The 115,343-nt window shown below is 65.0% G+C and carries 98 protein-coding genes and 6 pseudogenes (2 of these 104 only partly in view); 51 read left to right on the top strand and 53 right to left on the bottom strand.

What is annotated here, in order from left to right; translation table 11 throughout:
- The 4 genes from ACNUDN_RS28000 to ACNUDN_RS27985 all read right to left on the bottom strand — a co-directional run.
- Window positions 1-15, bottom strand: the start of a protein-coding gene (locus ACNUDN_RS28000; RefSeq protein ID WP_419124920.1) for a GntR family transcriptional regulator. 648 nt of this gene lie to the left of the window's left edge; the window shows 15 of its 663 coding nt (coding positions 1-15); the start codon lies at window positions 13-15; its stop codon lies beyond the left edge, outside the window.
- Between the two features lie 52 nt (window positions 16-67).
- The gene (locus ACNUDN_RS27995; RefSeq protein WP_419124919.1) at window positions 68-874 is read right to left on the bottom strand and encodes an LLM class F420-dependent oxidoreductase; all 807 of its coding nucleotides are present in this window, start codon (window positions 872-874) and stop codon (window positions 68-70) included.
- 29 nt (window positions 875-903) lie between these two features.
- Window positions 904-2,991, bottom strand: a complete 2,088-nt coding sequence (locus ACNUDN_RS27990; protein WP_419124918.1) for a PhoX family protein — start codon at window positions 2,989-2,991, stop codon at window positions 904-906.
- Window positions 2,992-3,130: 139 nt separating this feature from the next.
- On the bottom strand, window positions 3,131-4,027 hold the full coding sequence (locus ACNUDN_RS27985) for an Rv0045c family esterase (protein ID WP_419124917.1): 897 nt from the start codon (window positions 4,025-4,027) through the stop codon (window positions 3,131-3,133).
- A gap of 31 nt (window positions 4,028-4,058) precedes the next feature.
- Here ACNUDN_RS27985 and ACNUDN_RS27980 point away from each other — a divergent pair, with 31 nt between their 5' ends.
- Complete coding sequence (locus tag ACNUDN_RS27980) at window positions 4,059-5,312, top strand: enhanced intracellular survival protein Eis (RefSeq protein WP_431961206.1); 1,254 nt, start codon at window positions 4,059-4,061, stop codon at window positions 5,310-5,312.
- 134 nt (window positions 5,313-5,446) lie between these two features.
- Here the strand turns inward: ACNUDN_RS27980 and ACNUDN_RS27975 are convergent, their stop codons facing one another.
- The 3 genes from ACNUDN_RS27975 to ACNUDN_RS27965 form a co-directional block, all read right to left on the bottom strand.
- Window positions 5,447-6,535 (bottom strand): inositol-3-phosphate synthase, encoded by a 1,089-nt coding sequence (locus ACNUDN_RS27975; protein WP_419124916.1) that lies wholly within the window; start codon window positions 6,533-6,535, stop codon window positions 5,447-5,449.
- A gap of 61 nt (window positions 6,536-6,596) precedes the next feature.
- Window positions 6,597-7,142, bottom strand: a complete 546-nt coding sequence (locus ACNUDN_RS27970) for a PadR family transcriptional regulator (protein WP_419124915.1) — start codon at window positions 7,140-7,142, stop codon at window positions 6,597-6,599.
- 119 nt (window positions 7,143-7,261) lie between these two features.
- Complete coding sequence (locus ACNUDN_RS27965; RefSeq protein WP_419124914.1) at window positions 7,262-8,152, bottom strand: DUF1707 SHOCT-like domain-containing protein; 891 nt, start codon at window positions 8,150-8,152, stop codon at window positions 7,262-7,264.
- A gap of 134 nt (window positions 8,153-8,286) precedes the next feature.
- Here ACNUDN_RS27965 and ACNUDN_RS27960 point away from each other — a divergent pair, with 134 nt between their 5' ends.
- The 9 genes and pseudogenes from ACNUDN_RS27960 to ACNUDN_RS27920 form a co-directional block, all read left to right on the top strand.
- Entirely contained in the window at window positions 8,287-8,721 is a 435-nt protein-coding gene (locus tag ACNUDN_RS27960; RefSeq protein WP_419124913.1) for a DUF5318 domain-containing protein, read from the top strand.
- A gap of 61 nt (window positions 8,722-8,782) precedes the next feature.
- Entirely contained in the window at window positions 8,783-11,407 is a 2,625-nt protein-coding gene (locus tag ACNUDN_RS27955) for a transglycosylase domain-containing protein (RefSeq protein WP_419124912.1), read from the top strand.
- A 53-nt stretch (window positions 11,408-11,460) separates the two neighbouring features.
- Window positions 11,461-13,098 carry a glycosyltransferase family 87 protein gene (locus tag ACNUDN_RS27950; RefSeq protein ID WP_419125346.1) on the top strand — a complete coding sequence of 546 codons (1,638 nt, stop codon included), beginning with the start codon at window positions 11,461-11,463 and terminating at the stop codon, window positions 13,096-13,098.
- A gap of 117 nt (window positions 13,099-13,215) precedes the next feature.
- Window positions 13,216-13,506: a 30S ribosomal protein S6 gene (gene rpsF / locus ACNUDN_RS27945; protein WP_018603055.1), complete on the top strand. Its 291-nt coding sequence runs from the start codon at window positions 13,216-13,218 to the stop codon at window positions 13,504-13,506.
- A gap of 97 nt (window positions 13,507-13,603) precedes the next feature.
- On the top strand, window positions 13,604-14,110 hold the full coding sequence (locus ACNUDN_RS27940) for a single-stranded DNA-binding protein (protein WP_419124911.1): 507 nt from the start codon (window positions 13,604-13,606) through the stop codon (window positions 14,108-14,110).
- 42 nt (window positions 14,111-14,152) lie between these two features.
- Window positions 14,153-14,416 (top strand): 30S ribosomal protein S18, encoded by a 264-nt coding sequence (rpsR, locus tag ACNUDN_RS27935; RefSeq protein WP_011783129.1) that lies wholly within the window; start codon window positions 14,153-14,155, stop codon window positions 14,414-14,416.
- Window positions 14,417-14,427: 11 nt separating this feature from the next.
- Window positions 14,428-14,883 (top strand): 50S ribosomal protein L9, encoded by a 456-nt coding sequence (gene rplI / locus ACNUDN_RS27930; protein ID WP_419124910.1) that lies wholly within the window; start codon window positions 14,428-14,430, stop codon window positions 14,881-14,883.
- A 497-nt stretch (window positions 14,884-15,380) separates the two neighbouring features.
- Entirely contained in the window at window positions 15,381-16,769 is a 1,389-nt protein-coding gene (gene dnaB / locus ACNUDN_RS27925; protein WP_419124909.1) for a replicative DNA helicase, read from the top strand.
- Window positions 16,770-16,840: 71 nt separating this feature from the next.
- A pseudogene (locus ACNUDN_RS27920) lies at window positions 16,841-16,997 on the top strand (translation initiation factor IF-2 N-terminal domain-containing protein); the annotation flags it as partial.
- A gap of 1,056 nt (window positions 16,998-18,053) precedes the next feature.
- Here ACNUDN_RS27920 and ACNUDN_RS27915 read toward each other — a convergent pair.
- Window positions 18,054-18,494: a hypothetical protein gene (locus ACNUDN_RS27915; protein WP_419124908.1), complete on the bottom strand. Its 441-nt coding sequence runs from the start codon at window positions 18,492-18,494 to the stop codon at window positions 18,054-18,056.
- 134 nt (window positions 18,495-18,628) lie between these two features.
- Between ACNUDN_RS27915 and ACNUDN_RS27910 the strand changes: the two genes are divergently transcribed.
- From ACNUDN_RS27910 to ACNUDN_RS27895, 4 genes are all read left to right on the top strand, one after another.
- Window positions 18,629-20,293 (top strand): TniQ family protein, encoded by a 1,665-nt coding sequence (locus tag ACNUDN_RS27910; RefSeq protein ID WP_419124907.1) that lies wholly within the window; start codon window positions 18,629-18,631, stop codon window positions 20,291-20,293.
- Window positions 20,294-20,435: 142 nt separating this feature from the next.
- Complete coding sequence (locus tag ACNUDN_RS27905; protein WP_419124906.1) at window positions 20,436-21,206, top strand: TnsA-like heteromeric transposase endonuclease subunit; 771 nt, start codon at window positions 20,436-20,438, stop codon at window positions 21,204-21,206.
- A gap of 68 nt (window positions 21,207-21,274) precedes the next feature.
- On the top strand, window positions 21,275-23,353 hold the full coding sequence (locus ACNUDN_RS27900; protein ID WP_419124905.1) for an integrase: 2,079 nt from the start codon (window positions 21,275-21,277) through the stop codon (window positions 23,351-23,353).
- A 3-nt stretch (window positions 23,354-23,356) separates the two neighbouring features.
- Complete coding sequence (locus ACNUDN_RS27895; RefSeq protein ID WP_419124904.1) at window positions 23,357-24,478, top strand: TniB family NTP-binding protein; 1,122 nt, start codon at window positions 23,357-23,359, stop codon at window positions 24,476-24,478.
- On the opposite strand, the gene ACNUDN_RS31935 is transcribed toward ACNUDN_RS27895, so the two are convergent.
- Window positions 24,459-26,129, bottom strand: coding sequence for a TniQ family protein (locus ACNUDN_RS31935; RefSeq protein WP_505336167.1), 1,671 nt, complete (start codon window positions 26,127-26,129; stop codon window positions 24,459-24,461). The two genes, ACNUDN_RS27895 and ACNUDN_RS31935, sit on opposite strands and share 20 nt — an antisense overlap.
- A gap of 169 nt (window positions 26,130-26,298) precedes the next feature.
- Here ACNUDN_RS31935 and ACNUDN_RS27880 point away from each other — a divergent pair, with 169 nt between their 5' ends.
- Together ACNUDN_RS27880 and ACNUDN_RS27875 are read left to right on the top strand one after the other, a co-directional pair.
- Window positions 26,299-26,550: a helix-turn-helix domain-containing protein gene (locus tag ACNUDN_RS27880; protein WP_419124903.1), complete on the top strand. Its 252-nt coding sequence runs from the start codon at window positions 26,299-26,301 to the stop codon at window positions 26,548-26,550.
- A 263-nt stretch (window positions 26,551-26,813) separates the two neighbouring features.
- The gene (locus ACNUDN_RS27875; protein WP_419124902.1) at window positions 26,814-27,383 is read left to right on the top strand and encodes a hypothetical protein; all 570 of its coding nucleotides are present in this window, start codon (window positions 26,814-26,816) and stop codon (window positions 27,381-27,383) included.
- 440 nt (window positions 27,384-27,823) lie between these two features.
- On the opposite strand, the gene ACNUDN_RS27870 is transcribed toward ACNUDN_RS27875, so the two are convergent.
- On the bottom strand, window positions 27,824-29,035 hold the full coding sequence (locus ACNUDN_RS27870) for a Fic family protein (protein WP_419125345.1): 1,212 nt from the start codon (window positions 29,033-29,035) through the stop codon (window positions 27,824-27,826).
- 652 nt (window positions 29,036-29,687) lie between these two features.
- The gene (locus ACNUDN_RS27865; RefSeq protein WP_419124901.1) at window positions 29,688-29,972 is read right to left on the bottom strand and encodes a hypothetical protein; all 285 of its coding nucleotides are present in this window, start codon (window positions 29,970-29,972) and stop codon (window positions 29,688-29,690) included.
- A 203-nt stretch (window positions 29,973-30,175) separates the two neighbouring features.
- On the opposite strand from ACNUDN_RS27865, the gene ACNUDN_RS27860 reads away from it, so the two are divergent.
- Window positions 30,176-30,385: a hypothetical protein gene (locus tag ACNUDN_RS27860; RefSeq protein WP_419124900.1), complete on the top strand. Its 210-nt coding sequence runs from the start codon at window positions 30,176-30,178 to the stop codon at window positions 30,383-30,385.
- 76 nt (window positions 30,386-30,461) lie between these two features.
- Here ACNUDN_RS27860 and ACNUDN_RS27855 read toward each other — a convergent pair whose 3' ends face one another.
- Entirely contained in the window at window positions 30,462-31,367 is a 906-nt protein-coding gene (locus tag ACNUDN_RS27855) for an AcrVA2 family anti-CRISPR protein (RefSeq protein WP_419124899.1), read from the bottom strand.
- Between the two features lie 301 nt (window positions 31,368-31,668).
- Between ACNUDN_RS27855 and ACNUDN_RS27850 the strand changes: the two genes are divergently transcribed.
- The 3 genes from ACNUDN_RS27850 to ACNUDN_RS27840 are packed head-to-tail and all read left to right on the top strand — an operon-like array spanning window position 31,669 to window position 38,239.
- A complete protein-coding gene (locus ACNUDN_RS27850; RefSeq protein WP_419124898.1) occupies window positions 31,669-33,153 on the top strand; it encodes a tetratricopeptide repeat protein in 1,485 nt (494 codons plus the stop codon).
- Window positions 33,150-33,887, top strand: coding sequence for a hypothetical protein (locus tag ACNUDN_RS27845; RefSeq protein WP_419124897.1), 738 nt, complete (start codon window positions 33,150-33,152; stop codon window positions 33,885-33,887). The genes ACNUDN_RS27850 and ACNUDN_RS27845 overlap by 4 nt, the downstream gene beginning before the upstream one ends.
- Window positions 33,888-33,925: 38 nt before the next feature.
- Complete coding sequence (locus ACNUDN_RS27840) at window positions 33,926-38,239, top strand: coiled-coil domain-containing protein (RefSeq protein WP_419124896.1); 4,314 nt, start codon at window positions 33,926-33,928, stop codon at window positions 38,237-38,239.
- Window positions 38,240-38,342: 103 nt separating this feature from the next.
- Here the strand turns inward: ACNUDN_RS27840 and ACNUDN_RS27835 are convergent, their stop codons facing one another.
- The 3 genes from ACNUDN_RS27835 to ACNUDN_RS27825 all read right to left on the bottom strand — a co-directional run bounded on the left by ACNUDN_RS27835 (window position 38,343) and on the right by ACNUDN_RS27825 (window position 41,355).
- Window positions 38,343-39,158: an ExeA family protein gene (locus tag ACNUDN_RS27835; RefSeq protein WP_011896180.1), complete on the bottom strand. Its 816-nt coding sequence runs from the start codon at window positions 39,156-39,158 to the stop codon at window positions 38,343-38,345.
- Window positions 39,155-40,642, bottom strand: a complete 1,488-nt coding sequence (locus tag ACNUDN_RS27830) for a DDE-type integrase/transposase/recombinase (RefSeq protein WP_041801157.1) — start codon at window positions 40,640-40,642, stop codon at window positions 39,155-39,157. The genes ACNUDN_RS27835 and ACNUDN_RS27830 overlap by 4 nt, the downstream gene beginning before the upstream one ends.
- A gap of 113 nt (window positions 40,643-40,755) precedes the next feature.
- Complete coding sequence (locus tag ACNUDN_RS27825; RefSeq protein WP_099248877.1) at window positions 40,756-41,355, bottom strand: helix-turn-helix domain-containing protein; 600 nt, start codon at window positions 41,353-41,355, stop codon at window positions 40,756-40,758.
- Window positions 41,356-41,608: 253 nt separating this feature from the next.
- On the opposite strand from ACNUDN_RS27825, the gene ACNUDN_RS27820 reads away from it, so the two are divergent.
- Window positions 41,609-42,646 carry a Wadjet anti-phage system protein JetD domain-containing protein gene (locus ACNUDN_RS27820; RefSeq protein ID WP_419124895.1) on the top strand — a complete coding sequence of 346 codons (1,038 nt, stop codon included), beginning with the start codon at window positions 41,609-41,611 and terminating at the stop codon, window positions 42,644-42,646.
- 110 nt (window positions 42,647-42,756) lie between these two features.
- Here the strand turns inward: ACNUDN_RS27820 and ACNUDN_RS27815 are convergent, their stop codons facing one another.
- Window positions 42,757-43,698 carry a hypothetical protein gene (locus ACNUDN_RS27815; RefSeq protein ID WP_419124894.1) on the bottom strand — a complete coding sequence of 314 codons (942 nt, stop codon included), beginning with the start codon at window positions 43,696-43,698 and terminating at the stop codon, window positions 42,757-42,759.
- A gap of 527 nt (window positions 43,699-44,225) precedes the next feature.
- Here ACNUDN_RS27815 and ACNUDN_RS27810 point away from each other — a divergent pair.
- The 5 genes from ACNUDN_RS27810 (at window position 44,226) to ACNUDN_RS27790 (ending at window position 49,942) form a co-directional block, all read left to right on the top strand.
- Entirely contained in the window at window positions 44,226-45,002 is a 777-nt protein-coding gene (locus tag ACNUDN_RS27810) for a hypothetical protein (RefSeq protein WP_419124893.1), read from the top strand.
- Between the two features lie 232 nt (window positions 45,003-45,234).
- Window positions 45,235-45,840 carry a hypothetical protein gene (locus tag ACNUDN_RS27805; protein ID WP_498450172.1) on the top strand — a complete coding sequence of 202 codons (606 nt, stop codon included), beginning with the start codon at window positions 45,235-45,237 and terminating at the stop codon, window positions 45,838-45,840.
- Between the two features lie 54 nt (window positions 45,841-45,894).
- Window positions 45,895-47,103, top strand: a complete 1,209-nt coding sequence (locus ACNUDN_RS27800; RefSeq protein WP_419124891.1) for a helix-turn-helix domain-containing protein — start codon at window positions 45,895-45,897, stop codon at window positions 47,101-47,103.
- A 114-nt stretch (window positions 47,104-47,217) separates the two neighbouring features.
- Window positions 47,218-48,849 carry an ATP-dependent nuclease gene (locus ACNUDN_RS27795; RefSeq protein ID WP_419124890.1) on the top strand — a complete coding sequence of 544 codons (1,632 nt, stop codon included), beginning with the start codon at window positions 47,218-47,220 and terminating at the stop codon, window positions 48,847-48,849.
- Window positions 48,833-49,942 carry a UvrD-helicase domain-containing protein gene (locus ACNUDN_RS27790; protein ID WP_419124889.1) on the top strand — a complete coding sequence of 370 codons (1,110 nt, stop codon included), beginning with the start codon at window positions 48,833-48,835 and terminating at the stop codon, window positions 49,940-49,942. Before ACNUDN_RS27795 ends, ACNUDN_RS27790 begins: the two co-directional genes overlap by 17 nt.
- A gap of 476 nt (window positions 49,943-50,418) precedes the next feature.
- Here the strand turns inward: ACNUDN_RS27790 and ACNUDN_RS27785 are convergent, their stop codons facing one another.
- Window positions 50,419-51,291: an SDR family NAD(P)-dependent oxidoreductase gene (locus ACNUDN_RS27785; RefSeq protein ID WP_419124888.1), complete on the bottom strand. Its 873-nt coding sequence runs from the start codon at window positions 51,289-51,291 to the stop codon at window positions 50,419-50,421.
- Window positions 51,292-51,413: 122 nt separating this feature from the next.
- A complete protein-coding gene (locus ACNUDN_RS27780; RefSeq protein ID WP_419124887.1) occupies window positions 51,414-52,571 on the bottom strand; it encodes a zinc-binding dehydrogenase in 1,158 nt (385 codons plus the stop codon).
- A gap of 216 nt (window positions 52,572-52,787) precedes the next feature.
- On the opposite strand from ACNUDN_RS27780, the gene ACNUDN_RS27775 reads away from it, so the two are divergent.
- The 3 genes from ACNUDN_RS27775 (at window position 52,788) to ACNUDN_RS27765 (ending at window position 57,390) form a co-directional block, all read left to right on the top strand.
- Complete coding sequence (locus tag ACNUDN_RS27775) at window positions 52,788-55,541, top strand: ATP-binding protein (protein ID WP_419124886.1); 2,754 nt, start codon at window positions 52,788-52,790, stop codon at window positions 55,539-55,541.
- Between the two features lie 205 nt (window positions 55,542-55,746).
- A complete protein-coding gene (locus ACNUDN_RS27770) occupies window positions 55,747-56,871 on the top strand; it encodes an alkene reductase (protein ID WP_419124885.1) in 1,125 nt (374 codons plus the stop codon).
- Window positions 56,872-57,111: 240 nt separating this feature from the next.
- Window positions 57,112-57,390 (top strand): hypothetical protein, encoded by a 279-nt coding sequence (locus tag ACNUDN_RS27765; protein WP_419124884.1) that lies wholly within the window; start codon window positions 57,112-57,114, stop codon window positions 57,388-57,390.
- Between the two features lie 368 nt (window positions 57,391-57,758).
- Here the strand turns inward: ACNUDN_RS27765 and ACNUDN_RS27760 are convergent.
- Window positions 57,759-58,130, bottom strand: a pseudogene (locus ACNUDN_RS27760) (transposase); the annotation flags it as partial.
- A gap of 373 nt (window positions 58,131-58,503) precedes the next feature.
- Between ACNUDN_RS27760 and ACNUDN_RS27755 the strand changes: the two are divergent.
- The gene (locus tag ACNUDN_RS27755) at window positions 58,504-59,250 is read left to right on the top strand and encodes an IclR family transcriptional regulator (RefSeq protein WP_419124883.1); all 747 of its coding nucleotides are present in this window, start codon (window positions 58,504-58,506) and stop codon (window positions 59,248-59,250) included.
- A 243-nt stretch (window positions 59,251-59,493) separates the two neighbouring features.
- Here the strand turns inward: ACNUDN_RS27755 and ACNUDN_RS27750 are convergent, their stop codons facing one another.
- Window positions 59,494-59,913: a DUF2267 domain-containing protein gene (locus tag ACNUDN_RS27750; protein ID WP_419124882.1), complete on the bottom strand. Its 420-nt coding sequence runs from the start codon at window positions 59,911-59,913 to the stop codon at window positions 59,494-59,496.
- Between the two features lie 684 nt (window positions 59,914-60,597).
- Here ACNUDN_RS27750 and ACNUDN_RS27745 point away from each other — a divergent pair.
- Together ACNUDN_RS27745 and ACNUDN_RS27740 are read left to right on the top strand one after the other, a co-directional pair.
- Window positions 60,598-60,840: a hypothetical protein gene (locus ACNUDN_RS27745; protein ID WP_419124881.1), complete on the top strand. Its 243-nt coding sequence runs from the start codon at window positions 60,598-60,600 to the stop codon at window positions 60,838-60,840.
- Window positions 60,841-60,863: 23 nt separating this feature from the next.
- Window positions 60,864-61,421 carry a type 1 glutamine amidotransferase domain-containing protein gene (locus tag ACNUDN_RS27740; RefSeq protein WP_419124880.1) on the top strand — a complete coding sequence of 186 codons (558 nt, stop codon included), beginning with the start codon at window positions 60,864-60,866 and terminating at the stop codon, window positions 61,419-61,421.
- A gap of 131 nt (window positions 61,422-61,552) precedes the next feature.
- Here the strand turns inward: ACNUDN_RS27740 and ACNUDN_RS27735 are convergent, their stop codons facing one another.
- From ACNUDN_RS27735 to ACNUDN_RS27725, 3 genes are all read right to left on the bottom strand, one after another.
- Window positions 61,553-62,752, bottom strand: coding sequence for a low temperature requirement protein A (locus ACNUDN_RS27735; protein WP_419124879.1), 1,200 nt, complete (start codon window positions 62,750-62,752; stop codon window positions 61,553-61,555).
- A gap of 638 nt (window positions 62,753-63,390) precedes the next feature.
- Window positions 63,391-64,230, bottom strand: coding sequence for an SDR family NAD(P)-dependent oxidoreductase (locus ACNUDN_RS27730; RefSeq protein WP_419124878.1), 840 nt, complete (start codon window positions 64,228-64,230; stop codon window positions 63,391-63,393).
- Window positions 64,227-64,574, bottom strand: a complete 348-nt coding sequence (locus ACNUDN_RS27725; RefSeq protein ID WP_419124877.1) for a nuclear transport factor 2 family protein — start codon at window positions 64,572-64,574, stop codon at window positions 64,227-64,229. Before ACNUDN_RS27725 ends, ACNUDN_RS27730 begins: the two co-directional genes overlap by 4 nt.
- Window positions 64,575-64,702: 128 nt before the next feature.
- On the opposite strand from ACNUDN_RS27725, the gene ACNUDN_RS27720 reads away from it, so the two are divergent.
- Together ACNUDN_RS27720 and ACNUDN_RS27715 are read left to right on the top strand one after the other, a co-directional pair.
- Window positions 64,703-65,530: a MerR family transcriptional regulator gene (locus tag ACNUDN_RS27720; protein WP_419124876.1), complete on the top strand. Its 828-nt coding sequence runs from the start codon at window positions 64,703-64,705 to the stop codon at window positions 65,528-65,530.
- Window positions 65,531-65,673: 143 nt separating this feature from the next.
- On the top strand, window positions 65,674-66,531 hold the full coding sequence (locus ACNUDN_RS27715; protein WP_419124875.1) for a TIGR03620 family F420-dependent LLM class oxidoreductase: 858 nt from the start codon (window positions 65,674-65,676) through the stop codon (window positions 66,529-66,531).
- Window positions 66,532-66,698: 167 nt separating this feature from the next.
- On the opposite strand, the gene ACNUDN_RS27710 is transcribed toward ACNUDN_RS27715, so the two are convergent.
- A complete protein-coding gene (locus ACNUDN_RS27710; RefSeq protein ID WP_419124874.1) occupies window positions 66,699-67,022 on the bottom strand; it encodes a hypothetical protein in 324 nt (107 codons plus the stop codon).
- A 141-nt stretch (window positions 67,023-67,163) separates the two neighbouring features.
- Window positions 67,164-68,723, bottom strand: a complete 1,560-nt coding sequence (locus ACNUDN_RS27705; protein ID WP_419124873.1) for an AMP-binding protein — start codon at window positions 68,721-68,723, stop codon at window positions 67,164-67,166.
- A 428-nt stretch (window positions 68,724-69,151) separates the two neighbouring features.
- Here ACNUDN_RS27705 and ACNUDN_RS27700 point away from each other — a divergent pair, with 428 nt between their 5' ends.
- Window positions 69,152-70,306, top strand: a complete 1,155-nt coding sequence (locus tag ACNUDN_RS27700) for an acyl-CoA dehydrogenase (protein ID WP_419124872.1) — start codon at window positions 69,152-69,154, stop codon at window positions 70,304-70,306.
- 6 nt (window positions 70,307-70,312) lie between these two features.
- Here the strand turns inward: ACNUDN_RS27700 and ACNUDN_RS27695 are convergent, their stop codons facing one another.
- On the bottom strand, window positions 70,313-70,975 hold the full coding sequence (locus tag ACNUDN_RS27695; protein ID WP_419124871.1) for a TetR/AcrR family transcriptional regulator: 663 nt from the start codon (window positions 70,973-70,975) through the stop codon (window positions 70,313-70,315).
- Window positions 70,976-71,227: 252 nt separating this feature from the next.
- Between ACNUDN_RS27695 and ACNUDN_RS27690 the strand changes: the two genes are divergently transcribed.
- On the top strand, window positions 71,228-73,147 hold the full coding sequence (locus tag ACNUDN_RS27690; RefSeq protein WP_419124870.1) for an AMP-dependent synthetase/ligase: 1,920 nt from the start codon (window positions 71,228-71,230) through the stop codon (window positions 73,145-73,147).
- Window positions 73,148-73,210: 63 nt separating this feature from the next.
- On the opposite strand, the gene ACNUDN_RS27685 is transcribed toward ACNUDN_RS27690, so the two are convergent.
- The 7 genes from ACNUDN_RS27685 to ACNUDN_RS27655 all read right to left on the bottom strand — a co-directional run bounded on the left by ACNUDN_RS27685 (window position 73,211) and on the right by ACNUDN_RS27655 (window position 80,834).
- Window positions 73,211-74,716: an MmgE/PrpD family protein gene (locus ACNUDN_RS27685; protein WP_419124869.1), complete on the bottom strand. Its 1,506-nt coding sequence runs from the start codon at window positions 74,714-74,716 to the stop codon at window positions 73,211-73,213.
- The gene (locus ACNUDN_RS27680) at window positions 74,700-75,224 is read right to left on the bottom strand and encodes a flavin reductase family protein (protein WP_419124868.1); all 525 of its coding nucleotides are present in this window, start codon (window positions 75,222-75,224) and stop codon (window positions 74,700-74,702) included. The genes ACNUDN_RS27685 and ACNUDN_RS27680 overlap by 17 nt, the downstream gene beginning before the upstream one ends.
- 65 nt (window positions 75,225-75,289) lie before the next feature.
- Window positions 75,290-76,069, bottom strand: a complete 780-nt coding sequence (locus ACNUDN_RS27675; protein WP_419124867.1) for a creatininase family protein — start codon at window positions 76,067-76,069, stop codon at window positions 75,290-75,292.
- Complete coding sequence (locus ACNUDN_RS27670) at window positions 76,062-77,858, bottom strand: AMP-dependent synthetase/ligase (protein ID WP_419124866.1); 1,797 nt, start codon at window positions 77,856-77,858, stop codon at window positions 76,062-76,064. The genes ACNUDN_RS27675 and ACNUDN_RS27670 overlap by 8 nt, the downstream gene beginning before the upstream one ends.
- 104 nt (window positions 77,859-77,962) lie before the next feature.
- Complete coding sequence (locus ACNUDN_RS27665) at window positions 77,963-78,784, bottom strand: enoyl-CoA hydratase/isomerase family protein (RefSeq protein ID WP_419124865.1); 822 nt, start codon at window positions 78,782-78,784, stop codon at window positions 77,963-77,965.
- Window positions 78,781-79,638 carry an enoyl-CoA hydratase-related protein gene (locus ACNUDN_RS27660; RefSeq protein ID WP_419124864.1) on the bottom strand — a complete coding sequence of 286 codons (858 nt, stop codon included), beginning with the start codon at window positions 79,636-79,638 and terminating at the stop codon, window positions 78,781-78,783. The genes ACNUDN_RS27665 and ACNUDN_RS27660 overlap by 4 nt, the downstream gene beginning before the upstream one ends.
- The gene (locus tag ACNUDN_RS27655) at window positions 79,638-80,834 is read right to left on the bottom strand and encodes an LLM class flavin-dependent oxidoreductase (RefSeq protein ID WP_419124863.1); all 1,197 of its coding nucleotides are present in this window, start codon (window positions 80,832-80,834) and stop codon (window positions 79,638-79,640) included. Before ACNUDN_RS27655 ends, ACNUDN_RS27660 begins: the two co-directional genes overlap by 1 nt.
- 277 nt (window positions 80,835-81,111) lie before the next feature.
- On the opposite strand from ACNUDN_RS27655, the gene ACNUDN_RS27650 reads away from it, so the two are divergent.
- A complete protein-coding gene (locus ACNUDN_RS27650; protein WP_419124862.1) occupies window positions 81,112-81,771 on the top strand; it encodes a TetR/AcrR family transcriptional regulator in 660 nt (219 codons plus the stop codon).
- Window positions 81,772-81,912: 141 nt separating this feature from the next.
- Window positions 81,913-82,674 (top strand): SDR family NAD(P)-dependent oxidoreductase, encoded by a 762-nt coding sequence (locus ACNUDN_RS27645; protein ID WP_419124861.1) that lies wholly within the window; start codon window positions 81,913-81,915, stop codon window positions 82,672-82,674.
- Window positions 82,675-82,720: 46 nt separating this feature from the next.
- Here ACNUDN_RS27645 and ACNUDN_RS27640 read toward each other — a convergent pair whose 3' ends face one another.
- Window positions 82,721-84,157 (bottom strand): MFS transporter, encoded by a 1,437-nt coding sequence (locus tag ACNUDN_RS27640; RefSeq protein WP_419124860.1) that lies wholly within the window; start codon window positions 84,155-84,157, stop codon window positions 82,721-82,723.
- Window positions 84,158-84,700: 543 nt separating this feature from the next.
- Complete coding sequence (locus ACNUDN_RS27635) at window positions 84,701-85,285, bottom strand: SDR family NAD(P)-dependent oxidoreductase (protein WP_419124859.1); 585 nt, start codon at window positions 85,283-85,285, stop codon at window positions 84,701-84,703.
- A gap of 253 nt (window positions 85,286-85,538) precedes the next feature.
- Between ACNUDN_RS27635 and ACNUDN_RS27630 the strand changes: the two genes are divergently transcribed.
- Complete coding sequence (locus ACNUDN_RS27630; RefSeq protein ID WP_419125344.1) at window positions 85,539-88,211, top strand: helix-turn-helix transcriptional regulator; 2,673 nt, start codon at window positions 85,539-85,541, stop codon at window positions 88,209-88,211.
- On the opposite strand, the gene ACNUDN_RS27625 is transcribed toward ACNUDN_RS27630, so the two are convergent.
- The 7 genes from ACNUDN_RS27625 to ACNUDN_RS27595 are packed head-to-tail and all read right to left on the bottom strand — an operon-like array spanning window position 88,208 to window position 93,586.
- Entirely contained in the window at window positions 88,208-89,662 is a 1,455-nt protein-coding gene (locus tag ACNUDN_RS27625) for an ATP-binding protein (protein WP_419125343.1), read from the bottom strand. The genes ACNUDN_RS27630 and ACNUDN_RS27625 overlap by 4 nt on opposite strands.
- A gap of 37 nt (window positions 89,663-89,699) precedes the next feature.
- Window positions 89,700-90,350: a nitroreductase gene (locus ACNUDN_RS27620; protein WP_419124858.1), complete on the bottom strand. Its 651-nt coding sequence runs from the start codon at window positions 90,348-90,350 to the stop codon at window positions 89,700-89,702.
- A gap of 10 nt (window positions 90,351-90,360) precedes the next feature.
- Window positions 90,361-91,083: an SDR family NAD(P)-dependent oxidoreductase gene (locus ACNUDN_RS27615; protein WP_419124857.1), complete on the bottom strand. Its 723-nt coding sequence runs from the start codon at window positions 91,081-91,083 to the stop codon at window positions 90,361-90,363.
- The gene (locus ACNUDN_RS27610; RefSeq protein WP_419124856.1) at window positions 91,080-91,820 is read right to left on the bottom strand and encodes an SDR family oxidoreductase; all 741 of its coding nucleotides are present in this window, start codon (window positions 91,818-91,820) and stop codon (window positions 91,080-91,082) included. Before ACNUDN_RS27610 ends, ACNUDN_RS27615 begins: the two co-directional genes overlap by 4 nt.
- Window positions 91,817-92,218 (bottom strand): cupin domain-containing protein, encoded by a 402-nt coding sequence (locus ACNUDN_RS27605; protein WP_419125342.1) that lies wholly within the window; start codon window positions 92,216-92,218, stop codon window positions 91,817-91,819. The genes ACNUDN_RS27610 and ACNUDN_RS27605 overlap by 4 nt, the downstream gene beginning before the upstream one ends.
- A gap of 4 nt (window positions 92,219-92,222) precedes the next feature.
- Window positions 92,223-93,389, bottom strand: coding sequence for an NAD(P)/FAD-dependent oxidoreductase (locus ACNUDN_RS27600; RefSeq protein WP_419124855.1), 1,167 nt, complete (start codon window positions 93,387-93,389; stop codon window positions 92,223-92,225).
- Window positions 93,386-93,586 carry a hypothetical protein gene (locus tag ACNUDN_RS27595; RefSeq protein WP_419124854.1) on the bottom strand — a complete coding sequence of 67 codons (201 nt, stop codon included), beginning with the start codon at window positions 93,584-93,586 and terminating at the stop codon, window positions 93,386-93,388. Before ACNUDN_RS27595 ends, ACNUDN_RS27600 begins: the two co-directional genes overlap by 4 nt.
- Before the next feature lie 201 nt (window positions 93,587-93,787).
- Between ACNUDN_RS27595 and ACNUDN_RS27590 the strand changes: the two genes are divergently transcribed.
- From ACNUDN_RS27590 to ACNUDN_RS27575, 4 genes and pseudogenes are all read left to right on the top strand, one after another.
- Window positions 93,788-94,687, top strand: a complete 900-nt coding sequence (locus ACNUDN_RS27590) for a DUF1028 domain-containing protein (RefSeq protein ID WP_419124853.1) — start codon at window positions 93,788-93,790, stop codon at window positions 94,685-94,687.
- 238 nt (window positions 94,688-94,925) lie between these two features.
- Window positions 94,926-95,324, top strand: a complete 399-nt coding sequence (locus tag ACNUDN_RS27585; protein ID WP_419124852.1) for a DoxX family protein — start codon at window positions 94,926-94,928, stop codon at window positions 95,322-95,324.
- An 85-nt stretch (window positions 95,325-95,409) separates the two neighbouring features.
- Window positions 95,410-95,532 carry a hypothetical protein gene (locus tag ACNUDN_RS27580; protein WP_419124851.1) on the top strand — a complete coding sequence of 41 codons (123 nt, stop codon included), beginning with the start codon at window positions 95,410-95,412 and terminating at the stop codon, window positions 95,530-95,532.
- 1,078 nt (window positions 95,533-96,610) lie between these two features.
- Window positions 96,611-96,817: pseudogene (locus ACNUDN_RS27575) on the top strand (acyl-CoA dehydrogenase family protein); the annotation flags it as partial.
- Between the two features lie 56 nt (window positions 96,818-96,873).
- Here the strand turns inward: ACNUDN_RS27575 and ACNUDN_RS27570 are convergent.
- On the bottom strand, window positions 96,874-98,109 hold the full coding sequence (locus ACNUDN_RS27570; RefSeq protein ID WP_419120839.1) for an IS256 family transposase: 1,236 nt from the start codon (window positions 98,107-98,109) through the stop codon (window positions 96,874-96,876).
- 134 nt (window positions 98,110-98,243) lie between these two features.
- Here ACNUDN_RS27570 and ACNUDN_RS27565 point away from each other — a divergent pair.
- Window positions 98,244-99,211 (top strand): annotated as a pseudogene (locus ACNUDN_RS27565) (acyl-CoA dehydrogenase family protein); the annotation flags it as partial.
- 70 nt (window positions 99,212-99,281) lie between these two features.
- On the opposite strand, the gene ACNUDN_RS27560 reads toward ACNUDN_RS27565, so the two are convergent.
- The gene (locus tag ACNUDN_RS27560; protein ID WP_419124850.1) at window positions 99,282-99,869 is read right to left on the bottom strand and encodes a TetR/AcrR family transcriptional regulator; all 588 of its coding nucleotides are present in this window, start codon (window positions 99,867-99,869) and stop codon (window positions 99,282-99,284) included.
- Window positions 99,870-100,187: 318 nt separating this feature from the next.
- On the opposite strand from ACNUDN_RS27560, the gene ACNUDN_RS27555 reads away from it, so the two are divergent.
- Window positions 100,188-100,880 (top strand): DUF305 domain-containing protein, encoded by a 693-nt coding sequence (locus tag ACNUDN_RS27555; protein ID WP_419125341.1) that lies wholly within the window; start codon window positions 100,188-100,190, stop codon window positions 100,878-100,880.
- A gap of 20 nt (window positions 100,881-100,900) precedes the next feature.
- On the opposite strand, the gene ACNUDN_RS27550 is transcribed toward ACNUDN_RS27555, so the two are convergent.
- Window positions 100,901-102,088, bottom strand: a complete 1,188-nt coding sequence (locus tag ACNUDN_RS27550) for a sensor histidine kinase (RefSeq protein ID WP_419125340.1) — start codon at window positions 102,086-102,088, stop codon at window positions 100,901-100,903.
- A gap of 11 nt (window positions 102,089-102,099) precedes the next feature.
- Window positions 102,100-102,843 carry a response regulator gene (locus ACNUDN_RS27545; protein ID WP_419124849.1) on the bottom strand — a complete coding sequence of 248 codons (744 nt, stop codon included), beginning with the start codon at window positions 102,841-102,843 and terminating at the stop codon, window positions 102,100-102,102.
- A 462-nt stretch (window positions 102,844-103,305) separates the two neighbouring features.
- Between ACNUDN_RS27545 and ACNUDN_RS27540 the strand changes: the two genes are divergently transcribed.
- Window positions 103,306-103,668 carry a BlaI/MecI/CopY family transcriptional regulator gene (locus ACNUDN_RS27540; protein ID WP_419124848.1) on the top strand — a complete coding sequence of 121 codons (363 nt, stop codon included), beginning with the start codon at window positions 103,306-103,308 and terminating at the stop codon, window positions 103,666-103,668.
- Window positions 103,668-104,588 (top strand): M56 family metallopeptidase, encoded by a 921-nt coding sequence (locus ACNUDN_RS27535; RefSeq protein ID WP_419124847.1) that lies wholly within the window; start codon window positions 103,668-103,670, stop codon window positions 104,586-104,588. Before ACNUDN_RS27540 ends, ACNUDN_RS27535 begins: the two co-directional genes overlap by 1 nt.
- Before the next feature lie 393 nt (window positions 104,589-104,981).
- On the opposite strand, the gene ripB is transcribed toward ACNUDN_RS27535, so the two are convergent.
- Window positions 104,982-105,731, bottom strand: coding sequence for an NlpC/P60 family peptidoglycan endopeptidase RipB (gene ripB, locus ACNUDN_RS27530; RefSeq protein WP_419124846.1), 750 nt, complete (start codon window positions 105,729-105,731; stop codon window positions 104,982-104,984).
- 446 nt (window positions 105,732-106,177) lie between these two features.
- On the opposite strand from ripB, the pseudogene ACNUDN_RS27525 reads away from it, so the two are divergent.
- Together ACNUDN_RS27525 and ACNUDN_RS27520 are read left to right on the top strand one after the other, a co-directional pair.
- Window positions 106,178-106,359 (top strand): annotated as a pseudogene (locus tag ACNUDN_RS27525) (heavy-metal-associated domain-containing protein).
- Window positions 106,360-106,405: 46 nt separating this feature from the next.
- Window positions 106,406-108,547 (top strand): heavy metal translocating P-type ATPase, encoded by a 2,142-nt coding sequence (locus ACNUDN_RS27520; protein ID WP_419124845.1) that lies wholly within the window; start codon window positions 106,406-106,408, stop codon window positions 108,545-108,547.
- A 24-nt stretch (window positions 108,548-108,571) separates the two neighbouring features.
- Here ACNUDN_RS27520 and ACNUDN_RS27515 read toward each other — a convergent pair whose 3' ends face one another.
- Entirely contained in the window at window positions 108,572-109,486 is a 915-nt protein-coding gene (locus ACNUDN_RS27515; RefSeq protein WP_419124844.1) for a TIGR03564 family F420-dependent LLM class oxidoreductase, read from the bottom strand.
- Between the two features lie 83 nt (window positions 109,487-109,569).
- On the opposite strand from ACNUDN_RS27515, the gene ACNUDN_RS27510 reads away from it, so the two are divergent.
- Window positions 109,570-110,169 carry a TetR/AcrR family transcriptional regulator gene (locus tag ACNUDN_RS27510; protein ID WP_419124843.1) on the top strand — a complete coding sequence of 200 codons (600 nt, stop codon included), beginning with the start codon at window positions 109,570-109,572 and terminating at the stop codon, window positions 110,167-110,169.
- Between the two features lie 62 nt (window positions 110,170-110,231).
- On the opposite strand, the gene ACNUDN_RS27505 is transcribed toward ACNUDN_RS27510, so the two are convergent.
- From ACNUDN_RS27505 to ACNUDN_RS27490, 4 genes and pseudogenes are all read right to left on the bottom strand, one after another.
- Window positions 110,232-111,194: a sensor domain-containing diguanylate cyclase gene (locus ACNUDN_RS27505; protein ID WP_419124842.1), complete on the bottom strand. Its 963-nt coding sequence runs from the start codon at window positions 111,192-111,194 to the stop codon at window positions 110,232-110,234.
- A gap of 165 nt (window positions 111,195-111,359) precedes the next feature.
- Entirely contained in the window at window positions 111,360-112,055 is a 696-nt protein-coding gene (locus ACNUDN_RS27500) for an anti-sigma factor (RefSeq protein WP_419124841.1), read from the bottom strand.
- Window positions 112,052-112,594: a sigma-70 family RNA polymerase sigma factor gene (locus ACNUDN_RS27495; protein ID WP_419124840.1), complete on the bottom strand. Its 543-nt coding sequence runs from the start codon at window positions 112,592-112,594 to the stop codon at window positions 112,052-112,054. The genes ACNUDN_RS27500 and ACNUDN_RS27495 overlap by 4 nt, the downstream gene beginning before the upstream one ends.
- A 320-nt stretch (window positions 112,595-112,914) precedes the next feature.
- Window positions 112,915-113,280 (bottom strand): annotated as a pseudogene (locus tag ACNUDN_RS27490) (winged helix-turn-helix domain-containing protein); the annotation flags it as partial.
- A gap of 471 nt (window positions 113,281-113,751) precedes the next feature.
- On the opposite strand from ACNUDN_RS27490, the gene ACNUDN_RS27485 reads away from it, so the two are divergent.
- A complete protein-coding gene (locus tag ACNUDN_RS27485) occupies window positions 113,752-114,699 on the top strand; it encodes a GlxA family transcriptional regulator (protein WP_419124839.1) in 948 nt (315 codons plus the stop codon).
- A gap of 7 nt (window positions 114,700-114,706) precedes the next feature.
- Here the strand turns inward: ACNUDN_RS27485 and ACNUDN_RS27480 are convergent, their stop codons facing one another.
- A protein-coding gene (locus ACNUDN_RS27480; protein ID WP_419124838.1) for a zinc-dependent alcohol dehydrogenase family protein crosses the window boundary here: on the bottom strand, window positions 114,707-115,343 show its 3' portion. Its footprint extends 371 nt past the window's final position; 637 of the gene's 1,008 nt are visible here — the last part of the coding sequence; its start codon lies off the right edge, out of view; the stop codon is at window positions 114,707-114,709.

The following is a 115,343-nucleotide window of genomic DNA, read 5'->3' as shown; positions in this document are numbered from 1 at the left end:
GTACTTCTTGGGCATGGCGGCGCCAGTGTCTCATGGCGCCCGCACCTTCAGGAGTTGATCGGCAGCTTCAGTCACCATTGCGGTGTTGGTCCCGCCACCGGCACAGCGCCTCGGCGTGGCTGAGGTCGTAGTCGGGACCGTTGACTCCCACGGTGAACGTGGTGATGCCCAGCCGACGCAGCGCCTCGGCGTTGTCGATCAGCGCGTCGTGGTCACGGCCCTTGGCTTCCGCCGACCGCTCGATCGTGGCCGGGTCGCGACCCACGTCCGCGCAATGCTGCGCCAGGATGTCGGATTTGCGGGGGTAGCTGTCGGTATCGGAGAACGAGTGCCAGATGTGTGCATGTTGGGCGACCAGCCGCAGGGTCTTCTTCTCGCCACCACCGCCGATGAGCACCGGGATGTCGCGCACCGATCGCGGATTGAGTTTGGCCAGCCTTGCCTCCATCCGGGGGAGCGCGGTGGCGAGGTCGTCGAGCCTGCTTCCCGCGGTGCCGAACTCGTAGCCGTACTCGTCGTAGTCCTTCTGCTTCCAGCCGGACCCGACACCGAGGATCAACCGCCCGTCGGAGATGTGGTCCACGGTTCGCGCCATGTCGGCCAGCAACTCCGGATTGCGGTAGGAGTTGCAGCTGACCAGCGCGCCGATCTCGATGCGCGACGTCTGCTCGGCCCAGGCGGCCAGCATGGTCCAGCACTCGAAGTGCGCACCGTCGGGGTCACCGTAGAGCGGAAAGAAGTGATCCCAGTTGAACGCGATGTCGACGCCGATGTCCTCACATCGACGCACCGCGTCACGGATCTGGCCATAGCGCGGAGCGTGTTGTGGCTGCAGTTGCACACCGATGCGAACCGAAGGGGCGGAGGAGGTCATGTAGTCCAGTTTCCCGCTCGGCGAGGCGGCTACACGCCGATCTGACCGCCGTTGCGCCACGCGACCACGACCGAGGGCCGCGCGGTACCGTTGCCGCCCTCGGGCCACCGGGACTGGGGGCTGTCGATGCTGTTCTCGTCGTTCTCACCCGGGTGCTGGACGCAGACCGTGACCAGATCGTCGGTGACGACCGGGCCGCAGGTCTCGGCTCCCAGCGGAACCGTCAGGAACTGTCTCGTCTCACCTCGGTTGGGACCCTCCAACGCCACCGCGAACAGACCGTCGTTGGAGTCCAACGCGTTACCGTCGGTCGAGATCCACAGGTTGCCGTGACTGTCGAACGCGAGGTTGTCGGGACAGGAGATCGGGCTGACCTTGCTCTTGTCGAAGCCTCCGTAGTAGGTGTCGGCGGCGGCGGGGTCGCCGCACACCAACAGCAGCTCCCAGGTGAAGTCGGTGCCGGTGTGGTCGTCGGTGATCTCCAGAATCTGCCCGCTCTTGTTGTCGTTGCGGGGATTCGACGCGTCAGCGGCGGCCTTGCCGTCGGCGCCGCGTTCGGAGTTGTTGGTCAGAGCCACATAGACCTTTCCGGTCTTGGGGTTGGCCTCGAAGTCTTCCGGGCGGTCCATCTTGGTGGCGCCGGCCTTGTCGGCTGCCATCCGGGTGAACACCGCGGCCTCCTCGGCGGTGATGCCGTCGACCAGCGATTCGGCCTGCCCGTTCGGGCCGGAGCGCAACAGCGGAATCCACGTCCCGGTCCCGCTGAAAGAGCCTGCGGCGGGCAGCTTTCCGGAACCGTCGAGCTCGGCCGCGGGGATGTCGCCGGACAGCTTGGCGACGTAGAGGGTGCCCTCATCGAGGATGGCCATATTGTTCGCCATCGCGGCGGGATCGGATCCGTTCGGGCCGACCGGGGCCATCTTGCGGCTGGAGACGAACTTGTACATGTAGTCGAAGCGCTCGTCGTCGCCGGTGTAGGCGACCACGGTACCGTCGTCGGCGACGTGGATGTTGGCGCCCTCGTGTTTGAACCGGCCCATTGCCGAGTGCTTGACCGGTGTCGACTCCGGGTCCCACGGGTTGAGCTCGACGATGTAGCCGAACCGGTTCACCTCATTCGGGGTCTTCGCCAGATCGAATCGGGGATCGAATGTCTCCCAGAGCAATTCGGACGGCTCCAGCGATACACCATAGCGGTCGTGCCGGTCGGCCTCGACCGGGTTGACCGCGGGCGATCCTTCCGGTGCGCCGAAGTAGCCGTGGAAGTTCTCTTCCCCGGAGAGCACGGTGCCCCAGGGGGTCACGCCGCCGGCGCAGTTGGCGATGGTGCCCAGCACGGTGCGACCGTCGGGGTCGGCCTGGGTTTTGACGAAGTCGGTGCCCGCGGCCGGACCGGTCAGGGTGAAGGGGCTGTCGCCGGTGATACGACGGTTGTAGCGACCCATGACGGGACGCAGCGCACCGTCGGGAGTGCGCTCGACCTCCACCACGCCCATGCCCATCGAGGCGACCTCGACCTCGAACTGGTCGCGGGTCGGGGCCGCGGCGTCGTAGCCGGGGAACATGAATTGCGGTGTGGCGTACTCGAAATTGGTGACGAGCAGGTAGTGGCCCGGCTGACCGTCGATCGGGAGCAGTCCGGCGAAGTCGTTGTTGAACCCGAACTGGCCCCGCTGGGAGGCGCCGGTCTGATTGTTCACGTCGAATGCCGGCGCGCCGGGAAGGATGGGATCACCCCAGCTGATGACGACAGCTTGTTCGTAGCCGTCGGCGACAACCACCGCGTCCTCGCTGTTGGGCGCGACCGAGGAGAAGTTCATGCCGGCCGGCGGGTCGGCCGGTGCGGCCGCCTCCGACGAGGAGGTGGGGGCCGGTTCGGAGGTGTTCGAGCAGGCGGCCAGCGCGGAACCGGCGCCGACGGCGAGCACGGCGACGCCGCCGGCCTGCAGCATCGAGCGCCGGGAGACGGCCTTGACGACGTCACCGAAGTACTCGTTGTCGCTCTTGTTGGGCACCGGCTTCGAGCATGCGTCACCGCATTTGTGCACACAGGTCACATGCTGGCGCTTCGACTTTCCGTTGTGAGACACGAGCAGGTTCAGCGGCACGAGGGCCATCGCGGAGTCCTTCCCAGACGAAACTCCGGCCGCGGGCTGGGCGACCGGACTCGCGGAAACCTACGGGAGCCGGGCTAGCACGAGGCAAGCACCAGGTGAACAACAGTCGACGCGCCTGCAGTTGCCCACCCGGCCGCGGCTACGCGTCGAGGACGCCCCGCAGCAGATCGGTCAGCGCCCGCGGCTGGTCGCTTTGCACCGAGTGTCCGGAGTTCTCGACGATGTGCACACGCTGGAATCCAGGTGCGGTGCGGGCGAACGCCGCGGCGTCCTCGTCGTTGACGAAGAACGAATCGGCGCCGCGGATCAGCGTGGTCGGGGTGGTCAACCGCGGCACGTCGTCCCATAGGTTCTGGAAGCCTTCGCCGGTGCGGATGCTGTCGTACCGCCAGGTCCAGGTGCCATCGTCGAGTCGGCGGGCGTTGTGGAAAACCCCACGCCGCAACGATTTCCGGTCGCGGTGCGGCGCGGCGGCAACCGTGACCTCGAGCATCGCCTCGAACGACGGGAAGATGCGCTCGCCCTGGGTCAGCGCGACGGTGCCCTTCTGCGCGTCGGTCATCTCGGTGTGCCGTTCCGGCGCCGAGGGCGTCACGTCGACGAGCACCAGGCGGCGCACCAGCTCCGGCGCGGCCACCGCCAGGCGCAGTGCGGTCAGCCCGCCCAACGACATTCCGACCACCAGGTCCGCCTCAGGGGCGAAATCTCGGATGACGGGTTCGACTGCGACCGCGTTGAGCTTGGGTCCGTAGTCGCCGTCCTCGCGCCATGCCGATCGACCGTGCCCGGGAAGATCGACGGCCAGGGCCGGGAGCCCCAGCCCGACGATCACGGTGTCCCAGGTGTGCGCGTTCTGGCCGCCGCCGTGCAGGAACACCACCTCGGGAGCGCGGTCACCGAACCTCACCGCGCTGACCGGCCCGGCGTCGACGCGTTCGGCCCGTGGCACCACGGTGACACCGGCCTGCTCGGCGTTCTCGGGAAGCAGTGCGAACTCGTCGAGGTGGGGCAGTTCGTCGTCGGCGATCTCCGTCATGGGCCGACCCTACGCAGCCGCCGATATTCGGATGCGACAGGAGTGGCGATATGCCACGGTCGGGTATGTGGCGAATTCATCTCATCAACTGACCTTCCGTTCCGCCGAGGAGTCTGACTGGCCGGCGATGGGCCTGATCGCGGCGACCAGCTTCGGCGTGTGGCGACCACAGGAGACCGTCGACGCGTGGCGGGCACTGATGCCCACCGACAGCGCCGTCGTCGCCTGCGACGGTTCGGATGTGGTCGGACTGGCGGTGTTCCTGGATCTCGAGTTGACGGTTCCCGGTGGTGCGGTGCTACCGATGGCCGGAGTGTCGTTCGTGGCGGTGGCGCCCACCCACCGCAGGCGCGGCGCGCTGCGCGGGATGTTCGCCGAGTTGCACCGCCGCATGGGCGCCTATCCGATCGCCGGTCTGGAGGCCAGCGAGGCCGAGATCTACGGCCGGTTCGGGTACGGTCCGGCGACCATCTGGCAGAGCCTGTCCGTCGACCGCACGCGGGCCCGGTTCCACGCCGACGTCCCGGATCCCGGTGGGGTTCGGGTGGTTGCGCCCGCCGCTCATCGCGCCCGACTCGAAGACATCGAACAGCGGTGGCGATTGCAGACGCCGGGCGGGCTGCACACGCCGGCTGCGCTGTGGGACGAGGTGCTCGCCGACAGGGAGGCGCTGCGCGACGGCGGCAGCGCGCTGTACTGCTTGCTGCATACCGACGGCTATGCGATGTACCGCGTGCACGGAGGCGACGAGACGGACGACGGCAAGGGGCGCGCCGAGGTCACCCACCTGGCGGCGGTCACCCCGGAGGCATTCATCGCGCTGTGGCGGGCCCTGCTCGGACTCGACCTGATGGGCTCGGTGAACGTCGTGACCCACCCGGACCATCTGTTGCCGTACCTGCTGACCGATCCGCGGCTGGTGCGTCACCGTGGCAGCCATGACGGTCTGTGGCTGCGCCTGCTCGACATCCCCAGGGCGCTGCAGGCCCGCAGCTACGGCGCGGACCTGTCGCTGGTGCTCGATGTCACCGACGGTGCACTCGGCGGCGGCGGCGGTCGATTCGCACTCGACGTTCGTGACGGCAGAGCCCACTGTGCGGCCACCGATGCCGATGCCGATGTGGAATTGGACCTCTCGGTGCTCGGCAGCCTGTACCTGGGTGCCCATCGGGCCTCGGCGTTCGCGACTGCCGGTCGGCTGCGATATGCCAAGCCGGATCACCTCGTGACTCTGGACTCGGCGTTCGCGTCGGACGTGCCCGCCGAGCTCAGCTTCGGTTTCTAGCAGGCCCAACGCGAGAGTGCGGGCAGATCGCGATTCCGGAAAGAAACACGATCTGCCCGCACTCTCGGCGGAAAAAGGACGCTCAGCCCTCGGAATTGGATTGAGGGCTCAGCCCTCGGAATTGGATTGAGGGCTCAGCCCTCGATGAACTTCTCCAACTGGACGCGGGCGAGGTCGTCGGCGAGCTGCTTGGGCGGGCTCTTCATCAGGTACGCGGAGGCGGCTTCGATCGGGCCACCGATGCCGCGGTCCTTGGCGATCTTGGCGGCACGCACCGCGTCGATGATCACGCCGGCCGAGTTGGGGGAGTCCCACACCTCGAGCTTGTACTCCAGGTTCAGCGGCACGTCGCCGAAGGCGCGGCCTTCCAGGCGGACGTAGGCCCACTTGCGATCGTCGAGCCAGGCGACGTGATCCGACGGACCGATGTGGACGTTCTTGTCCTCGATCTTGCCGGCCAGCGAACCGGACAGGTTGGACGTGACGGCCTGGGTCTTGGAGACCTTCTTGGACTCCAGCCGAGTGCGCTCGAGCATGTTCAGGAAGTCCATGTTGCCGCCGACGTTGAGCTGATAGGTGCGGTCCAGGGTGACGCCGCGATCCTCGAACAGCTTGGCCATCACGCGGTGGGTGATGGTGGCACCGATCTGGCTCTTGATGTCGTCGCCGACGATCGGCACCCCGGCATCTTCGAACTTCTTGGCCCACACCGGGTCTGATGCGATGAACACCGGCAGTGCGTTGACGAAAGCCACTCCGGCGTCGATGGCGCACTGCGCGTAGAACTTGTCGGCCTCTTCGGAACCGACCGGCAGGTAGGACACCAGGACGTCGACTTCGGCGTCCTTGAGCACCTTGACCACGTCGACGGCCTCGGTGTCGGAGATCTCGATGGTGTCGGCGTAGTACTTGCCGATGCCGTCCAGGGTCGGACCGCGCTGCACGACCACGTCGGTGGGCGGCACATCGGCGATCTTGATGGTGTTGTTCTCGGAGGCGAAGATCGCCTCGGAGAGGTCGAAGCCGACCTTCTTGGCGTCCACGTCGAATGCGGCGACGAACTTCACGTCGCGCACGTGGTAAGCGCCGAGCTTGACGTGCATCAGGCCGGGAACCGTGGCGTTCTCGTCGGCGTCCTTGTAGTACTGAACGCCCTGGACGAGCGAGGACGCGCAGTTACCTACGCCGACGATCGCGACCCGGACGTCATTGCTTGCGGTCATGACGACTTCTCCTCTGTCCTACTAACTGTGGTAATTCTTGCGGCTACAACCGGTGCTGAGCTCAGGTTTGTTCGGCGCGCCCCTGCGCCGATCTCTCTGCCGCGATCAACTCGTTGAGCCACTTGACTTCGCGCTCGCTGGACTCGAGCCCCAGTTGGTGGAGCTGACGGGTATAGCGATCGAATGAGCTGCTCGCCCGCGCCACTGCTTCGCGCAGGCCTTCGCGACGTTCCTCCACCTGGCGGCGACGGCCCTCCAGGATGCGCATCCGGGCCTCGGCCGGGGTGCGATTGAAGAAGGCAAGGTGCACTCCGAAGCCGTCGTCGGAGTAGTTCTGCGGACCGGTGTCGGCCACCAGCTCGGTGAAGCGCTGTTTGCCGGCCTCGGTCAGCTGGTACACCCGGCGCGCCCTGCGGACCTTCAGCGTTCCTTCGGGTGCGGCGTCCTCGACGATCAGTCCGTCCGCCTGCATCCGGCGCAGCGCGGGGTAGAGCGAGCCGTACGAGAAGGCACGGAATGCGCCGAGCAGACCGGTCAGTCGCTTGCGCAGCTCGTAGCCGTGCATCGGCGACTCCTGAAGCAGCCCCAGGATGGCGAGCTCGAGCATCCGGGCACCTCCTTCAGTAATACCGATGCGTCGCTACGACGGTTCAACACCTCGGCCAAGTGTATCGCGCCGATATATTGAGCGCTATAGCGAGCCGACCATTAGGCGGTTTTCGCAGGTCAGCGGTTGGCGGGCCAGATGGCCAGGGTGCTCGCGTCGGGGTACAGCTCGATGCGGCCGGTGCCGAAATCGCTGTTGACGATGATCTCGACGATGACCGCGTCCGGTGTCGCCGGGTCCTCCGAAGGGCTGACCCGCAGCCAGGTGTCCTTGACGTCAGCGCGGGCGACGCCGACGGTTTCCGGGGCCCCGCGCAGGATGCCGAGCGTCTTCTCGTAGTCGAACTTGGAAAGATCCACCAGCCGATCGTCGACGCCGACGGTCGACGACGACCCGATCGGCTCGCCCCAGCCGCCGCGGTAGTGATAGGAGATGCTGCGCCGGTTGTCCTGTGGGTCCGGCCGGTCGAGGTAGGCCATGTCGGAGTGGATGTCGAGTTCGTAGCCCATGGTGCTGCCGAATTTCTGCCGCATCTGTTCGAACAGCCCGTTGAACCCGCCCAGCGATTGCAATTGGCGCGGCGGGGTCAGAACGACGGCCGGGATGCCGTCGTCCTTGGCGCCGGGGTCGGAGGTGAAGTTCAGCGGTGACGGGGTGTTGCCGTAGAGACCCCACCCGATGGCCATCCCGAGGACGATCAGGACCCCGGCGATGGCGGCCTTGATCCCCCAGCCGACCCCCCAGCCGCCCCGCACCCCCGGTCCTTGTCGGTTGACGATCTTGGTGATCACCGGGACGTCCAGCGTCTTGTCGGTCTGCAGATCCGACACCAGATCCTGCAACTGGCCCAGGGTGGCGGCGGTAGTGGCCGATTTCACCCGTTCGCCGTGCTCGGTCATCGACAGCTGGCCCTCGGCCAGCGCCGCGTCGAGGATCTGGCAGGTCTCGTTGCGATCGCTGTCCTTTGCGCGTGTCGACGACGTGCGTCGTCCCGAGCTGCCCGAAGCCACGGTCAAGATCGTAAGAGTTCAGCCGGTGACGGCGCAGGCCAGACCCGGTCGAGATGGTTTGCCGGTCGGTCCGACGCCATCTCGGGCCGCACGTCGAGCCTCGGTGCCCGAAGCGCCGACGTACTCTGGTCTGCGTGCGACTGCAGCGACAGGTGGTGGACTACGCCCTTCGGCGGCGGTCCCTGCTGGCCGAGGTGTACTCGGGACGCACCGGCGTCTCGGAGGTCTGCGACGCCAACCCGTACCTGCTGCGCGCCGCGAAGTTCCACGGCAAGCCCAGTTCGGTGATGTGCCCGATCTGCCGTAAGGAGCAGCTCACGCTGGTGTCCTGGGTGTTCGGCGATCACCTCGGTGCGGTGTCGGGATCGGCACGCACCGCCGAGGAGCTGGTCCTGCTGGCAACCCGATACGACGAGTTCTCCGTTCACGTGGTGGAGGTATGCCGCACGTGCAGCTGGAATCACCTGGTCAAGTCCTATGTGCTCGGCGCGGTACCACCCCCCAAGGGGTCACGCAGACCGCGCGGCACCCAGACGGCGCGCGGCGCGGCGCGCACGGCCAGTGAATAGCGACGGGCGCCACGACCGGTCGACCGACAACGCCCGCGATGGGCAGAGGGCGGCTGAGGCCATGGGCGCGAAAGACATGGGCGCGAAAGACAGTGGTTCAAGGAACAGTGGCGCAGGAAACACTGGCGCGAGGAACCCGAAACATCGCAATGACACCCCTCCGGGGCGCCGGCCGGCCGATCCGCCCGGACGTTCGCCGTCCGAGGGCGGGCAGGGACGGCGACAGGCTGACCCCCCCGGACGTCGACCGCCGGTACCCGACGATCGCCACACCGCGGTGCTGCCTCCGGTCAGGGACAGCACCCCGGCACATCTGCGGGATCCGATCGACGATGTGAAGCGCGCCCTGGACGCGGGCGGGCGCAGGCGCCGCGACAGATCCGGCCCACCCCAGCCACCACCACCCGGTCGTCCCCCCGCAGGTGGTCCCCCGGGTAGCGGTCCGTCCGGCGGCGGCCCCTACGGAGGCGGCCCGACCGGTCCGCGCCGAACCCTGCGCGAACAGATCAACTGGAAGTGGGTGCGCCGCGGGTCCTTGGTGGCGGCGGCGGTGTTGATCTTGTTGCCGCTGTTGACCTTCGGGATGGCGTACATGATCGTCGACGTGCCCAAACCGGGCGATATCCGGACGGCGCAGGTCTCGACCATCCTGGCCAGCGACGGCAGCGAGATCGCCAAGGTGGTCCCGCCCGAGGGCAACCGGGTCGACGTCAACATCGACCAGATCCCGGTGCACGTGCGCGACGCGGTGATGGCCGCCGAGGACCGCGACTTCTACTCCAACCCCGGGTTCTCGTTCACCGGCTTCCTGCGGGCGGCCAAGAACAACATCTTCGGCGGTGACCTGCAGGGCGGTTCGACGATCACCCAGCAGTACGTGAAGAACGCGCTCGTCGGCGACGCCAGATCCGGTGTCGGCGGCGTCATCCGCAAGGCCAAGGAACTGGTCATCTCGACGAAGATGTCCGGCGAGTGGTCCAAGGACCAGGTGCTGCAGTCGTATCTGAACATCATCTATTTCGGTCGCGGCGCCTACGGTGTGGCCGCTGCTGCCCAGGCCTACTTCGGTAAACCCGTCGAGGAGCTCAACGTCTCCGAGGGCGCGCTGTTGGCCGCGCTGATCCAGCGGCCGTCGGTGCTCGACCCGGCGGTGGACCCGGACGCGTCGGCGGCGCGGTGGAACTGGGTGCTCGACGGCATGGTCGAGATCGGCGCGTTGTCGCCGCAGGACCGCGCCGCGCAGGTGTACCCGCCGACCATCCCGCCAGATCAGGCCAGTATGCAGAACCAGACCGTGGGCCCCAATGGGCTGATCGAGCGGCAGGTCATGGACGAGTTGATGGAGATCTTCGACATCAACGAGCAGACGCTGAACACCGAGGGTCTGCAGATCACCACCACGATCGATCCGAAGATGCAGGCCGCCGCGGTGGATGCGGTCGAGCAGTACATGGACGGCCAAGACCCCGACATGCGCACTGCGGTGGTGTCGATCGACCCGAAGACCGGGGGCGTGAAGGCCTACTACGGTGGATCGGACGCCAACGGTTTCGACTTCGCGCAGGCGGGGCTGCCGACCGGATCATCGTTCAAGGTTTTCGCGCTGGTCGCGGCGCTGCAGCAGGGGATGGGCCTGGGCTACCAGGTCGACAGCTCACCGGTCGAGGTCAACGGTATTCAGATCTCCAACGTCGAGGGCAACAGCTGCGGTACCTGCAACATCGCCGAGGCGCTCAAGAGGTCGCTGAACACCAGCTACTACCGGTTGATGCTGCAGCTCAACAACGGCCCGCAGGACGTGGCCGACGCGGCGCACGCCGCCGGCATCGCCGAGAGCTTCCCCGGTGTCGAGCACACCCTGTCCGAGGACGGACAGGGTGGGCCCCCGAACAACGGAGTCGTGCTTGGGCAGTACCAATCCCGGGTCATCGACATGGCGTCGGCCTACGCCACGCTCGCGGCCTCGGGCGTCTACCACAAGCCGCACTTCGTGCAGAAGGTCGTCAACGCCGAGGGCACCGTGCTGTTCGACGCAACCCAGGAGGACAACACCGGCGAGCAACGCATCGACAAGGCCGTCGCCGACAACGTCACCGCTGCGATGCAGCCGATCGCGGCATACTCCAACGGACATGCGCTGGCCGGCGGACGACCGTCGGCGGCCAAGACCGGAACCAACCAGCTCGGTGACACCGGCGCCAACCGCGACGCCTGGATGGTCGGGTTCACCCCGTCGCTGTCCACCGCGGTCTGGGTGGGCACCACCGAGGGGACCAAGCCGCTGCAGAACCAGTGGGGCTCACCGGTGTACGGCTCGGGTCTGCCATCGGACATCTGGAAGGCGACGATGGACGGTGCGTTGCAGGGCACCGACACCGAGTCATTCCCCAAGCCCGAGGAGATCGGTGGATACGCCGGTGTGCCGGCGCCACCACCGCCGCCGCGCACGACCGAGGCACCGGTCCCGTCAGAAACCGTGATCCAGCCGACGTTGGAGATCGCCCCGGGTATCACGATCCCGTGGGGACCGCCGACCACGGTCCCGGTCGGTCCGCCGGGCGCTCCGGTCCCCGATCCGGCCGTGCCGGCCGACGGTGTTCCACCGGGTGGTCCGGGTGCACCCCCGCCGCCGGGTGTTCCGCCGCCGCCGGGTGCGCCCCCGCCGGGCCCGCTACCGCCCCCGTGACGGCGGACCCCGGACCGCCGGACGAGCCCGAAACGCCGGCTCCGCCGGCAGCAGTGGTTTCGCCGGCTCCGCCGGCAGGTTTGGTTTCGCCGGCTCCGCCGGCAGGGTTGGTCTCGCTCGACTCCCGCGACTTCCCCAGCCGCACCGACACCATCGGGGCGGCGCTGTCGGGAACGATCGGTGGACCGGTCGGCCGACACGCCCTGATCGGTCGCACCCGTTTCATGACCCCCCTGCGGGTGATGATGATCATCGCGCTGGTGTTCCTGGCGCTCGGCTACTCGACCAAGGCCGCCTGCCTGCAGACCACCGGCACCGGCACCGCCGACCAACGAGTGGCCAACTGGGACAACCAGCGTGCCTACTACCAGCTGTGCTATTCCGACACGGTCCCGCTGTATACCGCGGAGCTGCTGAGCCTGGGCAAGTTTCCCTACAAGTCCAGCTGGGTCGAGACCGACGCCGAGGGTCGGCCCCAGATCCAGTACGACGGTGAGCCCGCGATCCGCTACATGGAGTATCCGGTCCTCACCGGCCTCTACCAGTATCTGTCGATGACGGTGGCCAAGACGTACACGGCTCTGACGAAGCTGGTGTCGGTGCCGGTCATCGCGGAAGTGGTGATGTTTTTCAACATCGCCGCGCTGGGTCTGGCGCTGGCATGGCTCACCACGTTGTGGGCCACGGCGATGTTGGCCGGCCCGCGGCGGATCTGGGACGCCGCGCTGCTGGCCGCCTCACCGATCGTGATCTTCCAGATCTTCACCAATTTCGACGCGCTGGCAACGGCTTTCGCAGCGTGCGGGATGCTGGCGTGGGCGAGGCGAAGACCGGTGCTCGCCGGTGTGCTGCTCGGCCTGGGGGTGGCGGCCAAACTCTATCCGCTGCTGCTGCTCGTCCCGTTGGTCCTGCTGGCGGTCCGGACCGGGCGGCTGCGGGAGGCGGGTAAGACCGCGGTGGCCGCGGTGCTGGCCTGGTTGGTGGTCAACCTGCCGATCATGATGCTGTTCCCGCGGGGATGGTCAGAGTTCTTCCGGCTTAACGCCCGCCGCGGTGACGACATGGATTCGCTCTACAACGTCGTGAAGTCGTTCACCGGCTGGCGCGGCTTCGATCAGGACCTCGGCTTCTGGGAGCCGCCGACGGTGCTCAACACAGTCAGCGCGGCGCTGTTCGTCGCGTGTTGCATCGTCATCGGCTACATCGTTCTCACCGCCCCCCGGAGACCGCGGGTCGCACAGATCGCCTTCCTGGTGGTGGCGGCGTTCCTGTTGACCAACAAGGTGTGGAGCCCGCAGTTCTCGCTGTGGCTGGTGCCGCTGGCGGTGCTGGCCCTGCCGCATCGGCGAATCCTGCTGGCGTGGATGACCGTCGACATGCTCGTCTGGGTGCCGCGGATGCTCTACCTGTTCGGTGAGCAGAACATGGGTGTGCCCGAACAGGCATTCACCGCGACGGTGCTGCTCCGCGACATCGCAGTGATCACGCTGTGCACGTTGGTGATTCGCCAGATCTATCGGCCGCGGCTGGATCTGGTCCGCCAGGGCGGGGTCGACGACCCGGCCGGCGGGGTGTTCGACGGTGCGCCGGACGCGCCCCCACGTTGGCTCCCGGACTGGTTGCAGCCCCGCGGTCCGATGATCGCCACGCGACGCGAAGCCCTCGCCGTCCCGTCGCCCTCCCGGTGGTAGGCCAATTTCGCAGATCAGCACCGGTTCCTGTAGCCTGGGCCGGTTGCCGACGCAGGCGACCCTCCTGCCACGGACACGCCGTGGCCGCACCAGACCAGAGGAGGTGATGGGTTTCTCATGCGTCCATACGAAATCATGGTCATTCTCGACCCCACACTTGACGAGCGCACCGTAGCTCCGTCGCTGGAGACGTTCCTGAACGTCATCCGCAAGGACGGCGGCAGTGTCGACAAGGTCGACATCTGGGGACGGCGCCGCCTGGCCTACGAGATCGCCAAGCATGCCGAGGGCATCTACGCGGTGGTCGACGTCAAGGCCGAGCCGGCCACGGTGTCCGAGCTGGACCGCCAGCTCAACCTGAACGAGTCCGTGCTGCGGACCAAGGTGATGCGGACCGACAAGCACTAAAGGGTGCCGCTCGTCGGAACCGCTGCGTAGGCTCGCGCCCAACGCCTGGCGATGAGCGCTTGCGCGAAGAGCAGACAGCACTGCACAGGAGGAACTCGTGGCTGGTGACACCACCATTACCGTCGTCGGAAACCTGACGGCAGACCCCGAACTGCGGTTCACCCCGTCCGGTGCCGCGGTGGCCAACTTCACGGTCGCCTCGACGCCGCGCATGTACGACCGCCAGAGCGGTGAGTGGAAGGACGGCGAAGCGCTGTTCCTGCGCTGCAACATCTGGCGGGAGGCGGCCGAGAACGTCGCCGAGAGCCTGACCCGCGGTTCACGCGTCATCGTGACCGGACGGCTCAAGCAGCGTTCCTTCGAGACCCGCGAGGGCGAGAAGCGCACCGTGGTCGAGGTCGAGGTCGACGAGATCGGGCCTTCGCTGCGCTACGCGACCGCCAAGGTGAACAAAGCCAGCCGCAGTGGCGGCGGGGGCGGCGGATTCGGGGGCGGCGGCGGGAACTCGCGCCCGGCAGCCAGCAGCGCACCGGCCGAGGACCCGTGGGGCAGTGCGCCCGCATCGGGCTCCTTCGGTGGCGCCGACGACGAACCGCCCTTCTGATCAACCAATACTCATCAGTGAATTTGAGAAAGAGATAGACACATGGCCAAGTCCTCCACCAAGAGGCGTCCGGCACCGGAGAAGCCGGTAAAGACCCGCAAGTGCGTGTTCTGCTCGAAGAAGGGCAAGAACCAGGACATCGACTACAAGGACACGCAGCTGCTGCGCACCTACATCAGCGAGCGCGGCAAGATCCGCGCCCGCCGGGTGACGGGTAATTGCGTTCAGCACCAGCGCGATATCGCGATCGCGGTGAAGAACGCCCGTGAGGTCGCCCTGCTGCCGTTCAGCTCGTCGACGCGATAAGGACCACGACAATGAAACTGATTCTGACCGCCGAGGTGGACCATCTCGGCTCTCCCGGTGACGCCGTCGAGGTCAAGGACGGCTACGGCCGTAATTACCTGCTGCCCCGCGGATTGGCGATCGTGGCCACCCGCGGCGCCCAGCGCCAGGCCGACGACATCCGTCGTGCCCAGGAGCTCAAGAGCGTCAAGAGCCTGGAGCACGCCAACGAGCTCAAGCAGGCCGTCGAGGCCTTGGAGGGCGTGGAGCTGGCGGCGAAGACCGCCGGGGACTCGGGCAAGCTGTTCGGCTCGGTGACCGCGGCCGACGTCGTCGCGGCGATCAAGAAGTCCGGCGGACCCAACCTGGACAAGCGGACCATCAGCCTGCCCAAGGCACACATCAAGACCACCGGCACCCACACCGTCGGGGTGCGGCTGCACCCCGAGGTGAACGCGTCGGTCACGCTGACGGTGGTGGCGCGCTAGTAGCCACCACATCGGTTCCGGCTTGATACGGCCGGGTGGGGACCCCCTCGGGGTCCTTGCCCGGCCGTTGCCGTCTCGGTGGCGAACATTTCGCGGCAAACCGATCCCAGCGAACCTAACCGGCTGTTAACCTGCACGGCCCCGCGGCGAAACACAACACGCCCGAGACGGCAACCGGCGACGACACGCCGGGCGATTTCCCATCCACAGCCGATGCACCGGCCTACCGTGCGTTTATCTGCATAAACAGGGTCAGCGTCGACCTCTATCAACAGGTTCTCCCCAACGGTTCAACATGGTCCACCTGAGCTATCCACACTCGATCCACAGGGTCATCAACAGGGGCGACTTGCTTCCCGCCCAGCAACGTCTAGCGTTGTGCGTCGCGGGTTCGGATCAGCTGTCGGAACGCCACGTGTCGGCGGCCGGTCCTACAGTCGCGACATGCCATTGTCGAATGTGCGTTCGATCGCGATGAAGAGGGGGTGGGTCTCGGCGTGGCAGTCGTAGATGACCTGGGTCGGCCGGGAGATCGTGGCGCCACCGAACCGCCTCCCGGCGAGGATTTCGGGCGGCAGCCCCCGCAGGATCCGGCGGCCGAACAGGCCGTGCTGGGCGGCATGCTGCTAAGCAAGGACGCCGTCGCCGACGTGCTGGAGAAGCTCCGTCCGGGAGACTTCTACAAGCCGGCCAACCAACTCGTCTACGACGCGATCCTGGACCTGTACGGGCGCGGTGAACCTGCCGACGCGGTCACCGTCGCCGCCGAGCTCGACCGGCGCGGTCTGCTGCGCCGGGTCGGGGGAGCGCCGTATCTGCACACGTTGATCTCGACGGTGCCGACGGCGGCCAACGCCGGGTACTACGCGGAGATCGTCGCCGAGAAGTCCTTGTTGCGCCGCCTCGTCGAGGCTGGCACCCGCGTCGTGCAGTACGGATACGCGGGCGCCGACGGGGCTGACGTCAATGAGATCGTCGACCGTGCGCAGGCCGAGATCTACGACGTCACCGAACGCAAGTCCTCGGAGGATTTCGTGATCCTGGAGGAGATCCTCCAGCCGGCGATGGACGAGATCGATGCGATCGCCTCCGAGGGCGGGGTATCCAAAGGCGTCCCGACGGGGTTCACCGATCTCGACGATCTGACCAACGGACTGCATCCGGGTCAGATGATCGTCGTCGCGGCCAGGCCCGGCATGGGCAAATCGACCCTTGGATTGGATTTCATGCGGTCGTGCTCGATCAAGAACCACCTGCCGAGCATTGTGTTCTCGCTGGAGATGAGTAAGACCGAGATCGTCATGCGACTGTTGTCGGCGGAGGCAAAGATCAAACTCGCCGATATGCGGTCGGGTCGCATGAACGACGACGACTGGACGCGTCTGGCCCGTCGGATGAGTGAGATCAGCGAGGCCCCTTTGTACATCGACGATTCGCCGAACCTCACGATGATGGAGATCCGGGCCAAGGCGCGCCGGTTGAAGCAGAAGGCGGATCTGCGGCTCATCGTCATCGATTACCTACAGCTGATGACCTCGGGCAAGAAGGTCGAATCACGCCAGCAAGAAGTCTCCGAATTCTCAAGGCAGATCAAGCTTTTGGCCAAGGAGCTGGAAGTCCCGGTGGTCGCGATGAGCCAGCTCAACCGTGGTCCGGAGCAGCGCACCGACAAGAAGCCGATGCTGTCGGACCTTCGCGAGTCGGGGTCGATCGAGCAGGACGCGGACATGGTCATCCTGCTGCACCGGCCCGATGCATTCGAATCGGATGACCCCCGCGGCGGCGAGGCGGATCTGATTGTCGCGAAGCACCGCGCCGGTCCGACGAGGACGATCACCGTGGCGCATCAACTACATCTGTCACGGTTCTCGAACATGGCGCGGTAGGGGTGCTCTTTTGTCGAGATCCAGTGAAGATTAGCAAGCGGCCCATGATTGTTTAACAAGGTGATTAGCCTATGAAGCTAAATCCTCCGCCCAGGCATAAGCTGCGAGTTCACGAGCTCGCGGCAGAGTTAGGTTGGACATCGCGTCAGCTACTTGCTGAACTCGCCAGGAGAGGCGAGTTTGTGAAGTCTGCAGCCAGCACTGTAGAGGCGCCGGTTGTTCGAGAAATCCGTCGCGATTTCGCCCCAGCGCCCGCTCCGCCCCACGAAGAAGATGTGTATCCGCCCGAGTCGTTTGGCCGTTCGTCGGGTGCTACCGCTGTCGACGAACCCGACGAATCCTTCGAAGAGGCCCTCCGACGCGTGAAGTCGCGCAGCCAGCGGTCGTCATCTGGACCGCACCAATCAAAGTGGATGCCACCGGTTTTGGCCGCTCTTCTTGAAGAAGTCGTAGACCGGCACGGTTCGTCTCCGACATCAAGGGACCGCAAGGAGGCGCAACGTCTTCATCGAGACTGGGCCGCAGCATGTCTGCACGGGCTCGATGACGACGAAGCCACCATGATTGGTTGGATTCGGGTGAGCTGCGGGCGCCGACCGATGCTGGCAGCGGAGCTTTCCCGAGCGGGAATAGCACCGGCCGAAGCTGCCCTCCGACTTGGCTATGGCGGTCGAGAAGATGTGCGATGGCCGAGCGTGTACGACCGCTTTCGAGACCGGAAGATCAACCGCTCGGAGGCGATCGCTGCTATCAGGCAGTGGCGCGAACGGCATAAGGCCGGCTGACCGAGTGATCAAGCAGCGGCATAGTTTTGGCCAGTCGATACCGCTTAAGAGGCGACAGGCGAGACGGTGATTGCCGCGTCGGAAAAGCCGATGGGATGTAGGATCGTAGTACTACTAGTAGGGCACTAGTTTTCCATCGCTTGGGGCCAAGATGATTGAAGCGCAGGTCGATTCGGTCCGTCGAATGGCGGTCGAACAGATCGATAGGTTCGGTTACCTAGTGGCCGACGTCGCATACGAGCGTTGGTGTGCCGGACTCAATGCGCCGATATGGCGAGAAGCGTTCGAAAACCCAAAAGTGCTGGCCTTCCTAGATGCCGAAGGCTACTCGGCCTGGCTTCCGGTGAAAGAAATACTGATGCGCCGGGCGGCTCTGCGTGGGTGGTTGGTTTACACCCAGGAACCACGGTCCCTCCGGTTCGGTCCCACGTACTTGGCCTCTACCCCGAAGAAGACCGCGGTCCGTCAACCACATGAATTGGGCCGGCGGGTCGCGTGCTCAATAGGCGGGTTCGTGAGTCGTCGGCATCGTTATCCGACGGCAGATGACTTGGTGATGTTCATCCGTAATCCCGATGGCACGCACCTCTTTCGAAGTGGAGCCGAGTTGACGAGGAATCTCCCCTGGCTGAGTGTGGCTGGCTGGGTTCGATACGAAGGCGGGGAAATACGGTGCGGTGCAGGTGCAGTCGCTTACGATCAGGAACGTGCCACTCGCCATCACATAAAGCGAGAATTGCGGTTGGAAGCGCGCGATCACACGGAAGCAGGCGAGGGCGGGGAATCGAGCAGCATTCGCAGCCTCAAATTGAGTCGCGACGAAGGCGCTTCGCACGCGAATCGAGAGCTGGGCCGCCAACTGAGTTCGTGATATTTGTTCGTCGACATCCCCGATAAAATCGGTCGATCTGGCTGCCGCACTGATGAATTCCCGCCCCACTAGTGGGGCGGACCTGCGTGCAGGGTATGTGGCTTCCTAAAAGGTGTGCACTTTCTTGGGTACTGCGGTCATGTGAGGCAAGGACTCGCATCGACTAGGCACACTCGGGCTGCCGGGTGCTGACACGACTCCCAGTGCGGGTCAAACCCGTCGAGGGCGAAGCGATCGACTCCTGGCTTGAGCACACGGCCCGCCGAATGGACCTGCCGCTCGCCTCACTTGCCAGAATGTTGCAACTGGCCGACGGCAAACGATCCAGTTGGCACATTTGGCTATCGCCATCTCAGCTGCGTGCCATGGGGACCGCTACGGGCACAAGTGCAGAAACCATTGCATCCATGACGCTCAGCGACTACGACGGACGAGCGCTGCGACTCGACCCCGTAACACGTGAGCTTGATCCGAGGTTCCCGTACGGTGCCTTGCGTTGGTCGAGGTACTGCCCACATTGTTTGAGCGATTCGCAAGATCGTTGGCAGATTCGTTGGCGACTCGGTTTGTCCTTTGCCTGCCTGAAGCACAACGTGCTTCTCCTCGACGCTTGTCCGACTTGCCATGCGCGCCCGCGCCGTCGTCAAACCTTCCGCGGGCTGCCGGAACCAGGACTGTGCAACTGTGGGTACCGCCTGAGAGATGCATCGACAGCGCTGATGGAATCCCATGATCCGATCCTCGAAGCTCAACGGATGGTCGCTGATGTCATCGCCCACAACGAGGCTCGGCCGGCTCTGCTGCAGGGTGCGTCGACCCGGGACACGCTGGAGGCAATTCGGAGCATCTCGAATCGCGTTCTGAATTACGCATCTACCCATGGGATGGCCGCTGTAGCGGGCGTCGAGCTGCCGGTACCCCTGTCGACAGGCGGCGGCGTGCAGGAGCCGTCGAGGGCCAGGGGCGCGCTGAACGCCGACCCACCTGTGCGCGCCATCGAAGCGGCAGTCGGAATAACCGCCGCATTGTCCATTCTCGGCGCCCCCACAGTCGCTGAAGCGGGTGTGCGAGCGAGTTGGCTGATCCGTGGTCAGAATGCGGACACCGGGCCGGCGGAATTGCGATCCTGCTTGCAGGACGACTTGGTTGCGACCGCGATCGTCATAAAGGCGAGTACCGAGCGACTCGGCCCGGAACTTCAGCTCCGATATCGCTCGGGTGCCGCCATGCCCTGTGGTCCGGATCTCCAGCTCAACGACGTCACACGCATCGCGCGAGCGCTGCCGAGAATGATGTGGACGACATGGTCCAATCAATTGCTGTTTGAATTGCCAAGGACGGCCGAAATGAGATCTGTGCTTTCGATAGCCACACTGTTGGTCGGCAGCAGCGTGAGAGCGGTTGAAGCCGGCGACATATTGGGAGAAGCGGCGAGTGCGAACGCACTTAACCAACGCCTGTGGTTGTTGTGCGGCTCACGACAATGGCCGTCGATCTGTGAGCGGTTGATACGCCTGAGCGATTACCTGATCAGGTACGGCGCGCCCATCGACTACGGGGGGCGGCGCGCTTTGAACTATTCGTCATTGCTGGGAGGAGTCGGCGACTGGGAAACGGTGTGCCGTGAGGCCGGCCTGAACCTCGGCCACAGTGCAGTTGCAACCTGGGCACGGAAGTCTCTAGTCGAGAAGATCAGCGGAGGTCCGGCCACGCTCGCCCGCTTGGGCGGATCGACATCAAGCGTGCATCTCAGCGCCGTGGATCCGGCCGTCCTGTCCGCGCTCGACGGATCGCTAGAGGATTACGCGAAGCGTTTTCTCCTCCGACTAGGTATTGATGAGCCGGTCGAATGGAGCCCGCCGCCCTAAAAATTACTGTCGGTGCGGCACCTGAACAGCCAGTAAAATGGAATAAGTCTGCCACACAGCAAAACTCGTGCTTTCGCTACGCCGAGAAGGGACCTAGACTGCCAACACGGCGACCTGTCGTACTGGTCTAGGGGTGTGCAGAATGCCGCCAAAAGGTGCTGATGATGTCGACCGCCGGGAGTCGGCGGCCGCAAGACACCGCCACAAGTTGTCGTGGACATTCGCGCTGAAAGGCAGCGAGGTCGGATGGCTGTGGCAGCGAAATGGCGACCCGCCTCTGGATCTACTCGACGCCCTGCGCACACCGACCGCCTCCGCACTGAACCGCCACATCGCGGTGACTGCGTACTCCGTCACGAACGACGGCACCCTTGGGCTTGAGTCCGGACTTGAGCACGACTTGCTGCGCCGGCTTGATCGCGACGCATCGGTGACCCGTATCGTGGCGCAGCCTTTCCGGCTCTCCTGGAGGGAAGGCCCGCCGAACAAGCACATACCAGACTTGCTCACGGTGGCGAATGACGGGTCGGTCACCGTATGGGACGTGCGTGCACCTGACCAACAGGACGCCGACTTCGGTTTGAAGGCCAAGATCACGTCCGTTGCTTGCGCTGCAGTGGGATGGACCTACGAGATATTCGGAGGATTGGAGCCCGTGGAGCGCCTCAATCTTCTTTGGCTGCATGGCTTCCGTCGTCGGCCATCATGGGCTGCGCGATGCGAGCGCCAAGTCCTCGACATCGTGCGCGCCCCTCGCGCGGCGGTGCGCGACGTCTTCGCAGCGGACAGCGGCAGTGGCGAGCTGAAGTCGACGATGTGGCACATGGTTTGGAGCGGCGCCTTAGATATCGACCTGTGTCGTCGATGGACACTCGATACTGCCATCGGTCCACACTCAATGGGAGCTGACTAGTGCCAGGCGGGCGTACCGCCCTGCATGAAGGTGACCTGCTGCTCACCGATACGGGGACTGCCCGCGTGATGGCTGTCAACAAGACCGGTGTCGATATCCGCGATTGCGTCAATGTGACTACACATTTCCGCTGGGACGCGTTACCGGTTGTTCGCGAGGTAAGGGATGGCGTGCCCAGCATCCTCGCCCCAGCGCTCCGTCCGCTGTGGGACAGCCTCGACGACGATGCCCGATCAGTTGCGCTCAATCGGTTGGAAGTCGTTCAGGAGTTGGTGACTGGCTATCGCGACGGCCACCCCGAATTCAGGCGACCCAGTGAGCCCCAGGCACCCTTCGGGGACGGCTTCGGGGTATCGATAGCGAAGCGAGCCACAGCGATGGCGGCTCTGCTGGCACAAGAAGCGCAGGCTGACCGCAACCTGCAGAGGCGAATACGCGACGGCGAAATCGAACCACGGGGAGTGAACTCGAGCACGATCCGAAACTGGGAGCGACTGTGGCGAGAGCAGGGGCTGTACGGGCTGATAGACAAACGAAGCCTTCGAGGCAGTGACGTCAGAGAGAGGGTCGACGAACGGTTCCGACAAGTCGCCGAACAGGTCGTCGCCACTCTCGATGGGACACGATCCTCAGTCGCGATCCAGGAACTCGAACGACAGGTACGCGCACAGTTGCGCAAGAACGGCATCACGGATCTACGTACTCCGCGCCAGGCGACTCAAACGTATCTCTCGAATCTGCTGCAGGAGACGGGAACCACGCCCAGAGCGCAGCGCAACAAGGTCCTGCAGACCGTCTCGGGGTCGAGGCAGTATCCCGCCATACGACCGGGGCAGGTCGTCGCCATCGACGCCACACGAGCCGACAACTTGGTGTTCGATCCGTTAAGTGGATTGCCTTGCAGCGTAGAGATACTCACTGCCATCTGCGTGGCGACCCGCGTCATCCTTGCCCTGCGTGTTGTTCCTCGTAGTGCCAACGGGCTCGAAGCCGGACTCCTTGCGTATGACGTCTGCCGGCCGTTCTCGCTGGCGGTCAACGGATCATCTATTGGCGAATGGAGATGGGTCGGGATTCCCGAGCAACTGGACCTCTCGAACGTCGTGGTTCACCCGATGCGGCGCGTCGTTTCCCCTGACTTCTCGACACTGCAGGGAGAACACGCGATCCCTTCGGTGATGCCTGATGCGATCCGCAGTGACCATGGGTCGATCTTTGTCTCCCAGCATTTTCGGGCACTACTGCATGACCTGAAGATCGACCTGCTACTGAGCCGCGGCGGGAAGCCGACCGACAACCCACACGTCGAGCGCTGGCACGAGACGCTGCAGCGCGCGGTACAGCAGATACCGGGCTATAAGGGACGCAACGTGTCCGAACGCGGCGGACTGGTCGCCGAGGAGCCACTTCTCACGGCGCGCGAGCTTCAAGAACATCTGCGGCGCTTCGTGGCGTTGGACTACCACCGAAGCTGGCACACCGGGCTGGTCTTAAACGGGCAAGCGGACGCTCGACTATGTCCTCTGGAAATGTGGGACGCGCTCGTCGAAGTAACAGGGCGCATCGATGTTCCGCAGCAGCCAGACATGATCTACCAGTTCCTGCCGATCCGCTGGGGGACGATCGGCATGGCTGGCGTCGAGTTCTCTGAAATGACCTACGACTCCCCAATTCTGGACCGCTTTCGGCGTGTATCGATCGGCCGCTTTCGGGAGGGTGATCGTGCGGCGCCTTTCTTCGTCGACCCACACGATTTGAGTCGCATATGGTTTCGCGACCCTTTCTCGAACCGCGTGGAGCCAGTCGAGTGGCGCGGTGCCAATCGCATTGACGCACCCATGACCGAAACGATCGTCAATGCCGCCCTGAAAAGGGTCCGCGACCGCGGTGGCAACAGCGTCTTAAACCGTGGTTCGGCGACGCGGCAGGTCTTGGACGAATTGATCGAATTGACAAGTTCGCCTGGCAAGGCTGAGTGGAAAAGGAAGATGGCAGCCGCCGCACTTCGTGTCGAGCACTCACGCAAAGATCACGCCGAAGCGCAACGAGCACAGAATCTACACAACCCTGTGAGGCTGATCGCAAAGCACAGACCACAACCGGCTTCATTCGCTGAGTCGTGGCCCAATCTGCTCGACGACGGCTGAGACGTGGATCCGCAACTTTGGCACGACTACTGCACGTCGGTTGACGCGGCCGATCCGGTGCCACTTTCGTTGCGGCAGTGGAAAAGGCTTGCTCAAGACGAACGCCGAATACACATCGATGGCCTTCAAAGGTGGATTTCCCAACTGTTCATCGAGACCGAGGAAATGAAAGGTGTCACCGACGCGATAGCGAACACGCTGCGCCGCAACAAGGATTCACCGCCAGGCGCGAAGGAGATCTTCGCGTTGTCCGGTCCGAACGCGGTTGGCAAGAGCACTTTGATGATGCGGTGGGGCCGCGAACGCTACTTACAGATGATCACGGGCGCCGCCACGGATGAACGTGGCCGGCCGGTGATGAAACTAGACGACGACTGCGAAGCTGATCTATGTCCAGTTACTTGGACGCATATCCCCGCAAAGGCGGCGGTAAAGGTCGTGAACCAACTGATCTTGGGCTGCTACGGGCTACCCGGTGATGGTGACGTAGGTCAACTGACCACCAACGCAGTCAGGGCTGCCAGAAGACACGGCACGCAAGTTCTCGTCTTCGATGACGTTCACCTCCTCTACACCGACTGGAAGGGCGGGCGCTTTGTCCTGGACCACATCAAGCACATCAACACTGAACTGGGTTACACAGGAACTACATTGGTGCTTGTAGGTGCCAATATTGAAGACAGCGTGTTGGTGCGCGATCCCCAGATCGCTGGGCGCCTCACGATGAAACCACTTGCTCCGTACCAGGTCCACACCATCGACGAGCGGCGCGCGTGGCAGGGCGTTGTGCGGCAGCTAGAGGAGCGCGTCTTACCGTATCTCCCGGCAGGAGAGCCGGGCATGCTCTTCCTGGAACTTGCTGGTGAATTGTGGCTTCGAACTCAAGGCTTCCTAGGGGACCTCAAGACGCTGGTCGGCGAAGCAGTCGTCGCGGCGAGCAAAGACGGAACTCACCGAATCCTGCGGGAGCACTTGAACCGCATCGAGCTGTGCGCGCGCGCCGAAGGCACCCGTCGAGAGCTGGCGCAGCCTCGACGAAGAAGCGAACGCGCGACGCGCACCGCGCCAGACGACTGGGATTCGGCGCCTGATTGGCAATCTGCAGTCAGTCAGACTCCACAGTAAGAACGAGGGACTGTAAAGACTGCTGCTGCGGTCGCGCAAGTCGGTCCCGGAACGCCACGTAGGCAGCCCTCAAGTGCCGCGATGGCGGTGCGCTCCACGCAGGGCTCGTATCGAAGCACCCCTGGGACACCTGACACCACATCCAAGTCACCGCATAGGGGAAAGAACTGGTCCGCCGCGCGGGACTCGACGAGATGCACCATTGCGGAAACCAGCCATCGCTCTGTCGGGCAAGGGTCTGCACTCTCACTTCACGGTCGCGGAAGTCGCGGTCGCGCGGCAGCAATTGAATGGCGCGGTGCACAGCGCGGGCGAACTGCTCTGGCGGGACCTGCATCAGCTTGCTGGCTGCGCGCGCAGTGGCAGGGCCTATCCGCGGCGCCAAGCCCAGTTCCCGCGCGGCTTCCGACCAAGTTGTCGCCTCGGTGGCCGCTCTCACCACACAAAGTGACACGTACAAACGCCTCGTGCGGTCGTAACCACCCAACATTCCCTCAAACAACTCGTGGAACAGATCCTCGTCGAAAAGTTGCGGAATTGATGAGCGCGCCAACGGTACGTCGCTGGGGTTCATCTTGGTGAGCCGCCGGCCGACGTGATGCCGGCCCTCAGTCGCGGCGTGGATCAACTGCTCCATGATCGGGCTCCGTGTGGTGCGGTTGAGCATCCAGACGCTAGGGCCGTTCCTCTCGGCAGCGATCAGATCGATCCAGGGCGCCAGTCGCGCCCCCGCAGATTGAAGATTCGCCTCCGCCAGGATTCGAGCGGAAGTGTCGAGGACGTGACCACGAACACGGGAGTCCTGCGGGGGGCTGTAACCCCAGCGTGGCCCCCGAAGAGTCGTCGAGCGCGTGATGGCTTCTGCGTGTACCTCGTCAGCCCAGGCAACGACACTCGGAGCGCCGGCACGTGACGCGAGGTGTAGGAGAAGGGTCGCGAGATGGCGTAGTTCGGCGAGGTAGGTCTGTGCATCGGCTTCGACGCCCAGCATGGGGATCGGCTCAGCGGCCAGTGCACGCGCAACGACGGTCGCAGAGTCCACTAGAGCTGTGGGAGCCGCCTGAGGATGATGATCAATTACGGAATGACGACAAGGATTTCGTAGGCCGAGGGGATTACCGCAGGGATGGTCTGGCCCGATGATCGCTCGAAGCGGTGAGTGATGGTGACTTCGGAACCGCCTGCCGCAGCCTTGGCACGCAAACGTCAGAAACGTCCCGTGATGAGTGCACACAGCCGCGAGGGGTAGACGCCACTCGATCCGCCACGATCCACGCTCGGATAGGCACGGTGAGCAGACCTGCGAACCCGTCGTAGGGAACCATCCCTGTGCTATTACGTTGCGATAGCTGTGGTGATCTCGCGGGTCGAACCCATCGAAATGCAAAGGGAGCCCGTCGCCGAAGCGAGTGAGTGTCGCCTCGCCTAGCCGTTCGTTGACGACACCACTAATCGACGCGATTGCCGTCAGAAGCGTCGGGTCGGGTTTGACCATGAAGAAGGCCAACCGAGACCGTTCGGCGCCCGGTGTTCTGAGAAGGCGCAGAAGCTGGGCGGGTTGGAGATCATTCGCAGCGGCAAGCCGCTCTAGGAAACTATCCAGAGCCTCGTCGGGCGCGATGGCGGTCCGTGTCGGTAGCAGCCGTGGCACGCCAACCACCACCGCTTCAGGCGCCGGTCGCCGGCTGCACAAGTCCGATCGCTACCTCCACCGAGCCGGTGTTCTCGAAACACGCTCGGTAAAAAAGGTGCGCGACCACAGAACCCAATGTATTACTAGTAGGGCAGACATCGCGGTGGATTCACCCGCAACTTGAGGGGTGCCGACCCGCCCCAGCCAGAACAACCCTGAAAGGGTTGCCCAGTGGGAGCATTGGCGACGCCTCGTCGGAGCGAAGATCCGAGAGCTCCGCATCGCGCGGAACATGACTCAAGAGGCACTTGCGCTCCGCTCTGGCGTCACGCGGAACGTCCTCATAGACGTGGAGCATGGCCGGCGCGGACTCCTCTACGAGCGTCTGTTCGACATCGCCGATGCCCTAGATGTGAACGTGGCAGAGCTTCTTCCGTAGCCCGGTCGACTTCTGTGTTACCGCTGGCTCTGTCCTTGTCTGCTCGATAGCGTCGCGGTCAGGGGTCGTCATGAAGAAGCGAGTAGTTGTGAGCGCCGAAAGCGTGAAGGCGGCGGGACGTCGATCGACGAAGGCCTCCGCGAAGCTTGCGGGTCACGAGGTCCCAGAGGGCCACATCCGCTCGCCGGCGGTGGATGCGTACCTCGCTGAAGTGTCGCGGTCTGCCGACGCCGCGAAAGGAAGCGGAGGAGAAAAAGACACCCGTGCCTGACTGGTGGCGGTCAGGAGCGACGTTTCGGGGATTTCTTGACGACACGGACGAGTTCTGGCGCTCGCCTGAAGGTCAGCGGCTCCAGGCTGTCCATGAAGCGGCCGAGGCGGACCTGCAAGCGTGGCTCGCCGAGCAGCCGGGTGTCGTGGTGCACAGCCACGGCGGTTACGCGCCTGAGCAGTGGGAGGGCGAGGTCGACGGTCACAGCTTCTACTTCCGCGAGCGCGACACCGAGTGGGACATCGAGATCGACCTACGCCCGAGTGGACGGGCTAGGTGTGTGGGCGATCGTGGCAACGATGACGGCACCATTGCCGACCAGGGGGACGAATTCGTCGAGGGCGACGTCATCGCGACTGGCAGGACCAATGCGCAGGGTTACGGTGACAGCCCACGGGAGCGGGCAGCGTTCATCGTCGTCACCATCCGGGAGCACCTGTCCCGGCAGGCATGCACGCACCCGCGGCTGGAAGCGATTGCCGCCTTGCTCGGTGTCCCGGCCCGCTGGTGTCCCACGTGTGGAATCCGAGTGCGTGGTCATGGCGACACACGCGAGCCATGAACCCCAGTGATGATTGTCGACCAGGCCGCGGGAGATGTCGCCGCAGCCGAGTCTCGCGATGACGGTAAAGCCCACAGGCCGGAAGAGTTCTTCGGCTCGCTCGATCGCATTGAAGCCGAGGCAAGAGGGGTCAGCAGAGAGTGAGGATAGTGGCGAGTGGCGAGGATGGGCCCTATGCGTTTCCGTAGCGCTAACGACCGAATTGCGCAGCTTGTCGACGGTCCGCTGATTGTCGACGATGTGCGCCGGTTTGCCTCCGAGCGCGAACGAGTCAACGAGATCCATGCCCGTCGCCTAGCGGACATGCGGAAGGCCTCGGACTGACCCAGCAGCAGATGGCTCAGCTGCTGAGCATCTATTGAGGCACGGTCTCAAAGATTGAGCGGCGGGGCGACCTGCTGCTCTCGACCCTTCGGCAGTACCTCGCGGCAGCCGGCGCCCTAGTTCTGTTCACCCCGGTTAATAATCCGCGATGCCCGGGTGCGTCGCCCGATCGTCGCACTGAGGACGTCCAGTTCGACGAGGATGTCGCTGGCGGCCCAGATCCGGTTGCGCATCCCGGTCGACAGCACCTCCAGAATGCCGGCCTCAGTGAGCCGGTTGAGGGCCTTGTAGGTACTCGCGTCGGTGGTTCCGGTGAGCTGTTGTGCGGTGTCGGCGTTGAAGATGGGAACGTCGAGTAGGTTGTCGAGCAACGTCTCATCAGCGGAATTAGCACGTGGGCGGGCGGTATCGCGCCACCGCGCAGGCAGGCCGGCCAGGCGGGCGGCCGTTTCCTCGGCTGCCTGGCTAGCGTGCAGCGCGGCCCCGGCGACGTAGCCAATGAACTGATCGGCCGCGCCCTTGCGATAGTCGGTCAGCTGAGCGAAGTAGTGGTCGGTGTCGGCCAACATCGCCGATGCCAGAGGCACGGTGACCCGCCGGGTCAGCCCGCGCCGACGCAGAATTGCGCTGATCAACGCTCGTCCGATACGACCATTGCCATCGGTGAACGGGTGAATGGACTCGAACTGCGCATGAGCGATCGCTGCTTGGGCCAGAATGGGCAAGTCTGAGCGGGCGGCGAACGCCATCAGGTCATCCATCAGTTCAGGGACGAGTTCGGGCGGCGGCGGCACGTACACCGCTCCCACCGGTGAAAAGTCACTGCCGCCAATCCAGTTCTGCACTGTGCGCAGAGCGCCCGGGCTGTCGGCATAGGGATCAGACGCCATCAATAGGCGGTGTGCCTGCAGGATTGCCGGCAGCGTGATCGGACCGGTACTCGAGATCTCCACGAGCGCGAGAAGTGCATGAACTGCCGCGAGCTGGGACCGGGCCTCATCGCTGGCCTTGCCACCCGCGACGGCTTTGCCGAAAGCGCGCCATCCGGCGTCGATCTGTTCAATCTTCGATGAGGCCACCGACTCGCTGCGTAGCAGGAAGTCGGCCAGCGGCGCCAGGTGCTGACCGAACCCGGCTTCGAGATGGGCCACCGCGATCACCGCATCTTCGAGAACCCGGGCTGTGTTGCCAACGGGATCGCAGGGCAGTGACGCGATGAGCGGCGGCACGGATACCTCGATGACATTCAGGGTGCGGTCGTCACGATTACCTTGACGGTTGCGTGTTGACCACGGCCGACTTTGCGTCCCATGCCCCGGCCACTCCATGTCATGCCTTTCCACGAAGAACACCACAACGAAATAGTTATTCTACTTTGGGTGCATCAAATTAAAATATAGACGAGCGTCCTGGCGCCTGCGTCCAAGCGGGCGCTGTGCCGATGCACGGCTTCTAGGCAGCCCGGAGGGCACCTACGGGCTAACCACCGCCGTCGGACGACTCCGAGGAAAGGCCATTGATGGACCGCCGCTACACCTGCCGAGTGAGTGGTCATCCGATGACCAAGCTGCTCGACCCGCAGCGGTGATCGCCGATGCCCGACGGAGAGGAAGAGCGGGGGAACAGGAGCGCCATGCCCGGCCGGTGGCGAACTGGAGCGACGTTTCAAGAGCTTCTTGACCACATGGACGAGTTCTGGCGGTCACCGAGAGGCCAGAGGCTCAAGTTGCCCAACAGGCTGCTGAGGCAGAACTGCAGGCGTGGCTGGCCGATCAGCCTGGCGGTGTCGAGATCTGGCCGCTCCTTGACGACCGCGAACCGATCTCAAGAGACGAGCGCGAGAACATTCTTGGCCTCAACCCGTCGACGGGTGCATGACCCTTTGAAGTCCGCTGCTCGGACCGCCGTGTGTACCGGCCGTCAAGTCGCGCAGAGTGGCCGTGGGGACGAGCTGCCTCGCAGACAGAGCCGGCGGGGAGGCTACATCCGCCGCGGACGGCGTCGCCGAATCGTAGGTGCCGCAGAAGCCTGTGCAAGCAGGCTCTGCAACTCAGGCGTCGCGTTGTATTCGTTCTGCGCGTCGGCCGCGCCCGATTCCAGATTGTCCCGGTAGGCCATCGTTGCGTAGCTGTCGGCGTCGAAATGGTCGGACAGGTTCATGTCGGTGTGTGACCGCGCCTCCTCCCCGTTGTTCGAACTCGCGGAATCAGGGTGCCCGGAATTCTGGTCAGCAGCGAGATCCCCGCCATCGGCATCGACAACCACAGTTCAACCATATCGCCGCAACTGACGTGGCCGCCGCTCGCCGCGGGCGCACCCGAGTTACGGCAGAGGCGGTTCAAGCCCCTCGGCCCGGGAAGGCCGCTAGCCGCCGCACCACGGAGGTATAGACAACCGATGAAAACGAAACCTATCAGGGGGTGACGACGCGACAGAATGACCCGATGAGCACCTGAAACTACCGAGTGGTGCAATCAGCCGATGGCGCCGAGTACTTCATCGCCGAGGTGTACCACGACGGCGACAGGCTGAGTTGGGTCGACGACTCTCGCGACTGCCTGCGTTGGGCCGATTACGAACGCCTGAAGAGCACCGTCGAGCTAATTCGGCAGGCGTTCGACAAGCCCGTTCTAAGAGTGACCGACGACGACCGTCTCGTCGAAGTCACGCCGACCTGACTCTGCCGGATGTTATCGGTGGGCGGCCGCGCCGACGCTGCGACACCGGACTACACCCGAACGCGCGTGATTCAATCTAGTTTAAGTCGCGGACGGCCGGGGCGACGCCACCATCGGCATTCACGGGTGTCGGCGGGTACCAGCGCAATTCGTAGTGCCAGTCGACGCCTTCGACGCCCAGTCGGTTCCCAAGGACGCTGCCGTTCTCGTCTCGCTCGGCGACGCGGACCCGATGCCAATGCGCGATCCGGATGTGAGGCGGGAGCCTCCACCCGGCGATGCCAACGTCGCCTGTGCGTTCGCCTGCTTGCCGCCGGTACTGCCGCAGCGATGCACCGGTCCGCCAGCCCAGGTTACCGATCTGCGCCCGGCTGATCTGCTGCGGTCGAGAGATCTGTTCCGGGGGCGGCCAGTCGATTTCGGGATCTCCCGCCGCAGAGTACAAAAGCAGCGACAACGACAGCGGGATGAGTACCGGCAACTCTTTGCCGTCGGAGTTCCCCGCGTCGTGCGCGCCTTCGATCTGTGTCTCGATCAAATCGGCCAGCGTCGTCACGGCAAGATCACCACGGAGTGGGAAGGTCACGCTCTGCAATTGCGGGTTGGGATCGCCCTCCTCCTGATACACCCACATGCACCGCACACCTTGCGCCGCAGGGATCCTTGTGTAGGCGGTGAACACACCGCGACCATCGGCCCCTTGAAGCTTCAAATTACCTAGCACCGGCGCTGGCCCTGAACCTCCTACATGCCGATACTCACTAACCGTGCCGGCCACCACCATTCCGAGGTAGCGACACAAGCGCTGCCCGTCGTGCAGCGACAACGGGGTGGCGAGACTGTAGGCGACGGCGTTAAACGGGAACCGCGTCAACCAATCGGGCACCAGCTCCACGTCGGTGTTGGCGCTCACTAGCGCGCCGGCGAACTCGTCGTCGACCCGTAGAACAACGGGGCTGTCCGACCACTTCTCGAACATCATCTCGGCTACGTCTTGAGCCCACTGCCTGCCGGGGTTGCGTGATGGCGGCAGGTTCGCCCACCACCGGAACGCCGCGATTACTGCAGCCGCGTCGTCGACCTTGATGCGCCGTTTGGCGTCCAGATCCCGTGCCTTCCTCGTCACGGACACCATCCTCTCGCACCGGACGACTTCAGGAGACTAGACGTGGACGGTCCCTGCTTAGCTAGCTAACCGATCAACGACTTCGGCGCCACCTCGGTGGTGTCGGACATATGCTCTACGGTCATCAGCCGGGGATACACGGTGGTGGGGGATACCGATGGCGAACAGCACTGATCTGAAGGATCGGTGGAAGACGCTGCAGTTGCTGGGTCCGGTGTTCGAATTGCTGAACCGGGCTGCGCCGCGCGCTGACATCGACCATCGTAGCTACGACCTCGCGCAGCTCGCGCTGCGGCTCATCGACTACATCGTCCACAACCAGGCCAGCCTGGAGGGGTCCGTCAGCCTGGATTCGGTTACCGATCATATGACGCAGGTGGCGCGGCGGATGAACCCGGGTGATCCGAGTCGCCCGTTCGTGAAGGTCGCGCGTTTGGTGTTCAACGCAGTGTTCAATGACGGGCGTCCTCATGAGGCGACTTGGCTGGAGGTCGACGGACCGGGCGACGGTGCGGATTCGGACGTCTTCCGGTTCCGCTTGCTGCGGATGGTGGACAGCGAGTCCGGTGCCGCGGTCACCGCGACCGATGAGGCGATCTTGCTGTACCTGCAGGCCCTGAACACCGATCTCGCCGACCGAGCGCTGGCGTTGAAGCTTTTGGTCGAAATACAGATGCAGGCAGGCGAATTTGATAAAGCGCTGGACTCGGCGCGCCAAGCCACTCGGACCGCGCGCGGGCTCTCAGCAAGTCTGCGAGAGCGGTTGGCCGACACCCAGCGCGATGTCGGCACAGTCGATTGGCACGGGGAGATGCCGCTATGGCTCAGTGACGTGCGCAGCCAGATCCGACTGCAGATCGACCGAGACCGGCAACTCACCGTGCTGGCCAACCAAGCAGGCGATGATCCGGATGCGGCCGATGCATGTCGCAAAATTGCGGACGAGGTTCGCGTCGGAGGAGATGTGTGGACCCGGCTGGAACGGTTCGTTTTGTCGGCCATCCCGGTGTTCCTCGACGCGCAGAACACTCAACGGTTCCGCCCGCGCGGTCTTGCCACCACGATCGACATGGCTCGCGATGTCTTCGAACCAGGCATAGCCGCCCTCGACGACCGCTTCGCCGCGGCGGTCGGCGTGTTGGTTACGGGTGTGGTGGCTCCGCCGACGCCAGTGTGTTGGGCATTGGGCGATCTCACCGACCTGCTGTTTCGGGCGCCGACGAGTTATGACCGCCGTCCCCCCGAGGTCGACGACCCCGGCGAACTCGGAGAGCCGCCGGGAGACTCGATCCCCCAGGATATTGCCCGCTGCGCTGCAGATGTCCTTTCGGTGGCTGCCGAGCGGCCGACTCGCGTCTCGGAGCTGCTCGGTGTAGCCCGATCACGGTCGGGGGAGGTAGCAGATCCGCACCGTTTGTTGGATGTGCTGTGGGGCGCCGCGTTATGGGTGTTCGTCGCCGGTGAGGATCGCGCCCACGATGATGAGCCGGGCAGCGCGGACCTGGCGGCCGCAGTCGCCACGCTCGTTGCGGTCGCTGATGAGCACGTTCTCACCGACGACCGGTACCGCGGTCCGGATCTGACGTTGGCGCGATCCGCCGCCCTAGATGCCGTCGATCTCGAGACGGTGAGGACGTCGTGAACCATGCCGACGTTTCGGCGGCCGCCCGGCTGATACGGCATGCGCTGGCGCCCAGGGATCGTCCGACGCCGGGAAGTCTGTACCGCGATCTGCTCGACAGGTTCCAGGTCGATCTTCCCTTCGCCGAATTGGTCGACCGGGTGGCCGAGGGCCTCGGGTTGGAGGTCCACCAGGTCAGCCCACAGTTGGGGCTGCTGGTGTCGGGCCAGGTCGATTCACCGTTCGCGGTAACGCTGGACAATTCCGGGCTTCCGGTGCGCAAGAGTGGGGAACAGCGTCTGCGGGATCGGCGGTGCTTCGGGCTGGTCCTGCTCGGTTTGATTACCTACGCCTACCCCAACGGGGAGACGTTGATCGACTCGGCGAACCGGCCGGTGCGGGCGTTGGACATTGAGCGGTTCCTCGAACAACGCGTCAAGGGACTGATCGGTCTTGATGCCGACTCCGGCGAGGCCGAGGGCCAGCTCGGTGAGGCAGCCCGCACCTGGCATGACCTGCCGCAGGTGCTGCTCACCGACCACGGGCGGGTCGGCCGGGAATGCCACCGCTGGTATGTCGATGCAACCCTGACCTTCTTGACAGCACAAGGCCGCGCGAGGCGCGAACCCGCGCTCGACGATGCCACCGGTGAAGCATTCGTGCTCAACGACCGCTTCCGGATCGGTTTGGCGGAGGTCGCGGAGTCGTTGATCGCCGAGATGAGCAATGCCGCCGACGAGTCGGTGGGCAGCTAATGTTTCGTTTGCGGCGGATGTATCTCGACTCGGTTGGTGTGAGCGACAACCGGTTTGCCGATCTGATGGTGGAGTTGACCGACGTCGCCGGCGATCCGACCGATTCCATCGTGTGGCTACGCAACGGGGCGGGAAAGACCACGATGCTGTCGTTGTTGCTGGCCTTGATTCGCCCCGGGCGCCGCGACTTCCTGGCGCACAAGACCAAGAACCGATCGTTGGAGGACCTGATCCTCAGCGGCGACACCGCTCACGTGGTTGCTGAATGGGTCGGTCCGGACGGGCAGCTACTGCTTACCGGCGCGGTGTACGAATGGGACGGCCGCACAAGGCCGGTCGACTACAACAGCCGCGGTGGCAAGGACCGCCTGCGCAGAAGTTGGTGGTGCATCAGCCCCGACCCCGACATCGACGGCGCCACCCTGGACACGCTGCCCTTCACCTTCCGCACCGGCGGCGGCTTCGATCGCGAACGCTTCTGCAGTCACATCAGTGGGCTGGCCGTTCAGGGCGTCAATGCGGTGGTGGTCAACCAGACCATCGGTGAATGGCACGCTGCGCTGCGGGAACGCCGCTTCGACCCGGGACTGTTCGAGTACTTCCTTCTTGTTAACGCCGCCGAAGGCGGGATCGACGGACTGTTCGCCGAGATCGATTCACCGGGCAAGTTCGTCCGGTATCTCCTCCGGTTCGTCGGTAACCACGAACAGATCGAACCCGTAAGGGACTTGCTCAAGGACACTGCCGCCGAGATCGCCAAGCGTCCAATGTATTTGGCGGAGAAGGAGTTCTGCGACGATGCGCAGGACCGCGTGTTGACCCTGGGGATCGCGCGAAGCAATCGTGACGACGCGGCGCGCACCCTCGATGACGAACGCACTCGCGCCAGCCGGCACAAGCGGGCACTGCTCGATGCCAGCGCGGTGGCTGCAGACCTCGCCGATCAGGCGGCATTCCGCAAGGGGGTCATCGAGGATGCGTTGCGCATCATTCGCAGCGAGTTGGACCTGAACCGAACCCGAGCCCTGCACTACCTGATGAAGGCGGCCGAGTTCGGCGTCAGCGCCGCGCAACTGGCCGCCGAACAGGCACAGACAGTGGCTGAAGCCGCATCGATCACTGAGACTGCGTGGCAGGCCGTAGAGCAGCACATCGAGTTGATCACTCGCCGTGCCGATCTCGCGGAGAAGCAGGCCGCGCTGGAGGAGAAGACCCAAGCAGCCAAGCCCCTGCAAGATCGTGTCGACACCGCCCGCGCGCATCTCGCTGCAGCGATCAATGCTGACGTCGCTCTGGCCGGCGAGGAGATCGCCGTCCTCGACGAATACGTCGCCGCACACGACGACACACTCCTCGATGCCGAGAATGCCATCGAGTCCGCGCAACAACGCCGCGCGCAGCTCGACACCGAGCAGCAGAGCATCCACTCCGAGATCGCGAAGTTCGACAAGAGTCGGCAGCGCCTGATCGAGCGTGGCGTTCTGGCCGCCGAGGAGACGTTGGCCGCCGCCGAACTCCGACTGGGGGTGACTGTCAGGGAGGCACACGCCGCTGCGGAGCGCCTGCAGCAGGCTCACGACGAGAGGGATGCCGCCGCCGAGACCGCGGCGGCGCGATACGAAGACGACCAGCAGGCGGTGACCGCCGCCGATCTGGAGCATCGGCAACTCGACGGTCAATTGCAGGGCCTGGTAGGTCGAGCATCGGCGCTAGCCGACAATCCCCGGGTGCGGGCGCTGATGCAAACCGGAGAGGTCGATCTGGGCCGCGAATCAGACGACGTCATCGCGGCGTTGGAGCACGCCAGGGCCAGCGGCGAGCGGGAGACGTTCGAACTCAACCAATGGATTGCCGCCAGTGAGCGAGCGCTGCACTCGCTGAAGACCGACGGCCTGTTGCCGCCGCGCCTGCAGGTGCAGCAGATCGTCGACGAACTGTCCGCGGCGAGCGTCACCGCTGTGCCGGGATGGCGCTACCTTGCCCAACACATACACCCCGAAGATCACCCGACGGTGATCGCCGAACTGCCGGCCGTCGTGGACGGCGTGATCGTCTACACCGACGACCTCGCCGCGGTGGCCGCTCAGATCCGCACGCCCGTCGACGACGTGGTGGTGTTGTCCGCGGCCAGTGTGTTCGAGGGCCACCCCGCTCCGCAGTTCACTCTCGGTCCGGCAGCGGCGATGTACGACACGGCGGCGGCCGCGGTGGAACTGACCACCCGCACCGAGACTTACGGCCAGATGGCCGAGCGCCGCGATGCAGTGGACGCACAGCGGCGTGCCGATGGCGCCCTGCTGTCGAAGATCACGGCATTCGCGCAGGAGGTACCGGCCGACGGCATCGATGGCCTCCGCGCCCGCACGCAGTCCAGCACCGTGGCGTTGCAGGAGGCTCGCGACCGCGCCGCCGCCACCAAACAGCTACGGCACAACCTCGGCGAGGAACTCAAGGCGATCGCAGCCGAGCTTCACCTGGAGCGAATGCGTGCGGTGCGAGCAGAAGAGGCGCTGCCGACCGTCGCCGATCTCGCGGTGACCGAGCTTGATGTCGTCGTCCCCTCCCAGCAGCGACTCGAACAGATCCCGATTGACTTCGCAGCCGCAGACGAACAACTCGCCCGCGCTCGGGAACAACGCAGAACTGCTGAAGCCGCCAAGGCGGACATGATGGTCCATCGCGGGCAGGTGGATCAGCGACGAGTCGACTGGCGGGCGGAACTGGAAACTCTTCCGCCACCCCTACCCACCGATCTGTCACAGCCCGAGGCGCGGGCCGCACGCGAGGCGGCCGAACAGCAGTTACAACAACAGTTCCCCGAGGATGTGCTGCGCTACGCCGTCATGGCGGCAGAACGCGAAGTTCAGACTGCGGCGCGTCAGTGGGAAGGCCAGCCCGAGCCGGTTCGGAAACGGGCATTGGAACTTTCCGCATCTACTGACGCTGCCGATCCAGGCTCCCGAGTGGTCGCCCGGCAACGCGCCGCAGCGGTAGCCACGCAGGCCAAAATGGCGCACGGCGCGGCCAAGGGCGACCTCAACGCCGCCGAGTTGGTCTTGCAGGACGCCGTGCGCAACCTCGGGAGCCGGCACAGCCGCAAGGACTTCGAGGCCGTGGAACCGACCGACCAGCCTCACGCCGAGAGCCTCGCCACCGACGCCACCGACGCCGCGGTGGAGCTCGAGGAGCAGCGATGGCGGCGCGAACAGGAACTCAAGGCCGACGAAGCCACCATGGGCGCGCAGACGGCGCGATCGAAAACCCTCGCTGATCAGGCCTCCCGGCTGGACAAGGTGGTGGCCGCCACCGAATCGGTCGAGCTCGCGTTGCCGGCCGACGACGACGCCGTGCGGGTGATCGTGACCGCCGTTCACGGGGACTTCGAGTACGCCGGCATGCTGCATGCCCAAGCCGTCGATGACTTCGAAGCCTCCGCCGACGAGCTTGGCCGGTGGGCCAGCGACGACAGGTTCGTCCACCTTGCCGAGGACGAACACGGCCATGCGGTGCGTCGGCTAAGGGAGATGCTGCGAGACAAGGCCCGCATCAAACGGGTCGCCGAGAACGCCGAAGGCCTGGTCGATGACCTCCGGCTACGGGCCACGCAGATCGGCGAGCAGCTCAAACAGGTCGAAGAGACCAAAGCCAACATCGGGAACAAGATGACCGACCTGGTAGTGGACGCTCTGACAGTGCTGCGGCGGGCATCGTCGCTTTCGGAGATGCCCGAGGGTATCGGGGCGTGGGACCACCAACGGTTCCTCGACGTCTCACCCCGCAGCAATCCCACCCGAGAGCAGATCGCGCTGCGCGTAGGCGACCTCATCGACACAATGGTCACCGGTCGCGCCGTCGAGCAAGACCCCGCCGAACTGCTATGGCGCGCCACGGATTCCGCAGTGCCGGAGGGCTTCAAGGCCACCGTCCTCAAACCATCACCCGAGCAGTCCAGGACGCGCACACCCGTGGCCGACATGCGTAAGTGGTCCGGGGGTGAGAACCTCACGGCGTCACTGGTGCTGTTCTGCGTGATGGCGCGGCTGCGGGCGGAGAAGCGCACCGAGGACCGAATCACCTCCTCCGGCGGGGTCCTGCCGTTGGACAATCCGGTCGGCAAGGCCAACTATCTACCGTTCCTGGAGCTGCAGCGCAAAGTCGCGAAAGCCAATGGTGTGCAACTCGTTTACTGGACGGGCATCGGCGACCTCGGGGCCGTCACGACCTTCCCGAGGATTGCGGCGATGCACAAGCGCCCCTCGACCACTCGTGCCGGTCGCGCCTACGTGACCGTGTGTTGTGCGTCGTCGACGGTGACCATGTCGGCGTCACCGATGGTGGTGATGATGCTGTGATGAGAACGGCCCCGCTCGGTGTGGTGAGCGGGGCCGTGGTGGTCTCGGTGACGGAATCGTCGCCGCGGTGATGCAGTTGTGGTCGTGGTGGTGGGAGTTTCGTTCAGTCTGAAGCTGTTTCGCTGATCGCGATGCGGGCAGCTTTCTCCCCGACGATGGAATGACCGGCAGCGAACGCGGCCGTCAACGCGTGCAAGGCGAGGTTGTTGACCGCGCGGGGGTGCCCGCGCGAGGCGTTGTGAATCAGTGTGACGGCGTCGTCGGCGAACAGGGTGTCGGAGCGGCCGGCGATCTTGGTGTGGTGGCTGATGTAGTCAGCGGTGTCGGCCGGGCTCATCCCAGGCAGGGCGTAGCGCACCGCGATGCGCTGATCCAGGGCGGCCAAGACACCCAGGCGCAGCCGATGCCGCAGGGTCGGTTGGCCGACCAGCACGACCGCGAACGGGGATCCGGAGTCCATGTCGTGGTTAGTGAGAAGTCGGATCGCTTCGAGTTGATGGTTGTCGAGCAGGTGTGCTTCATCGACCACCAGCACTGGGTTGCGGCCCCGTTCGGCGTGTTCAGCGGCCAGGGCCTCGGCGGCCTGAGGAGCGAGGCGGGCGGTGTGAAAGACCGGGGTGTGCCCAAGGGCGGCCACGATGTGGGTGAGCATGCCGCGAACGCCGATGGTGGGGTTGGCCAGGTAGATGATGACGTGGCGAGCCGGGTCCAGGGCGGTGGCGGCGGCGCGGATGGCCACCGTCTTGCCGGCGCCGACTTCGCCGGTGATGACCCCGATGGCGCACTGATTGACACACCAGCTGATCCGGGCGATGGCTTCACTGTGGCCGGGGTGGCGGTGCAGCATCGACGGAGCCAGGTTGCGCCCGAACGGCATCCGACTGAACCCCCAATGTGACTGCAGCCGTTCAATACTCATGCCGACATCCCATCTTCATGGGCAGCGCTGTCGGAGCCGAGGTCGGTGATGGAGAGCTGGCCGGGAATCTGACCGTCTTGTTCAGCTGTGCCGATCGTGGTCTGACCGTCCGCTCCGTAGAGGGCGTGGTAGCCGATACGTTCGTCATGGCGCAGCTGCTCATGATGGGCCGCGGCGGTCAGCGCAAGGTAGTCAATCCCCGTCGCCGGTGTCGGATCGTCACGGGTTTCAGGTCGGGCTTTCGGGTGGGCGTGGCGGGTGATGGTGTGAGCGACCGCGGCACCGAAACTCTGGTCGCGGTAGCGGACCTCGATGGACTCCAGATCGAAGGGACTGAACACCAGCTCCACCCTGCGCCCGGCCAAGGCGGGATCAACTCGGTAGGTGTTGGAATGCAGCGAGACCGTGGCGGTCTTGGTGACCACCCGAAACTCCGACCACAAGAACGCCTCGGTCAGATCCGCCGCGGTCGGCAATGCCGGCGACCCGCCGAGGCGGTCCCAGCCGTCCTCCCACCGATCCAGCGGGGACTGTCCAGTTTCGGAGTGGGTGCGGCGGTGATACTCGGTTTCGGTCCAGGCCATGAACAGTCGGTTGAGCTCCAACAGAGCCCCACGGTGGTCCACCCCCGCGGCGGTAAGGTCCTCGGCGCTGGTGTCGGTGACTTCAACGAGGAACTGGTCGCGCACGGTGCGGAAGAACCGCTCGATCTTGCCGCGGCCCTGCGGGCGCCCGGGTGCTGAATGCACCAATCGGATCCCGAGTTTCGCGCATGCCCGCAACAGCCACGCATCCACAAAGGCTGAACCGTTGTCGACATAGATCGAGGCGGGAACGCCGCGGGCCGCCAACGCCGGCTTCAGGGCGGCGGCCAGGCGCACAGTGTCTTCAGCGAACCCGAAGCGGTGCCCGACCACCAGCCGAGAGTGGTCGTCGAGGAAGGCGAACAAGTAGGTTTTGCGGTCTCCGACCCGCGGGCCGTGCAGGGCATCGCCGACCCACAGTTCGTTGGGATCAGCGGCTTCGAATCGGCCGAACACCTCGCCTGGCTGACCGGCGGTCGGGCCCATCAACTCACACCGGTGGAAGTGGCGCAGCAGCGTCGACTCCGAGGGCGCCCACCCCGTCGCGGTCCGCAGGATCCGGGCCACCTGAGCCACGGTGCGGGCCGGGTTCTCCCGCTTCAGTGAGACCGCCAGCTCCAACACCTGGGTGTCGGTGCGGGTGCCCAGCCGCCGCGGCTCAGGCACCAGCGCTTCGAACCCGCCCGTCCGGTAGCGGCGGATCCAACGGTCCAGCGTCGCCCGCGCCACCTGCACCTGGGCGCCGAACGGATCGATATGCCGGCGATCAGCGATCTCGCGGACCAGTTTCCCGCGCTGCTTGGTCGACAGCCCTTGCTCGAGGGCGGGGCAGATCAGCTGATACCGAAACAGCCCGATCGCCTGGGCCCGTTCCCGACGTTTGTGGTCCTCCAACGACACCGCCACGTTCTCCTCACACTGTTGACGGCCCGGCCCGAAACCGATTGTCGGGCAGGTGCCTTGGCGAGGATCACCGATCACGTGAGCCCCACGTCAGGGGCAACTGGTGTTGCTCAGATGCGCCGGGCAGCCGGCGGCCAGCACGGCGCCAACAACCTGCCGCCGCTGACCGCCACCATCACCAGCGGTGGCGTCATCACGCCCAGCACCCCAGCCGGGCCGAACCGCGCACCGATCGCCGCGGCGGCGGTGGCGATCGCGGCCACCAGGTCACTCCAGCCGCAGCCAGACCCATCTGGGATTGCCACGTCGATCCCGGTGCCCACCGCGACCTGGAGGAACCACGCCCGCATCGACTCGACACGCCCGGTCACCCGGCGCAGCCATCCCCGCACCGTGCTCGCCGGCACCCCCAGGTTCTCTGCGATTCGGCGATGCCCCCAACCACGGGACCGCAAGACCAGCGCGTTCCAAATAGTCTGTGCGCCATACCCCCTGCGCAACAGTGCCATCACTGGCAGCAACACGTGTGTGACTCGGCATGACCGGCATCGAGCCCGCCGCGGACGCACCGGGCCGGTGACGCCGTGGACACGGCGGACACGGGCGAAACCCCAGCAGGCCAATACGCCGTCGGGGCAGGACGGGCAGTCCATCTGCCCGGACGCCAGCCGGGACTCGACGTGAACGAGATCAGCCTCTACCGTCACCATGAGTGCCTCCGTGCACTACAGCGCGGCACCCTGCGAGCCCGCCAAGACTTCAGCGGGGTGCCGCGCGACCCATCAGTACGTCCTCACCCTGACGGTGCACACCAACACCAGCAACTCCGCAACAATCCGGGCCTCCAGATCGGCAACCTCAACGACGATCCACTACCCCATGGTCGTCATCCCGAAAGACGGCCAACAACCGTGGACGACGAAACGTCGCGCCAAGTCCTCGATGCGGTCTCATCGGTGCGTCGTGAGCCCTGAGACCATGCTGGCCGAGGCGCTGTGGAGCGCCATCGAAGCCCACAGGACTCGCCGCGTCCCCCTGTCCGAACTGCTCAAAGCCGGAGCTGCAGTTGACCGGACCGGCGCAGCCACCGTTGGCTGGAGAGCCCGGATCAAGGCGGCGATCGACCATCTCGAGACCAGTGGTCGCGTCACGCTTCCCAAGACGAAACAAGACACCGCGGCCCTGCCGGCCTTGCCGCTGTACGTGACGAAGGCAGCGGCCCCCCGGTCATCGCGCCCTGCCGCGACCGCACCGGTCTGGCATGCTGAACTACGTTGGGCTGCATCCTTGTTCGATGAGGGGAAGCTGACGGGATCGGATCAGCGATTCCTGTCGACCATCAATGCCTGGCTGTCGCGGCGCCGCGGTATCACGGTGCCCCTTAGGGAACGCTCACTTGAGGTCTTCGGCGACGAGAAACTGTTGGAGACAAGGGTTTCCGGTCCGCTGTTCGGGCCGGGGCGGCTGACCTTGGATCTATTGCAAACCTATCTCTGCTGGCCCACCTTGGAACGCTTCGTATACGGGGCTGGCGACTGGCTAATCGTGGAGAACTACACCACTTACCACTCGTTGGGCCGCCGCGCAGGGGAGTTGGGGTTCGAAGGCCAGATCATCTGGGGCTCCGGTAACGGCGTCGCCACCCGGCTTGCCGCGCTAACCGCGGAACCCGCCCGGCCGGACAAGCTCTACTACTTCGGCGACATCGACATAGGCGGCCTTCGGATCGCCCGTTCGGCGGCCGCCCGAGCCGCCGTGCTCGGACTACCGCCGCTCCTCTCGGCCAGTGGCCTGTACCAACTCACCTTCGACATGGGCGTCCAACGCAGTGACACGAACACCCGCAATCCCGACCCCACGCTGGCTACGTGGATCCACCAATGGCTCCACACGGACCTGGCCGACGCCATCGTCGGGGTACTCGCCGCGCGAAAGAGAATCGTTCAGGAGACGGTCGGCCGTGAGGTGCTCGCCAATACCCTGCTGGCGCAATGGTTCTGAATCTGGCGACCCTCGGGGAGAGTACGGCCGCCTTCGGCGACAGTCCAGCAGCAGATTCGGTGTTATCGACCCTCACGCGGTGCTCACTGTGGGAGCGATCGACGGCACAATCAGAAATCCATGTTGTCAACTACCGCCTGCCGATGTTCCGCGTGCTCCAGAAGGACGGCGAACTCTCCCGCATCGTGAGCTGCCTTGGTCGCGGCTCGGAAAGCGTGGTCAAAGCGTACGTCGAGGCCCGCCTCGATCCAAGCAAACGCGTCAGGCAAAGTGGACCGTAGCCAGCCGTCGAGCTCATCGAAAAGTTCAAACACGGACGTCATTTCGGCCTCGTCGACTGGGAACAACGAGAAGCGAGGACTGTCGCGGATCGACGTCAGTCCCACCGGCACTGTGCCGATACCAGGCGCTTGTATAAACACGGTGGCTCCTTGCCCTTTCTCGAACCCGCCGTGGGAGTAAGGATTTCGCCATCGCTCGACCACATCTGTCAACAGCTGCCTATATCGGCTGGCGGCCGTGTCGTTAGGCAGTACTCGTGCGAACTTTTCCTTCCACCGTGAACCGATGATGTCGATAAGGCTGTCGACGTTACGATCAAACCCCTGGAAGGGAAGCGCCAACACAAGATCGTGTTCCAATAGGCTCAAATATGCTGTGATCGCCGCAATGAGGTCATGGAAAGCATTCTGGCGCATTACACTTTCACCGTGGGTGAACGTTGATCCGCTTATGGATCCGTCCTTGCTGACAAACCGTTCATGGACATCTTGTACAACTGATGGCGACGTTGCACGCTCACGAAAGTACTTATAGGCCTGTAAGAGAAGGTAGTGCTGATTAACCACTGTGGCGTCGCCGTTCGCGAGCAGCGCAGGAGCGTCCGCCAAGACCTGCTTCTCGACTGCCCGGACGCTAGATCGCAGCCTCTTGTCGATCTGGTTGAGTGTCTGAGTCGCGATCGTCTCCTCGCTCTCAGTGTGAAGGTACAGACGAAGACCGAACTTCTCATGGGCCAGCGTGCACGCTTGACCTTGATATGTGAAGTTCACCCACCAAGCGACCTTCTCTGCTGGGCCTTGGGGCGTGAGCCCGATCGACGCAAGGGCATATCGGATTAACTGAGGCACGGGCGCAGCATTTCGACCCACATGAAGCTTCCGAGCGCCCGTGGGCGTCACTTTTCCGGACTCGGGGGGACCGAAATCTCGTAAGGACGTCCTTTGAAGGTGGTGGCCCAGTGCGCTCAGCGAGCCAGGAGAGGTCATGACACGACCATTGCAGTGGCGGTTGTAGGTGTCCAGCGAGTTAGGGGCCGGAGCTGGCCGGGGACGATGAGCCGGTGCTTGCGCGCATGATGAATTGCACGCACCGCACAGGCGCAAGTGCGTGCGGCTTGAGCGTGAGGGTGTGTATTCTGTGGGTGGCTGTTCCGCGCAGCTATCCCGAGTCGCCAGGTGCCCGTGTCACCTTCGACGCATGCAGGGCCAGGTCCAGGAGATCCGCGGAAGAATCCGTCACTGTTGAGTAGCGGCGTGGACACGGGGAGCACCGCGCATTCCAGTGGATGGAGTTTCTTATGACCAAGCATCAAGACCTCAAGCGCCGCGCCCGCGAGTACCGCAAAACCCACCCTGACATTCGCCTGGCAGATGCGATGCGTGCAGTCGCACCACCTGAAAACTGTGACCGTGCACCTTGGTCAGTCGGCAACGCCCCCTGGATCCGCCGTGCAGAGGCGCCCTCTAGCTGCTTCTTCTGTGGTCAGGACACGGTCATTCGCTCAATGACGGATATGGCAACCGACAACGGCAGAGTCGAGATTTATTGCGACACCGGCGACTGCGATGCGCGCGAGGTCGAGGTCATCGTGGTCGAGGACGGGACGGCCGCCACTCGCAGCCGCACTGACGTTCGGATCATGGGCCACATTGCGCCCGCGAATCCGCATATCGTCTGGACCGGCCCCGGCCAGGCTTGGGCAGCGGGTACCGCTCCCGCGCTGCGTATGCGCACTGGCTCGATGACGTGTGTTTTCTGCGGCGAGATGACATGCACTCTATCCAGAAATGACATTGCTGCCGACACGGGACGCATTAGGGTGCATTGCAACAATCGTCGTTGCGCGATGCAGGAAGCGGAGGTGCTGCTGATGCGTGATGGTTACGGCAACCAGGCAGAACGCGAGGACGTCAAAGCTTTGCGGGGCCTTTTCATTACGCGTGCCGACAAACTGGCTGCAGACCTCCCTCCTGGACAGCCGCCCATCTTTCCTGTCTCAGACTGGGCGATGCCGGCTGACGGAACGGACCCGCTGCAGATGCGGATCTCTGGGCCGCTTCCGTGGGAGAAGTAGACGGCGGATTAAACCGCGAAGCTTCGGGGTTCGCCACCCAAATTGGTTGCGACGTGGCGGAAGGTCATGGGCCATGTACACCGATGGAAGTTGGCCGTCGCCTCAGTCTGCGCGGTATATGGCGGCGAAGCGGCGGGGGCAGACCTTGGGCGTGCCGGTAGAGCGGCGGACTCTGGCGCGCCGAGCGCCAGTTCGTTGACACGTGACATTTCCCGGAATATTCTCATCAACTATGTCACGTCCTGAGGACACCGCTCTAGCCAAGCTCGGTTCGATCGCCGAGGAGCTCAGAGAAGTAGTCGCCGAACGCGGGCACCGCGTAGACGTCGCACTCGATGCCGATGAAGCCTTCGGTAGCGGACAGTCTAGAGCCTGGCTAACCCGCGATCTCGTTCTCGAAGCGATCGATGAAGCCGCTTCGAGGGTAGGTGTCGAGTTCCGGACGGTGAATGGGAGCGGCCGCGAGATTCGCATGTTCACCGGAAGCGTGGAGCGTCGCTTTCGTTGTCGGGGTGCATCGATCGACTCCGAAGGGAACTTCCAAGTAATGGCGAGCTCGGATGCGCCGCTGGTTGTCGAGGATGACAGCGGGTTCTTTCCAATCGAGGCCTGGGTGTTTGGTTGGGTAGCGGGGTCCTCGGCCGAACTGACAGACATCTTCATCTCGCCGATCCTCGGATTCACCCCCGGCAGTCCCGGACACCTCGACCTCGGCGCACCGATCCTTCTGCTCGGATCAGCCACACCGCCGCCCGGAGGTGGTGGGTTCCGTCCCTCATGTGAGGGTCTGGAAGGCTTTGACGACGACGAGTTCGGTTTCGAGGCCGACACAGCGTGAGGGTGCTCGCCTTCGGATTGATGGCGATGCTGACCAACGAACGGGGGCAAAGTAGTGCTGCCGCAACGTAATATTGGTGAACGGATTCGCAGGCTCCGCCTCGTTGCTGGAGTAGGTCAGGTGGAGTTCGCCAGTCGACTGGGTATCGCTAACGGGTCTGTGTCTAAAATTGAGAACGGCCGCATGACGGTGTCCGACGATCTCCTCGACAGAATCGCCGTCGCGCTAGATTGCACGCCCGAATACCTTGCTGCGCCGGAGCGTATCGGTCCGACCACTCGTCCCTGGTTACGCGCGTACGCTGACGCTTCTAAACGGACGGTGGACCAGCAGGCTGCCGACAGTGCCACCGTAATTGAGGTATCAGACATTTTGGGACTACGTCGTATTCCCGACGGCATACCTATCTTCGACGACGACCCGTCCGACGACGAAGCAATCGAACAATTCGCCCTAGATGTGCGCGCTGCCGCACAGATTGGTGACGGAGATGTTGTCGGTAATTGCATTCGCGCCGCTGAACGATTGGGTTGCGTCGTGCTGCCCATGCGTAACGAACTTGGAAAGCACCTCGGATTGTCGTTGCGGTCCAACATGATTCCAGTGATTTGCGTTAGTCAAGCCTCGACGAATCGTCCTGGTGGGGTTCCTGGCGACAGACAACGCTTCACCGTTGCACATGAACTCGGACACTTGGGATTGCATGCAGGTCTCGGGCCTCCCGAATCTGCCGACGACGCAACTCGAGTCGAAAAGCAAGCGCATCGCTTTGCTGGAGCGTTTCTTGGTCCGGGCGATGCTTTACTTCAAGACCTGCACCAGGAGGGTGGTCGTGTCACCCTCCGAACGCTCACGGCCTTGAAGGAGCGTTGGGGTATATCGATCAAGGCGCTGGTCATGCGTTTCCAAGGACTGGGGGTCATCGACGGTAACCACGCGCGCAGTCTCTATAAACAGATATCTGCGCGAGGATGGAATAGATCAGAGCCGATAGAAGTCGGCGGGGAAGAAGCGATGTGGCTGACCCAGGCAATCAAACAGTTCTCAGCAGGCGCGGCTGACGGATTGGGTTTTGCTGCCCAGTCGGCAGGGATTGGCCGCTCTCACTTTCAACGATGGACGGAATGGAATCCGCCCGAAGGCGACTTTAGTGATGTAGCGCGTGTCTTCGAGATAGGTTCCAAAGGAAGGAGATCGGTCAAGAAACAAGAAGGCCAGCGCCTACCAGCGGATGTCGTCAGCTTGTCACCTAGGCGACCATGAGGGCGGCCGCGCACGGTCGAGACGCTCGTCCGATACCCGAGGGGGCAGGTGTTCGGCGGCTGCGCGCACGCACGGCTAATGCACCAGCGTGGCAACTACAGACTGGAGCAGTCGGTGATTGAGCGCGTGCGGGTTGTCGGATATCGCAAATTTCGGGAGTTGAACTTCGAGCCCCACCAACGTCTCAACATTCTCGTCGGTGACAACGACGCAGGGAAGTCAACCCTGCTGGAGGCAATCACCTTGGTGTTGACGGGGCGGGTCAGTGGGCGACTCGCCAGCGACGAGGTCAATCCGTTCTGGTTCAACGCCCAGGTGGTGAAGGAGTTCTTCGCCACCAGAGCCAAGGGTGGGACACCGGCGCCACCAGTGATCGAGATCGAAGTGTTCCTCTACGACCGTGATGAATTTCAGCGGAACTTGTTCGGCGCCAACAATTCAGAGCAGCCAACTAGGGCTTGCGCGGGTATCCGTCTCAGAGTTGAGCCCGATCCCGATTACGGTGACGAGATCGAGGCCTACCTATGTGAAATGGAGGCCGATGATGCTGGGCCGTCGGCGCTGCCTGTGGAGTACTACCGCGTGGACTGGCGCACGTTCTCCAACAAGACGCTGACCGCACGCCCGAAAGAGCTGACGACTGCCGTCATCGATTCCCGCACTATTCGGTCCAACAGTGGGATGGACGTCCACCTCAAACAGATTCTAAGCGATCACCTCAATGCCTCCGAAAAGGCGAAGGTGTCCCTGGCCGTGCGCGCGACCCGCGACACACTGGCGTCGCCGCATCTGCAGGCGGTGAACGAGAAGATGGCAGAGCTGCCAGGGCCACTGGACGACAAACCGATAGAACTCGCCATGGATCAGACCGGCCGTGGTGCTTGGGATTCCAGCGTGATCCCTCATGTCGCCGAAGTACCCTTCCTGCTGTCGGGGCAAGGGCAGCAGGCCGCGATCAAGATTGCGCTAGCCATGGGGCGATCGGCATCGGCGGCACGGGTTGTGATGATCGAAGAGCCCGAAAATCACCTCTCGCATACGAATTTGGGAAAGCTGCTGGCGCGCGTCGCTCACCTTGCGGGCAACGATCAGCAGCTGTTTATCACCACACATAGCTCATACGTACTCAACCGAATCGGTGTGGACGGCCTGCAACTGGTCGGAGAAAACGGCATCACAGCACTGGGCGCACTCCCAGAGGACACTGTCGCCTATTTCAAGAAGTTGCCCGGATACGACACACTGCGTATGGCTTTGGCCGGGCGGCTGATCCTCGTCGAAGGCCCGTCCGACGAGATTGTCGTCGAACGGTTCTACATGGATCTGCACACCGGGCGGCGGCCCATTGATGACGGTATCGACGTGATCAGCATGCGTGCACTGTCGTTGAAGCACTGCCTACGCCTGGTTCAGGCCCTCGGGACGCGATGCGCGGTTCTGCGTGACAACGACGGCAATGACCCAGCCGATCTCCTCGAGGGCCTGGCCGAATACCTCAACGATGACCGCGGAGTTTTCATCGGAGCATCCGGTCAGGGAAACACGCTGGAGCCCCAGATCGTGCACGCTAACGACGAGCAGACGGTGCGTACGGTGCTGGCGATCACCGCCAAGGCGGACCTGGCCACCTGGATGGATAACAACAAGACCGAGGGCGCACTACGGATCCTGGAGAGCGACACAACGCTCAATGCGCCAAGCTACATCACTGAAGCGGTTGCCTTCGTTAATGAATCAGTCCAGTAACCGGCTCACGCTCGCCGTCGCCGGATCCCGTAAAACTCAGGGGCTTGTCGATTCCTGCAGAGCGGCCGATCAGAGCGAGCGCATTCTCGTCCTGACCTACACAAGCTATAACCAACGCGAGCTATCCACTAGGTTGGATCGCCTGGCAGGCGACCACCCACATATCGAGGTGCGTGGCTGGTTCTCGTTCCTGCTGCAGAATTTCGTTCACCCTTTCCTGCCCTTGATGTTTGAAGGCAGGCGCGTTGAAGGGTTCGACTTCGACAGCCCACCCCAGACCTACGTCGCCGCCGGCAGTTGGCAGCGATACATCAATGAACAAGGTGAAGTCAGGCGCGTTCACCTCCCGGAGTTGGCGGTGAAGATCAACCAGGCTGGCGCCGGAATCTGCCTGCAGCGGCTTCAACGGGTGTACGACCGGATCATGATCGACGAGGTCCAAGACCTTTGCGGGTATGACCTGGAGATCCTGGACCTGTTGATGGCATCAAAGGTCAACCTCGAAATGGTCGGCGACATCCGGCAGGCCATCCTGGCCACTAACGAGCGTGAAGCCAAACACAAGCCGTTCATGTATATGAAAGTATGGAAATGGTTTCGGGCCCAGGAAACGGCCGGGCGCCTACTCATCGAGCAACGACGCGAAACATGGCGATGCGCACCGGAGATCGCGGCGTTCGCCGACTCGTTGTTCGGACCCGAGTGGGGATTCGAACCGACGGTATCGCTCAACACCGTTCGGACCGACCACGATGGGATCTTCCTGATCGCACCCGACCACGTCGATCAGTACAACGAACTTCATCATCCAATTCTTCTGCGGTACAGCAAGGTAAGCGGCAAGCAGTACGACCATCTCGACTGCCTGAACTTCGGCAAGGCAAAAGGACTCGAACGACCTCGAATCCTGATCTATCCCACCGGGGATATTGGCAAATTCATAACCAAAGGAAAGAAACTGAGCGACCAGCAGGCGGCAAATCTTTACGTAGCAGTCACTCGGGGTCGGCACAGCGTGGGGTTCATTATCGAGCCGTCCAAGAACACCGTCATTCCCGTATGGACTCCAGACGGAGGACTTGCCGGATGCTGAGCACGGGTGTCATGCCGGCCGAGTACACGGCGAGCGCGACTCAAGAGCCGCGACGCTGACCACAGGCATTCGCGCAAGGAGGCGCTACCGAGTGAAGTGCTTCAACCGCGCTGAACTGTAGTCTTGCAACGAAGATTAACAAGCTCAGACGACACGCCGACGTCTTGTCAAAGTAGCCAGGCGAGTCCTGTCAATCTTCGCTGCATCTCGACATCTTTGCCCTCCATCACGGACGAAGACGGAGGCGCCCGTGGGAATCTTGGACTACGGCCGACGGGTGGTTCGAAATCAGCTTTGTGAGAGCCAAATTCAGGTTGTGCGCGTTGAACAAGCACTTCGTCGAGGAGGCCCGCGATGCCGGCGACCCGAGAAGACCGTGGCAAATTCGTCCAGCAGCCGATTGCGGCTTCCCACAAGGCATTGGGGTTAGGGATCAGAGGGCGCCCCTCAGGCTGACCCGAGGCGACCCAGGCGGATCAGTCGGCAGCCTCATCGGGCGGGAAATCGACCGGGTAGTGCTCACCGAAGTCGGCGGATCGACCGACGTCGGCCCACAACCGGTCCTCTATGAGCAACTTCTCGTCGTGCTGGGTACAGCTCTCGACTGAGATCACGCCCAGTGGCAGATGGTAGGGAACGTGCTCGCGCCGCGACATCCGAACCAGGATGTCGGCTGCGCGTGCAGGGTCACCAGCGGTGATGGCGGGACTGGACAAGGTTTGCGAGACCATCTCCCCGACCGTGGCCGCGTAGAGGTCAGGGACGTCGCTGATCGACATCGACGATCCCGCCCAGTCGGTGGCGAATCCGCTGGGCTCCACGACGAGGACCTTCACCCCGAACGGGGCCGTTTCGGCTCTCAGAACACGCGAGAAGCCGTCGATAGCGAATTTGGCGGCCTGGTATGACGCAATGCCGGGGACACCGCCGACACGACCACCACCCGACGAGAATTGGATGATCAAGCCGCCCCCCTGGGCGCGCAACACTGGGATCGCGGCCCTCGACACGTTGTAGACACCCCAGAAGTTGGTCTCGAACTGTGCCCGGAAGTCGTCATCGTCTCCGGTCTCGATGGGGGCGACGTTGGCGTATCCCGCGTTGTTGACCACCACGTCGACACGGCCGAACCGTTGCAGAGCGGCGTCCAGCGCATCTGCACACCGGGGTGCGTCGGTGACATCGAGTTCCAACGGCAACACGCGATCGCCGTGCGACTCGGCCAGCTCGCTCAGTTGCTCGGGACGGCGCGCGGTCGCCGCCACGCTGTCGCCCGCCTCGAGCGCAGCGCGAGCAAGCGCACGGCCGAAGCCTCGAGACGACCCGGTGATGAACCAGACGCGAGACATGCATTCCTCCAGGGGGTTATTGCAGCGGAGCGGTTGTGGACGTGGGCGCCACGACATCACGGTGACACCGCCGGACCCCTCGGCGCATCCGTCAGATGACTTCGGCTTTCGGCGGGCGTGGTCTAGGTCGCCGCCGAAGCGGAGGGTGCATTTGCCCCGAACTCCAGAACGACGCGAAATCGGGCGCGTCCCGACATCATGCGTTCGTATGCCGCAGGCGCTTCGGTGAACGGCATCGCCTCGATCGTGGGCGCGATCTGGTGGGACAGTCCGAATTCGAGCCCCTCCTCGATGTCTGCCGCGGAGCCCGTAATGCTGCCTTGGATGCTGCGCTCACCGAAGATCAAGTCGGTTGTTGTGATCGGAACGGGCTCAGGGGATGCGCCGACGATGACCAGGCGGCCTCGCGATCGCAAGCCGGCGACCAGGGCGCCCATCGAGGAGCCGCTGGCGGCGGTCGCAACGATCGCGGCCGCTCCGCCAAGTGCGCTCAATGCCGCTGCGGGATCTTCTGCGGTGCTGTCGATGTAGTAGTCAGCGCCCATCTCCTGGGCCAGTGGGCCTTTCTCAGAGCCACGGGCAATGGCCACGACGCGAAACCCCATCATCTTCGCGTACTGCACTCCGAGGTGGCCGAGTCCGCCAATGCCTTGAATGGCGACGACGCTGTTCAGTGGGGCATGGGCTGCCCGCAAGGCGTTGAACATCGTGACGCCCGCGCAGAGCAACGGGGCGGCGGTGAGGGCGTCGTAGCCATCCGGGATCCGCACCAGCCCGCTTGGGCGGGCGTACACCATCTCGGCGTAGCCACCGTCAACCGTCGTTCCTGGCTGTGGCTGATCGGTGCAGTTGACGAAGTCGCCGCGGCGGCAGTAGGGGCACTCGTGGCACGGGCCACCGAGGAAGCCGAGGCCAACGCGGTCGCCCACCTGCCAGCGCCGGTCGACGAAAGCACCGACGGCATCGATCGCGCCGATGATTTCGTGGCCGGGTACCAACGGGGAGCTCGGATCAGAGCGCAGCCCTTCGGCGGCAAGGGAGTCGGTATGACACACCCCGCAGGCCAGCGTGCGGATTCTGACCTCTCGGTCACCGGGCTCCCGCAGTTCACGCTCCACGAGGGCAAAATTGCGCTGGCCGGTGACCTGGTAGGCGCGGTACGACGATGACGGGTGGTCCTGATGGGGAGCGCGCTTCTGGTCGTAGGCCGAGGCCTCGTCGTCGATGGCCATGCCGCGGTGGGGGTTCTCGGTCGTGCTGCGGCTATCGGGGGCGATCATCTACGTCTCCATCATCGGTGGGCTCTTGAGTGCGCTCACCACTGTGCAGTGCTCGGCACCTGCGGCGGCATCCGTTGGATGACTGATGTTCGGTGTCCGCCGCGGCGGGTTGTTGCTGGAGTTGTGGAGCGCACTGTGCGCCTGCCGAACTCGGCTGACGTGCCCATAAGTCAGCAGGCGGCTTCTTCGCGGGTGTGGCGCTGTTATCTTGGTCGGGTGTTGGTCGGGCGCTCCGCGGAGCTTGCCGTCGTCACCGAGTTGCTGGCGCGGATCTCCACCAGCGGTGAAGCCTTGGTGCTCGTCGGCGAGCCCGGCATCGGAAAGTCCACTCTGCTGGCGTATTGCAGTGATTGGGCCGTAGCCAACGGCTTCGAGAGGTTGGCGTGCGCTGGTCTGCAGTGCCACTCCGAGGTTGGATTCGCGGCCCTGCACGAGTTGCTACATCCGTTGCTGCCTCGCCACCTCGAGGAACTGCCGGTGCGTCAGCGGTCGGCGCTGATGACGGCTTTCGGGCTCGCGGTGGGGCCCGCCCCGGATCGGCTGCTGATCGGGTTGGCGGTGCTGGGACTGCTCGAGGAAGCCGCCAGCGCGAGGCCTCTGCTGGTGACCGTCGACGACGCGCAATGGCTGGATCAGTCGTCATTGGAAGTCTTGACGTTCGTGGCTCGGCGATTGACCAACGCCCCTTTGATGCTGCTGTGCGCGGTGCGTCAGAAGTGGGACGGCACCGTCGCGCAGTTGAGTGGGCTGCCACAGCTGCCGGTCGGCCCTTTGCAGCCCGAGGCTGCCGTTGACTTGCTCACCGACACCTGGAGTAACGCGGGACGAGGGCAGCCAATGGATCCTTATGCGCAACGTCGCGTGCTCGACCAAGCAGACGGCAACCCCTTGGCTCTTATCGAGCTGACCACCGCGCTGACCACTGCGCTGGCCGACAGTGGCGATCTGGCACCGATCTTCGCCGGCGACCCGCTGCCGACGACCCGGCGTATCGAACAAGCGTTCTTGACGCAATTGGAGGCATTGCCCGAACAGAGTCGCCTGCTCTTGCTGGTCATCGCGACCAGCAACGGATTGCTGGATGAGATCGCCGGTGCCGCAGGGCATTTGGGCTTGGACATGGCGCATACTTTGGCTCCCCTGGAACTGTCGGGTCTGGTGAGAGCCGGCGGCGGTCGATTGCGGATACGCCACCCTCTGGTCAGCTCGACGGTGTACGGGGCAGCGCCATCGTCGGAGCGCTCGATCGTGCACAGGGCGATAGCCGCTGTCACGACCGACGCGACGAGGGCCGCATGGCATCGCGCCGAGGCCACCTTTGGACCCGATGCCGAGGTGGCCGCCGACCTCGATCGTGCTGCCCGACGTTCCCGATCCCTCGGCGCCGGCCCCGAGGCGGCGGCAGCGTTCCGACGGGCGGCCGGTCTGTCTCCAGAACCCGCCGACCGTCTACGCAGGTTGGCGGCCGCCGCGGAAGTGGCGCGCAGTTCCGGACTGATCGGAGAGTCGCTGAGGATGGTGCGCGAGGCCCAGTCGCTCATCGAGGACCACCACGGGTTGAAGTCCTCCGTCGCAATCACCCAGTTCGTCTTGAACGTCACCGCCGATACGCCGGGACAGTCCTCAGACGAACTGCTGATGCTGGCCACCAAGCATCCCGAGGGAGATCCGCGACAGCGAGAACTGTTATGGGCAGCGGCCATCGCCTGCCGCATGCATGGGTTGCCCGAACAATCGCGTCAACGCATCGCCGAGACCATTCGTCGGCTCGACACCAGCGTCGGCGACCCGATGACCGACATCGCGGCGGCGTTGGTCGACGACGTCGGCCAGGGTGCTGCATTCCGGGCCCGCCTACCAGAGCTGATGGAATCAGTGGGGGACTCCCCCCTGGTGATGATGTCGCTGGCCTTCGCAGCCGAGGCGGTCACCGACCGGCGAAGCGCCCTGCGCTGCTGGACCCACGTGCAGAGCGCCGCCCGCAAAAGCGGGTCGCCGGCCGACGAGTGCGAAGGCTTACGCGGGGCGGCACAGATGTTGATCACCGAGGGCCGCATCGGTGCGGCGGTCATCAGCGCCGAGACCGCGCTCCGGATGGCTGAAGACATGAGCCTTCCGATCACCGCGGGATCTGCTGCGGCAATCCTCGCCCGCGCACTGGTGTGGCAGGGCAAGGGTGAGCAGGCGCAGGTCGCCCTGACCCGGGCGCGGCAGCTGCTCATATCGGCACCCACCATCGTGTGGAATGACGACGCGCACTGGGCGGCTGGGATGGCGGCACTGTGCGAGTCCGATCACGCAGAGGCGCTCGAACACCTGTTGAAGATGGGACTGCACCGCACAAGCCGCCGCTGGGCTGTCGCCGACCTAGCGGAGGCTGCAGCCGGATGCGACGAGCTCGACGCCGCACGTTCGGTGGTCGAGGACGTGGCCGCACAAGCCGAAGGCCTGCAGAGGGACAGCGCTCTGGTTCATCGGGCGCGGGCCTTGCTGGCGAACTCGGACTCCGAGGTCGAGGGCCATTTCATGGCTGCCTTCGCCGCGGCCGACGGGATGCCCGCAGACCTCGAAACGGCGCGCACTCACCTGCTCTTCGGCGAATGGCTCCGTCGGCGCCGTCGGATCGTGGAGGCGCGGACGCACCTGCTGGCGGCGCTGAATCACTTCGAGGACGCCGGAGCAGTGCCCTTTGCGGCGCGGGCGGCCGGCGAGCTACGCGCCGCCGGTGTCACCAAAACCCCTCGCGCTGCGGCCGGGGCCGTGGAGTCGTTGACTCCGCAGGAGCTTCAGATTGCCCAGATGGCCGCGGCGGGTCTGACAAACCGGGAGATCGCCGACCGGATCTACCTGTCGCACCGCACTGTTGCGACGCACCTGTACAAGGCCTTTCCCAAGCTCGGGATCACCCGGCGCAACCAGTTGCACCTGGCGCTCGGCGAGTTCCAGAGCAGCGTCGAACAAGTCATCTGACGGATACCCGAGCGCGACTGATGCTCGCAGGATGAATGCGTGATGTTGGGCCGCAGGGTTGGTTCATCGTTCATCGGCAGCACACGACGGTTGGCGTGACGCCCGTCGAGATCCAGCTGACTCGACGCGTCATCCAATCCTGGTGATGAACGGTCGAGCCTTTCGGCCTGCCGGATCACCATACCGACGACGAATAGGACACAGCGTGAAGCTTTTCACTTCGGTCAACCTCGGCCGCTACACCCTTGCGCACAGGGTCGTGCTCGCGCCGACGACCCGGCTGCGATCGGAGCAGCCCAGTGACACCCCGAGTGACATGATGGCCACCTTCTACTCGCAGCGCGCAACCGAGGGCGGTCTGCTGATTGCCGAGGCCACCGGCATATCACGCAGTGCCCGATCCAATTACGGAGCACCAGGGATGTACTCCGATGATCACGTCGCGGGGTGGCGGAAGGTTACCGACGCCGTTCACGCCAAGGGCGGCGTCATCTTCCTGCAGTTGTTTCACCCCGGCAGGCAGGCGCACTCCTCGATGATCGATGGCCTGGATCCCATCGCCCCGTCGGTCGACACATCGGCTGAACTCATTGCGGTGACGGCGGACGGATGGGTCGCCACGAGCCCCCACCGGGCGCTGAGGACCGAGGAGATTCCCGGAATCGTGGGGGATTGGGCCAAGGCGGCGGAGCTGGCCGTCGCGGCCGGGTTCGACGGTGTCGAGGTACACGGCGCCAATGGCTACCTCATCGACGAATTCCTCCAGGACGGTACGAACAAGCGATCCGATGCCTACGGAGGCCCCATTGAGAACCGGGCTCGCTTCATGTTCGAGGTGCTCGCCGCAGTGATCGACATCTGGGGCTCAGACCGCGTCGGACTGCGCATCTCGCCCAGCGGCACCTACGGCGACATGTCTGACAGTGACCCGCAGCGCACCTTCGGATATGTCGCCGAACGCGCGGATCGGTTGGGACTGGCCTATCTACACGTCATCGAACCGCGGGTGCGTGGCAATGACACTCTGGTCGCCGAGGCAGATCCCGTCGCCGCCGCCGATCTTCGGTCGAAGTTCGGCGGCAACATCATCGCCGCCGGCGGGTTCGATCCGCGCGGCGCGGAGGCAGTCGTGGAGAAGGGCGACGCCGACCTGGTTGCCTTCGGGCGGCTGTTCACCTCCAACCCGGACCTGCCGCAACGGATCAAACTGGGGCGAGCTCTCACTCACTACGACAGGTCCACGTTCTGGGGCGGCTCGGAGAAGGGGTACATCGACTACCCGACTTACGACGAGGCCGCCGAATCCGAGCCGCTGCGTTCGGCTGTCTGAACCGCTGGGTCTATGGCGCAGCGGAGGTAGGCGAACACTGTGCAACACAGTCGAAAACCCTGGGCAGGCAGTGGCCAAGAGGGATGTCGCCCTGCCTCCTAGGGTCGTTGTACGCGCCGGCGTGCGTTGCCGCGGCATCCCCTCCAGGGCCGAACGACTACCCAGGCAAATGCGCTGTTTGACCGAATTACGAAGAGGCCCAGTCATCGCGGTCAATGTGACAGGGGCCCGGGACGGCCCATGAAGTTCAGCCGCGGTGCTTCGCCAACGCAGGCGTTTCGCGCCATTAACCCACGAGGTCTGCTGGTAGGGGGTCGCGCTGAAGACCCCGGCGGGGTCGACCCGGCCTTTGACGGCGAGGATACGTTCGGAGTTGGCACCGTAGGCATGTTGAACTTGCTCGAAGTCGTCGCTGGTCAGCAGATTTGGATACCCACCCGGTATGGCGACCGAGCTCAGCGAGCGGTGCACTTTGTCGACCCAGTCCGCATCGGCGCGACCGAACTGGTCTCCGGCTAGCCACATTCCGATGATCTCGACCATCTGGTGAGGACGTCGCTCCGGGAACGCGGCGCTATCGAATGGGACTCGGGTCGCCGCACCGTGGAAGGGGTGGATCGACAGGGCTGAATAGGGAGATTTCCTCGTTGCGCCAGCTTCAACCAGACGGTCGATGACCCGGCGTGAGAGGTCGGGGACGTTGCGCGTACGGATGCGTACGTGCCGACCGGGCGGAAACGACGCGGAAACTCCCGTCATCGCAACATGCCACGCCGAGGTCCCCACGTCGACGGAGCTCGGGTCGCCGAGCTCCGCCACAGGGGCGACGGCGGCGGGTCCACGCTGAAGGGGTGATCGACTTGGGCAATTGCTCGGGAAGTGTCGACGACGAGCTTGTCCATCCGCCGGGTGGAGACGCCGAGCAGATAGCAGGTGGCGACCACGGTGGTCGGGGCCCGCTCTGCGCGTTTGCGGCGTTCCAGCAGCCATTCCAGGAAGTAGGAGCCGTGCCGCAGCTTGGGGATTGCCAGATCCAATGTGCCTGCACGGGTGTCGAATTCGCGGCGCCGGTACCCGTTGCGGGAGTTGGTGCGCTCGCTGCTGCGTTCGCCGTAGCCGGCCCCGCACAGGGTGTCGGCTTCGGCGCCCATCAAGGTGTGAATGAACGTGGCAAGCAGCTCGCGCAACACGTCGGGATGGGCCGTGGTGAGTCGTTCGGCCAGCACAGCGGGCAGGTCGATATTGTGGGCAGTGGTCATCGCGTCGATTCCTTTGCTCGAGTGACTTTGGACGGTCTCTCGAAGAATCACGCGATGACCTTCAATCTCTCGGCTACGACACGCCGGTACCGCTGATCAGGTCCGACTCGTACACCACTCTGCTGGACGCAACCCCTTATTCCACCGACACACCCGGCATGTCGAGCTGACCCCGGCCGGCCGGCAACTCTTCGACGACGTGCCGACACTGCTTCGGTCATTCGACGACCTTCAGCGAAGGGTGCGCGAAGCCGGCAGAGGCGTGGACCGCCTGACCGTGGCCTTTGCGCCGGGGTTGCGTGTCTCCGCATCCGTTCGAACGACGCTTATGCTTCGGAGGGCACAAGGGGTGCGCGCGAAGGAAGCGGGGAAGATGATTCAGGCGGTCGACCGGGCGCTACGCATCCTCACGGTGTTGCAAGGTGGACGGCGGATGAGCCTGGGGGAGATCGCCGCGGCGATCGACCTCGCGCCGTCGACGGTGCACGGTTTGATCCGCACCCTGCTCGCACACGGGATGGTGCAGCAGGAGATGGACTCGGGACGCTACCGGCTCGGGCCGGCGACCCTGCGGTTGGGCAATGTCTACCTGGAGACGCTGGAGCTGCGTGCACGGGTGGCCATCTGGGCCGAGGGGCTGGCCCGGCGCACCGGCTGTGCAGTGCGGACCGCGGTGCTGCTCTTCGACGAGATCGTCGTCGTAGCCCACGAGCCCCGCCCCGACGGAACCCGTCAGATGCCCGAGGTCGGCATCGTGATTCCCGCCCATGCCAGCGCGCTGGGCAAGGCACTGCTGGCGTTCACCGCCGGCGAGAACGCGCCGGCGCCGTTGCGCAGCATGACCGGTGAGACGATCACCGACCCCGCGGTGCTGGCCGATCAACTTGAGGTTGTCCGAGCCACCGGACTCGCCGACGAGGTCGAGGAAGCGGTCATCGGTGAATGTGCCTGTGCCGCAGCGGTGTTCGACTCATCCGGAGAGGTGATCGGGGCGATCGGACTGGTTGTTCCCACCGGCCGTTGGCCGTTGGAGCCCGCGGATGTCGACGCCCTGCGCGACGCCGCACGCACCGTGTCGCGCGAACTCGGTGCGCCGGTGTGGCCGGCTCGCCGGAGCTAGCTGGCCTGACTTCTCTCCCTAGACAATTTGATTCGTGACAGTACTGGTGCAGCGATACCTCAATCGCATCCGCGAGGTGCATGTTGGCGAGGCCGAGGGGCGTGCTGGCCGACTCTCCGCGAGTTGTGCGAGGCGTTCAATGGCTTGCGTCTCTAAAAATGAGACTCAGTGCTGGCAACTAAACCGAAGGAGTTGCAGGAGTGCGTGTCTACATCTACATCTGCATCGACCCCCAACACCCGTTCATGTGCCGAGCGGACCGTGGGCACGCTGCACCGCCCGCGGCGGGTTGGGCGCCGTGAGCAGCTTGGTGATCTCCACAGGGAGCTGAGACATGAAGTCGTTGAACTCTTTCCGGTCAACCGCCTCCCGCAAGGTGAGCAGCACCGCCTCCACGCCGGTCATGGTCTCGGTCTTGGTCAGTCCGGTACGGCTGTTGACGCGTATGATCAGATCATCCAGGCCGAAACGCTCGGGGCCTGTGCTGTTCCATCGCACTGAGTTTACAAGCTCCTCGGGGAGCTGCCGGATCAGATGGCGTACCTCTCCGGCGCTGACTCGCGTCGCCAAGACCTCGAGTACCGCGCGGGTTAGATCGGCCGCCTCCCCTTTCGACAGCATCGTGCGCTCGGCGACTTCGCGATAAAACTCCTGAGCATCCATCGGGTCGTCTCCATATGTGTGTTTCACCCGGCGGCGGTTTATCCGGAGAATGCCCGCTTCTGCGCTGCACCGCACCAGCCTGTGGTGAGCAAGAGTCGATGGAGCTTCTGCTCTGGCAGATCGACAGCGCCGCACTGGGCTTTCAGGTCTAGCGAAGCCAACAGTTTACGCACTGGAATGTCTGAGTCCGCAGGCGGCGTCCAGGGGCATCATGTCCACTGTGTGTCACGGACACCGGAACGGTCGGATCAACAAGGAGGACGTCCATGGCTCGAATACGGATCGTACTCCGGCAGCGCCTACCGGACGTTCCCTGACGGCTCCCCGCCACCCCACGGGATTCTGCGGCGAAAGCATTCGTCGAGCCCCATCGCATCTTCCGCTGACCACCTTCCTGAATGAGCGAGAGCGGCAAACAGGCGGTCACCGTCACCTCTGCCGCGGGTCCCACGTGGTCAGTATCCGCAGCCCTCGGAAGAGGGTGTCTCCAAGCGCCCTGTACCGGTTGAACATCAGCAGGTAGGCGCGAGCTAAGTAGCTGTGCACTGACCTGGCAGCTTCCGCGAGTCCCGTTCCCAATTTGTCAGGTACGTGATCACGTGATCCTGCATGACGAAATCGGGCGCTGAGAATGGACCTGTCGGGTCGTCTACTGCTGAGCAATAGCTGAATACCGTTGAACTCATGACTGACACCACAGGAATCCAGAACAACCCCGAAGCTCAGAACACCACCGGAAACCAGTCCCCAGACCTACCGGCGGCGCCCGGAGGCAACCTCGACAACCGGAAGACCGTCGAAAACATGGACGCACCCGAATTGCGCACCGCCGTGATCGAACTGCTGACGATCATTGACGACTCTGATGATTTGAACGTGGTCATCACCGTCTCAGACGATGGCACTGTCGTCGTCGAGGCTGCCTAACCCAACACGCACTGGATAATCCTATGACACAGGAACTTCGGGGCCATCGGGTCGGCATACTGGCCGCCGACGGCGTCGAGCGGATCGAGCTGGAACAGCCCCGCGGAGCGTTGCACGGTGCGGGAGCCACGACCGAAATCATCTCGTTGCGCCCCGGTGAGATCCAAGCGCGGCAGTTCGATATGGAGCCAGCCGGAACCTTTCCGGTCGACCGCGTGGTGGCCGACGTATCCGCCGATGACTACGATGCGCTGCTCATGCCGGGCGGAACTGTAAACCCCGACCAACTGCGGATGAACGCCGATGCGGTCAGCTTCGTCAAGGAATTCGCGGACACCGGCAAGCCGATCGGGGTGATCTGTCACGGTCCGTGGACGCTCGCTGAAGCGGACGTCATCGCAGGAGTGCGGATCACGTCGTGGCCGAGCATTCGCACCGACCTTCGCCGGGCGGGAGCGAGCGTCGTCGATGAAGCCGTCGTGATTGATCGTCAGTTCGTCTCCAGTAGATCGCCAGACGACTTACCGGCATTCTGTAACGCAATTGTGGCCCAGTTCGCGAAGGCTAAACACCTCAGCTGATTCGTCTCATCTAAGGCGTAGCGCTGAGAAGAGCTAAGGCAGCACGCTTTCGAGTACTGCGCGTGATTCCCATGTTCTTCGTGCAGCCGGCTACGGATGCAAGCCGGTGCTTGGTTCGACATGGGGCGCCGTCAACTGGCGAGTTCCGCTGTTTCGGCACCGATCCGGGGTCCTCGCCACAATTCCCACACGAGTCGCATGACTCCAATCGCAGTGAGAACCGCCAGCGAGATAATGGCAGGGGCAGAAGTCGCCAGCGGAAACACCAGCAGGGCTGCCGCAGCGGTGAGAAGTCGGTCGACGGTTAGCCGATGGTGGTCGCGCCAACGGTAGGCCACTTCCCCGGCGTAGAACAGCGCAAACCCACCGGTGAGGGCGAGGGCGGCGAGCGGCGCCAACGGCTCGTCGATATGCTCCACCGACACCCGGGCTCCAAGGGCGAAGAAGACGATCCCCGCTACGAGTGGTAGGTGTAGGTAGCTGTAGGCGTCGCGCGCCAACCGTGCTCGATCGGCAGCGGGTGTCTGCCGCAAACGCTCCTCGGCACCGGTGGTGAGGCCGAAGTAGGTCCACCACAGGGTGCCCGTGATGAGTACCCCGAGCAGCACAGCGCCGAGGACACCGGGCCGGTCCAGCCTTTCGGACGCGCCCGCCCCCAGCGCGATGATCGCTTCGCCCAGTGCGATGATGATGACCAGACCATGACGGTGAATGAAATACGCAGGTACGACCCGAAGTCCGTTGATACCCGCTATCAGCGGACTGCCGAAGTCAGCCGCCGCCGCGGTGACCCACAGCAACTCACGGTAGGGGGAGGCCGCCAATGCGCCGGCAACGATCAATACCGGCCCGATGAGCAGACCGGGCACCAATCGGCGGATAGCCGCTGCCAATTGAGCTCCACCTTGGGACGCCGAAGCAATGAACATACCGGCGTTGATAAGACGGACTGCGAACAAACTCAGTGCGAAAACCAAAGCACCGGTGGTGAATGCGGTCGGTAGGGCGATCACCGCGATGAGCATCGCCGCCATCGCGAGAATAATTAGAGCCGTGGGAATTTCGCGCGCGATATCGAACATGTTGGTCAGCCAGGCGTAGCAGACCCAGGCCCACCAGAGGGCAAGCAGAGCGAGCACACCCCGGCCGAAGCCCTGCAAGGAGATGTCATCGAGCATCAGATGGGTGACCTGCGACATCGCGAAAACAAATGTGACGTCGAAGAACAACTCCAAGTAACCTACCGACCGCTCATGCGGTTCTGGTTGTCCGTCGGTGTGGGGCTCAGGGCCGGCCGATCGCCCGGCGCCGACGCCGTCTGCGACCGTCATCGTCGCTGGGTCATAACCACCGCCGACTGCAACTCAAAAGAGTAGTCGCGGCGAGCGCTGCCCCGTCTGAAGGTCGGTTGATAGCGGCGACGGAATCACGAAACTCGTCTATCGACGTGGACCGCATAACAAACCTCCGAGGCGAGCCCACGAGTTCATGCCGTTGCCTAGATACGGCACAGCGGGTTGGCTGGCGCACTGATTCTGGGCGGAAGGATCCTTGGTCCGTCCGTCGTCGCTGGAATGGGACTATTGAGCAGCTTGGACCCCGACGCGGGCCTGAGTCATCGTCACCGGAGGTCGACTCCGACAAGAGAACTTTGAGCTGTCGGCACGACGCTGCGACTCCACCCATTGGGCACAGTCTTCAACCAGAGAATCGACGAGACGCCCACCAGAGAGTGGGACGATCAGCGTAAACGCATCGCCGGCAACGGTTCGGGCCCGAACCCGACGAAGGACACACTCGAGCCTGAACACCGCATCGCCAGCTCGAGTCCGACAACACCGCGGCATGTCAATCCACACCACCAAGCCGGGCAGCGCGCCGGTCGCACGAGTACGAACATCGAGCGATCATGAACGATGCCGACGATGGCCCGCTCCGGAGATGGGGGTCTGCTCGCGCTCAGAGCCTCTCAGGCAGGGAAATCCGCGCTGCGAGAGAGTGTCTCGTTGGCCCGGATGTCGCCGAGAGTCTGTTCCAGTGTGTCGATCACGGTGTCGTAGCCGTTGTTGCCCAGGACCAGCCGGCGGGGAGGCGGGTCTTGGGCCATCGCTGCGATCACCGCGCGGGCGCCGCGGTGCGGATCGCCGGGCTGCACGCCGTCCATCTCGACGAAGGCGGCGCGGACCCGTTCGAGCATGTCGTGATACTCCGGAAGCGCTTCGGCGACGGGCTCGGTGGCAAAGCCGGCGTAGGCGTTGGTGCGGAACGCCCCTGGTTCGACGGTCAGCACGGAGATACCCTGTGCGGCAACCTCGTCGCGCAGGGCATCGGTGATGGCTTCGAGGGCGAACTTCGTCGCACTGTAGTAGCCGAATCCGGGCGCCGATACCAGCCCGGCCACCGAGGACACATTGACGATCCACCCGCTGCCGCGGGCGCGCATTCCCGGCAACACCGCGCGGATCACCGACAGCACCGCGAAGAAATTCAGTTCGAACATCGCCCGCACCGCGGACTCGTCCATGCCCTCGATCGATCCGTACCAACCGCGGCCGGCATTGTTGACCAGTACGTCGATACCGCCGAAGTGCTCCTCGGCGGCATGCACCGCACGCTGCACCTGCGTGACGTCGGTGAGTTCGAGCTCGACGACCAGAACCCGCTCGCCGTACTGATCGGCCCACGTCGCCAGCTCCTGCGGGCGCCGGGAGGTGAGTACCACGCGGTCACCGGCCTCCAGCGCCGCCTCGGCGAACGCCACTCCGAAGCCGCCGGACGTGCCCCCGGTGATGAACCATCGTCTGCTCATGGTTCGATCACCAACCGGCTGATCAACGCGCCGTCGAGGGTGAACCGATAGTGCAGATCGGCGACCCCGCCGGGGAAGTCACCCTCCAGGTGCTGCCCGACGTCGACGGTCGCATCGGTCTGCTCTTCGAGCACCGTCGCGCCGGTGAACTCGGTGGTGTAGGTGTACTCACTGGCCGCAGTCGCGACCCAGGTCCCGATGTCGTCGCCCGTATAGTCGCGGCCCTCGTCGGTCACGACGGCGTCCGGGGTGAGCGTGGCGAGGGCCCGGTCGGCGTCTCGGGCGTCGAGTGCGGTCATGAACGTCTTGATGCTGTCCGGGAGCGCATCCCAATCTGTGGTCATGACCCCACGATGGGGCTTCCCCTAAGGGCAAGGTCAACCCCGCGCGCACATGTTGACCTTGCCCTAGGGGCAGACTGCAGGATGGGCCCCACGGCCTACACAGGCGGCGGAACGCAGAGGAGGACGCCATGGGCGCACGGGTCTCGATCGGTGACTTCGCTGTGATGACCAGCCTGAGCAGGAAGGCGCTCCGGCACTACCACGACATCGGCATTCTCGAACCAGTCCACGTCGACTCCCACACCGGCTACCGCTTCTACGACACCAGCCAGGTCGGCCATGCACACATCATCCGCCGGTTCCGATCGCTGGGCATGTCCATTCCTGACATCAAGGCGCTGCTGAGCACAGAGGACGCCGCGGCTCGCACCGAGATCATCATTACTCATCTCGCACAGATGGAGGTGCAGCTGCAACAAACTCGTGACACCGTCGGCGCGCTGCGCGAGTTGCTCTCTCCGGTGAGCGTCCCCGCCCACGTGGACATGCAGCGCAAGCCGGCGCTCACCGTCTGGTCTGTCGGCGCCACCGTCGAGGTTTCCGAGATCGACGACTGGTTCGCAACGTCGCTGAGGACTTTGCGCGACGCCGCTACCGCGGCGGGCAGCGCCGGGCTGGGGGACCAACCGGGCGGCCTCTACGACCGAGCGCTGTTTCTCGAATCACACGGCAAGGCAACTCTCTTCGTCCCGGCGCCGCATTCCGCGCACCCTCCGGAGGGCGTCCGTGCCGAGGTCTTGCCTGCGGCCGAGTTCGCGGTGCTCACCCATCCCGGTGGTCACGACGGCATCGACCGCAGCTACGCGGCTCTGGGTCGATATGTGAACGAGCATCTGATCAGCCACCAGGGCCCGATCCGCGAACACTACATCGGAGCCACGCCCTCGACGCCGACGACGTTCACCGCCACAGAAATCTGTTGGCCGATCTTCAGCACCACCCCGCCGCCGCAATGACAGCAGTCCTCGGCCGGCACGTCCTCGGACCGGGCTGAGGCAGGCTCGTCCGTCGAGCCCTATCAAATCCCAAACGGGGCGCCGTCCCCGCCGCGATCACCTCAGCGCCCGTTGGTGCGCGAACCCCGAAGGAGACATTTGACATGCACGAGCAGTTCGGCACATACGGAGCATGGCTCAATCCCGCACTCGGCGATGCACCGCGCATCGAATATGCGCCGCAACTCGAAGAGTTGGGCTATCGGACGATCTGGGTGGGAATCGGTGCAGACCCAGTGGGTGGCATGACCCTGCTCGAGCAGATGATCGCCGCGACGAGGCACGCGATCATCGCGAGCGCAATCATCAACATGTGGCAGGACGACGCCCGCAACATCGCCCACCACTACCACCGGATCGTCAACCGCCACGGACCTCGCCTGTTGCTGGGTATCGGTCTCGGCCATCCCGAAAAGCGCGACGGCTACGAAAAGCCGTACGGGCGGATGGTCCGTTATGTCGACACGCTCCTGGATAGCAGGGTGCCGGCCGAAGCGATCGTGATCGGAGCCCTGGGAACCAATACGCTCGCACTGGCCGGCGAAAAGACCTTGGGGGCACACCCCTATCTCACCGTGCCCGCGCACACACGATATGCACGAGAAACTCTAGGCAGCAGTGCCTTTCTGGCCCCCGAGCACAAGGTCGTGCTGACCCAGGACGATGAGAAGGCGCGAAGGATCGGCCGCTCCGCCGTCCAGAATCCCTACCTCGGCTTGCGTAATTACACCAACAACCTGATGCGGCACGGGTTCACGCCAGCAGATGTCGCCGGGTCAGGCAGCGACGCGCTCATCGACGCCCTGGTCGCTCACGGTTCCCCGGAGGGGATCTACCCACAGATCAACGAGCACCTCACCGCCGGCGCCAGCCACATCGGCATCCAAGTGTTCGCCGAGGATCCCACCGCCTCACCGGTGCCGGCCTTCCGCACCTTGGCCGAGCACCGCCCCGCTCAGTGAGACGTACCCAGCGATTGGAGCCGCTCCGTGAGACAACCGCGATTGTTGACGGCGCTCGAAAACCAGACCAGAAGCGACGGGGAAGTAGGCCCCGTGGTCGCGCACGGCAACGAGTTCCCGATCAGCCGGTAGCACAACGGCGATACACCTTGCGGACGGCCACCGGGCTACTTCTGAACGCTGCGACGGAGGCTGCCGGGGTGGAAGGGCTTCGGCGGCAGGGCCGACGGCTGCTTCCGCAAACGCGAGAGCATCGGCGCATACTCGTCCTCGCTGTGCGAGTTGCGGCACCATCCGTGCAGCCGGTCGAGTGTCGGCGGGGACAGTGCCGCCTCGCCCCGCAGCGCGATGTGGAGAAGGCGGTTGATTGCGGCGCGGTGGTGCCCGCTGCCCAAGTTCACATAAACCCAGGTGCGCTCCTCCCCGGTCAAATGGTGGTTCAGCGCATCAGCGAGGTCCCAGGCAAGCTGGTGCTCAGTTGCCGAAACCATGGGCGAATACCTTCTCTCGCAGCCCTTCTGCAACGGATGCGCCTCTCGGTGGGTGGTCATGATCACAGGGCCGCTTGCCCCTCGGCGCATCGTCGAGGTGGGAACGGCGGTCACCCGCGACGTGAGTTTCCTGCCCCGAGATCATTGGACGCGCTTCTCCTGACCCTGCCAGGCGCGCTGGCGTAGCAGGTACTTCTGTGTCTTGCCGGTGGACGTCTTGGGTAGATCGCCGAATACCACATGTTTAGGTGCCTTGAACCGGGCGATGGTGGTGCGGACGTGATCGATGATGTCCTGCGCAGTGGCTTCGCAACCGGGTTTGAGAGCGACGTGGGCGGCCGGTACTTCACCCCATTGCGGGTCGGGTACCGCGATGACGGCAACCTCCAGGACGGCCGGGTGCTCCATGATGGCCTGCTCCACCTCGACCGAGGCGATGTTCTCACCACCCGAGATGATCACGTCTTTGCTGCGATCGCGAAGCTCGATGTAGCCGTCGGGATGGCGCACGCCCACATCACCGGTTCTGAACCAGCCGTCGGGCGCGGCGGCCGCGGTGGCTGCCGGGTCATGGAGGTAGCCGAGCATCACGTTGTTGCCGCGTAGCGTGATCTCCCCAGTGTGCACGCCGTCAGCGGGCACGTCGCCGCCGTCGTCGTCGACCACACGGATATCGCACGAGATCATGTTGCCCACCCCCTGACGGGCCTTGATCTTGGCGCGTGCGTCTGCGCCCAGGTCGTCCCACTCGGGGCGCCAATCACAGATGGCGGCAGGTCCGTATGTCTCGGTCAGCCCGTACAGGTGCGTGACGTCGAATCCGAGCGCCGACATCCGGCGCAGGATGGCGGGCGAGGGCGGTGCTCCGCCGGTGGCCACCCGGACAGGCGGGCCCTCCAGAGCGTCCGCCTCGGGCGCGTGAGCGAGCATCGTCAGCACGGTCGGGGCACCGTTGAGGTGTGTGACGCCTTGCCTTCGGATCAGTTGCCAGATGTCGGAGGGGTCGACCTTGCGCAAGCACACATGCGTCGCGGCCGCGGCTGTGACCGCCCAGGGGAAACACCACCCGTTGCAGTGGAACATCGGAAGGGTCCAGAGATAGACGGCCGACGGGGACAGACCCGTATGTCCCACCATTGCCAGCGCCTGCAGGTAGGCGCCGCGATGGGAGTACATCACACCTTTGGGCTTTCCCGTCGTCCCCGATGTGTAGTTGACCGACAGCAATTCCAGCTCGTCGGTCGGCGTACGCCGCAACGGGGCGGCGGCCGACAACATCTGCTCGTAGTCATCCTGCTGATCGTCGTTGGTCTGCACGAGTACCGGTGCATCGGTCATCTGTGCCCGCACCTGCTCGACGAGGTCAGAGAACATGGAATCGTAGATCAGTACGGATGCCTCCGAATGCCTGAGCATGTAGGCGATCTCGGGCGCCGAGAGGCGGGTGTTGAGGGCGATCAGCGGCGAACCAGACCACGGCACGCCGAAATGCGACTCCAGTAGCACATGTGAGTTGGGTGCCAGTACGGCGACGGGCTGCCCCGATGACAGCTGGACCAGGGCACCGGCCAACTGCGTGGACCGTTGGTGCAGTTGTTGGTAGGTCCATTTCCGATCACCGTCCAGCACCGCCAGGCGGTCGCCGTGACAGCTGGCTGCACGATCGAGGTATGCGGTGGGCGTCAACGGTTCGTAACTCATCGACGCTCGTGGCGCTGACTGCCTACCGGCGTTCATCGCAGCGTCCTCCTCAGGATCCGTTCTCGGCACCGGGTACCGCGGCCGCGGCCGGTGAGCTTCCTCGACTCCGTCGTACCGTCGGATGTGAACCCGAGCGGGAGGAGCGTCAGTCAGTCAACCCCGTTGTAGGCCTGTCGCACAACGGTTGTCGAGGAAACCCCGCATTCTGCTCAATCCAGCGGTAGGTGCGGCCTACGCGGTGAGCAGATTGCGCATCTCAATGGGGCTGACTTGTGCACTCGGCGGGTCGATGATGCACTGACGTCGACTTTTTGGCACACAGGGGCCGCTGTCGACGCTGTGGTACCGATAGATGTCTACATCCAAGGAGCCGACTTGACCGAACCGATCGACCCCCGACTGGTCCGGACCCGGCTGGAGCAGCGATCATGAACCACCCGGCGTTTGATCTGTTCCAGTTGCCGCAGGAGCACACCGAGTTGCGTGCGGCCATTCGCGCGCTGGCTGAGAAGGAGATCGCTCCGTACGCCGCGGATGTCGACGAGAACTCGCGGTTCCCCGAAGAGGCTCTGCAGGCCCTGAATGCCTCCGGGTTCAACGCCGTGCACGTTCCCGAGGAGTATGGCGGGCAGGGCGCGGACTCGGTGGCGGCCTGCATCGTCATCGAAGAGGTCGCCAGGGTGGACGCCTCGGCAGCGCTGATCCCCGCGGTCAACAAACTGGGTACCATGGGCCTGATCCTGCGCGGCTCCGAAGACCTGAAGAAAAAGGTGCTACCCGACCTGGTCGACGGGGCCCTGGCGTCCTACGCGCTGTCCGAGCGCGAGGCCGGCTCCGACGCCGCCGGGATGAAGACTCGCGCCAAGGCCGTCGGCGACGACTGGATCCTCAATGGCACCAAGGCGTGGATCACCAACGGCGGCAAGTCCTCCTGGTACACGGTTATGGCGGTCACCGACCCCGACAAGGGCGCCAACGGTATCTCGGCGTTCGTCGTGCACACCGCCGACGAGGGCTTCACTGTCGGCCCGAAGGAGAAGAAGCTCGGCATCAAGGGTTCGCCCACCACCGAGTTGTATTTCGAGAACTGCCGCATCCCCGGTGACCGGATCATCGGCGAGCCCGGCACCGGCTTCAAGACCGCGCTGGCCACCCTGGACCACACCCGGCCTACCATCGGAGCCCAGGCGGTGGGTATCGCGCAGGGGGCGTTGGATGCCGCCATCGAATACACCAAGGACCGTAAGCAGTTCGGGACGTCGATCAGCACGTTCCAGGGTGTGCAATTCATACTCGCCGACATGGCGATGAAGGTGGAAGCGGCCCGTCTGATGGTCTACAGCGCCGCGGCCCGCGCCGAACGTGGGGAGGGCGACCTCGGCTTCATCTCGGCGGCGTCGAAGTGCTTCGCCTCCGACATCGCCATGGCGGTCACCACCGACGCCGTACAGCTGTTCGGCGGTGCCGGTTACACCATCGACTTCCCGGTGGCGCGGATGATGCGCGACGCCAAGATCACCCAGATCTACGAAGGCACAAACCAGATTCAGCGCGTGGTCATGAGCCGCGCCCTACTGAAGTAGAGCAGATCAGGTCGGTGGTTGGGCGGACGCCGTCAGTGCGTGGTACGCGGCGGTGGACATGGTGGTGACGATCGTGTCGTGATCGAGTCCCTTGTGCAGGGTCGCGGCGGCATTGAGCATCGAAAAGACGGTTTGGGTCAGCAGACGCGCTGCGGGGTCGGACAGATCCGGACGTAGAGTGGTCACCACTGAAATCCACTCCTCGGCATAACGATTCATGGATCGGCGGATACGACGCCGGTCGGCCTCGGGAAAAGAGTGCTCGTTCTTGAGGAAGATGAGTGGTGTCGGCGGCCCTTCCAAGACGCTGCGAATGTGGAAGTCCACCATGGCCATCAGAGCCGCGTGTGGATCGGTCTGCGACTCGGCGGCTTTCCGGGCGAACTCGTGCAGTGACTCGATCGGATCTTCCACGACGGCGATGAGCAGAGCCTGCTTGTTCTGAAAGTGGCGATAGAGACCGGGTGCGGAAATTCCCGCCCGTGCGCACAGCATCTCTACCGTGACCGAGTCGAAGGGATGCTCGATGAACAGCTCCGCCGCCACCTTCAGAAGCAGCTCTCGCCGAGAACCCCTCGCGCGCGGCGCTTTGGCTCGGCCTTCGTCGTCTGTCATGACCATCACGATATCCAGTCGGTATGCGCCGAGGGAGGCAGTGCGGTTCAGCACCGTTCCTGGACACCGGCGTGAGCCGTCAGCGGCGGGTCCGCGGTGCGTCGTCCCGTCGCCCAATGATTGACAAAGTCGTCCAACCGCAATACGTTAATATCCGTTCACATCGAGGGACATCTGCCGCCGATTGCCAGTAATGAACCGTACGCTGTGCGAGGGACGCCCATGCATACGAAACCGGCCGGTGATGACCATGACTGTGCGGTTCCCCGGTGGTCAGCCGGGCATTCCAACTGAGGATTTGGACTGATGAGTGATGATGCCGTGGCCGTACCGTCGGATGCGGGGGTAAAGCCGGGAGAGCCCGTGCTGTCCTCCCTGACCGGCTTCGAGGCCGTCGAACAGACGTTCCCGCAGATGCTTCGCGCGCGTGCCAGATCGGAACCGGACGGCGTCGCCTTCCAGAGCTGGTCGGCCGGTGTCACTCGCCCGACCACGTGGCGCGATTATCTCGTCGAAGTGCGCGAGGCGGCGTTGGGTCTGCACCGGCTGGGTATCACCGCGGGCGAACGTGTGGCGGTGTTGTCCGGAACCCGCCCTGAGTGGGTGATCGCGGCGCACGCGATCCTCAGCATCGGGGGCATCCCCGTGGGTGTGCACCAGACCAGCTCACTCTCGGAGGTCCGGCACGTACTCCAGGACAGCTCGGCCGTGGCGATGATCGTCGAAACGGCCGACGACGCCGGGGTACTGGCCGCGTTGGTCCCTGAGCTCCCGCATCTGCGCGCGGCCATCGGGCTGGACACGCGCCCTTCCGGCCCCGCTGGAGACGCCACAGCGCAGACTTGGGAGGAACTGCGGGTGGTGGGCCGACAGCACGCCGCCGACTCTCCTGCGCTGTTCGATTCCCTGGTCGACAGTGGCGACATCGATCAACCGGCGGGCCTGTTCTACACGTCGGGATCTACCGGTGCCCCCAAAGGCGTCACCCACACCCACCGAACGATCCAGTACTCAGTGCTCGGCTTCGCCATGTCCTATCCCGACTTGGGGCGCGCCCGCCACGATCTGGTGGGCTTTCTGGGGTTGTCGCACGTTGCGCCGGCTCTCATCGCGATCTACGCGCCCATCATGACCCGCCTGGTCGTCACCCATTGCAGCATCGACGAACGCTTGGACGCTCTGATCGGTGTGCGGCCGACGGCGGTGCTCTGGCCGCCGCGGATGCACGAGAAGCTCGCCGCCGAGGCGCTGCAGGCGCTGTCGGACTCGGGCACCGTGTTTCAGTTGACCTACCGTGTGGCGATGGGTGTTGCCCGCGTGGTCAGTGCTCGGCGCTGGCAGCAGCGTGACCTGCCCTGGTATCTCGCCGCAGCCAGCGGGCTGGCCCGCAGGGTCGTGTTCCTGCCGTTGTTGGCCAAGGTGGGGATGGATCGTATCCAGGTGACCTGGACGGCATCAGGAAGCATGACACCCGATGTGGCGGCCTTGTGGCACATGTGGGGTCTGGACCTGCGTGAGCTTTTCGGCACCACGGAAACCTGCGGTTCGGTTCTGGCGCAATGGGATCGGTCGTTTCCCGAGCCGGGAACCATCGGCAAGTGTTTGCCGGATCCGCGTTGGGCGCTGAGAGTATCCGCGCAAGGAGAACTGCAGCTGCGCACTCCTTCGCTGTTTGTCGGTTACTGGGAGAATCCCGCGGCGTCCGAAGCGGCGCTGTCGGAGGGCTGGTACTGTACCGGCGATCTGGTCGAACTCGCCCCCGACGGTGAAGTGAAGATCATCGGCCGGTTGAAAGACGTCCTGAAGACCAGCGGGGGCAAGATGGTCAACCCGCAGCCGATCGAGGTGCGTCTCAAGGCCAGTCCTTTGATCGACGAGGCGATCGTAGTGGGCGACGGGCGCAAGTATCTGGCAGTGCTACTGAGTCTGAGCCACCAAGCCAGGGAGCTGTCGGCACGGCAACGCGACGAAGCGCTGACGGCGTGGTTGGCCACGGTGAACGCTGAGTTGTCGCGTCCTGCTCAGTTGAAGAAGTACCGGGTGTTGCCGCGGGAACTGTCGATCGCGAACGGCGAGCTCACTGCCAAAGGCACCATCCGGAGGGCGCCGATTCTCGCGGCGTTCGGCGACCTCGTTGACGAGATGTACGAAGCGAGCGATCTCGAAGCGATTGCCCGTCAGACGCGTTACGCCAAGCCGCACCGGAAGCGCGGTGACCTCGGCTGATCGGGCGCACCGACCGGCCGGCGTGTGGCGTGGTCCACCCAGCGCTGCGCGTAGACCGGCTTGCTAGCGGAAGATCCCGTAGGTGATGGGCGACTGCTCGGCGAGGATACGGTTGTCCACCAAAGGGTTCAGCATTCCCAGTGACCCCCGCTTGAGATCGTTCAGACACATCGCGACGTCGAGGAAGCGCTGTTGCTCTCGCCGGTCGATGACCCCTTCGGCGAGTTCGGTGAACTTCGCCACGTAGTCGTTGCGCCCGAACGGGCGGGCACCGGCCGGGTGTGCGTCGGCTGCGGCGAGCTCATCGACGATCGGTGCGCCTCCGCGCAGGGTGATCTCAGCCCGTATGGCGAAGCGCGCCTCGGCGCCGACCGGCCCTTGGCTGACGATTCCCCCCGGAGCCGTCAGCGTGATCTTGCGCCACAACTCGAGGGTGTCAGGCCGATGCGCACGCTCTGACGCGTAGGAGCGTTCGTGATGCCATGCGCCGTCCTGTAGCGCGACGGCGAACAGGTAGGTGAGCGACTGACTCAGAACATGTCGCGGTGCGTCCGGGTTGACCGTGTTGGGATCTCCTGCGCCGGAGCCGATCAGACCGCGGTCATGGCGACTGGTGTGCAGGACGACGGACTCGATGTCGTTGACGTCGCCGATGTGTCCGTGCATCCGAACGGCGAGGTCGATCGGAGCCTGGCCGAAGTAACAGGCGGCGTGCTGACGTGGGTAGCTGTCCATGATGGCCCGTTTGGGCTCACCCCTATCGGGAAGATCCACGTGATCGGCGGGCCAAAACGCTTCGAGCCGACCGGCATCGGGGCTATTTCGCGCATCGCGCGTCGGAGCCGGTGGGCCGTCACCGCGCATCGCCCTGTCGACGGCCTCGATGGCCAGTCTGCCGATGTAGGCCGCAGTGTGGAACCGCCACGGGGAGGGGCACAGCTCGGGAGCCTGACGGGAGAGAGAGGTCAGGTACGCGGCGTGACCGATGGCGGCACGGATTGTATCGGGACGCAGACGCAGCATGGTGCCCAGACCGGCGGCCAGGGCCACGCCCAGATAGGCACCATTGTCGTGTGTGGCGTGCTGCGGAGGTCTTCCCTGGGCCAGGCGGATCTGCACCTCGTAGGAGGTGGCGATACCGCGGATCAGATCGGTGCCCCGAAGTCCGGTTTGTTGAGCCACTGCCACCAGAGCGGGGATGGTGCCCGCGGGGTGCGCGTGGTGGCCGGCCAGAAAGGCGTCGTGAAACTCCAGATCGTGAACGGCGACACCATTGGCGAAGGCTGCCCACTCAGGCGAGAAACTGCCGTCGATCCCGAAAACAGATGCCCCGGGAGTGGCCCGGTGCGCGCGTGCCTGTGCGCGTGCGATGACCACCAGACGCCGACCCACTGAAGCGGCCGAGATCGCCGCATTGTCGATGAGACGGTTGATGACCATGGAGTGGGTTTCTGCGGGAACCGCAACAGGATCGGCGGCGACGTCGGCGATCTCCCAGACCAGGTCGTGCTCCGTCATGTCGGCGACGCGGCGGTAGGCGTGAACACCGCTCTCACTGGTGGTTGTCATCAGCAAGCATCGTTCGGAAACGGCTGTCGTGGAAGATCAACGGCGAGACCGTGTCGTCTTCGGCTGCGCTGATGACCTCCAAGAGCACGACCTCGTGATCGCCTGCGGTGATCGACGAGCTGACCCGGCAGTCGAGCCAGGCTGCTGCATCCGCAAGGAAAACCGCTGACGAGTCACTGGCAAACCAGGTGAGGCCGGCGAAGCGATCACCGGTTTTCGCGGCGAGCTGTCGGGACAGTTCGGCGTGCCCCTCGGCGAGTACGGAGATGCCGACGTGACCGTCTCGGGACAGGTGAGGCCAGGTGCTCGACGTGTGCTGGACACAGATCGACACCAGCGCGGGTTCCATCGAAACGGGGGTGAACGATGTGGCGACGATCCCCACAGGTTGTCCGTCCCGTAAAGCGCAGATCGCGGCCACCCCGGTGGGGTAGCGACCGTAGAGTTTGCGCAGTCGTGACATATCGTGTGTGAGGTCACCGGAGCTGATCTGGTTGAGGGTTTTCATCTGGCTTCCTCCCGGAGATGAACCGCAGGTTGGTGTATTGAGAGGGACGCTGCGGGCCGACGACGCTACGCGCCCCGGCTCCGCACGTAGTCGACGATCAGTCCGCTGACCGAGTCGAGGCAGGCTACGCCAATCGCCGTGTCGGCGCCGTTCGGGTCACCGAGAATTCCGTTGGGTGAGAAAGCTTTCAGCCCGCCCGCAAAGACACGCGCCAAGAATGCATCGTCGGTGGGAACTGACAGGCCCGGTTCCAGCCTGTTCCAGCGTACGCGGTCCGGATGCAGCACGAGCATGACTGACGTCTCGGCGATGTCCGCGTGCCCGCCGACGCGTTCACCGAACCCGGATGCCTCCGCGGCGTCACGCCACGCCCCGAGTATCGCCTCACTGCCGGGATAGACGATGACCGACAGCGGCGCCAACCTGGCGGCCAGGCGGTCCTGGAATTCACGCATCAACGGGTAGTTGCCGATGTGCCCGGAGAACAGGACCAGGGTGTCGAAGCCCGAATCGGCCAGGTGCGCACCGTAATCCTCGCAGAGGGCTTCCAGGGTCGACGGACGCAGCGACAGGGTTCCCGGGAAACCGAGGTGATGGGGGGAGTACCCGACCCGGATTGTCGGAAGAACGAGGGCATTGCCGAGGGCCCGGGCGACGCGCACGGCGAGTGCGTCGGCATGGTCGGCATCTGTGGACAGCGGCAGGTGGGGGCCGTGTTGTTCGACAGCCCCCAAAGGCAGGATCGCCGTGCGGCGACCCCGTGCCACCGCAGCCGCCACCTCGTGGCTGGTCATCCGCTCGATGCGCACCTCGTCGGCACTGCCTGCCGGATCAAGCTCACCCATGGCCGTGCCTGGACAGGCGAGCGTGACCTGAGATCTGATCCTGTTCGTGACCTTCGTACATCTCGTCGATGAGGTCGGCGAAGGAGGCGAGGATGTTGCCGCGTCTGATGGTGGCCTTGAGCGTGAGTTCGCCCAGGTCCGCCGACAACGCGCGCGGTAGGACCCGAAAGTTCTTCAACTGCAGTGGGCGGGCCAGCTCGGAGTTGACTTCTTCGATCCAGGTGGACAGGGCCGCATGCTGTTCGGCAGCGGGCAGCGCCTGCGCATCCTCGCTGACACTCAACAAGGCCGTCAGGTACTTCCGACCCTCGCCCACCACGATGGCCTCGTCCACCAGGGGGCTGGCCTTCAGCCGCACCTCGATGGGCTGTGGGCTGACCGATTTCCCCCCGCTCGTCTTGAGAACATCCTTGATGCGGCCGACGATGGTGACGTCTCCGTCGGGGGTGATCTCGACGAGATCGCCACTGCCGTACCAGCCGTCGGCAAGAGCAGTATCGGTGGCCTGGGGGTCACGCCAATACCCGGTGAACAAACACGGGCCCTTCACCTGGAACTCACCCTGGGCGCTGATCCGGACGCTCCATCGAGGGTCGGGCAGTGATCGTCCGACGGTCCCCGCGGGAAATGAGGATCGGCCCCATTGCACCAGAACGGGGCCGCACGTTTCCGTCGTCCCGTACATTTCGCGCAGATCCAGACCCCACATCTGCCACAACGCGGCAAGCTCGGGCGTCATCGCTCCCGAAGAGGTCCAGCTGACCTCGATTCGGTCCATCCCGCCGGCAGCCCGCAGCGGAAGGAACACGGTACGCAGGCTGAGCTGATACAGCGCATCGAGATAGCGCGGAACACGTGATCCGTGTGTTCGTCGGTTCCAGACGGCGCGGGCCACGGTCATGGCGGCCGCATACCGCGCGCGGAAAAACGGCCCTGACTGCTGCAACTCTGCGAGTAGCTCACCGGCCAACTTCTCGTACATACGCGGCGGCCACACGATGGCGGTGGGACGGACCTTCTCGAGGGCAGACAGCCGCTGTTCCATCGTGCAGAAGGTCACGACCAGCTTGGTCATGATCGGCACGAACACGTTGACCAGAGCCGGTGCCACATGTGAAAGTCCCAGGAAAGCAACGGAATTGTGTCGTACCCGCCCGACATCCGGATAGGCCATCGCGAATGCCAGCACCGAGTATTGCAGAGTGCGGTGGGTGTGGATCACTCCCTTTGGATCTCCGGTGGACCCGGACGTCCAGAACAGAACCGCGGGGTGATCGACGTCGCCCTGTTCGGCCAGGGTGTCGAACAGATCGGGCTCGGCGTCCGCCCGGGCTGTCCCGATTCTCTGCAGAGCCGGCCAATCCGCAGCGCGCACGGATTGCGGGAGGCCACGCGGCGTGGTCTCGAGTCCTACCGCGATCCGAAGCGCGGGTGCATCGGTCGCAATCCCCGCCAGTTTGCTCAGATCGGCGTCGGTCTCTGCGAAAATGGCCGTTGCCTCGCTGATCTGGAGCACGCGTGCCAGTTCGGACGCTGAACTGGTCGGGTACACCCCCACCAGGATCGCGTCGAGGCAGTGGATTGCGAGGGCGGCGATGACCCATTCGCGACGAGTCGAGGACATGATCGCCACCCGATCACCCGCAGCGACGCCGAGCGCGTGCAGTCCGACCGCAACCTGCCGCACTTCGTCCAGGTACTCCATCCACGTCGTCTCACGGACCATGCCATCGTCGAACGAGGCAAACGCGATCTGGTCGGGGTCGTGTGTCGCCCGGTCGATCAACATCTGACCGAATGTTCGCGGCGACGCCTCAAACGTCTCGATACGTTGCAGGACAGGGATTGTGCCTGTGCTGAACGCCTTTCTCACCACCATGTCTGCCTTCGTTGTCAGCGAGATTGTCTCTGGAGGCCGTCTGCCGAGCGCGCGGCCGAAGTCTTGTCCCGGTTCCAGCCGGCGCGCAGGCCGGCGGCCTGCGGATCCTCGAAGTAGGCTTGCGCGGCGCTGATCGTGGCGGTCAGCGATCGCTCGTCGCGCCGGCTGTCGGGATCGTTGATGCTGCGTTTCAGCGCCCGGTACAAGACCGGAGCCTTCTCGGCAGCTCTGCGGGCGGACTCGATGGCCGAACTCAACAATGTTGCGGACTCCTCGAGTCGTTCGACCACTCCGAGGCGAACGGCATCCTCAGCGGAGAACAAGTCGCCGGACAACACCATGGTGCGCACGGCGCGGGCGCCGAGGATATGGACGGCTCGCTGCAGTCCCTTGTCCGCCGGCAGCAGCCCGTGGTTGATTTCCGGGAAGCCGAACTTGGCATGAGGGGTGGCCACGACGGTGTCGGCGAAAAGTGCCAGTTCCATACCACCCCCGACACAGTGCCCATTGACCGCAGCCACGAGTGGTCGCGGGAATTGGTCCATGGCGACGAGAAGTGAGTGGAAATCCCGCATTCGTGCGTCGATCTCCTCAGGCCCGGTGCCCTCCAACTCTTTGATGTCGCCGCCTGCGGTGAAGAACCGTGCGCCTGCACCGGTGAGAACCACCGGCGCAGGCGTAGCGTGTGATGCCAATTCGGTGAAGAATCGGCCCAGGCCGAGGATGAGGCTGCGGTTCAGGGCATTGGCGGGTGGCCGGTCCAGAGTGAGCACCACGACACCGTCATGGTCGGCCCATCCAGCCCCAGGGATATCAGACAGGGACACCTCGGTCATGCTTGGCCGGCTGGTTCCGGAGCCGGTGCGGATTTTTCGCCGTGGGCGGAGGGGAAACGCGTCGGGCGGTTCTCGCGGAACGCAGCGCGCGCCTCGAGGTAGTCGGCGCCGGCGAAGTTGAGAGTCTCCAGTGCGGCCGAGAGTTCTTGCTGAGGAAGGGCATTGGTGAGCCATCCGGCGTTCAGCGACCGCTTGGTCCACTGGATGGCCCGCTGTGAACCCAGCGCAAGATCATCAGCGATCGACAGCGCCCGTTCCAGCACTTTGTCCTTGGGCTCTACCAGGCTCACCAGCCCCATGCGTTCAGCTTCGATCCCGGTCATCCGGGCCGATGTGAGCTGGTAGTACTTGGCTTTGGCCATGCCGACGAGCAGCGGCCAGATCAACGAAGAGTGGTCGCCGGCGACCACACCGACGCGAGTGTGCCCATCCATGAGGACCGCGTCCTCGGCGGCGACGCTGATATCGGCCAACAACCCCAGGGACAGGCCCCAGCCGACGGCTGGACCGTTGATCGCCGAAATCATCGGCTTGTCCATGTTCAAGGTGTTCATGATGCGCCGGCGTTCGGTCTCCATGAGTACGATGGCGTCTTCCAGCGACGGATCTGGTTGTGCGACATCCATGCCCGTGCAGAATCCACGACCGGCACCGGTGACCACCAAAACCCGCGTCTGCGGGTCGCGGTCGACGTCGAGCAGCAGGTCGCCCACCAACTCGAACATCGGCATGGTCAGCGCGTTGAGATGCTCAGGTCTGTTGAGCGTGACCAACAGGACTCCGTTGGGTTTGCGCTCGATCAGGAACTCCTCGGGATAACGCGAGAAGATGTCGTCGGCGCTGAGTGTGCTCATCAGGCTTCACCCGCGCCGACGCCGCTGGTTGCCGGTTGCTTCTCTTTCATGTTCTCCTGGAATTCCTCTCGTTCGGAGTAGTGGGCAGGACGGGCTGCGCGGATGTCAGCCAGGATCGCCTCCGGGGTGCGCGCAACACCACGCGGATTCTTGAACTTGGGGATCACGTACTTGCCGAACAGCTCGATCGACTTCATCAACTCCTTGTGGGGCAGGCCGTCGATGCGCATCACCAGGGAGTCGACACCGAGATCGGCGAAACGCTGAACCTGGGCAATGCAGTCATCGGGATCCCCGACGATGAAACCGGACGAATCCTCGAACATGTACTGCTCATCGCTGAAGTCCAGATGCTTCACCGCGCCCATGTACTGGTAGTCGCTGGAAAGCTTGGACAACCTCTCATAGGCGTCGGTGGACAGTCCGACCGTCTCCTTGAGGCCGCGCGCCCAGCTGCGGGCTTCCTCACGGGTTTCTGCGCAGTGCATGCCACCACCGATCGCCACGAGACGCTCAGCCTGAACGGGATAGGTGTGCGTCGCCGACGCCAGTGCCTCGTCGTAGAGACGAATCATGTTCTCGACGAAATCGAAGCCCAGGTAGAAGCCGCCCACGATGGCGCCGACGCCGAGTTCTGCGGCCGCACGCACGGATTCGGGACTTCCGGTGGCCATGTGGATGGGGGGATAGGGTGTCTGGATGCTTCTGGGCACGAGGCTGCGGGGCGGGATCTTGTAATGCTCTCCGACGAAGGAGAAGACGTCATTGTGCAGTGCCCGGCGGATCACCTCGATGCCTTCGAGCTGCTGCGACTTGTTCTCGGCAGGGGAGACTTCGAACGCACGCAGGGCAAGCGTGGTGTTTCCCCGCCCAACGCCGAGCTCCACGCGGCCGTGAGACAGCACGTCCTCCGTGGCGAGCCGTTCGGCGACACGGATGGCATGGTTGATCCGCGTCGGAAGCAGGGTCACCAGGTGGACGAACCGGATGCGGCTGGTGAGCGCCATCAGATACGGGTACAGAACCTCAGGTGCCGAGGTGGTCGCCGTGCCGATGGCCAGATGCTGTTCGGAGGTGCCGAACGCGTCGAAGCCCACCTGCTCAGCCAGCAGCACTTCGTCGATCAGCTCACGGTAACGGTGCTCGTATGAGGCTCCGGGGGCTGTCTCGCCCTCACTCATGAATATGAATCTCATGGTCCTGTCATCTCCCTACGGCGTGAATGAGCATTAACGTAAGCCCCGCCACTTCGACTGTCAACCCTGCCCCGCGCCAAAGACTCAAAGAGCCTGGTTGTCAACGGTTTGTGCGGCCGTAGTGCCCTGATCGCCACGCCGTATTCGGTCGTGCCGTGTGTTAATGATTTGACCACGGGCGTCGCAGCTGAAGGGGTAAACCCCTGTGGCCGAACGATGTACGATCAGGGCCGGCTTGTAGGCAATGTGAACGAGTATTCCGGGTAGGGTGTGCGGTATGGCGTCGTCGGCAGCATCCACGGAGGTGAATGCTGCGCCGGTGCAGAGGGGTGAATCACCATCTCGTGGCTCGCGACGCAAGCTGCTCCTCGACGCCGCCGCCGACCTGTTCCTGCACCACGCCTACGACGCGGTCACGGTCGGCATGGTGGCCACCGAAGCCGGGATCTCCGGACCGGGGCTCTACCGCCATTTTCACAGTAAGCAGGCACTGCTCATCGCGGTGGTCGAGGAAGGCCTGCACGAGCTGCACCAGTTCGCCCGGCATGCCGTTGACCTGGAACGCGACCCATTGGCCGCGCTCGAGGCGATGGTCGGGTTCCATGTCCGATCCGTGGTCTCCGACCCGCCGAGGACGCTGATATTCCTCAAGAACGAGCACGCCCTCCCCGAATCCGATCGACGGCGAATCCGTCGGGAGATGACCATGTATGCCCAGGAGTGGGTGTCGATGGTCCATCAGCTTCGGCCGGATCTGTCCGAGCCGCAGGTGCGTCTGCTGACGCAGGCTGTGTTCTCGATGCTCAACTCGGTGGCCACCCTGAACAAGGGTCTGGACCAGGACGAGATCGTCGCGACGATGACAGTTGCGGCGCTTCGGGCGCTCACGTCCCGACAGGCCGATGTAGGCGTTCAGCTCACGCCACCGCGCGACTGATCGTATCCGTCCTCTCGCCTGAGTGCGTTGTGTGACTGCGTGTTTCAGAGACAGCGACGGTTATGCTCGGTGGTGGTATCCGACCCCATCCGAGAGGGTTTCGGATCGGGTCACAATCCGGACGACGCAGAAGGAATCAACATGAGTGTGCTCGACCTGTTCTCACTCGATGGCAAGGTTGTCATCGTCACAGGGGCGTCCTCGGGACTCGGAGTGGCGTTCGCGCAAGCGTTCGCCGAGGCCGGTGCTGACGTAGCACTCGGTGCGCGCCGCGTCGACAAGCTTTCGGAGACTTCCGAACTGGTGTCGGCAACCGGGAGGCGAGCGTTGCCGGTGTGCACCGATGTGTCCGATCCTGCTTCCTGTCAAGCGCTCGTGGACGCGACTCTCAGCGAGTTCGGCAAGGTCGATGTGCTGATCAACAACGCCGGTGTGGGCACCGCGGTGCCCGCTACGAAGGAGTCACCCGAGGAGTTTCGCCGGGTGATCGACGTCAATCTGAACGGGTCCTACTGGATGGCGCAGGCATGTGGGCGAGTCATGCAAGCAGGGTCGTCGGTGATCAACATTGCCAGTGTCCTGGGCATCACCACGGCCGGCCTACCGCAGGCGGCATACGCGGCCTCGAAGGCGGCGGTGATCGGATTGACCCGAGACCTGGCCCAGCAGTGGGGTTCTCGCAGAGGAATCCGCGTCAATGCGCTGGCGCCGGGCTTCTTCCGATCGGAGATGACCGACTCTTACAAACCGGGTTACCTGGATGCGCAGATGCCGCGGGTAGTTCTCGGTCGAATCGGCGAGCCGGTGGAGTTGGCCGCGACCGCCGTCTGGCTGGCCTCGTCCGCAGGCGGTTTCGTCACCGGGCAGACGCTCGCGGTCGACGGCGGCGTCACCATCACCTGAACGCGGCGGTCGGTCCGGGACAACTTTTGGGCTGAGCGCCGAACTGCTACGAAGCTCGGCTCTTCGACGTACGCACCGCCAGCACGAGCGCCAGCACAACAACGGCCAGCGCACCGGAAACTCCCCACGCAGTGGCAAAGCCACTCCATGGTGGCGACCCCTCCGCGGCACCGCCGTCGACGGTCAGGACAGCGCCGGACACTTGAGCCCCGATGGTTCCCGCAACCGCCTGAATGGCGAAGTTCAGCCCGTTGAACTCGGTCACCTTGTCCGCCGGAACGCCGGTGACGACAAGGTTCAGCGACTGCGTCATCGACACGGTGATGCCGAAGTTCATCAGCAGGGTGACGATGACGATGGCCACGATGCTGCCCTTGTGTCCGGCGACGAGCATCAGTGCGGCGCCGGTCAGGATCGAGATCGGGCCGAGCAGGGACGTGAGACGCGAGCCGATTGCGCGGTCCAGTATGGACACCAGCGGCGCGGACAAGCCCAGCATCATGGCGGATACCAAGATGAGGGATGTGAAGGTCGCCGTCTGGCCCAGGCCGTAACCGGTCGACCGGGGCAGCTGCGCCTGGATGGGAACACAGATGAGGGTCGCGTTGATGCAGTAACCGGCCAGGAACATCAGACCCGATGCGGCGACGACGGTGAAGCTGCGCATCAGACGCAGATCGATCAGCGGATTGCCGACCCTGAGCTCGGTGCGTGCGAAGAGCGCGAGCGACGTCAGTCCCCCGACGAAGAGCAGCATTACCCCGGTGGAAAGCCAACCCCAGCCGGGCGCGAACGTCAGTCCCAGCAGGATGCAGGCAAGGCCGGTCGCCAACAGAGCGCTGCCGACGACGTCGATACCCGGCCGCGGGCCGTCGGACGTCAACGACCGGGGAACGAAGGACCAGACCGCCGCCATGCATGCCGTGAGTGCGATGAACGGGACCCAGAACAACCACCGGTAGGAGAGGTGGTCTGCGATCGGCCCGGCGATCATCGTCCCGACCGCAGTACTGCCGAAAATCGCACCGACGAGAAGGCCGTTCGCAGACTTTGTCCGAGTTTCGCTCTGGGTGTCTCGAATGATGCCGATCGCCAGCGGGACGGTGCTGAGGCCGACGCCTTGCATCAACTGTCCGACGATCAGCATCTCGATGGACACCGACAGCGCCGAGATCAGCGTCCCGATCGACACGATGGCCAGCACGCTGAGGAGCGCGCGGCGCTTGTCCCACACTTCGCCGAGGCGGCTCACGATGGGGGTGGCAATCGTTCCGGTCAACAGGACGCCGGTGATCACCCAGGCGATCGTGGAGCCGGGCACTTGGAACTGCTCCTGCAGGATCGGTAGGGCCGGCGGTGTCACCGACTCGTTCAATCCCTTGAAAGCGGCCACGCAGGCGATGACCGCAGCGAGAGTCGCGCTCGCGCGGGTGCGCCGGTCGGCGGATGCCACATGCGAGTCACGGGAATTGCGCACCGACATGTGATGCTCCTTTTCTCAGTGGTGGGCAAGGGGCCAGGTCGGGGCTGTCGGGATGACCTGGAAACCAATTCGGTTGGAAGTCGACCTGCCCCAGATGTTGCGGGGCAGAAGCAATAGGGAGCGTGTCACCACGAAGTGGGTTGGCCGCTCAGGTGTTTGCCCCCATGGCCTCCCACGTTCACGGATCCTTTTCCAGCAGCGCCGACCGGCAATCGCACGGCCCAGCTGCCGCGCCGGGACTCTCAGAGTGTGACTGAGCATTAACGTAGAGCTGCAGTGTGATGTTGTCAACACTGAACTCGTGAGTGGACTGGTCCCGGGAGCGCCAGCCTGAGATGACACGTTGTGCAGCAGCAGATTGTGGTTCGAATTCGACCTGCACACGCCAAGTATTCGAACCTCGCAGCAAGTCGCTTACGTTCCGACAGTGTTAACATCCATTAACGTTATCGGCGTCTGCGTCAGCCGGTCCGGCCTGCTCTCGTCAATTGGCGGCGGCGCGCGTCGGTAGCGCCGCGACGGGTGATCCAGCGTTCGTCATCCTCATAGGAGGCTCGCTCCGCCGTCGACGTGCAGTGTGGTGCCGGTGATGAAGCTCGCCCGACCGGAGGCGAGGAAGGTGATGGCTTCGGCGATTTCGACAGGTTTGCCCACGCGACCCAGGGGGTTCGCGCGGCTTGCGGCCACCACGGTGTTGACGCGAACGCCGACTGAGCCGAATTCCGTTGCCCAGCTGCGGGTGAGTGCGGCGACGGCACCTGTCGCACTCGCCGCGACGTTGACGATCGCGCCGCCACCGTATCGCGCCATACAGGGAGCGACTGCGGCCACCAGAAAGTACAGTCCGGCCAGTGTATCGACGTCTACTACCTCGGCATTGTTGACAAGGATGTCGACCGGCACCTGTCGGGCGAGGTGGTCGACGGACTCCAGATCGGTCAGGTCCGCGGCGATGAACCGGGCTCCGGGGCCGAGTGCGTCGACCGCGGCCCGTCCGGCATCGGCGTCCCGGCCGCTGAGGATGAGCTGGGCGCCGGCCTGCTTGAGCAGGCGCGCGGTGACGCGTCCCAGGTCCGAGGCCACCTCGGTCACCAGGGCCGTACGTCCCGAGAGTTCCGGTGAGCTCACCACCTGCCTCCCTCTGCTGTGCTTGGACAACAGTGGCAGTCGGAGCGCCGACAGGGACCACGGAAAACCCGTAGTCCACAGGTAGCCCTGCATTCGGCGGGCCGGCGTGACAGGATTTGCTGGTACCGCGGCCACGGGCGTTGGCCGCATCCGGCGTTCCAGACAGGTGGGCATCTCGATCGTGACGGCGATCCCCGACCGAAGCAACGCGGTGTTGCCGGGTCGCGCCGCCGAATGCCGAGAACTGCGGGAGATGGTGAAGTCCCTGCGCTCCGGACACAGCGAGGTGCGGGTGCTCCTGGGAGAGGCCGGTATCGGGAAGACGGCGCTGCTGCGGTTTTTGCGGGAGTGCGCCGCGGACTGCACCTTCTACACCGCGGTGGGTGTCGAGTCCGACATGGAGTTGGCGTTCGCGGGTCTGCAACAGCTGTGTGCGCCGGTGATGGATCACCGTTCGGGACTGCCACAACCACAGCGGGAGGCCTTGGAGCGGGCCTTCGGCCTCAGCGACGCCGGGCCCGCTCCGAACCGGTTCCTGGTCGGGTTGGCGGTGCTCGGTCTCCTCGCGGCGGCCGCCGCGGACCGACCGGTGCTGTGCGTGGTCGATGATGTGCAGTGGCTGGATCAGGTGTCGGCGCAGACGCTGTTCTTCGTGGCGCGCCGTCTGCAGGCCGAGTCCGTCGGGTTGGCGTTCGCGTCGCGTACCCCGATCGAAGGCACCGCGGGCTTGCCCACGCTGGCGGTGGGTGGGATCGACGACGGACACGCGCGCAGGTTGCTGGAGTCGGCGTTCCCGGGTCGCCTGGACCCGGCGGTCCTGGACCGGATCGTGGCCGAAGCGCGGGGAAATCCGTTGGCGCTGTTGGAAACTCCGAAGGACATCACGTCCTTCCCCGCCGGGGCCATCAACACCGGTATCGAGGAGCACTACCGCACCCTGATCGCCGAGCTGCCTGACGACACCCGGATGCTGCTGCTCGTCGCCGCTGCCGAACCGGTGGGGGATCCGGCCCTGCTCTCGCGTGCGCTGGCGTATCTGGACCTCAAACCCGCGGTGATGACGTCCGCATCCGACGTCGGTCTGATCGCGGTCGACACCCGGGTTCAGTTCCACCATCCGCTGGCGCGGTCGGTGGCCTACCGTTGCGCCACCGCCGAAGAACGCCGGCTCGCGCACGCGGCGCTGGCGGCCGTCACCGACCCAGCTGTCGACCCCGACCGGCGGGCCTGGCACCGTGCCCTGGCTGCCGACTCCCTCGACGAGCAGGTGGCACGGGACTTGGAGCTTTCGGCGGGGCGGGCGCTGCAACGCGGCGGAACTGCTTCTGCTGCAACGTTTCTGACGCGTGCGGTGGAGTTGACCCCCGACCCGTCTGTTCGTACCGGTCGGGCGCTCGCGGCCGCCGAAGCCCACCGCGAGATCGCCTCCTTCGACGGCGCCCGCCGCCTGCTGGCTACCGCGGATCTCGGGCCGCTGACCGATCTGCAACGGGCCCGGTCCGCGCAACTGCGGACCCGGCTGGCGTTCGCCGCTGCACGCGCCGACGGTGACGCCGACGCGCTCGTCGCCGCCGTCTCACAGTTCACGGCTGTCGCAGGTCAGCTGGAGGCGCTCGACGCCACCCTGGCCACCGAGGCCTACCTGGAGGCCCTGAGCGCGGCGATGTACGTCGGGCGCATCGCCGAGGGTCTGGCCGCCGACGTCGCCGGGACCGCCCGCGCCGCGTTGGCGAAACAGCGGCCAGAGACTCCACTGGATCTGGTGACGCATGCGCTGGCAGAGCGGTTGGCCGTAGGTGCGGTCGAGGCAATGCCGGCCATGCGTCGCGCCTTGGACGCGCTCAAGCAGTCCACCCGGGACGGCAGCCACGATTGGTTCTGGCGGGCATTCCCTCTCGTCCACGACTGCCTGATCCACGAGACGTGGGACGACGGCTGGCGCGACATCTCAGCCCATGCGGTGCAGCTGGCCACCGACAGCGGGGCGCTGGCGTTGCTGCCGTCGGCGCTGCTGTCGCGAGCCGGTGCCGCCGTCGAACGCGGTGAGTTGGCCGCGGCCAGTGCATTGGTCGCCGAAGCCAACGACCTGGCTATCGCCATCGACTACGCACCGTTGAAGTATCACCGCATCGTCGTGGCGGCCTGGCGGGGTGACGAAGCCGAGGTCGCCCGGTTGGCGACCGCAGCCCTGGAGTCGGGTCGGGCTCGTGGTGAGGGCCGGGCGATCGGGCTGGCGCACTACGCCACCGTCGTGCTCAACGTCGGGCTGGGCCGCTATGCCGACGCCCTGGCTGCCGCGCGCAGCGCCTCCGAGTACGACGACCTCGGGTTCTATCCGGAGCTGTTGGCGGAGATGGTCGAGGCCGGTGTGCGCGGCGAGGACCGCGCGCTCGCCGAACAGGCATTCCACTGTCTGCGGGACCGGACGTCGGCGGCCGGGACACCACGTGCACTGGGCTCGCTGGCGCGCTCACACGCGCTGCTCAGCAGCGGCAAGCAGGCCGAGGCGCTGTACCTGGAATCCATCGGCCATTTCGAAGCGACCTCGCAGCGGATCGGCCTGGCCCGGGCCCGACTGCTCTACGGGGAGTGGTTGCGTCGCAATGGTCCTGCCACCGTCGCACGGGCGCCGCTGCGCCTCGCGCACCAGGAACTCGTCCAGATGGGGTCGGTGGCGTTCGCCGAACGCGCCCGCCGCGAGCTGCAGGCCGCCGGCCAGAAGACCCGCAAGCAGCCCACCGCCGCCGGTGATGAGTTGAGCCCCCAGGAACGTCAGATCGCCGAGCTGGCCGGCCAGGGCCTGACCAATCAGGAGATCGCCGGCCAGCTGTTCATCAGTGCGCACACCGTGGAGTGGCACCTGCGGAAGGTGTTCACCAAGTTGGGGATTCGGTCGCGCCGCGAGCTCCGGCAGAAGATCACCTAGCTGCCGGGGGCGGGAGCTTCCAGAGGAAGGCACACGATGAACCGGGTGTCGCCCGGCGTCGAGTGGACAGAGATTTGGCCGCGGTGCCGGTCGACGACGATGCGCCACGCCAGGTCGAGTCCGAGGCCGGGACCCTCCCCGACGGGTTTGGTGGTGAAGAACGGGTTGAAGATGCGGTCGATGATGTCATGGGGGATACCGGGTCCGTCATCGCAGATCTCTACGCGGATCATCGACTTGCCTTCCCGCCGGGTGCGCACGGTCAGGGTGCCGCGGCCGTTCATCGCATACAGGGCATTGTCGATCAGGTTGGTCCACATCTGATTGAGATCAGCGGGATAACAATGTAATTCGGGCAGCATCTGGTCGAGGTCCTTGACCAGGGTCACGGGTTTGCCCGCCGTGCCGATCCGGTCGCCGAACATCAGCACGGTGCTGCGCAGCAGCTCGTGGACATCGATGCACTGGTATGGGCCGCGGTCCATCTGGGAATAGGGTTTGGCGCCGTTGACCAGTGCGGCGATGCGGGTCCCGGCTTCGGCGATCTCCCGGATGCGCATATCGCTGTCGATGAACTGTTTGAGCCAGCTGATGGCGCACTCCAGCGACGCCGGTGCGACGATCGCCGCGACACGGTCCAGCCAGCTGACGTCGAGACCGGCCTCCACCAGTGTGGGGGCGTAGCGCCAGCTGTCGTCGATGCCGTGCTCGCCGAACCACTCGTCGACCGCGTCTTCGCGGTCTGCGGCCTCCAGCGGCGAAAGTGGCACCACCGCGGTGCTTGCGGCGATGTCGGCCTGCAGCGCCAACAGGGCCGGCAGCGCGTTCGGGTCGGTCACCGCCAGGACACCCAGGTTGCGGTGCGACTCGGCCAAGCTGTCGCGCAGGTCGGCAACCGCCCGCACCGTGGCCGCAGCGGGGTTGTTCAGCTGATGGGTGAGGCCGGCCGTGAGCGTGGCCAGGGCGTGCTGTTTCTCCTGCAGGCCCAGAAGCTGACGCTGGCGCAGTCCGCCGATCGCGGTGCTCTCCAGGAGGTGCACCGCGACGGGCCATACCGTCTGCATGAACCGTGCGAAGAAGTCGGCCGCCACCACGAACAGCCGCGACGGCCGGGTCACCCGCACGGTGACGTCGTACACGGAGCCGCAGCCGGAGATGGCGCCGAAGTAGGTACCGCGCTCGGACGTGCGGTGCAATTCGACGTCCTGGCCCCCCGAACGCTTCGTCAACACCACGTCACCGCCGTCGAGCAGCACGTAGAACGACTGCGCCGGGTCCCCTTCCCGGCACACCGGCCCTGCGTCGACGGTGGTGATGATGCCGTTGGAGCCCAGAGCGTCGAGTTGCTCGTCGGTGAGGAACTCGAAGAGGACCACCGTACGCAGCTCGTTCTTGAGGCTCTGCGACGCAACGCGCCGGGCCGGGTCGAGGAGCTCGCGCCACCCTGCCACGGGTTGGCCGGTGCGCAGTGGCGTCGGGTCGTCCACGTCAGTCCCCGAGGAAAACGACGTTCTCGGTCACCGGGTTGCGTGGGGTGTTGATGCTGTTGGCCGGGAAGGCCGGGTCGGCGTAGCCGATGCAGATGCCGCACAGCACGGTGAGATCGTCGGGGATGTCGAGGTGTTGGCGTACCACGTCGGGGTAGAGCGCGGTGGAAACCTGCACACAACTGTCGAGGCCGCGTTCGGTCAACGCCAGCAGCAGTGTCTGCAGGAACATACCCACGCCGATGGCGTCGGGCAGGCCGAGGTCGCGGTGCATGCAGACGATGCCGGCCACCGGGGCGTGGAAGAAGTCCCAGTTCCGCAACTGGGCGTTCCAGCGGCCTGCGCTGTCGTCGCGGGCAACACCCATGGCGCCGTACAGCAGGGCGCCGAGCTGGCGGCGTAGATGGCTGTGTGATTCGGGCAGACCGAGATTCGGGGGCGGGGTGGTGCGCACCTGTTTGGCCAAGGCGGCGCCGAGGCGTTCGCGGCGTGCACCCGAGGCCAGGAACATCCGCCAGGGTTGCACATTGGAGTTCGAGGGTGCGCGCATGGCCAGCGTCAACGCCTCGTGCAGCAACTCCTGGGGTACGGGCTTGTCCGGCAGAAACATTCGGGAGGAGTGCCGGCGAAGCACCACGTCGTCGAAGTCCACGGTTCTCCTTTCAGACGGCGGTGCCGCCGCCGTCGACGTGCAGGGTGGTCCCGGTGATGAAGCTGGCACGCGGGGAGGCCAGAAAGTAGATCGCCTCGGCGATCTCGGCGGGATCGGCGGTCCGTCCCAGCGGTAGTGCGCGGCCGAGTTCGTCGTTGGTTTCGCCCCATTCGGCCGCGACACCCTCGGTGGCGGTCGGACCGGGTGCGACGTTGTTGACCCGGATGTTGTCCGGACCGAATTCGACCGCCCATGTCCGGGTCAACTGCTCCACCGCTGCTTTGGATGCGCTGTACACCGAGGCGCCCGGAACACCTTTGGACGCCACCATCGAGGTCACATTGACGATGGCCCCGCCACCGCGGCGGATCATGGCGGGCACCGTAGCGGCCACCAGGAAGTAGAGCCCGCGCACGTTGGTGGCGAAGGTTTGCCCGAAGCCGTTCTCGTCCTGGTCGACGGTCAGGCCGGCCGGGAAGCGGGCGGCATTGTTGACCAGGATGTCGAGTTCGAACTCCCGGGACAGCCGCGCCACACCGTGCGGGTCGGCCATGTCGACGGCGACGAATTGTGCTGTATTCCCGAGCTTTTCCTGAGCCTGGCGTCCGCGTTGCGGGTTGCGGCCGGTGATGATCACCGAGGCGCCCGCTTCCACCAGCCGGTGGGCTGTGGCGAGGCCGATTCCGGCGGTGCCACCGGTGACCAGTGCAGCGCACCCGGCGAGCTCGCTCACCGGTCCAGCCACTCCGAGAGACGGGTGCTGCCCAGCTCGGCGCCGTCACCGGTGACCAGGCTGTTCTGCTGCACCGCGACACCGAAGTAGGTGGCCTGCGGATCGACGACGACGGGCAGGTCCTTACCCTGTGCGGCGAGGACGGCGCGGGCCAGGTCGGCGAACGACATCTTCTCCGGTCCACCGAAATTGAGAACAGCGTTGCGCGGCGCTTCGGTGCCGACCCGCGCGACGACGCCCGCGACCTCGGCTGCCGCGACGGGCTGAATCAAGGCGTCCGGCGCATGGACCTCACCATCGACGACCAGTGATCCGGCGATGCCTTCGGTGAATTCGTGGAACTGGGTGGCCCGCACGATGGTGTAGGGCACGCCGGAGTTGGCCACCAGGTCTTCCTGGAGATGCTTGCCACGCAGGTAGCCGTCGGCGTCGATGCTGCCGACGCCGACGATGGACAACACCACGTAGTGCTGCACCTGGGCTTTTTTGGCCTCCGCGAGCAGGGTGTTGGCCGAAGCGGTGAAAAAATCCAGCGCCGGGCCGGGCTCCAGGGTGGGGGAGTTCAGGACGTCGACAACAGCGTCGGCGCCCTGGAAGGCTGCCGCCACGCCGTCGCCGCTGACAGCGTCCACACCGGAGGAGCGGGAGGCCGGGTTGATGTCATGGCCAGCAGCGGTGAGCAATTCGACGACCTGCGCGCCGATCTGGCCGGTCGCACCTACCACGGTGATCTTCATTCCTGTCCCTTCTGAAATCGGCGGTCTTTGCGTTGTTCGAGTTCTGCGTCGTCGACGAGGACGAACATGTCGACGCCCGGTTGGCAGAGCATGGTCACCAGGAACCGCAGCGGGATGTCGTCGCGGTTGTTGCCGTCGGAGTAGTGGATGACGTCGCCGCCGGGCTCCCAGAACGCTTCACCGGCCTTGATGACCCGCGGTGCTTCCCCTTCCAGCTCGAAGAGTATCTCGCCTTCGAGGACATAGCCGAAGCACGGACCGCCGGGATGGCGGTGCGGCGGTGCGCCTTTGTCGCCGGGGCCCCATTCGATGATGGCGGTCATCGCGTCGGCGCCCTCGGGGATGTGGGGTGGTGTGACCGATTGGATGACGGTCATCGCCGTCATCAGTTTGTCCATCACATCAGACACGGGTTGTCCCTTTCCTCAGATTCTTCTGTCGCTTGCCGCCCTTGGGCCAGAAGTAGCTGCCGGGTTTCCGGGCCTCCTTGGCCAGGAACGCCACTGTGCCCCGGCATACCGATTCCTTGATGGTGGCGGCCAGCCGGCCGCCGAGGTGCATCGGCAGGGCTTCGTCGTTGAAATGCGACATCTGGATGGTGCCGGCGTGGCGACCCAGGCTGATGCACTGACCCACCGAGGCCGGGTTCAGGTCCTTGGGCGTCGTGCCGTCGAGGCGCGCCAGCAGGGTGTCGGCGGCGTGGGAGCCCAGGGGCATGGCGAGCTGGCAGCTCATCCGCAACGGGACCCCGGAGGGGGAGGCCGCATCACCGGCGGCGATGATCGCGGAGTCGTCGACGCTGGTGAGGGTCTCGTCGGTGAGCAGCCGGCCAAGTCGGTCGGTGCGCAGGCCGCTGTCAGAGGCGAGCGTGGGGACACCGAAGCCGGCGGTCCACACGGTGGCCGCGCTCGGCAGTTCTGTGCCGTCGCGCAGAGTGATGCTGTCGTTGGCGACGCGGGTGACGGTGGCGTTGTCGAGCACGGTGACGCCCAGCTTCGTCAGGCGCTTGGCCACCGACTTACGGCCCCCCTTGGCCAGTGACGGCCCCAGAGCCCCGGTCACCAGGGTGACGGTGCGGCCGGCTTCGGCGAATTCGGAGGCGGCCTCGATACCCGTCAGCCCGCCGCCGACCACCACGATCGGCGCCTGTAGCGGCACGCCGGCCAGTCGCGCGGCCAAGCGTTGCGCCGCCTCCAATTCGCCGAGTGGATAGGCGAACTCGGCGGCGCCAGGCACCGACGGGGGCACCGGGGCGGTACTGCCGACGGCATAGATGAGGTAGTCATAGTCGAGGACGCTGCCGGACGCCAGGCGCAGTTTCTTGGTCTCGGCGTCGATGCGTTCGGCGCTGTCGACCACGAGCTTCACCGAGTCGGCGAGTACCGCCGAATAGTCCTCGATGGCGTCGTCGTTGCCGGCGACCAACTGGTGCAGGCGGATTCGTTCGACGAACTGCGGCCGCGGGTTCACCAGGGTGACGTCGACGTCGGTGCGTTGGCGCAGGCGGTTGGCCGCCAGGACGCCGGCGTATCCCCCGCCGACGACCACGACGCGGGTTGTGGTGCTCATCTGTCTCTCCTCGGTTCGGCGTCGTTGCTGTACTGGCCGGACTCGGCCGGCAGCGGCTCGGCGAAGGGGGCGGGCGGGTAGATCCACGGGGTGTAGGTGGCGTGCTTCACCGCGTGGCGTCCAAGGCGGGGCGGATCGGACCTCGCTGCGATCCGGCCGCCGGCGAATCGTCCACCGCGTATCACATCGTCCTTCATGTCTACGACGCTGCCATCCAGGGGACTGGTCAGGGACCACGGAAAACCCGTAGTCCTCGATACGTGGCCGCTACCGCCGGGCAGAGGTTCCACCGCGGCTTAGGGGCTTCGGGGGCTCAGGGGCTCAGGAGCGAGCGGCGCTGCTGCAACGCGCCGCCCGGAGAGCGGTGTAATTCACCAGGGACCGGGTAGTGCCCTTAGGTGACGTACTCAATCATCGGCCGCGACGCCGACACCGGGGAAATGGGGGTCGCCACTCAATCACAGGCGTTCGCCGTCGGCAGCAGCGTGCCGTTCGCCCTGCCTGGTCACGGTGTCATCGCCACCCAGTCGATGGCCGAGCCCATGTACGGCGACGTCGGCCTCGACCTGCTGCGCAGCGGGTTCACCGCGCAGGAGTCGTTGACCGCCCTGCGCAGCGTGGACCCGCATCCGGAGCGGCGGCAGGTCGCGATCCTGGCCGTCACGGGAGAAATGGCCGTCTACACCGGCGATGGTTGCGTCGCTGAGGCCGGCCACGTCGTGGGCGAGGAGTGCGCCGCGCTGGCCAACATGGTCGTCTCGCCGCACGTGTGGGAGGCGATGCGGGAGTCTTTCGAGTCGCGCCCGGAACCGCTCACCCAGCGGCTGCTGCGCGCCCTGCACGCCGCGGAGGATGCCGGGGGCGACTTCCGGGGGCGTCGGTCGGCCGCGGTCATGGTGGTCCGCGCCCACACGACCGGACGGCCCTGGCACGACCGGGTGATGGACCTGCGCGTCGACGACTCCACCGACCCGGTTACCGAGCTCGACCGCCTGACCACCAAATGGGAGCGCTACCAGCGGGTGGTCGCTGCCTTCCAGCTAGCGCTCAACGGGGACCCGGACACGGCCGACCGGCAACTGGAGGAGCTGCGCCCACAGGATCCCGAACTCGAGCCCGACCAAGCGCTGTGGCGGGCGGTCGTCGCGGCCCTGGCCGGACGGGAGAACGCCGCGCGCGAGATTATCGAGCACCTCGGTGTGACCGCGCCGCAGTTCGTGGAGGCGGCCCGACGCTTCGCGCCCGCAGGGCTGCTCCCCCGGGATGTGGTGGAGAGGCTACTGCCGCCGGCGCCCTGACGGTCGACCTGGATCGTGATCCGACCGTCCCCCGTGGGAAGCTCAAAGGAGTTGGGAAAGACGCGGTTTGGGTCGGCGCCACCCGCCCCGAACACGGCGGGTTCACACAGCGCGCAGGGATATATGAATTGGCTATGAGCTCGCGCTGCCCAGTGTCCAGCAGTGATACCACTGTCACGACAGTGAAACGTGCCCGCATGCCGTCTGACGATGGCCCGGAGCCCTATTGGAGGCCAACATGATCGCAACACCCGATATCGAGGTCACGCGCACTTCCCGGTCGGCCATCGCTATCGGCGTCTTCCGGATAGTGGTTGCCTTGTTGTTCCTGATCCACGGGACAGCCAAGGTATTCGGATACCCCGGCGGCTCCGCGCTACCAGCGGGTAGTTGGCCGGCCTGGTGGGCAGGAGTGCTCGAACTGGTCCTCGGAGCGATGATCGCCATCGGGCTCTATGCCCGCAGCGCGGCATTCATCGCCTCTGGCACGATGGCCGTCGCGTACTTCTGGATGCACTTTCCCCGCGGCTTCTGGCCACTCGCCAACGGCGGGGAGCCCGCCGTGCTGTACTGCTTCATCTTTCTGCTCATCGTCTTCATCGGTCCCGGCGCCTTCGCTGTGTCTCGGCGCTTCTGAAGTCGTCCAGACATCGTCGCGATGCGGCCACGGGACCTTGAGGGGCGACAACTACGACATTCATGGATCGTCCCAGCGAGGGGAGTTGGCCACCGTCGACAATCTGCGGCTGATGACCTCAGTCGGTCGCGACTATGCCGTAGACCGTAATTTCGAAGGGACCCTGCTGTCGGTCGACGATGTAGATCGCCACCTGGTTGATGTCTGACGGGTTCAGGGTCTGAGGAGCGTCGGGTGCCGGCTCGAGCCGCCGTTGTTCTCCAGCGAGATGGTGCCGGAGAACACCAGGCCGCCGTCGCCTTCGCCGACGCTCAACCGCGATTTTGGCGAGCGTGCGCTGCCCACGACAGACTGCGAACCACTGCGGCCGAGGGACGTTCATCGGGAAGACATTTCGAGCGCTCTCAGCATTCACCCGGATTACGCGCCGCCTCGCGGCTTCCACTCGCACCGGGTTGTCGAGACGACATACGCGATTTGGCGCGACGGCCTCCGTCCTTTCGGACCGCGACGTTGGTGTCAGCACGCTTGAGTGGACGGTTCGACGTGTGCTCCAGCGAGGTCGGACGTGCGACTGGCTCGTCCCGCACGTCCAGCCGACACCCAGGGGCGCCGCTGCCACCGCAGCGGCCTCGGTCACGGACATGGAGCGGCCCCGCAGTTGCGCAACGCAAGTACTCGACTGTGCCGTGACGCACGGACGGCGTTGGGCGCCAAGAAATTTCGTTGGGCGTAAAACCTCTCCCGCTTTCAGGCTTCACTCCGGCACCGTCGAGCGCAGCGGGAATCACCAAGGGAATCAAATCGCCGATATTCCGGTTAGATCCAACATCGGGACATGCAGGACGAGAATCTGCGGAGAAAGAGGCGACACCAATGAAGAGGTTCGGATCGGTCGGAATAGTTGCAGGCATCGTATCGGCGTTCTTGATCGGCCTTGCAGGTGCCGCCCAGGCTGCTGACAATGGCTCCGGGAATAACGGCCGCGACGGAGGCGTTTACAGTCGCGACAGCAACTACCCATGGCGGGATCAGCTGCAGCCCAAGGTGAAGGTACCGCGTGTCGACACCAGTGTGCGCAACTCACGGTAGCCATGGTGACCGGGTCGTCGGCTTCGCTTACGTGCCAATACTTTTCGGATTCATCTGCCGGTGATGGCGTTGGCAGCGCCATCGAGGTGGCCCTCGACCAATTGAGCCCAAAGGGCTGATCTGACAGAAGCGGATCGATCGCAGTGCCACTCAGCCCGACCGTAGCATACTAAAAAGTATGTTACGGTCGGGCTGTGTCTGCTGCGAACACCCCTGTGCATGGGATCACTGACGAGTTCGTCACGCGGTTGGCGCAGCGCGCCGCAGAAGCCGAGCGTCTGCGCCGTCTCCCCGCCGAGACCATCCGAGAGTTCAAGGACAGCGGGTTACCCAACCTCTTGCTTCCCAGGAAGTTCGGTGGTGTGCAGGCGTCATTTGCGGAGTTGCTGGACCCGGTCCGGGTCAAGTCCAGGGACGTGGTGTACGACGTCGTCGTGTGATTCTTCGTCGTGATGGTTCAGGCGGTTAGTGCCGCGGGGGTGTCCTCCTGTTCGGTTGGGGTGCCGTTGACGGTGCGTGATTTGCTCAGGACGTCAAGTCCCAGGTAGCGCCGCGACTCGGCCCATTCGTCGTGTTGTTCGGCCAGGACGGCGCCCACGAGGCGGATCAGCGCGTCGCGGTCGGGGAAGATCCCGACGACGTCGGTGCGCCGGCGGATCTCCTTGTTGAGACGCTCCTGGGGATTGTTGGACCAGATTTGGCGCCAGATCTGTTTGGGGAACGCGGTGAAGGCCAGCAGGTCCGGCCGCGCCGCTTCGAGGTGTTCAGTGGTCTTGGGCAGTTTGTCGGCGAGGGCGTCGATGATCCGGTCATATTGGGCTGCAACGGATTCAGAGTCAGGTTGGTCGAACACCGAGTGCAGTAGCGTCTTGACCCACGGCCAGGACGCCTTCGGGGTGACGGCCATCAAGTTGGTCGTGTAGTGGGTTCGGCAGCGCTGCCAGGCCGCGCCAGGCAGAGTGGCGCCGATCGCGGCGACCAGCCCGGCGTGCGCGTCGCTGGTGACCAGCTTGACCCCGGACAGCCCACGCGCGGTCAGCGACCGCATAAACGTCAACCAGCCGGCCCCGTCTTCGGCGGTACTGACCTCGACGCCCAGGATCTCCCGATACCCGTCGGCGTTGACCCCGACCGCGATCAGGGCGTGCACGTTGACCACGCGGCCACCTTCACGGGCCTTGAGGACCAGGGCGTCAGCGGCCATGAATGTGTATGGGCCGGCGTCCAGCGGCCGGGTGCGAAACGCCTCGACCGCGGCGTCGAGTTCTTTGGCCATCACGCTGACCTGCGACTTCGACAGGCTGGTGATGCCGAGGGTCTCGACGAGTTTGTCCATCCGCCGCGTGGACACCCCGAGCAGATAGCACGTCGCGACCACCGTGGTCAGCGCCCGCTCGGCGCGTTTACGGCGTTCCAGCAGCCAGTCCGGGAAGTACGAGCCGTGGCGCAGCTTGGGGATCGCCAGATCCAACGAACCGGCGCGGGTGTCGAACTGGCGATGCCGATACCCGTTGCGCGAGTTGGTGCGCTCAGACGTTCGTTCGCCGTACCCGGCGCCGCACAGGGCATCGGCCTCGGCGCCCATCAGGGTGTGGATGAACGTGGCCAGCAGCTCGCGCAGCACGTCGGGATGGGCGGTGGTGAGTCGTTCGGCCAGCACGGCGGGCAGGTCGATATTGTGGGCGGTGGTCATCGCGTCGATTCCTTTGCTCGAGTGACTTTGGTCGGTCTCTCGAAGAATCACGCGATGACCTTCAATCATTCGGCTACGACACGCCGGTAACCCTGATCAGGCCCGACTCGTACACCACTCTGCTGGACGCAACCCCGGTCCGTCGCATGGCGCACGGATGCACGTCGAGTGCGTGGACGTTGGGCTTCTACGCTCTGCACAACTGGATGTTGTCGCTGTTCGATCTCCAAGCCCAGGAGGAGATCTTTGCCTCCGGTCCGGTGTTGGCGCCGGCCCCACTGGCACCAACCGGTCGCGGTGAGCCCGCGTCCGGCGGTATTCGCCTGACCGGTCGGTGGTCGTGGGCCACTGGTGTGATGGATGCAGAGTGGATCGTCGTCGGCGCGATCGTCGAGCGCGAGGACGGGATCGACCCGGCACTGGTGGTGGTTCCCGCCTCGGAGATCGAGATCGTTGATGTGTGGCATACCGCGGGGATGCGGGGGACAGGATCGAACGACGTAGTGATCACCGATGTTCTCGTCCCTGAGCATCGAGTGGTTTCGTCGCCGATATCTATGCTGGAACGGCACCGGGGTCACGCGCGCACGCTGGCTCGACATACCGATGGCCGATGGTGCCGGCCTTGGCGATGACGGCGGCGATGCCGGTGCTCGGTACCGCTGAACGGGTGGCGGAATTGTTCGCTGAGCGGTTGGCGGGCCGGGTGCTGGCTTACAGCGGCGTGGCGCAGAAGGACCAACCGGCCGCACAGATCAGGCTGGCCAGTGCGAACGTGCGGCTGCGTGCCTTGCGCATGCTGATTGACGATGTCGTCGGGGAAATCGAAAGCCGCGCGGCGACCGGCGACCCCATCAGTCGTACAGTGCGCGCGAACGCCCGTCTGGCTGCCGCGCACACTGTGCACGACAGTCGCAGCATCATTGCGGGCCTCATGGAAGCCGCAGGCGCAAGCGCACATTTCCTCGACAACCCGATGCAGCGCGCCAAACGCGACGTCGACATCGTCTCCGGTCACGTGGTGTTCGACTATGACACCAGTCGTGAGTTGGCAGGGGCGTTGGTGACCGGGGCGAAGATCTCGCCGATCGCGATGGTGTGAGCATGCGGACGCTGTGGGCTGAGGGATCGCGAGGAGGCGCTGGCGGTCGCCCGGGAACGCGGCACTGAGCTCAGGCCGATGCACGACCGCTCAACATGAGATCGAGGAATTGCTCGCGCTGACTTGCCGATTGTGCCTGTGCTGCGGAACCGGCGAGGTGCAGCAGTCCGATTCCTGCCGCGAAGGTCGAGTTTGCGCGAAGCTTCGCAGCGGCTGGGCTGAAGCCGGCGTCCAGGTAGGCCCGGGTGACCGCCCGAAGGATGCGCCGGTCAGCTGACCGCACGCTGGCCGCAGCGGTGGCATTGGTACGTGCCCATTCCCGCATCGCCCGTTCCAGGACCCAATGCTCCGGGCTGACCAGATCTGCCAGCATGCGCGACAACCGTTCCCGCGGGGGCAGCGCCTCGAGTGCGGCCAGCGATCGGCGGTCCTGTTCCAGGAACACGTCCCAGGACGCGATCAACGCCGCTCGGAAGCTATCCATGTTCTCGAAGTGCCAGTAGAAGCTTCCCCGGGTCGCCCCGACCTGCTTGCAGAGATTCTCTATCTTGAGGGCGCGCATTCCTTGCTCGGCGATCACTGCATAGCCGGCCTGCAACCAGTCGTTCTCAGACAAGCGTGTGGAGGCAGGGTCTGGCCTAGGCTTTGGAGCAGGCATGCGTGCAGACTACGACAGCAACCTCTGGGAGGTGGCCGAGCTCCGCGACCGGCACAGCGCCTGAACACATGTCGCCGACGATTCGCCAACGCCGATCCCGCGCAGCCGGCGCTGGTTGAACCGCCCCGGCATCACGGAGATGAATTGCCCCAGGTTCGGCGGTGCCGCGAAACGTGGTCTCGGGCCGCGGGTCTTCATCGAATCTTCATCGGATCACGAACCGACCGATACGCGTCCTGCTGAGGCTGGAGTGCGGCGGCGAAATCACTGCCGGATGGACGCATGGTGTGGCGAATGATGTTCGAGGAAGGATGTGTGTTGCAGCACAGGCATTTTGGATACGGACTGGCGGCGATCGCCGCGTCGGCCCTTCTGGTCGGCGGTTGTTCCAATGCGACGACCGAATCCCAGTCATCGACGAGCACGACGTCGACAGCAGCGTCGGCACCGGCCCCGCCCAGTGCTGCTAGCAGCGACGCTGCCCACAACGATGCTGATGTGGCGTTCGCCGAGGGCATGATTCCTCATCACCAACAGGCGATCGAGATGAGCGACATGCTGCTCGGCAAGCAGGGAATCGATCCTGACGTGGTGTCACTGGCCAACGAGATCAAGAAGGCTCAAGGTCCTGAGATCGAACAGATGCAGCGCTGGTTGCAGGACTGGGGAGTGTCGTCGTCGACGTCGGCGCCCAGCACCCCCGCAACGCCCGGCCATGACATGCCGGGTCATCAAATGCCCAGCGGAGACATGGGTGACATGCCGGGCATGAGCGGCGGCGGCATGGGCATGATGTCGGAAGCCGATTTGGCTGCGCTTCAGAACGCGCAGGGCGCGGAGGCGACCCGGCTCTTCCTGATGCAGATGATCGAGCACCACGAGGGCGCGATCATGATGGCGCAGCGGGAAGTTGACAACGGCCAGTTCCCGGCGGCGGTCGAGATGGCGCGCAACATCGTGTCTTCTCAGCAAGCAGAGATCGACACGATGCAGGGAATGCTGGATAAGTAGCGCGGGCAAAGAGGTGGCGGTCAGGGATGCGCTGAGTCGGCCGCCGCAGGGTGTTCTTCGCTGCGCATCGGGATGACCGGCAGGTCGATGGTGAAGGTTGCGCCGGCCCCGGGGCCAGCACTGGCTACCGAGATCGATCCGCCGTGGGCTTCGACCAGCGCTTTGGCGATGGCGAGCCCCAAGCCGGCGCCGCCGTGCGCGCGATCGCGGGCGGTGTCGGCCCGGTAGAACCGTTCGAACACGCGGGTGACGTGCTCGGCGGCGATCCCTTCTCCGGTGTCGGCCACGGCGATCTGCACGTGGTCGCCCTCGCGACGGCAGTGAAGGTGTACCGACCCGCCGGGCGGTGTATGGCGTAGCGCATTCTCCAGCAGATTTCCCAACACTTGAGACAGTCGTTGTTCGTCGGCCCACAGCGGCGGCAGCACCTGCTGGAGGTGTACGCGCAGTCCGACCCCCTTGGTGTCGTAGCGTTCTTGAACTGCTGAGACGCAGTGGCGGGTGAGGCGGTCGACGTCGATGGTGGCGTATGACATGGACACTGCGCTTTCCTCGGCCTTTGCCAGGGCAGCGACGTCATCGGAGAACCGCACCAGCCGACGGGTTTGGTCGCGCAGCATAGCTGCTGTCCGGGGTGTCAGGGTGCGAACGCCGTCTTCGAGTGCCTCGAAGTAGGCCTCCAGCACTGCGACCGGTGTGCGGATCTCGTGCGCCAGGTCTCCGAACAGTTGCTGTCGTGTCGAATCGACGGCTTGAAGCCGGGAGGCCATCTGGTTGAAGGCGGTCGCGAGGGCGTCGAAGTCGTCGCCGAGGTGCGGCGGCGAGACGCGGATGTCGTAGTTCCCGTCAGCGACATCGGTGGCCGCGGCAGCGACTTCGGTGATGGAGCGTTGGAGGCGTCGACTGACGTAGAAGCTGACCGCGAGCGCGGCCAGTGCGGATACCGCCAGGGCGCCTCCGATGGAGAGCACCGTTGCGTAGCCGTAGGCCTCTTCGGCGTGGATCTCCTCCGGGGAGCCCGTCGGAACCCCGGCACGGTGGAGGTGTTCGCGGAACAGGGGTGGGCCGACGACGGCGGCCACCACCGCGGTCGTCGCGGCCCCGGCTGCCAGCACGATGGCTTGGGCCGCCAGTAGCCGCAGGCCGATACCGCGCAGGCCTCGCTGTCGACGCTGGCGACGAGACGATGTAGGTGGGGGAGTCGACAGCGGCGGGGGAATCACCGGCCGGTTCCCATCCGGTATCCCACCCCTCGAACCGTCGCGATGTAGCGGGGGTGTGCTGCGTCATCGCCGAGTTTGCGTCTCACGTGTCCGATGTGGACGTCGATGAGGTGCTCGTTGCCGACCCATGGTCCGTCGCGGACGATTTCGAGAAGTTGTCGGCGGCTCAGCACGATCCCCGGCCGCGCGGACAGGGCATCGAGAATGTCGAACTCGGTGCGGGTCAACAGGATCTGTTCGTCGTCGATGCCTACCTCGCGGGCGGCGACGTCGATGCTCAAGGCGCCGAAGCGGCGCGGTGGGCCAGTCTGCCGATCGGCGGGTGCGATGGAAGTTTGCAGGATGCGAGGCCGCCGCAGCATGGCACGGATGCGGGCGACCAGCTCGCGGGGACTGAAAGGTTTGGTGACGTAGTCGTCGGCGCCGACGGTGAGGCCGAGCACGGTATCCATTTCGGCATCACGGGCGGTGAGCATGACGACGTAGGCATCAGAAAAGGTCCGCAACTGCCGACAGACCTCCAGCCCGTCGATGCCGGGCAAACCGAGGTCGAGAATGACGACATCGGGGTCCAAATCGCGTGCGACGGCGATGGCATCGACACCGTTACCGGCCACGACGGCTTCGAACTGTTCGCGTTCCAGATAACTGGCCACCACTTCGGCCAAGGGGAGTTCGTCGTCGACGACCAGCGCGCGGTATCCCTTCGCCTGCGCGGGTGTGCCCGGGTTGTGCTTCATGTCCCTATGGTGCCTGCCGGTGCATCCGTGACGAGGTCACCGCCGCCCGAGCGGGCCGATCTTCAGCAGATCTTCACAAGACTCATACCGATTACCTGCTACGGCGGGCCGAGGCTCGCTGTGGCGGAGGGTCTGAATGCGTTGGCCAATGGAGATGTCTCGGATCTCGCAGCCCGTGAAAGGCGCCTGAGGCCACTTCTGGGCGGGCTCAGTACGTAGTGTGGTAGTACGTAATTGAAACGTACATCGCTCAGGCATCAGGAGGAACGTCTGTCACAGTCTCAGATCGGCGACAACTGTGCGCGACGATCGCTGGTCCGACCCGCCGGCGCCGGCGGGTCCTGGTGGAATGCTGCGGGGTGGGGCGTATAGCGGCTTTTCGCAGCTCGGCGGCTACATTAGGGGCTGTAGAGTCTCGGGGCGAGTAGGCCAGCTCGTCGTGGAGAGCAGGAGAGGCGCGCAATGGAACAGCGAGGATTCGGCGACCTCGAAGCGGTGGTCATGGACTGCGTGTGGGATCACGCGCAGCCTGTCACGGTGCGAGAGATCTTCGACGATATCTCCCAACGCCGCCAGATCGCATACACCACAGTGATGTCGACGATGGACAACCTGTACCGCAAGCACTGGCTGGAACGTCAGCGCGATGGAAAAGCGTATGTGTACCAGGCGGCGATGAGCCGAGAGGAGCGTTCCGCGCGTCTGATGAAGGCTGCGTTCGACGCCGGCGGTGATACCGATGCGGTGCTGGCCTTCTTTGTCGACCAGATGAGCGCAGAGCAGTCCGCGCAACTGAAAGCGGCTCTGCGCAAGGGACGTCGGTGATGACTGCCGCGCTGTGGATGCTGGTTTACGGCTGCGCCCTCACCTGGTTGGCGCCACCGGTTCTGAGGCGGATGACCTGTCACGGCATCAGTCCCCACCTGGGCGTCGCCGCCTGGCTGGCCACTGTCGCCGCGACGCTGGCGGCATGGTTGGTCGCGCTGGTCATGGTCATCAGCGCGACGACGGACAGCATTCGCACCGGCGCGGTCGTGACGCTGTGCCTGGAACTCTTCGGGTTCTCCGAACACACTCCCATGGCAGGAAGAATCGGTTCAGTTGTTCTTGTCGGTGTAGGAACCCTGACGTCGGGATTCGTCGCGCTGAGAATCGGTCGCTGCTTGTCGCGGCTGCGGGCGCGAAGTCACGAGCACGCCCATGCCGCGCACATCATCGGTCGGCCCACCGACCATCCCAACGTGGTGGTCGTGGACGCTGAACGGCCTGCTGCCTACTGTGTGGTCGGTCGCCCGAACGCCATCATCGTCACCTCCGCGGCCATGAAGTCGCTGAGCCGGTCACAGCTCAAAGCGGTTCTGGCGCATGAGAATGCGCATATCTCTGGGCGCCACCACCACATCCTCATGGTGCTCCGTGCTCTGGCGGGCACACTGCGCCGGCTTCCGCTTTTCGCGGCAGCCCCGCATTGTGTGGGCGAACTGCTGGAGATGTGCGCTGACGACACCGCCGTGCGCCGTGTCGGCACACATCCGTTGCTGGCTGGATTATCTGCTCTGGCCGGGGAGCACCCTCCTGCACAGGAAGGCCTCGCCGCGGCCGGAACAGCGGTCATCGCGCGAGCGCAGCGCCTGGTCACCCCCATCCGTCGCCACGTGCGATGGCGCCACCGCATCTGCCTGACGGCCGCGATCACCGCCATGCTCGCCGCACCCACTCTCATCCAGGTGCTCTGTCACCACTAGCGCCTCGTGACCACCGCAGCCGCCCAGGGGAAAGCCATCGGCGCGTGCGCTCGGCCCGTTTGACCGTGACCCGGAGGTGGTAGTGGTGTGCCGGGGATCATCGGAGCACGGCGTCGCCGTCCTCGTCCCGGTTCTCCCGGCCGAGATGGCGCCATGGGTATCGCGGGTAGGGGTGGTCCCAATCGGCCGCCGCGACATGCTCAGAACGCGAATACGGTAGAGAATGAGGCATTTTCGCCTGTGCGGTGAACTCGGCGATGCGAGATGATCCGCGGGAGCTCGTGACGTGTCGGAGCGCTACGTCCGCATGGTCCGCGGCATCGGTGCTGTCTGGCCGGCTGAGCGGTCACAAGAGACGTGGATAGGGCTGTCGGTGTGAAGAAGCCTGCGGGGTCAGGTCTCGATGATCCGTACGACGTAGGGTGTCATCCCTGCGGTGCGCACCGGTGAAATCTTGATGGGAACGCCGGTTTGTTGCGCCTCGATCATCTGCCCGCCGCCCAGGTAGATCGCTTCGTGTTGGCTTCCGCCGGGCCCCCAGAACAGCAGGTCGCCGCGCTTAGCCTGCGCGGGAGGTACCTTCCGGCCGGCGTTGTACTGGTCGCCGGACCATCGCGGCAACAGCACCCCGACGCCGGCGAAGGCGAATCGTGTCAATCCTGAGCAGTCGAAACCGACGGTGCCTGCGCCTTGGTCGACTCCGCGACTGGGGCCGGTGAGGCTGCCCCCTCCCCACGAGTAGGGAACACCGATCTGCGTACCTGCCCTGCGGATGACGTATTCGATCGCCTGGGCACCGTAGAGACGGTTGCCACGGGCGCTCGTTTCGGGGCTTGCCGCGGGACTGACGATTCCGAGACTGCTCAGGAAGCTGCGCCCCAAGTCCATCGCGGTTCGGGTGGCAACGGCCGTCGCCTGCAAGGACGCGCTGGCGATGGCCACGGGATCGCCGGGCGCTCCCGCGCTTGGCATCCTGGGCAGGAGTGGGTCCCATGAACCGGCTGCCGGTTCAGCGGAGGCTGCTGGCACGCACGCGACAAAGATCGTCGCGACGACAGCAACGGTCACCACGGCGACGCGTCGAAAGCCGAGCTCGGAGATGTGGGCGACCTTCGGGCGCACGCAAGGGGCCATCGGTTCCATGTGGCTTTCTTTCTGTCGGCAGTCGGAGCGCCGGTGATGGTTCTCGCCGAAAGTCGAGCCAGAGCGTTCCGTACTGTGCGGCAACGATGTACGTAGTGGGTACGTAGATCAGCGTAGACCACAAATGTCTCATCAGTAACAGCAGCAACATAATTACAGACCTGGAATTTGGCGACGTCTCAAGGCTGGCGGCAGTTCGTGAGTCGTCAATACTGACGCGGGTCGCTTTCCGGAACGGCGAAACATGTTGCTACATCGAGGATTCAGGGGACCCTTGGCCGCTTTGTGACCGCGGTGATGCAGGCTGTGATCAGGTTTCGCCCGACGCACATTCGCGCTTGCTTATATACCCTATGGGGGTATATTCAGGGTTCATACCCTGGTGGGGTATGCCACGAATCTGAAGGGAGCCAGTGGTGAGCACAACCACCTACGCCGTGGCAGGCATGACCTGCGGACATTGCGAGACGTCGGCACGCGAGGAAGTTGAAGCCTTGCCGGGGTGCGGCAGGTTGAGGTGAGCGCAGCGACCGGCACGCTGGTGGTGAGGTCCAACGGTCCCGTCGACGATGCGCAGATCCTGCGCGCTGTCGAGAAGGCGGGTTATTCGGCCCAACGAATCGCATGAACGCAGCTGGAACGACCGATAATGCGAAGTCCCACAAGGAAAGAACATGACTGACCGCGATGACCACAGCGTCGCAACATCCCACACCGGCGGATACGCCGATCGCCCATCCCCCGGCGGACACCCTGAAACCCGCGCGGAGACCGAACATCACGGCCACGAAGGCGACACCGGCAATACCGGCCATACCGGCCACGGCGGCCATGGCGGCGATCACGTCGGGCAATTCCGCAGACTGTTCTGGATCAACCTGATCATCGCCATCCCGGTCGTCGCGTTCTCACCCATGTTCGCGATGCTGCTCGGCTACGGCATTCCCGGCTTCCCCGGTGCCCGATGGATCGCACCCCTGCTGGGGACGGTGATGTACGTCGTCGGCGGGCGGCCGTTCCTCACCGGCGCCGTGAGCGAGATCCGTTCCCGCAAACCGGGAATGATGCTACTCATCGGCCTGGCGATCACCGTTGCCTTCCTCGCGTCCTGGGGCGCGAGCCTGGGCCTGCTCCACCACGAGCTGGAGTTCTGGTGGGAACTGGGTCTGCTCATCGTCATCATGCTGCTCGGACACTGGGTGGAGATGCGCTCGCTGGCGCAGACCACCTCGGCGCTGGACTCACTGGCCGCACTGCTGCCCGACGAGGCCGAGAAGATCGACGGCGACCGTACCGTCACCGTCTCGCCGGCCGACCTGGACGTCGGCGATCTGATTGTCGTCCGACCCGGCGGCAGCATCCCCGCCGACGGCAAGATCGTCGACGGACGCGCCGACATGGACGAATCCATGGTGACCGGCGAATCCCGCCCGGTCACCCGCACCGTCGGAGACCCCGTGACAGCCGGCACCGTCGCCACCGATTCCGGACTTCGGGTCGAAATCACCGCCACCGGCGACGACACCGCCCTGGCAGGCATCCAACGCCTGGTCACCGAAGCACAGAACTCGTCCTCACGTGCCCAGCGCCTCGCCGACAAGGCCGCCGGCTGGCTGTTCTGGTTCGCCCTGGGCACCGCTGCCATCACCGCGGCGGCATGGGCGGTCGTCGGCGACCCCGACGCCTCAGTCGTGCGAGCGATCACCGTGCTTGTCATCGCGTGCCCCCACGCGCTGGGCCTGGCGATACCACTGGTCGTGTCCATCGCCACCGAACGCGCCGCCAAAGGCGGCGTCTTGATCAAAGATCGGCTGGCGCTGGAAGGAATGCGCACTGTTGACGCCGTGCTGTTCGACAAGACCGGCACCCTGACCAAAGGTGAACCCACCGTGACCGCCGTCGAGGCCACCGGAGACGACGACGGCGACACCGTCCTCGCGCTTGCCGCCGCCGCCGAGACTGACAGTGAGCACCCCCTGGCGCGGGCGATCGTGAAAGCTGCCGAGGACCGGGGTCTTACCGTCCCACGCGCCGGCGGTTTCTCGTCCTCTCCCGCTGTCGGTGTGACCGCGACGGTCAATGGGCACGAGATCCGAGTGGGCGGTCCCCGACTCCTCGAAGAAGTCGGCGCGCAGGAGGTCCCTGCGGCCGACGCATGGCGCGCCGAAGGCGCCATCATCCTGCACGTCATCCGCGACGGGTCGGTGCTCGGCGGACTGCGTCTGGCCGACGAGATCCGGCCCGAATCCCGCGAAGCCGTCGATGCGCTGCACGAGCTGGGCGTCGAAGTCGTCATGATCACCGGCGACGCCGAAGCCGTCGCCGATGCGGTCGGCCACGAACTCGGCATCGACCGGGTATTCGCCGGGGTGCGCCCGGAAGACAAGGCGTCGAAAGTCGCTGCGCTGCAACACGAAGGTAAGAAGGTCGCTATGGTCGGCGATGGAGTCAACGATGCGCCTGCCTTGGCGCAGGCCGATGTCGGCATCGCGATCGGCGCGGGCACCGACGTCGCCATCGCCTCCGCCGGTGTCATCCTGGCCAGTTCCGACCCCCGCTCGGTGCTGTCGGTCATCGAACTGTCCCGTGCCGGCTACCGCAAGATGAAGCAGAACCTCTGGTGGGGCGCCGGATACAACCTCATCGCGGTACCACTGGCTGCCGGTGTGCTGGCGCCGATCGGCATCGTGCTGCCCATGTCGGTGGGCGCCATCCTCATGTCACTGTCGACGATCGTCGTGGCGCTCAACGCGCAACTTCTGCGCCGCCTGGATCTGGCACCCGAGGCCAGCACGCGGGCCGTGCTCAACCGCTGACCGGGTGGGTGGGCCGCGGAAGGGTCATCTCCCAAAAAGGTAATCGAGCGTGCGCTCCTGGGTCGCGGCGTCGCCGAACGGTATGCCGACGAACTCGGTCACCCCGATGTCGGCCAGGCGGTGCAGCTGGGACTCCAGGTAGGCCTCGTCGCCCGCGATGCTCACGTCGCCGGGGCCGGCGACGCCTTCGCGATCGAACACGGCTCGGTAGGCGGGCGCAGACCTGGAGGCGGCAAATGTTTCGTCAATTGTGGTGCGGACGGCGTCGGGGTCGGTGGTCAGCACCACGGGAAGGCTGGCGATGACCCGTGGTGCAGGACGACCCGCGCCGGCGGCCGCCTCGGTCAGCAAGGGGACGACGTGCTCGTCAAGAGTGCGCGGCCCGGCCCAGGCGGTGACGGTGCCGTCGGTGCGCGACCCGGCGATGCGCAGCATGCGTGGACCCAGCGCGGCAAGGACCACCGACGGCATGGGCGCTTGCGCCACTTCGAGCTGCCCGACCGCGGTCAAAAACTCGCCGCGCACTTCGACGGCCTCGCCGGCGAGCGCGGGCATGAGGGCGGTGAGGTACTCGTCGAGGAACGTGGCAGGCCGGTCGTAGCGGTAGCCGAGCGCCTCGACGATGGTCGGGTGGCTGACGCCGAGGCCCAGCGTGAGACGGTCGCCGACGGCGGCCGAGGTGGTCGCCGCCTGCCTGGCCAGCGTGAACGGATGCTGCCCGTAGATCACGCTGACCGCTGTGCCCAACCCTACGTCCGGCGCGCGCTCGCCCACCAACGCCAGGGTGATCAGGGGATCCCAGCCTGAGGAGCCAGGCAGCGCGGGCAGCTGCGGCAACCAGATAGCGGCGGACCCCCGCGCAGCAATGCCACTGAGAGTGTCGACGACCTGCGTCAACGTGTGGGCCGGATCGGGCATGGGCATGGCGCTGATGTGCATGAGTGTCCTGCCTCGGTAAGATTCGGAGAGAGTCTCCGGTCACGATACGGAGACTGTCCCCGCTTGTCCAGAGAGGTGGTTGTGTGGAGACTTCGCCGACCCCGTCACGGCCGTTGCGAGCCGACGCCGCGCGCAACCGCCGCGCCTTGCTCGACGCCGCGTTCACGGCGTTTCACGAGGGCGGCGTCACCGCGTCCCTCGATGACATCGCCAAGGCTGCCGGTGTCGGCGCCGGCACCCTGTACCGGCACTTCCCGTGCCGAGACGATCTGGTGCTGGCCGTCATCGACGACCGCCTGCTTGCGCTGGCCGAACGCGGTGAGCAGATGGTGGACGATGCCGATCCCGTTGCTGCGTTCACCGACTGGCTTGACGCGTTCGCCACCCAGGCCGGGCTGTTCGACGGTTTGGCCCGCACTCTGGTCAACCCGGAGGCGGGTGACGACACCACGTGCAAACGGAACAGGCGTGCCGGTGCGGCGCTTCTCGATCGCGCCGTCGCCGCGGGTCAATTGCGTGCGGATGTCTCCAGTGCAGACCTGCTCGACGTGGCCATGGCTATCGCGTGGCTTGGCGATCAGGGCCGCGACGCCGCGCAACGCTCCCGGCTGCTGGCACTCGTCCTGGACGGGATGCGCCGGGTCCCGTCCGGCTCGTGTCCGGGGTCCTCGCCACCCGCGTGATCAGCGCACTGGTGAGCGCGCGCAGTCACAACGCGATGAACGCATGAGACCGCATGCGAACGTCAGCGCAGAGGCCTGCCCCGGCTCAGATATAGCGCGACATCGGCTTGTGCGAGAAGTCCCGCGATGCTGGCGTCGGGCAGGGTTTGGGTGGCGGTGCCAAGACTGACCCCGGGCGTGTGCCGGCGGATGCTGCCCAGAAACTCCTCGACGACCGCGGGTTCCTCACCGGTGATACAGGCGGCGAATTCGTCACCGCCCAACCGCGCCAGTACTGCGTGCCGGGGCGCCGACTTTTTCCAGTGGTCGGCGTAGTCCGTGATGCGGCGGTCACCGGCTGAATGACCGTAGGTGTCGTTGAGCTTCTTGAGGCCGTCAATATCGAGGGCGATGACGGTGACGGTGGCCGGCGGGCCGTGGCGGGTGAGAAGCTCGGTGGTGGCGATCTCCCAACCGGCGCGATTGAGGAGGCCGGTCAGGGGGTCGGTGCACGCGGCGGTGAACATCGCGCGCATGAGCAGGCCGAAGGACTCGGCCGCTCCGATGATGGCGACGCCGATGATGAGAAAGGTGATGACGCCGACGTGCGGTGCCGGCGAGACGCCGACCGCGATCATGCAAGCGGCGGTCAGAGCGGTGATCTGGAACAAGGCGTGCCGGGGTGAGTGGAACGCCCGCAGATACATCGCCAAGAACATCGGGCCGATCAAGCAGACGTATATGGCGGTCAAGGTCACGTGGAAAGCGATCACAAGGGGAGTGGCCGCGATCGCGGCGACAATCGCCGGCATCGGTTGATCAGGCTTGGCGGCCAGCCATGCCAGCGCCGATGTCCCGAGAACGATGGCGACGATCCCCCCGAGCGGGTTCCCGTACGCCAGGTCGGTACGCACCGGAAAGAACGTGAACACCACACCGTAGAGATAGAGAAACGTGGTAGCGCTCAAATAGATTCGCAATAACCGGACCCGCTGCTTGCCGAAGACGCCGCTGCTGGCGCCGGCGAGCGAACTGGGCTGATACACGACGCCAATGTGCCCGTAGCTGTGCCGATCGTCAACCGCTGCACAACCTTTTGCGGCGCCCCTACTGAATTCAGCCCGTAGACGACGCCGACCGCATCGGGTGCACACTGGTCAATCGTGATGACCGCTCACACGGACGTTCTGCGGCCGCTACTTATGGCAGGGTCACGTCAGTTGACTGACCGCCAGCGGTGTGGCGGTACCGGTTTCGCGGATGATGACGCTGCGGATGTCCGCGGTCGGAATCATCGTGGCGGCGGCGAGGTTCGATGCGTCCTCGCCGACAGGACTCCATGTCGCCACGGTGGTCTGGCCGTCGTCAGTCGTGACGACCAGGTCGTAGCCACTGACGGTTTTCGCCCAGTCCTTCGTGTATTCGCATTGCCAGTCAAGACGGGTACCCCAGGGTTCCTCGGTGACGGCAAGTGCGGCGGTCACGCCCGGCCGCTCGCCGGCGGCCATCGCCTGGAACGACACCCCAGGCGGGGATGGGCGCGGAATCGCCGTGTATCCCACGATGCCGCCGAGCAACAGCAGTGCCGCCGCGGCGGCGAGCAATGACGCCCATCGCGTCCCACCGGAGCGCTGCCGGCGTCGCTGCGCAGCAGCTGTCAGCGAGGTCGGCTGGACGCGCCCCGGCACCTGGTCCTGGTTCGATTCAGGCTGCTCATCGAGCAGCGCAAGCGCCTCTTCTGGCGAGAGCACGTCCAAGACGGCCAGAAGATCTTCGGAGTCGTTCAGGGCGGCAGTGCGCTCAGGTGCCTCGCTCAGGTAGCGCTCGTAGTCGGCGGCCTCCTCGGCGGTGAGTGCACCGAGCAGGTAGGCGGCATCCCAGTTCTCCATGTCGCGATCGGAGGTCATCGGACGATCCCCCTTTCTTCCAAGGTGCTGCGCAGCTCGCGCAATGCGTAGTGCAGCCTGGATTTGACCGTTCCGGGCGGAATGCCCTCGGCGCGGGCGATCTGAACCGCGGTTTGTCCCAGGTAGTGCACTCGTACCAGAACGGCTCGATGCTCGGGGCTCAACGTCCGCAGCGCATCGGTGACCACCCACTTGTCCACGGCGGGCCCGAACAGATCGGGTGCGTTGCGCTCGGGGAGGTTGTCGGTCTGCAGCTCGCGTTGGTGGCGCGAGCTGCGCCGGTCGTCGACCACCAGGTTCCTGGCCACGGTGTGCAGCCAGGCCCTGATCGACTCCTCGGAGCCGGCCGTGAGCAGGGCGCTGTTCTTCCAGAGCCGCAGCAGCGACTCCTGCACGACATCCTCGGCGAACTCTCGATCACCGCGGGTCAGGCGAAGCACATAGCGAAGTACGGCCGGCCCGTGCGCGTCATGGATCTTGCGCAGGAGTTCGGCCTGTGCCGGTTCGCCGCCCGGGTCCTGGCGCGCGGGGTCGGTCATGCGGAGCGCTACCTCGATCGGTGTCTGGTGCTGTCGGGAGTTGGCCACGGCGCAGGCGATCGTGCGCCGTGACCGGGGACCCCCATGCTGGCAGCGTATCGGTGTCGGCGGTTGCGGCGCGCCCCTCAGCTTCAGGGATGCGGTGTAGGCGCCTCCCCGGTTGGCCACCGAGCCGACCACCTTCATCTCGGCGGACCGTGATACTCCCTGCGCCGGGTCGAGGGAGCGAGGCGGTGGCGCGTCCGATGACGTGAGCGTGACCGCCGTGAGTGGAAATGCAGACCGCCGCCGACGTCAGCGATGTCGCCGAGGTTCAGTATCACCTCGGGCCCCGAGGGCTCGGGGGCCGCCAGGGTGCCGATGAACTGGTATCCGCGGCCCCGCACGGTTCGGATGAGGTGCTGAGACTGGCCGTCGTCGCCGAGTGCGCGCCGCAACGCCTTGATGCGGCTGGTCAGCGCAGCCTCTCCGACAAATCGACCACCCCACACGGTGTCGAACAGTTCGTTCTTCGTCACGACCCGGCGATGGTTTCTCACCAGATGCACCAGTACGTCGAATACCTGCGGCTCGACTCGTATCGACTCACCGGCGCGGCGCAACTCGTAGCTGGCAGCATCGAGGGTGAAGTCGCTGAAACGCCACGCGTCGCACGTCGGCGCGGATGGGGTAACCGAGGGGGTCATCGCGAGTTCATCCCTTTCGAGTGTTCAGCGGGCCCCGGCGGGAGCTCGCACAAGTAACGACGGGCCACGCCCCACAAAGGTTCAGCCGAACCCAGAATTTCTCGCGCGAAGTGCCCGACAAGCGGCCCGGCCATCACCCACCGAGCCTTACAGCGCGTACCTCGAACGCCAGACCGCGCAGGCCGCCGCATACTCTCGGGTGCTGGGCATCGGGCGGGAGGACCGTGAAGACCGCCATGGTGAGAACCGCTGTGTCGGTGCGGGATACGGCAGGAGTCGGTATCCCGTCACCCACTATTGGCCGGGGCGCGGAAGTGGAAACAGGGTGGGACACTCCCACCCTGACCACCGACTGGCGTGAGCCCTGCGCCGCGGCGCCGTCCCCGACACCGGCACACAGATGGCAGTAATGCGCATACGTGCGAGGATGGTGACGCGGTCGGCGTGTGACGACCGGATCGGAGTCGCATGATGCAGCGACCACATCGGGTGGTGCTCCTCGTGCTCGACGGGGCGCTTCCACTTGACGTCGGAATTGCGGCGGAAGTGTTCCATCCGGAGACGGGGTTCAACTACGAGGTGTCGGTCTGCGGGGTCACCGCCGGAATGGTGCCGTCCCACGGAACCTTCGGCTACGCGGTCCCGCGGGGCCTCGACGCGTTGGTCGACGCGGACACGATCATCGTCCCGGGCTACGCCCCGGCGGGGCGGCCGATACCGATGGAGGTGTGCGAAGCGCTCAGGAGCGCTGCATCCCGCGGGACGCGCATCGCCTCAATCTGCTATGGCGCCTTCGCCCTTGCCGAAGCCGGCCTGCTCGACGGCCTGCGGGCGACGACGCATTGGGATGCGGCAGAGAAGCTCGCGGCGCGGCATCCGCTGATCACGGTCGAGCCGAACGTGTTGTTCATCGACGAGGGATCCATTCTCACCTCGGCGGGCGCCGCCGCCGGTCTCGATCTGTGCCTGCACATCGTTCGGTGTGACCTCGGCGTGAGTGCGGCCAACGAGATCGCACGAGGACTCGTCACCGCGCCCTACCGCGCCGGTGGCCAGGCCCAGTACCTGCCCAAGACGAGCTCGGTGGCCCGGGGCGAAACCCTCGCCGCGACGCGCGAATGGGCCATGACGCGGCTCGACCAGCAGCTCACGATCGCCGGGCTCGCCGCCCACGCACGGATGTCCCCCCGCACCTTCCTGCGTCGTTTCGCCGAAGAGACCGGTAGCACGCCACTGCAGTGGATCCTGCGGGCGCGGGTCGACACCGCCCGCGAACTCTTGGAGAACACCAGGCTGTCGGTGGATCGCATCGCCGAACAGGTCGGTCTGGGAACCGGGTCGAACTTGCGACTGCATTTCCGCCGGCTCCTCGATGTGTCGCCCTCGGAGTACCGCGCCACCTTCTCCGGCCGGGGCTAGCGTTCCGCTACGAGATCTGCGGGGGCAGCGAGACGGTTTCGCCCGCCACATCGATCGCGACCTTGCCGTGCATCGCATACGACCGGCGATTCTCCAGGAGTTCATGAGCCTCGCCCATCCGAGCGAGCGGAAGAGTCGCGCCGATCACCGGCTTCACCAGGCCGCGCTCGACCAGTGAGGTGAGTGAGTCCAGCTTCGCTTGATTCTGTCGGGTGAAGACGAAGTGATAGGTGGCGTTGCGCCCCCATGCCTCGATGAGGTTCTGCGGCTGCGCGATGTCGACGATGCTGACGACGCGTCCGGAGTCGGCGAGTGTCAGCGGGCTGCGGGTGAGGGTGTCGCCACCGATCGTGTCGAAGACGACATCGACCCCTTTGCCCTGCGTGATCTCGGCCACGGCATCGACGTAGTCCGTCGAGTTGTAGTCGATCGCCGCATGCGCTCCGAGCGAGCGCACGAATTCATGGTCGGCTGCTTTTGCCGTGGTGAGCACCCGCGCACCGATCGCCTTCGCGACCTGGATCGCGATCGTGCCGGTACCTCCCGCGCCGGCATGGATGAGGATCGTCTCTCCCACGGTGAGCTGCGCTCGCGTCACCAGGGACTCCCAGACCGTTCCGCCGACGAGTGTCAGGCTTGCCGCC

It is taken from the genome of Mycobacterium sp. smrl_JER01 (genome assembly GCF_048513595.2).
In the GTDB taxonomy this organism is placed as follows: domain Bacteria; phylum Actinomycetota; class Actinomycetes; order Mycobacteriales; family Mycobacteriaceae; genus Mycobacterium.
The sequence above is the reverse complement of the archived record's forward strand: the minus strand, read 5'-3'. Positions and strand labels throughout refer to the sequence as shown.

Coding starts and splice junctions, on each gene's coding strand:
- ACNUDN_RS27995 (WP_419124919.1), bottom strand. CDS start 874: ATGACCTCCTCCGCCCCTTCGGTTCGCATCGGTGTGCAACTGCAGCCA.
- ACNUDN_RS27990 (WP_419124918.1), bottom strand. CDS start 2,991: ATGGCCCTCGTGCCGCTGAACCTGCTCGTGTCTCACAACGGAAAGTCG.
- ACNUDN_RS27985 (WP_419124917.1), bottom strand. CDS start 4,027: ATGACGGAGATCGCCGACGACGAACTGCCCCACCTCGACGAGTTCGCA.
- ACNUDN_RS27980 (WP_431961206.1), top strand. CDS start 4,059: ATGCGACAGGAGTGGCGATATGCCACGGTCGGGTATGTGGCGAATTCA.
- ACNUDN_RS27975 (WP_419124916.1), bottom strand. CDS start 6,535: ATGACCGCAAGCAATGACGTCCGGGTCGCGATCGTCGGCGTAGGTAAC.
- ACNUDN_RS27970 (WP_419124915.1), bottom strand. CDS start 7,142: ATGCTCGAGCTCGCCATCCTGGGGCTGCTTCAGGAGTCGCCGATGCAC.
- ACNUDN_RS27955 (WP_419124912.1), top strand. CDS start 8,783: ATGGGCGCGAAAGACATGGGCGCGAAAGACAGTGGTTCAAGGAACAGT.
- rpsF (WP_018603055.1), top strand. CDS start 13,216: ATGCGTCCATACGAAATCATGGTCATTCTCGACCCCACACTTGACGAG.
- rpsR (WP_011783129.1), top strand. CDS start 14,153: ATGGCCAAGTCCTCCACCAAGAGGCGTCCGGCACCGGAGAAGCCGGTA.
- rplI (WP_419124910.1), top strand. CDS start 14,428: ATGAAACTGATTCTGACCGCCGAGGTGGACCATCTCGGCTCTCCCGGT.
- ACNUDN_RS27905 (WP_419124906.1), top strand. CDS start 20,436: ATGCCGCCAAAAGGTGCTGATGATGTCGACCGCCGGGAGTCGGCGGCC.
- ACNUDN_RS27900 (WP_419124905.1), top strand. CDS start 21,275: ATGGCTGTCAACAAGACCGGTGTCGATATCCGCGATTGCGTCAATGTG.
- ACNUDN_RS27870 (WP_419125345.1), bottom strand. CDS start 29,035: ATGGAGTGGCCGGGGCATGGGACGCAAAGTCGGCCGTGGTCAACACGC.
- ACNUDN_RS27855 (WP_419124899.1), bottom strand. CDS start 31,367: ATGATGTTCGAGAAGTGGTCGGACAGCCCCGTTGTTCTACGGGTCGAC.
- ACNUDN_RS27850 (WP_419124898.1), top strand. CDS start 31,669: ATGGCGAACAGCACTGATCTGAAGGATCGGTGGAAGACGCTGCAGTTG.
- ACNUDN_RS27835 (WP_011896180.1), bottom strand. CDS start 39,158: ATGAGTATTGAACGGCTGCAGTCACATTGGGGGTTCAGTCGGATGCCG.
- ACNUDN_RS27825 (WP_099248877.1), bottom strand. CDS start 41,355: ATGGTGACGGTAGAGGCTGATCTCGTTCACGTCGAGTCCCGGCTGGCG.
- ACNUDN_RS27810 (WP_419124893.1), top strand. CDS start 44,226: ATGACCAAGCATCAAGACCTCAAGCGCCGCGCCCGCGAGTACCGCAAA.
- ACNUDN_RS27805 (WP_498450172.1), top strand. CDS start 45,235: ATGTCACGTCCTGAGGACACCGCTCTAGCCAAGCTCGGTTCGATCGCC.
- ACNUDN_RS27790 (WP_419124889.1), top strand. CDS start 48,833: ATGAATCAGTCCAGTAACCGGCTCACGCTCGCCGTCGCCGGATCCCGT.
- ACNUDN_RS27785 (WP_419124888.1), bottom strand. CDS start 51,291: ATGTCTCGCGTCTGGTTCATCACCGGGTCGTCTCGAGGCTTCGGCCGT.
- ACNUDN_RS27780 (WP_419124887.1), bottom strand. CDS start 52,571: ATGATCGCCCCCGATAGCCGCAGCACGACCGAGAACCCCCACCGCGGC.
- ACNUDN_RS27765 (WP_419124884.1), top strand. CDS start 57,112: ATGAAGTTCAGCCGCGGTGCTTCGCCAACGCAGGCGTTTCGCGCCATT.
- ACNUDN_RS27755 (WP_419124883.1), top strand. CDS start 58,504: ATGATTCAGGCGGTCGACCGGGCGCTACGCATCCTCACGGTGTTGCAA.
- ACNUDN_RS27750 (WP_419124882.1), bottom strand. CDS start 59,913: ATGGATGCTCAGGAGTTTTATCGCGAAGTCGCCGAGCGCACGATGCTG.
- ACNUDN_RS27745 (WP_419124881.1), top strand. CDS start 60,598: ATGACTGACACCACAGGAATCCAGAACAACCCCGAAGCTCAGAACACC.
- ACNUDN_RS27740 (WP_419124880.1), top strand. CDS start 60,864: ATGACACAGGAACTTCGGGGCCATCGGGTCGGCATACTGGCCGCCGAC.
- ACNUDN_RS27735 (WP_419124879.1), bottom strand. CDS start 62,752: ATGACGGTCGCAGACGGCGTCGGCGCCGGGCGATCGGCCGGCCCTGAG.
- ACNUDN_RS27730 (WP_419124878.1), bottom strand. CDS start 64,230: ATGAGCAGACGATGGTTCATCACCGGGGGCACGTCCGGCGGCTTCGGA.
- ACNUDN_RS27725 (WP_419124877.1), bottom strand. CDS start 64,574: ATGACCACAGATTGGGATGCGCTCCCGGACAGCATCAAGACGTTCATG.
- ACNUDN_RS27720 (WP_419124876.1), top strand. CDS start 64,703: ATGGGCGCACGGGTCTCGATCGGTGACTTCGCTGTGATGACCAGCCTG.
- ACNUDN_RS27715 (WP_419124875.1), top strand. CDS start 65,674: ATGCACGAGCAGTTCGGCACATACGGAGCATGGCTCAATCCCGCACTC.
- ACNUDN_RS27710 (WP_419124874.1), bottom strand. CDS start 67,022: ATGGTTTCGGCAACTGAGCACCAGCTTGCCTGGGACCTCGCTGATGCG.
- ACNUDN_RS27705 (WP_419124873.1), bottom strand. CDS start 68,723: ATGAGTTACGAACCGTTGACGCCCACCGCATACCTCGATCGTGCAGCC.
- ACNUDN_RS27700 (WP_419124872.1), top strand. CDS start 69,152: ATGAACCACCCGGCGTTTGATCTGTTCCAGTTGCCGCAGGAGCACACC.
- ACNUDN_RS27690 (WP_419124870.1), top strand. CDS start 71,228: ATGAGTGATGATGCCGTGGCCGTACCGTCGGATGCGGGGGTAAAGCCG.
- ACNUDN_RS27685 (WP_419124869.1), bottom strand. CDS start 74,716: ATGACAACCACCAGTGAGAGCGGTGTTCACGCCTACCGCCGCGTCGCC.
- ACNUDN_RS27680 (WP_419124868.1), bottom strand. CDS start 75,224: ATGAAAACCCTCAACCAGATCAGCTCCGGTGACCTCACACACGATATG.
- ACNUDN_RS27675 (WP_419124867.1), bottom strand. CDS start 76,069: ATGGGTGAGCTTGATCCGGCAGGCAGTGCCGACGAGGTGCGCATCGAG.
- ACNUDN_RS27670 (WP_419124866.1), bottom strand. CDS start 77,858: ATGTTGATCGACCGGGCGACACACGACCCCGACCAGATCGCGTTTGCC.
- ACNUDN_RS27665 (WP_419124865.1), bottom strand. CDS start 78,784: ATGACCGAGGTGTCCCTGTCTGATATCCCTGGGGCTGGATGGGCCGAC.
- ACNUDN_RS27660 (WP_419124864.1), bottom strand. CDS start 79,638: ATGAGCACACTCAGCGCCGACGACATCTTCTCGCGTTATCCCGAGGAG.
- ACNUDN_RS27655 (WP_419124863.1), bottom strand. CDS start 80,834: ATGAGATTCATATTCATGAGTGAGGGCGAGACAGCCCCCGGAGCCTCA.
- ACNUDN_RS27650 (WP_419124862.1), top strand. CDS start 81,112: ATGGCGTCGTCGGCAGCATCCACGGAGGTGAATGCTGCGCCGGTGCAG.
- ACNUDN_RS27645 (WP_419124861.1), top strand. CDS start 81,913: ATGAGTGTGCTCGACCTGTTCTCACTCGATGGCAAGGTTGTCATCGTC.
- ACNUDN_RS27640 (WP_419124860.1), bottom strand. CDS start 84,157: ATGTCGGTGCGCAATTCCCGTGACTCGCATGTGGCATCCGCCGACCGG.
- ACNUDN_RS27630 (WP_419125344.1), top strand. CDS start 85,539: ATGGTGAAGTCCCTGCGCTCCGGACACAGCGAGGTGCGGGTGCTCCTG.
- ACNUDN_RS27610 (WP_419124856.1), bottom strand. CDS start 91,820: ATGAAGATCACCGTGGTAGGTGCGACCGGCCAGATCGGCGCGCAGGTC.
- ACNUDN_RS27605 (WP_419125342.1), bottom strand. CDS start 92,218: ATGGACAAACTGATGACGGCGATGACCGTCATCCAATCGGTCACACCA.
- ACNUDN_RS27600 (WP_419124855.1), bottom strand. CDS start 93,389: ATGAGCACCACAACCCGCGTCGTGGTCGTCGGCGGGGGATACGCCGGC.
- ACNUDN_RS27595 (WP_419124854.1), bottom strand. CDS start 93,586: ATGAAGGACGATGTGATACGCGGTGGACGATTCGCCGGCGGCCGGATC.
- ACNUDN_RS27585 (WP_419124852.1), top strand. CDS start 94,926: ATGATCGCAACACCCGATATCGAGGTCACGCGCACTTCCCGGTCGGCC.
- ACNUDN_RS27570 (WP_419120839.1), bottom strand. CDS start 98,109: ATGACCACCGCCCACAATATCGACCTGCCCGCCGTGCTGGCCGAACGA.
- ACNUDN_RS27560 (WP_419124850.1), bottom strand. CDS start 99,869: ATGCCTGCTCCAAAGCCTAGGCCAGACCCTGCCTCCACACGCTTGTCT.
- ACNUDN_RS27545 (WP_419124849.1), bottom strand. CDS start 102,843: ATGAAGCACAACCCGGGCACACCCGCGCAGGCGAAGGGATACCGCGCG.
- ACNUDN_RS27540 (WP_419124848.1), top strand. CDS start 103,306: ATGGAACAGCGAGGATTCGGCGACCTCGAAGCGGTGGTCATGGACTGC.
- ACNUDN_RS27535 (WP_419124847.1), top strand. CDS start 103,668: ATGACTGCCGCGCTGTGGATGCTGGTTTACGGCTGCGCCCTCACCTGG.
- ripB (WP_419124846.1), bottom strand. CDS start 105,731: ATGGAACCGATGGCCCCTTGCGTGCGCCCGAAGGTCGCCCACATCTCC.
- ACNUDN_RS27520 (WP_419124845.1), top strand. CDS start 106,406: ATGACTGACCGCGATGACCACAGCGTCGCAACATCCCACACCGGCGGA.
- ACNUDN_RS27515 (WP_419124844.1), bottom strand. CDS start 109,486: ATGCACATCAGCGCCATGCCCATGCCCGATCCGGCCCACACGTTGACG.
- ACNUDN_RS27500 (WP_419124841.1), bottom strand. CDS start 112,055: ATGACCTCCGATCGCGACATGGAGAACTGGGATGCCGCCTACCTGCTC.
- ACNUDN_RS27495 (WP_419124840.1), bottom strand. CDS start 112,594: ATGACCGACCCCGCGCGCCAGGACCCGGGCGGCGAACCGGCACAGGCC.
- ACNUDN_RS27485 (WP_419124839.1), top strand. CDS start 113,752: ATGCAGCGACCACATCGGGTGGTGCTCCTCGTGCTCGACGGGGCGCTT.